The organism is Hymenobacter nivis, from assembly GCF_006439025.1.
In the GTDB taxonomy this organism is placed as follows: Bacteria; Bacteroidota; Bacteroidia; order Cytophagales; family Hymenobacteraceae; genus Hymenobacter; species Hymenobacter nivis_A.
The window spans coordinates 57,672-141,216 of record NZ_RCYZ01000010.1; the positions used below are offsets into that span (position 1 = coordinate 57,672).

Here is an 83,545-nt window from a genome sequence, read left to right on the forward strand (position 1 = left end):
CGTTTTTGATGAAACCAAAGCCTTTGGTGTCATTAAAGAATTTTACCGTTCCGGTGGGCATGGTGGTTGGTTGTGGAGTTTCCCTAAGCGTTTGGGCCACCGTGGCTTGATGTCTTAGGTTGCGTCAAAGATAAGCATACTTTTCAATTGCGCAAGTCCGCCGAAAATTTCTAGGGGCCCCGATCTTTGCCCCGCTCCTTTCCCTTCCGCATGGCCGCCCTCCCGCTTTCCGAAACGCCCGCTTTCCGCTTTGCCCACGAATTTGTGGTGCCCGAAACCGCCATCGATGCCCTCGGCCACGCCAACAACGTGGAGTACGTGCGCTGGGTGCAGGACGTAGCAGGGGCCCACTGGCTGGCCATTTGCCCGCCCGAGCGGCAGCCGGCTTACGTTTGGGTGGTGCGCGAGCACCGCGTTCGCTACCGGCAGCCGGCCTTCGCCGGCGATGTGCTGCGCGCCACCACGTGGGTGGGCGAAACGAGCGGGGCCACCTCGGTGCGCCACACCCGCCTCACCCGTGCGGCCGATGAGGCGCTGCTGTGCGAGGCGGAAACGACGTGGGTGCTGCTTGACCCCCAAAGCGGCCGCCCGGTGCGCATCGACGCGCAGGTGTTGGGCTGGTTGAAAGGTAGCGAAGCCCCTTCTACGTGATGACCCATTGGCTGACAGCCGTTTAACTGATCGGCTTGGTGTTTACTAATAAGTAGTTACACCAGAAGCATTAGCTATTACGGACACTTCAGTAATGGGCCGCTGCTGCCGCTAGCCGGGCATGGGCTGGCTGGCGTGCGCTGGCCAGGGCCAGGGTTAATTATTCCGTGATGCGGCCAGCAGGTGAATGCCGTTTTTTTGCCGCCATGCGCTGCGGTTAGCAGCAGACGCTGGGTACGATCTGGGCCTTGGCGCGCTGGCAGCAGCGTGCTTGCGCCGACCTTTTATTGGCGAAATCGTTTGTTTTGGAGCTTGGTGTACGCTGGCAAACTTTTTTTGCTAAAACCTTTTAGTAACCCTAATTGCCCGATCTGAAACTGGCAAAACCCCTTGCCGGCGCTTTAGGGGCAGCATTTGGGGCGCGGCCGGTGGCGGGTGCGGGTGGCGCGGCGGGCGCCGCCCCGAATGGGCCGGCGGCGGGCGGGCGTGGCGGCCGGCGGCCAGGGGCAGCGGGCGTTGGCATTGGAGGCGCCGGGCTTATATCTTAGTCCGACGATTGCTTGGGGCCCTGCGCCTAGGCGCACTGCTTGGCCGAGGGCAGTATTTATACTCTTAATTGCACTTTTTCATCTTTTCCGTTCCTTACTCCGCTGTTCTTTATGGCTGCTTCTGCTCCCGTTACTCTCAACCGCCCGGCTGCTGACCCGGCGGGTGGCCCAGCGCCGCGCTACACGTCGGCGCTGAGCGCCGTAACGACCTTATTCTTTCTGTGGGGCTTCATCACCTGCCTCAACGATATCCTGATTCCGTACCTAAAGGCCATTTTCCAGCTTTCGTACGCCCAGGCGAACCTGATCAACCTGTGCTTTTTCGGGGCGTATTTTCTGATGAGCATCCCGGCGGGCAAGGTGGTGGCGCGGGTGGGCTACAAGCGCGGCATGCTGCTGGGCTTTGTGGTGGCCGCGGTGGGCGCTTTTCTGTTCTACCCGGCGGCGTCGGCGCGGGCTTACGGCCTGTTCCTGGGGGCCCTGTTCGTGCTGGCCTCGGGCATCACGCTGCTTCAAGTGGCGGCCAACCCCTACGTGGCCATCCTGGGGCCCGCGGCGTCGGCGTCGGCGCGGCTTACGCTTACGCAAGCCTTTAACTCGCTGGGCACCACGCTGGCCCCACTGTTAGGCAGCGCCCTGATTTTAAGCCAACTGCCTGCCCTCAATACGGCCACTTCGGCAGCAGCCATTGACGTGCGTGCGGTGCAGCTGCCTTACCTGGTCATCGGCGGCATTTTGCTACTCATTAGCTTGATGCTGAGCCGCGTAACCCTGCCCACCATCACGTTTGCCGCCGAAGCGGAAACAGCGGGCCCCGAACGTGGGGCTTGGCAGTACCGGCACCTGGCGCTGGGTGTGGTAGGCATTTTTGCCTATGTCGGGGCCGAGGTAGCCATTGGCTCGCACATCGTGAGCTACCTGGCGCTGCCCAGCGTGATGGGCCTGGGGCCCATGGAAGCGGGCACCAAAGTATCGTACTACTGGGGCGCGGCCATGATCGGGCGCTTTGCGGGGGCCTATTTGCTCAATAAGTTTTCGCCAGCTAAGCTACTGGCCGTGAACGGTGTCGGGGCCGTGGTGCTCATCCTCATCTCCATTAACACCACGGGCGCGGTGGCCATGTGGAGCCTACTGGCCGTGGGCCTGATGAACTCCCTGATGTACCCCACCATTTTCGCCCTGGCCCTGCAAGGCCTGGGGCGGCGCACCGAGGAGGGCTCGGGGCTGCTGTGCACCGCCATCGTGGGCGGCGCGCTGGTGCCGCTGCTCTTCGGCTTCATCGCCGACCACAGCAGCCTGCGCTTGGCCCTGCTGCTGCCCATCGTGTGCTACGTGTACATCATGTGGTACGGGCTGCGCGGCAGCCGCCCGGCGGTGCCGGCCTAACGGCTTCATTTACTACAAACACGAAGCTCCCCCGGGGCCCCTACCGCGCTGGCAGGGGCCCCGGGGGAGCTTCTCGTTGGGGCCCCATTGGGGCAGGAAAAAATCAGCTGGTGGGGCGCAGCGACGAGCCGCGCACCAGCAGCTGCGGGGCCAGCTGGAGCTGCACCAGGCGGCCGGGGGCCCCATCGCCGGGGCCTTGCAGGGCGGCCAGCAGGATGCTGATGCTCTCCTCGGCGATGGCCTCCATGGGCTGCGCCACCACGGTGATGGGCGGCGAATAGAGCCGGAACAGGTCGTTGTCGTCGAAGGAAACGACGGCCATTTCGTCCGGGATGCGCCGGCCCAGGCGGCCGAGAGCTTCCAAGCCGTACACGCCCAGGTAGTTGGTGGCGAAGATGACGGCCTGGCAGGCCGGGTGGGCGGCGAAGAAATCCTCCATCTGCTGCAAAATCTGCCCGGGGGTTTGGGGGAAGGCAATTTCCTGCACTAGCTCGGGCAAGCCTTGCTCGCGCAGGGCCTGGGCGTAGCCCTGGTGGCGGGCCGTCATTTGCAGCTGGCTGGCCCGGGCCGTGACGAGGGCCACGGTGGTGAAGCCCTGCCCCAGCAGGTGGCGGGTGGCCTCGTACATGCCGGTGGCCCCGTCCAGCACCACGGCGTTGGTGAGCAGGCCGGGCAGCAGGCGGTCGAAGAGCACGAGGGGCTTGCCGCTGCGCACGAGGGCGCGCACCTCCTCCTCCACCCCGGCGGGCAGGGCCAGGATATAGCCGTCGACGTGCCGCGCCTGGAAGACGGCGAGCAGGTCGCGCGTCTTGGCCGCGTCGTCGTTGGTGCTGCAATAAATGATGTGGTAGCCGCGGGCCAGCGCCTTTTGCTCGATGAGGCCGGCCACGGCGGAGAAAAACGGGTTGGCAATGTCTTCCACCACCAGCCCGATGACGTGCGTTTTGCCCGTGCGCAGGCTTTTGGCGAGCTGGTTGGGCTTGTAGCCCACTTCCTCCACGTACCGGAGCACTTTTTCGGCCAGCCCGTCGCTGATGCGCTTCTCCTTGGCCTTGCCGTTGAGCACGAGCGACACCGTGGCAATGGACACGTCGAGGTGCTTGGCGATGTCGTGGATGAGGAGTTTCTTTTTCAAAGCGTATGCAATGCGTCGGCAATCGGCTGGCCGCTTTGGGCGACTAGCCGACTGCCTTTTGTTCAATTAATCAATCGGCCATGCAGTTTCTATTGCCCAGTCAATTTTGAAATACCCGCCGCCCGGGGCCCCCAGGCAGCTCGTCGCAGCGGCGGCTACTGGTAGGTTTCGCGGGGCCGGGTGGCGGCTGCGGCGCCGAAGGCCGGATTGGGCCGGGGCCCCATGGTGAGCTCGAGCGTGCCGCCGGCCATGATGTCGCGGTGCAGCAGGTAGCTGTTGGCATAGGGCCGGCCGTTGAGGGCCGCCGACTGAATGTAGGGGTTCTGGGGCCCGTTGTTTTTGGCGTTGACGACGAACGTTTTGCCCTGCGCCAGCCGGATGGTGGCGCGGTCCATGAGCGGGCTGCCCAGCACGTAGGCCCCGCTGCTGGGGCTGACGGGATAAAAGCCCAGGGACGAGAGGATGTACCAGGCCGACATCTGGCCGCAGTCTTCGTTGCCGCTGATGCCGTCGGGCTGGTCTTTGTACATCTCGCGCAGCACCTGGCGCACTTTTTCGGCGGTTTTCCACTGCTGGCCGGCGTAGGCGTAGAGGTAGGTGGTGGCGTGGCTGGGCTCGTTGCCGTGGGCGTACATGCCGATCAGGCCCGAGATGTCGGGCGAGGCACTTTCGCCCAGGCTGCCCTGCACCACAAACAGGCTGTCGAGCTTCTGCACGAAGGCCGCGTCGGAGCCGAACAGGCCAATGAGGCCGGGCACGTCGTGGGGCACCAGCCAGGTGTATTGCCAGGCGTTGCCCTCGGTGTAATTGTTCTGGCGGTGAATGGATTGGGTGGGGCTGAACGGCAGCTGGAACTTGCCATCGGTGGTGAGACCGCGCATGAATCCCGTGCGCGGGTCGAAGTACTTCTTATAGTACAGGGCGCGGGCGCTGTAAGTCTTGTAGTCGTCGAGGCGGCCCAGCTTTTTGGCTACCTGCGCAATGCTCCAGTCGTCGATGGCGTACTCCATGGCCTTGGCCACCGATTCGCCTTCTTTATCGGCCGGGATGAAGCCCATCGTTTTGAGGTAGTGCAGGCCCTGGTCGTCGCGCAAGCTGGTGGCCTTGATAGCGGCCAGCACCTGGGAGCCATCGAGGCCGGGGGTGCCCTTGAGGTAGGCTTCGGCCAGGGCCGGCACGGCGCTGTAGCCCACCATGGTGTTGGTCTCGGAGCCCATCAGGTGCCAGATGGGCAGCTTGCCCTGCTGCCGCCCGATGGCCAGCATGCTCTGCATCATGTCATTCACGCGCTCGGGCTCGGCCAGCGTAAACAGCGACTGCTCGGCCCGGTAGGTATCCCAGAGCGAGAAGGTGGTGTAGTTTTGAAACGGGGCCCGGGCGTACACCTTCTTGTCGGTGCCGCGGTAGTCGCCGTTGGCGTCGTTGAACAGGGCCGGCGCAAACAGCGCGTGGTAGAGCGACGTGTAGAAGATGCGCCGGTTCACGGCATCCGTGGTTTCGACGGTTACCTTGCCCAGCTCCTGGTTCCAGCGCGCATCGGCGGCTTTTTCCACCTGGGCAAAGTCCCAGCCCGGCGCTTCAGCCTGGATGTTGGCCAGCGCATTGGCGCCACTCACCGGCGAGATGCCCACCTTGAGCAGCAGCGTGCCCGGGGCCTTGGCAAAGTTGAACACGCCCTTGATGGCCAGCCCCTGCCCCTTCTTGCCCGCCAGCCGCTGCGCCTCGTTATACACAGCAAACTGCGGCACGGGCACCGACGTTTTGATGGCGAAGTACACCCGCCGGTCGGGGGCCCAACCCTTGGAAAAACGGTAGCCCACAAAGGTTTGGGGATCAACCTGCTCAATGTAGGCATCGGTGGTTTTGTTGTCGATGCCTTCCTTGAGGTCGATGATGACGTGCGCCTCCTTGCCCCCGGCCGGGAAGGTGTACTTGTGGAAGCCCACGCGGGCGGTGGCCGTGAGCTCGGCCCGGATGCCGTAGTCATCCAGGGTCACGGCGTAGTAGCCGGGGCGGGTGGTTTCGCGCTGGTGCGAGTAGCGCGAGAGGTAGCCCAGGTGGGGCGCTTTTTGCTGGCCCTTATCGGTTTTCAGGGGCCCCGTGTAGGGCATGATCAGCACGTCGCCGAGGTCGGAGCAACCCGTGCCGCTGAGGTGAGTGTGCGAAAACCCGGTCAGCAAGCTGTCGGAATAATGGTAGCCCGAGCACCAGTCCCAGCCCTTGAAGATGTTCTGGGGCCCCAGCTGCACGGCCCCGAAGGGCACGTTGGCCCCGAGGAAAACGTGGCCGTGCCCGCCGGTCCCGATCAGGGGGTCGACGTAGGAAGTCAGGGTTTGGGCCGGGGCCGGGGCCGCGGCGAGGCCGGCCCCGAGCACAGCCGTCAGCCAGGGAGCGGTGGATTTGGAGAAGAAAGGAAAGCGCTGAGCCATGCAGGTTGAGCTTAAATTTTGATAAGAAGCAGCGAAGTGTGGAGCAATGGGGCCCCCAGGGGCCGCCCGCCCAGTGCAAATGTGCGGTTTTAAGCAGTTGTTTTTGCTAAAATGTTTAAGCCTTTTTTCGAATTATGTAAATTTCATGTATTATTGCTCAAAATACCATTAATCCAGTACAAAGTACCTGCTGGTATTTTAACACGGTGGGCTGTTTATGTTGCTTCTGCTATCCACCAAAACAAAGCAACCGATTGCAAAAGCGTTCTTTACTTTAGCCAACGCCCTACCTAAGCCATTGCTACCCCAATGCTCCTGCTTTCACGCCCCTGAAGCGTGTCCCTAAGCTCACCGCTGACTTTTCTTCATCCGCAATGCATTTTTTGACGCTATCAAGCGCGTTTATTTGCTAAAACGTTTAATTGAATTCTAGTCTGGTGCCTCATCATGCACTTGCTTTGCCCAATCTTTTGATTGCCTGCGGTTTGCCTGCCGCAGGTTGTTTCCTTCACCCCACACCTTCTTTTTTCTATGCGCACTTTTTTATCCATTAAAAACTGGCGTGGCATTCCGCTACTGCTGCTGGGGCCCGTGGTGGCCTTGGCCCCGCTGCCAACCATGGCGCGGGACAACAATCGTTTGCTGGGATTGCACCTGGCTGCGGTGACGGTGCAGGGCACTGTGACCGACGATAAGGGCAGCCCGTTGCCCGGGGCCACCATCGTGGTGAAGGGAAACAGTGGCGTGGGCGTGAGCGCCGACGTGAACGGCAAGTTTTCGCTGACGCTGCCCACGGGCAACGAAACGCTCGTTATTTCCTCGGTGGGATTTGTGGCTCAGGAAATTAACCTGGCGGGCCGCACCACGCTCAACATCCAGCTGGTGACGGACAACAAGGCCCTGGACGAAGTGGTGGTGGTGGGCTATGGCACCCAGCGGCGCTCCGACATCACGGGGGCGGTGGGCAGCGTGAGCAGCAAAGAGATTACCGAGCGCCCCGTGGTGAACGTGGCGCAGGCCCTGCAAGGCCGGGTGGCCGGCGTCGACGTGTCGCTCAACTCGGGCCAGCCGGGCAGCAGCCCCGTCATCCGCATCCGCGGCTACGGCTCCATCAACGCCGGCAACAACCCGCTCTACGTGGTGGACGGCGTGTTCTGGGATGCTGGCATCACGACGCTGAACCCCAACGACATTGCCAATATTGAGGTGCTCAAGGACGCCTCGGCCACGGCCATCTACGGGGCCCAGGGCAGCAACGGGGTAATCCTCGTCACGACCAAGCGCGGCAAGCAGGGCTCCCAGATCAGCTACGATACCTACGTGAGCGTGAGCAAGATTGCCCGCAAGCTGGACGTGCTGAACTCGCAGCAATTCCTGGCCACCGAGGACCTGGCTTACCAGAACCTGCAGAAGTTTGACCCAGAAGGCTGGGCCAAGGGCGCCTACGCCAACCGCGACCCTCGGATCAAGCGCCGGGCCCTGGCCGACCCCAGCAACCCGCGCCGCTTATTCGACGAAAACCTGAACCCGCTCTACAACACGGACTGGCAGAAGGAAACCACCCAAGCGGGGGTGGCCCAGAGCCATAACCTGTCCTTCACGGGCGGCTCCGACCAGCTTACCTACGGGCTGTTTTTGAACTATACCAACGCCCAGGGCACCATCCTCAACACTTACCAGAAGCGCTACAACGCCCGCCTGGTAATTGATAACCAAGTGAAAAAATGGCTGAAGGTGGGCACTACCCTTAACTACAGCAAAATTGACGAGAGCATCGGCAACGACTTCACGGGCGGCAACAACATCCCGCGCATGATGATCGAGATGATTCCCATCATGCCCATCACCTACCCCGACGGTACCTACGCCAAGCGCCAGGACTACCCCGACATGGAGAGCGGCGACAACCCGGTGGCCATCACCCGCGAAGACCAGGAGCTGCGGCACCGTCAGGTGTTCTCGGGCAACGGCTACGCGGACTTCACCATCATGCCGGGCCTGAACTTCCGCAGCGTGGTGGGGGCCACCATCCAAGCGCAGAACAACCCCTCCTACGCCAGCACGCTGATCCAGCTGCGCGGCCAGCAGGGCTACGCCAGCATCAGCGACTACAGCGCCACCACCCTGCAGTGGCAGAACTACGCCACCTACAACAAGCAGTTTGGCACCGACCACTCGCTGAACGTGGTGGTGGGCGCCGACGCCCGGCGCTTCAGCAGCCTCTCGAACGGGGCCAGCACCACGCTGCTGGTAGACAATGCCTACGGCTACTACAACGTGGGCACGGGCTCGACGCCCAACCCGCCCAGCTCCGACTTCCAGGCCGACCAGTTCTTCTCGGTTTTTGGGCGTGTGAACTACGGCTACAAAGACCGCTACCTGCTCACGCTGACCACCCGCCGCGACGGCTCGTCGCGCTTCGGCTCCGACAACAAGTACGCCATCTTCCCCTCGGCCGCCTTGGCCTGGCGCATTTCGCAGGAAGACTTTTTGAAGGACAACACGGTGGTGAGCGACCTGAAGCTGCGCTTCGGCTACGGCCGCACCGGCAACTCGGGCCCCGACTTCGGCAACTACGTGTCGCAGACCTTCCTGGGCACCAACGGCTACGTGTTTGGCGGCAACCGCACCAACGGCATCACCCTGGGCTCGCTGGGCAACCCGGCCTTGAGGTGGGAAACCGCCGACCAGTTTGACCTGGGCCTGAACGTGGGGATCCTGCAAAACCGCATCACGTTTGAGGGCGACCTCTACCAGCGCACCACCAAAGACCTGCTGCTCAACGCACCAGTACCGCGCAGCAGCGGCTACAACAGCATCCCGAGCAACATCGGCAGCGTGCGCAACCGGGGCCTGGAGCTGGCCCTGAACACGGTGAACATCCAGGGCAAGGACTTCACCTGGAACACCACGTTTAACGTGTCGTTCCTGCAAAACCGCGTGCTGGCCCTCGGGGCCGCCGGCGACGACATCTTCCCCGGCCCGAACTTCCTCAACGAAACCAACGTGCTGCGCATTGGCCAGCCGGTGGGCTCGTTCTTCGGCCTGGAGCGCCTGGGCACCTGGGGCACGGCCGAGGCCGACCAGGCCCTCAAGTACAACCGCTTGCCCGGCGACCTGAAGTTTAAGGACCAGAACGGCGACGGCCAGATCAACGACCAGGACCGGGTGCTGCTGGGCAAAAACATCCCGACCGGCTTCGGCTCGTTCATCAACAACTTCCGCTACAAGGGCTTCGATTTGCTGGTCGACTTGCAGTTCACATTCGGCAACGACGTGATGAACCTGACCGAGCACTCGGCCCAGGACCGCACCGGCCAGGCCAACAGCTACACCCGCGCCCTCAACGACGCCTGGACGCCTGATAACCAGAACACCAGCATCGCCCAGGTGCGGCCCTCCTACCTGCGCTACGATTCGCGCATCGACTCCTATAAGGTGGAGGACGGCTCCTTCATCCGGGGCCGCAACGCCTCGCTGGGCTACAACTTCTCCCCTGAGCTGACCAAGAAGCTCTCGCTGAGCCGTCTGCGGGTGTACGTATCGGCCCAGAACTTCTTCCTCATCACCAAGTACTTCGGCTACGATCCCGAAACGTCCACCTTCGGCCAGTCCTTCGCCCAGGGCATCCAGTTCTTCGACTACCCCAAGGCCCGCACCATTACGGCCGGCCTGAACGTGTCGCTGTAATGGCCGGGGCCCCCGGGGCCCCGGCAATGGCCATGAACTTCTAACTTAACTTCCTTATGCTTCCCGTCATTCTACAACGATTCACCCGAACCGCGGCCCTGGGCACGGGCCTGCTGCTGGCTTCCACCGGCTGCAAAACCTTCCTGGACGTAGACAGCCGCTCCAACATCCGGCCCGACGACTACTACTCGACGGCCAACCAGGCCCAGGCGTCCATCGACGGCCTCTACAACAACCTGCGCCTCGTGCAGAACGGCACGGGCTACGGCGAGGCCATCTGGATTACCCTGGAGCTCCTCACCGAGCACGCCACCACGCTGGGCCAGAGCTTCAACAACGGGCAGATCATCAGCCAGAGCATCGACCCGGCCAACCCCTTCTTCTCCAACGTCTGGAACAGTGCCTACAACGGTATTGGGGCGGCCAACCAGGCCATTACCCGCATCCCGGGCATTAGCATGGACGAGACGAAGAAGAAATCCTTGCTGGGCGAGGCCTACTTCATCCGGGCGTACCTCTACAACATGCTGGTGCGGCTCTACGGCGACGTGCCCCTGCTGACGACGCCCGTGACGGGCCCCGGCCCGGACCTGTACCCGGCCCGCAGCCCAGCGGCCGACGTGTACAAGCTCATCATCAGCGACCTGCAAGCTGCGGAGGCGGCGGGCCTGCCCGTGGTGGACCGCACCGGCCGCATCTCGCAGTCGGCGGCCCAGGCGCTGCTGGCCAGTGTGTACCTCACCTCGGCCGGCTACCCGATGCAAATCAAGGAAAATTACCAGAAAGCTGCCGACGAGGCCGCCAAGGTGATTGATGCCGCTAATTACCCGCTGTTCGACAACTACCTCTACCTGCACGACAACGCCCACAAAAACCAGGGCGAGTTGATTTTGCAGGCCCAGTACGCCAACGGCATCGCTACCAACGGCTTCAGCTCGCAGATTGTGCCCTACTTCTCGGGCATTTCGGCCTACGGCGACGAAACCGGCTCGCTGATTCCGACCGAGGAATTCTACAACAGCTACGAGTCCGGCGACCTGCGCACCCAAGAGCAGCAGTTCTATTTCTCGAAGTACCCCTCGTTCAAAAACCCCACCGCGGGCATCGTCAACTTCAACCGCCACGCCCTCTACAAGTACTTCCACCTGGAGAGCGCGCTGAACCGCAACTACTCGTCGGACGAGAACTGGACCATACTGCGCATGCCCGAGGTGATGCTCATCTACGCCGAGGCCATCAACGAAACCGGGGCCGCCACGGCCAAGGCCTACACCCAGCTCAACGCCATCCGGAGCCGGGCCAAGTTGCCCGCGCTGAGCGGCCTGAGCCAGAGCGCGTTCCGCACCGCCGTGTGGAAGGAGCGCTACCACGAGCTGTGCTACGAGAACAAGGCATACTTTGACATCCAGCGCACCCGCCAGACCTACGACGTGGTGAACAACCGCTTCGTGAACGTGGTGGGCTTCAAGGCCGAAGTGGGCCCAGCCTTCCAGGAGAAGTACCTGCTGTGGGGCATTCCCTCGGCCGAAATCAGCCGCAACAGCCAGCTGACCCAGAATCCTGGTTGGTAAGCACCAAACATGCTGCCGGCCATTGGCTGGTTGGCGGCAACGCAGCCTTGCACAAGCGGTCTGATTAATTGAAACAGGGGCCCTAAGCGCGTGGCTGGGGCCCCTGTTTCAATTAATCAGACCGCTTGGCGCGGCTGGGGGAAGCAACTACTAAAACGCATCACCATGCATATTCGGTTTCTGACACTACTCGTTGCGGCAAGCCTGGCCCTGGCGGCCGCCTCCCCGGCCCCCGTGGGGCCCCTGGGGGTCCCAGGCACGCCGCTGCGGCCGCCCTACGCCGCCAAAGACTCGGTGACGAAAGGGGGCTACACGCTCGTTTTCATTTCCAAGGACTCCACGTTTTCGGCCGCCACCAAGCGGCGGATGACCGAAACGTTTTTCACCGTATACCCGCGGGAAGCCAAGCGGTTTAACCCGCGCACGTTGAAGAAACTCACGTTCGTCATTGACCCCGCCTACGACGGGGTGGCCGCTACCGGCAACGGCGTGGCTACTTACAGCCCCAAGTGGCTGCGCGAACACCCCGAAGACCTCGACGTGGTGACGCACGAGGTGATGCACGTGGTGCAGGCCTACCCCGAGGACTCCTGCCCGGGCTGGCTCACCGAGGGCATTGCCGATTACGCCCGCTACACCTACGGCGTGAACAACGTGGCCGGCCACTGGGCCCTGCCCGACTACAAGGCGGGCCAGCAGTACACCAACAGCTACCGCGTGGTGGCCCGGTTCCTTGTCTGGCTCGAGCAGCACGGGCACCCCAACGTGGTAACCGCCCTGGACCGGGCCGCCCGCACCCGCACCTACACGGCCGGCATCTGGAAGCAGCAAACCGGCCACACCCTCGACGAGCTGTGGGCGAGCTACACCGCCGCGCCAGCCGTGCAACTGGCCTACCATTAATCCGCCTTTTCCTTTCCTTCTCCGCTCCTATCCGGGCAGCCGCGCCGGCCAGGTTACTTCGTGCACCTTGCCGGACGTCCTTCGTTTCTTTTCCTTTTACCCCAACCGAATGCTGAAACCACTTGCCGCCGTTGCCGGCCTCTTTTTGCTGGCGGCCGGGGCCCCCGCCGCCTTGGCGCAGGGCCCCACCACTGCCGCCGCCAACCAAGACCTTGCCCAATGGGTGAACCCCATCATCGGCACCGACTCCAAGCCCAGCCTGTCGAACGGCAACACGTACCCGGCCATTTGCCGGCCCTGGGGCATGAACTTCTGGATGCCGCAGACCGGCAAAATGGGCGACGGCTGGGCCTACCAGTACAGCGCCGACAAGCTCCGCGGCTTCAAGCAGACGCACCAGCCCTCGCCGTGGATGAACGACTACGGCCAGTTTGCCATCATGCCCACCACGGGCAAGCGCGTGTTTGAGGAAAACGCGCGCGCCAGCTGGTACTCGCACAAGGCCGAGGTGGCCGAGCCCAACTACTACCGCGTGTACCTGGCCGACTACGACGTGACGACGGAAATTGCGCCCACCGAGCGGGCGGCCCGCTTCCGCTTCACGTTTCCGAAAACCGACAGCGCCTACGTCGTGATTGACGCCCTTGACAAGGGCTCCTATGTGAAGGTGGTGCCCGGGCAGCGCAAGGTCATCGGCTACACCACCCGCAACAGCGGTGGCGTGCCCAAAAACTTCAAGAACTACTTCGTGGTGGAGTTCGACCACGAATTTGCCAGCACGGCCCTGTACCAAGACAAAGTGGCGGCCGCATCGGGCGTGCTCGAAATCACGGCCAACCACGCGGGGGCCGTCGTGGGCTTCAAAACCCGCAAGGGCGAGCGGGTGAACGCCCGCGTGGCGTCCTCGTTCATCAGCCCCGAGCAGGCCGAGCTGAACCTGAAAGAGATTGGCGACCACGACCTGGAAGCCGTGCGCCAGGAAGGCCGCGCGGCCTGGAACCAGGTCCTGGGCCGCGTCGAGGCCGAAGGCGGCACCGCCGACCAGCGCCGCACATTCTACTCGTGCCTGTACCGGGCGCTGCTGTTTCCGCGCAAGCTCTACGAGGTGGACGCAGCCGGTAAAACCGTGCACTACAGCCCCTTTAACGGCCAGACGCTGCCGGGCTACATGTACACCGACACTGGGTTTTGGGACACGTTCCGGGCCCTGTTTCCCTTCCTGAACCTGCTCTACCCCGAGGTGAACGCCGAGATCCAGCAGGGCCTGGCCAACGATTTCCGCGAGAGCGGCTGGCTGCCCGAGTGGGCCAGCCCGGGCCTGCGCAGCGTGATGGTGGGCAACAACTCGGCCTCGGTGGTGGCCGACGCCTACCTCAAGGGCATCCGCGGGCAGGACATGGAAGTGCTTTACCAGGCCCTGGTGCACGGCGCCAACAACGAGGGGCCCCTGGATGCGGTGGGCCGCCGCGGCGTGCAGTACTACAACAAGCTGGGCTACGTGCCCTACGACGTCAAAATCAAGGAAAACGCGGCCCGCACCTTGGAGTACGCCTACGACGACTTCGCCATCTACCAGCTGGCCAAGGCGCTGAAGCGGCCCAAAAAGGAGATTGACTTGTACGCCAAGCGCAGCCAGAACTACCGCAAGCTTTTCGACAAGGAGAGTGGCCTGATGCGCGGCAAAAACCAGGACGGCACCTTCCAGAAGCCCTTCAGCCCCTTTAAGTGGGGCGACGCCTTCACCGAGGGCAACAGCTTGCACTACACCTGGTCGGTGTTCCACGACGTGCAGGGCCTGGTGGACTTGATGGGCGGCAAGCAGAAATTCGTGGCCACCCTGGACACGGTGTTCACGCTGCCGCCAGTGTTCGACGATTCGTACTACGGCGGCACGATCCACGAAATCCGGGAGATGCAGATTGCGGGCATGGGTAACTACGCCCACGGCAACCAGCCCATCCAGCACATGATTTACCTCTACAACTACGCCGGCCAGCCCTGGAAAACCCAGTACTGGGCCCGCGAGGTGATGAACCGCCTGTACCTGCCCACCGCCGACGGCTACTGCGGCGACGAGGACAACGGCCAAACGTCGGCCTGGTACGTGTTTTCGGCCATGGGCTTCTACCCTGTGTGCCCCGCCACCGACCAGTACGTGCTGGGGGCCCCGCTCTTCCCCAAAACCACCCTGCACCTACCCACGGGTAAGGACATTGTGCTGAACGCGCCCAAGAACTCGGACGCCAACCGCTACGTGAACGCGCTGACCGTGAACGGCAAACCCTACGACAAGAACTGGCTCAGCCACGAAGAACTGCTGAAGGGCGCCGTGCTGGACTTTGACATGAGCGCCACGCCCAACAAGCAGCGTGGCACGTCGCCGGACGCCGCGCCGTATTCTTTTTCCAAAGCCAAGTAGCCATTTGTAGCGTGGACTTTAGCTGCGCTGACCTTCGGTTGTAGTCCGCGGCTCTCGCTTCGTCCTACCAGTAATCGCAAGAATTATTGGGCAGCGACCGTGCAGAGCCGCGGACTACAACCGAAGGTCAGCGCAGCTAAAGTCCGCGCTACAATTGCGCTACAATCAACTTCCCTTTATGAACCGCAGAGCCTTCTTACAAGCTTCTACGCTGCTGACCGGCAGCGCTTTTCTCACGCAGTATTCCTTCGCCGCGGGGGCCCCGGCGTTTCCGGTGGTGCGGCCCGCGGCGGCCCAGCGCCGGTTCAAGAGCCGCGCGGTGGAAGCGGCCATTGCCGAATTCAAGAAAAAAGTAAAGGACCCGGAGCTGGGCTGGCTGTTCGAGAACTGCTTCCCGAGCACGCTCGACACCACCGTGACCTACGCCGCGCGCAACGGCCGGCCCGACACGTACGTCATCACCGGCGACATCGACGCCATGTGGCTGCGCGACAGCTCGGCCCAGGTGTGGCCCTACTTGCAGCTGATTGACAAAGACGCCGATCTGCGCCAGCTGGTGGCTGGCGTGATTAACCGCCAGACGCGCTGCGTCATCAAGGACCCCTACGCCAACGCGTTTTACGGCGACGACACGAAGGTGGGCGAGTGGAAAACCGACCAAACCGCCATGCAGGCCGGCGTGCACGAGCGCAAGTGGGAAATCGACTCGCTCTGCTACCCCATCCGCCTGGCCTACCACTACTGGAAAAAAACCAACGACGCCGCGCCCTTCGACGCGCAGTGGCAAAAAGCCGTGCAGGCCACGCTACAAACCTTCCGGGCCCAGCAGCGCAAGGACGCCCTGGGGCCCTATCACTTCCAGCGCAACACCACCAACGCCACCGACACCCAGCCCATGAAGGGCTACGGCTACCCGGTGCGGCCGGTGGGGCTCATCTGCTCGGCGTTTCGGCCCAGCGACGACGCCACGCTCTACTCCTTCCTGGTGCCCAGCAACTTCTTCGCCGTGACCAGCTTGCGCCAGGCCGCCGAGATGATGACCGCCCTGGCCAAGGACGCCAAAACCGCCGGCGAGCTGGGGGCCCTGGCTGACGAGGTGGAGGGCGCCTTGCGCAAATACGCAGTGGTGGACCACCCCCAGCACGGCAAAATTTACGCCTACGAAGTGGACGGCTTCGGCAGCCAGGTGCTGATGGACGACGCCAACGTGCCCAGCCTGGTGGCCCTGCCCTACCTGGGGGCCCTGCCCGCCACCGACCCCGTCTACCAGAACACGCGCAAGTTCCTGCTCTCCACCGCCAACCCGTTCTTCTTCAAGGGCACCGCGGCCGAGGGCATCGGGGGCCCCCACGTGGGGCAGGACATGATCTGGCCCATCGCCATCACCACCCGCGGCCTCACCAGCACCGACGACGCCGAAATCCGGGCCTGCGTGCAAAGCCTCAAGGCCACCCACGCCGGCACGGGCTACATGCACGAGTCGTTCCACAAAGACGACCCCAAGAAATTTACCCGCTCGTGGTTTGCCTGGGCCAATACCATATTTGGCGAATTCCTCTGGAAAGTGTACCAGGAAAAGCCGCAGCTGCTGGCCTAGGGCCCACGCCCACCACTTAATCGGCTTTCACAAACGGGCCGGCGCTGTAAATAGCGCCGGCCCGTTGCGTTTAGGGCCCCAGTGGCGCCGGGCAGGCGTTCTTTGCAACATGAAGCAGCTGTTACTAACCGTCTTTTTCTGCAGCGCGGCGTCGGCGGCAGTGGCCCAGCCCACTGCCGAGCAGGCTAATTATTACGCCCGCCCAACCAAGGTTCGGTTCGGGGCAAAGGTGGGCCTGAACCTGTCGAATACTGACTTTAACCGCGGCTTCCCGGCGCCGGCCGTACCCGTCGAAACCAGTTGGCGGCCCGGGTTTGCAGCTGGTTTCACGTTGCAAGTGCCCGTGGGGCAGCGGGGCCTTTCGGTGCAGCAGGAGTACCTGTTTTCGCAGCTCGGCGGCCGGGTGTCGGCCACGGGCACCACCTACACGCTGCGCTACTTGTCGCTGCCGCTGCTGCTCAAGTACGGCGTTTCGCGGCGCCTGGCAGTGCTGGCGGGGCCCCAGGCCGATTTATTAATTCAAGCCAATCAGCAAGTTGGCGGCACCACCACCGACATTACGCACGACACCGAGGAACGCAGTGTTGGGGCTACGGCGGGCCTCGAATACTTCCTGGGGCCCCGCCTGAGCGTCACGGCCCGCTACGTGCACGGCCTCAACCACGTGGGCCTGGGCCAGCGCTCGGCCGTCACCGAATTCAAGTTTGAAGCCGTGCAGCTGAGCGCCGACGTGAAGTTTTAATAATTACTGTTTCGGAATTTATTCAGACCGTCATAGTGGTTATCACAAAACTTTATGCTGCGCATGCTGCGCATTTAGCAGAGACGAAGCATCTTACCCGCAGCAGTAAATAATTAGCGGAGCAGGCAAGATGCTTCGTCTCTACCCGTTGCACAGCATGACCGTTTGTATTAATTAAAATAATTTCTAAGTGAGCACCCCGGCCGCGTCCCCCTCCTTCCGCATTTATTCTTCCTCAGCCGGCTCGGGCAAAACCTACCAGCTCACCAAAGAGTACCTCACCCTCGCCCTCAGCTCCGAAGACCCCGCGTACTTCAAGCGCGTGCTGGCCATCACCTTCACCCGCGACGCGGCCGGTGAGATGAAGGAGCGCATTGTGGGGGCCCTGCGCCGCTTTGCTTACCCCGAAGCCGGCGCCAAGCCCGACGCGCTGCTGACCGACGTGGCCGCCGCCCTGGGCTTGGGCCCCGACGCGGTGCGGCGCCGGGCGGCGGCCACGTTCCGGCTCGTGCTCTACCACTATGCTGATTTTGCGGTGAGCACCATCGACGCCTTTGTGCAGCGCATCGTCACGGCCTTCACCCGCGAGCTGGATTTGCCGGCCAGCTTTGAAGTAGAACTCGACACCGACAGCGTGCTGCAAAGCGCCGTGGCCGCCCTGCTCGACAAGGTGAACCGCAACGCCGACACCCGGCTGCTCTCGGCCACGCTGGCCGACTACGCCCTGGGCCGCGCCGACGAGGGCAAGAGCTGGAGCCGCCTGCCCGAGGAGCTGGCCACCTTCGGCCGGGCCCTGTTCAACGAAACCGTGCAGGAGGCCGTGACGGAGCTGGGCAAGCTGAATTTAGCCGATTTCCGGCGCATTGACAAGGAATTGCGGGCCCGGCGGCTCGAAATCGAAGCCGCTTTCACCCAGGCCCAGGAGGCCGCCGTGGCCGTGCTCGACGAGGCCGGGGCCCTGGAGGGCGACTTTTACCAGGGCAAGCGCGGCATTTTTGGCTACGTGCAGAAGGGCACCGAGCTGCTGGCCCCCGGCGCGGGCCCCAACAGCTACGTACAGGCTACGCTGGCCGACGACAAGTGGTACAGCGGCAAAATAAAGACCCCCGCCGACCGCGCCCGCGTCGACGCCGTGAAGGAGCCATTGCGGCAATTGGTAACGGCGCTCGACACGCTGCGGGCTAATTATTTGCCGAACTACGTTTTGCTCACGGCCATGCAGCCGTATTTATTTCACGCTTCGCTGCTGAGCGAATTAAATAAATTGGTGGAGCAAATCAGCCGCGAACGAAACGTAGTATTAATTTCCGAATTCAACCGCCGCATTGCCGCCATTGTGCTCACCGAGCCGGTGCCGTTTTTGTACGAGCGGCTGGGCGAGAAATACGAGCATTTATTAATCGACGAGTTCCAGGACACGTCGGTGCTGCAGTGGAACAACCTGCTGCCGCTGGTGGAAAACACGCTTGCCAACGGCTTCGACAGCCTGGCCGTTGGCGACGCCAAGCAATCCATTTACCGCTGGCGGGGCGGCGAGATGGAGCAGATTTTGCGCCTGCACCAGGGCAACACGGGGCCCCTGGCCGACCGCGCCCGCGAGCCCGAAATGCGCGAATTGCTGCGCCTGCGCTACGAAACCGTGGAGCCCGCGCTGAAGGCCGAAGCCTTGCAAATTAATTACCGCTCGGCGCGCGAAATCATTGAGTTTAATAATTCCTTTTTCGCAGCCGTAAGCGCGCGCCACGCTGAGCTGCCGCTCGTGCAGGGCATTTATGACGCGCACTTTGGGCAGCAAGTGCCCGCCGGGGCCCCCAGTAGCCAGCCGGGGCACGTCGAATTATTATTCACCCAAAAAGACGCGCCGGCCCAACAGTACGACGCCGCGGCGGGCGCCCACACCGGCGCGCCGCTGCCCGGCCACGCCCCCGGCGCCACCCTCACCTACGAGGAAAGCACCTGCTACCTGGCCCTGGCCCTAGTGGAGCAGGCCCTGGCCGACGGCTACGCGCTGGCCGACGTGGCGGTGCTGTGCCGCACGCGCCAGGCCAGCAAGATCATGGCCAAGTTCCTGAAAGAGCGCGGCTACGCCATCATTTCGGCCGACTCGCTGGCGCTGGAATTTGCCGAAGTGGTGAACCTGCTGATTAGCATTTTCCGGGTGCTGCACCAGCCGGCCGACACGCTGGCCCGCGCCGAGGCGTTGCTGCTCGTGGACAAAGTGGTGCGGCAGGAAGCGCCCACCCCGGCCCGCGTGCGCCACCTGGCCAGCATCGCCAACGAGAAGCACGTGCGGCCGTTTTTCGACGAGCTGCGGGCCCTGGGCTACGACGTGCAGGAGGACGAAACCGGCAACCTGGGCCTCTACGAGTTGGCCGAGCGGCTCATCGACCTCTTTGGCCTGCTGGGGCGCAACGGCGAGAGCGACTACCTGTTCCGCTTCCTCGACCTGACGCTGGAATTCAGCCTGCGCCACGGCAACAACCTGGGCAACTTCTTGGCCGACTGGGAGAGCCGCAAGGGCCGCGTGAGCATCAACGCACCGGGCGGCCGGGCGGCCATCACCATCACCACCGTGCACAAGGCCAAGGGCTTGGCCTACGGCGTGGTCATCGTGCCCTTTGCCGACTGGAGCCTGGAGCCGCACCGCAATACGCTGTTGTGGGGCCACCTGGCCGATGCCGAAAAACCGATGGCCGGCCTGCCCGAGGTGGCCGTGGTGGGCCTGAACGCCACCCTGCAGCAAACGGCGCTGGGCCCCCAATACGCCGAGGAACGCGAAAAAACCTTCCTCGAAGGGCTGAACACGCTGTACGTGGCCTTCACCCGGCCCCGGCACCGGCTGTACGTGCTCAGCAAGCGGCCCGAAACCAAAAAAGCTGCCAAGGCCGCCCCGGAAACCGAGGAGCTGGGGACCCCGCTGCCCGCGGCCCGCACCGTGGCCGACCTGTTGCACGGCTATGTGCAGGGCCGGGGCCAGTGGCAAGACGAGCAAGTGGCGTTTGTGCTATCCCAAGGCGCCGACGCGCCGGCGCTGGCCGGGGGCCCCGCGCCGGCCGCCCGCACCTACGCCCTCACTAACCTGGGGGCCGCGCCCTGGGAGGAGCGCCTGCAGCTGCGCCGCCACGCCACCACGGTGTTCGACTTTGACGAGCAGCAGCGGCTGAGCGAGTGGAACCGCAAGCTGCACTACGGCCTGCGCCGCCTGGTGGCCGCGGCCGACGTGCCCCGCGTGGCCGGGCAGCTCGTGGCCGAGGGCATCATCAGCGCCAAGGAGCGCGACGAGCTGGCCGCCCGCCTGGGCCGCGTGGTGGCCGACCCGCGCCTGGCGCCCTACTTCGCCGAGCACTTGAGCGTGGAAACGGAGCGCGAAATCTTACTCGGCGGCGTGCAGGTGCGCCCCTACCGGCCCGACCGCGTGGTGCTGGACCGCACGGGCCGCCGCGTAACGCTGCTCGATTTCCGGCTGCCGCCGCCGCAGTACGCCCACCGCCAGGCCCTGCGCAACTACGCCACGCTGTTTGAGCAGCTGGGCTACGAGCAGGTGCGGGGCATTATCTATTACTTCCAAACCGAGGAAATCGTGACGGTTTAGGGCCCCGGGCGAGTGCCTAGCTAGTCCTGCAAGCGCTGGTAGCGCACGTGGCGTGGGTTGAGGGTATCGGCGTAGAAGGCAAATTGCGCGTCTTCGCCCTGCAGTTCGAACCGCACCTCCTGGGCTACTTGCGGGGGCACAAACCGGGGCATCTCGGCGAACTTCAGCGTGGTGGGGGGCCCCGGCGCCATGGGCACGAGGGAGAGTCCGTGCTTTTCGTCGAGCAGGTAGCAGGTGTGGGCGGCCGGCAAGCGGAAATGGGGCACGCTGTAGCCCATACCCTCGTAGTAGCCGTGGTAGCGGAAACTACTGGCGACTTGGCCGTTGCGCACGCGCAGCACAAACGCGTTGGGCGCCTGCAGCTGCTGGGGCGTCGCGCGGCGCTCGTAGTTCACGAGGCCGTCAGGCAAGCGTACGGGGCGGTTCTTGCCCGGGTCGTACACGGCCAGCACGGTGGTATCGGTCAGAAAAAAGGCGCCGGCTAGGTCGGCCCCAGGGCGGGCCAGGCGCAGGGGCGGCTGGCCGGGACGCAAAACCTCGGTGGCCGTGAGCACGGCCCGGCCGTTGCCGGCCAGGGCCGGGTCGGTGTCGGGCCCCCCGCTCAGGGCGCGGCCCTCGCTCAGGCGCACTACCCGGCCGCCCAGGTCGAGCAGCAGCACCACCTGGAAGCCCACGTCGCTCTCCGGGGCCCCAAAATCGACGGTGAACACCATGGCTTGCAGCGCCGGCGCGTAGCCCAAGAACACAGGCTTGTTCACGGCGCTTTCCACCACCACGTCGGGCGCGCCCATCTTGGCAAAATCGGCCTTGCGCAACTCGCGCTGGAACACCGGGGCCCCGGCCGCGTCGCGCAGCGTGAAGGTGAAGCGCCCGTCGTAGCCCCGCACCTTCGTCAGGCGCTGCCGGGCCCGGTCGTCTTCGGAGAAGTACGCCAGCGCCGTCAGCGGGTGGGCCGAATCGGGCCGGGCTTGCACGGCTACGTGGTGCAGCCGGCCATTAACGGTGAATGCCGTGCCGGGCACCGCCGGGGCCGCGGGCGCCACCGGGCCCCACACCCGCTCCGACGCCGCGGCCACCGGCACTGCGGCCGTGGGTATCGCCGCGGGGCGGCGCTCCTCCTTGCTGTATAAGTGTTGCTCGCAGTTGGCCAGCCCCAGGCAACTGAGTAGTGCGTAAAAAATTAGGCGCATAGGCACGAGCGGCAAGAACGCTGCAAAGAAAACAGATGAACCGCCGTTTATGCCTATAAGTTGGCCGCGGGAGCCGCGCTTAGCGCGTCAGCCACCCGTTGGCGGCCAGCCACTCGCGCAGGCGCTCCGACCAGTCGTCGGTGGTGGAGCCGTTGTGCAGGCCGAAGCCGTGGCCGCCCTTGGCAAACAGGTGCATTTCGGCGGGCACGCCGTGGTTCACGCAGGCGGCGTAAAAAGCCAGGCTGTTTTGCACTTTCACCGTTTTATCGTCCTGGGCGTGCACCAGGAACGTGGGGGGCGTCTGGGCCGTCACCTGGCGGTCGGCCGAGTACTGCACCTTCTGGTCGGGGGTGGGGTTTTGACCCAGCAGGTTGGTGCGCGAGCCGCCGTGCGTCAGGCTGTCGCTGAAGCTAATGACCGGGTAAATGAGCATCAAAAACGCGGGGCGCACCGACGCCGGGCCCGGTTTGGGCCCCACGGGCCGGGCAAACTGGGTGCCGGCCGTGGCCGCCAGGTGGCCGCCGGCCGAGAAGCCCATCAGGCCGATGCGCTCGGGGTTGAGGCCGTACTTGGGGGCCACCTCGCGCACCAGACGCAGGGCCTGCTGGGCGTCCATCAGCGGGGCAATGCTTTTATCGGGCTGCATGGCGTCGTTGGGCAAGCGGTATTTTAGGATGAACACCGTGATGCCCATGCCGGTGAAACGCTGGGCAATTTCGGTGCCCTCGTTGGTCATCGACAGGAAGCCGTAGCCACCGCCGGGGCACACCACGATGGACGTGCCGTTGGCCGTGCCCGCCGGCGGCACGTACACCGTCAGCGAAGGCTGCACTACGTTGGTGACGTGCACGTTGCCATTGCCTTCGGTGTTCGATTTTTCTTGCCCGTTGCTCGGAATGGAATTGGGAATGTTGCCGGTGTAGAGCGGCAGCACCGGCTGGGCCAGCACCGGGGCCAGGGGTAAGCTCATGAGGAAAAGGGCGGACAACCAGGATTTGAGTTTCATGCGAAGCGAACAGGCGAAAGAGTGGGCCGGCTACGTAACCGGGCCGGCCGGGGTTGCCGCCGCGGAACCATTTGGGGCCCCGGCGGGCTTAACCAGCCCATGCGCACGACCACTCTGTGGGCCACGGCCGCCCTGCTGGGCGCCGCCGCCCCCGCCCTGGCCCAAAACACGCCGGAAGAAAACAACCCCAACCTGGACGCACCCTTCGTGCGCAACCTGCGCGCCGACCGGCCCGGCCAAACCGTCACGGCCCAGGTGCTGCGCGCCGGCCAGTTCCAGCTCGAAGCCGGGGCCCTGCGCCAGCTGCCCCGCGCCGGGGCCGCCGGCTGGCTCGTAGCGCCCACGCTGCGCATCGGCTTTTTTAACGGCATGGAGCTGCGCGTGAGCCAGCCCTACCAAAGCCTGGCGCCCGGGGCCCCGGCGGCCACCGCTACCGCCGATGCGCCCCTGCTGGCCCCGGCCCGCGGCGGCTGGGCCCCGCTGGTGGTGGGCACCAAGCTGATGCTCTCGCCCAACTACGACACCCGCACCCAGGTGGCGCTGCTGGCCGAAACCGCCATTCCCAGCACCGGGGCCCCCGCCCTCAAGCAGGCCCACTGGGCCCCGGCGGCCCGCCTGCTGGTGAGCGAGCAGCTCGGCCAGCGCTTCGGCCTGGAGGCCAACCTGGGCTTCGGCCAGCAGGGCCTCACCCTGGCCGACGTGGAGGCCGGCCAGTTCCTGGGCACGCTGGCCCTGAACGGCCCGCTGGGCAACCGCGCCGGCTTTTTTGTGGAAGGCTACACCGCCGGCCGCGCCGCCTGGAACACCGGCGCCACGGCCGGCCTCTACTGGCGCCCCACGCCCCTGCTGCGCCTCGACCTAAACACCGGCCGCGTGCTGGGGGGCACCGCCACCGCCGGGGCCGGCCTGGCCCTGCGCCTGGGCCGGTAGCGCGGCGGGCTTTTCCTCTGCAAAGCGCGGTTTTGCGTAAAAGCGGGGTGCTAACCTTCCTCACTCCGCCATGCGCCTTTCTTTTTGGTTGACGACGACCCTCCTCGCCCCCGCCCTGCTGCTGGGGGCCTGCCAAAACCGCCCGGCCCAGCAGGCCGCCGCGCCGCCCACCGCACCGCCCGCCCGCAGCGCCCCCGACGCGGCGCTGCGCAACACCCGCTGGGTGCCGCGCGCCCTGGCCGGCCAGCCCGTGGCCCCGGCCACCGCCGACGGCCGCGAACCGTACCTGCTGCTGCGCGCCGACAGCGCGGCCGAGGGCAACGGGGCTTGCAACCGCTTCCGGGGCCGCTACACGGCACCGGGGCCCGGCCAGCTCACCTTTGGGCCCCTGCTGAGCACCCGCATGGCCTGCCCCGCCCTGCCCACCGAAACCGCCTTTATGAAAGCCCTGGAGCAAACCCGCACCTACCAACTCAGCGGCGACACGCTGCGTCTACTCGGTGCCGACCAAGCGCTCCTTGCACGGCTGGAGGCGGTGTATTTGCACTAAACATTATGCCACTGGGCCAAACGGCGGCTAGGGCCCCGGTGAGCATCAGGAGCTGAAATGGGCATATGTAACTTATTCCCCGGACCACGCCCTTGGCGGGGCGAATAACAGGCCCTATTTCCACCCGCTTCGTTCAAGCCAACCGCGCCGTTGCTGGCAAACCTTCCGCCCCGTGCCGGGTTACGGTGGCTTTGAATCTTACAAGCAACCGGCTGCCATGACGACCACTGCGCTGAACGCCCTCTACCAGGAACTGGCTCCCTGCACCAGCCTCGACCTGAACGCACTGCTGCCCGGGGGCATTCAGCGCGAAGTCGGCCACTTCAATGTGTTTGATATAGCCGACCTCTGGGACGCTACCCGGCTGCGGCCCGCTACGCCCTACGCCTGCCGCTCGTTCTATAAAATCAGCCTCTTGCGCAGCCGCAGCCGCACCGAGTACGCCGGGCAAACCATTAACATTGAGCCGGATGCACTAGTGTTTTCGACGCCCAAAGTGTCATTTGAGTGGTGGCCCGCCGAGGCGCAGCGCGGACAGTTCTGCCTGTTCACAGCGGAGTTTTTGCTGCCCGTGCTCGGGGGTGGCACCCCCGACGAGCTGCCCTTGTTCCAGGCCGGCGGCTACCCGGTGTTTCAGCTGACGCCGGCCGAAACAATGAGAGCAACGGCTATTTTCGCCCAGATGCACGAGGAACTGGCTTCCGATTACGCCCACAAGTATGACCTGCTGCGGGCCTATGTGCTGGAGCTGCTGCACCTAGGCCAAAAGCGGCAGCCCACCACCGCGCTGCACCCGGCCCACTCGGCCGCCGCCCGGCTGGCCTCGCGCTTCGTGGAACTGCTCGAGCAGCAGTTTCCCCTCACCACCGCGCAGCAGCGCGTGCCGCTGCGCACGGCCAAAGATTTTGCCGATCAATTGGCTGTGCACGTCAACCACCTCAACAAAGTGCTCAAGGAAAGCACTGGCCGCACCACCACCGACCTCATCGGCGGGCGGCTGGCGCAAGAGGCCAAAGTGCTCCTGCAACAGTCCGAATGGACGCTTTGGGAAATTGCCGACGGCCTGGGCTTCGTGGATGTGGCGCACTTCTCGCACTTTTTTCGCCGCTACGCCGCCGTGAGCCCCGGCGCTTTTCGGACGCTGGAGACCGCGCCGGTTTGATTTATACAAAAAGCAGATTGGCGGGTACAACACCGCCGGTAACTGGCCAGGGGACCTTTGTCGTGTTCAAACCAACACCACAAACACGCTCCCATGAGTACTTCCAAAATCGCGCTGGTTACCGGCGGCAGCCGGGGCCTAGGCAAAGACATGGCCCTGAAACTGGCTCAGCAAGGCATCAACGTCATCTTAACTTACCGCAGCCAGCAAGCCGAAGCCGCGGCAGTAGTCGCCGAAATCGAGGCCCTGGGCCGCCGCGCCGTGGCCCTGCCACTGAACGCCGCTGACCTCAGCACGTTTGACCCTTTCTTCGCACAGGTCGCTGGGGCCCTAGCCGACACCTTCGGTACCGACCGGTTCGACTTTCTCATCAACAACGCCGGCACCAGCCTCGCCGCCCCCATTGCCGAAACGACGGAGGCGCAGTTTGATGAGATGCTCAACCTCCATTTCAAGGGCGTGTATTTCCTCACGCAAAAGGCGTTGCCGCTACTACGCGACGGTGGCCGGATTATCAACATTTCCTCTGGTACCACGCGGGTTGCTTTCGCCGGAAGTTCGGCCTACGCCAGCGTGAAGGGTGCGGTGGAAGTGTTCACGCGCTACCTGGCCCTGGAGCTGGGCAGCCGCGGCATTGCGGCCAACGTAGTAGCGCCGGGGGCTGTGTTTGGGGGCGGCGCCATGACGGATACGCCCGAAATCCGCGCCTACGTGGCCCAGATTACGGCCCTGGGCCGCGTGGCCGAGCCCGACGACATCGGGGGCATCGTCGCCTTTCTCTGCACCGACGCCGCCCGGTGGCTCAACGGCCAGCGCCTTGAAGCAACGGGCGGGATGATGCTGTAGCGCCGTACACGCGCGCCGCTGGATTCAGCCGTGCGGACCACAAAGGCGCAGCTGCTGGGTCGGCCAGTGGCTGCGCCCTTGCTATGTTCAGGACATGAGCTGGCTAGGCAACCATCAAACCGCGCTTTTACGCCCGCCAACTTTGCTCAACCCAACGCCCGCCCTCACGCATACGGGCCCCGCCGGCCTAAAACCGACGGGGCTCCTGCATAATATAACGCAACGGGGGCCCTACGGCGCCTTTGTCACCACGGGGTCGAGGGCGGCCACGGCGTCGCGCAGCTCAGCTTCGGAGTTGAGGCTGCCCTTGCGGGCCTTGAGGGCGGCCAGAGCGGCGGGGTAGGCGGCCAGGGCTTCTTGCAGGCTGGCGCGCTTGGGGCGCACTTCGGCCAGGCGGCCGCCGGGGGCCAGCAAGTAGTATTTGGCGTGGTCGGCGTAGGTGCTCGTCACGGCAGTGCTGGCGTAGGCCGAGCCGCCGCCGGCCGATTTCTCCACCACCTTGTCCCAGTACTTCAGCAGTTGCAGGTTAGTGCCCGGGCTCAGCACTTCGGCAAAGCCACCGGGGGCCCCGGGGCTGCTGAAGGGCACGAAGTGGCGGGGGGCCCCAAGGCCGCTGGCCAGCGTGAACGACTTCACCTGCGCGGCCGACACGGCCACCGAATCGCCGGCGGGGCGCAGCACGCGCAGCTCCTGGCGCACCACGTCGTACTTCACCCGGGCCGACACGGGCTTGGCGTTGCCGGGCAGCATCAGTTCGGCCGGCGTCCAGGCGGCCAGCAGCAGCGGGCTGCCCTGCACCTCGTAGCCCGAGCGCGCCACGGGCCCGAAGCCGCTGTTGAACACGTTGGTCATGTAGCGGGTCTGGTCGTCGGTTTGGGCCGCGCCCAGCAGCGGCAGGCCCAGCAAGGGCAGCAACAACGTCAATTTCATCGCGCAGAATAAAGAATGGAGGAAAGCGCCTAAAGCTACCACGGCAACGCGAACCGGCGCCCGGCCCGTTCCCGCCGCGCCGGCCGGGGCCCCACGGTTACTTTTCGAGGGCCACGCGGGTGGGCGTTTGGGTGCCCGCCACGATGCCCTGCGCGCTGCGGGCAATGGCCGAAATTACGTCCGTCATGTTCTTCACGTTCAAGCTACTCACCTCGTCGCTCACGCTGTGGTAGAGCTTGTCGGTCGGAATCTGGTCGGTGCTGATGGTGTGGGCCGGCACGCCCAGGCGGGCCAGGGTGGCGTTGTCGGAGCGGTAAAACAGGTTTTGGGCGGGGTACGGGTCGGGCTCAAATTTGAATTCGGTGCCTTTTAGGTTTTCCTGCAACAGCGGGCCAAAGTCCGACTTTTCGTAGCCGGTTATGAACGCCGTTTTGGGCCCAAACTTGGCTTCTTTGCCGATCATCTCGATGTTGAACATGGCCACCACTTGCTGCGGGTCGAGCTGTTTCGAGAAATACTGAGAGCCAAAGCCGCCCTTTTCCTCGGCCGCAAACGCCACGAAAAGCAACGGTCGGGCGTTGTCTTTCTTCTGCTTAAAGTACTCGGCCAGGGCCACAACGGCGGTGGTGCCACTGGCGTCGTCGTCGGCCCCGTTGGCGATGGAGTCGCCGGCCACGGCCTTCAGGATGCCGAGGTGGTCGTAGTGGCCCGAGAACACCACGAACTCTTTAGCCCGCTTTGGGTCGCGGCCGGGCAGCATCCCCGCAACGTTGCGCAGCGCCACGGGCTCCACCGCGGTACTGGCGCTGATGCGGTAGGTGGACGTGGCCGGGGCCGGGGCCAGCACAAACACCGTTGAGTAGGGCCCCGGCCGCTCGGCGCTCATCACGCCCCCGCTAATGTGGCCGGCCAGCTGGTTGAAGGCCTTGGTGTGGGCCGTATCAACCAACACCAGCGTGTTGGCCTTGGGTGTGAGCAGCTCGTACATTTTGCGCCGCTCGGCTACCTCCGGGCCCACCACCACCACTTTGGCGGGCTGCGCGTCCTCGCTCAGCCAAGTCAGGCCAGGCTGCCCCGACACCACCACCACCTGGCCCGGCGCCAGCGGCCGGCCGTTCAGGATGGCGTTTACCGGGCCGGGCTTGGTCTGGTAGGCGGTGAAGGATTGCTCGTAGCCCGCCAGGCCCGGCAGCGGCTGCAAGCCGATGCGGGCAAATTCGCCGGCCAGAAACTGCGCGGCCTTGGCGTCGCCGCCGGGCTGGCCGGTGCCGCGCCCCTGCATGTCGTCGGCAGCCAACGTGTTCAGCACCCGCGCCACGGTGGCTTCCGAAACGCTCGCCTTGGCCGAGCCCTTTGGGCGGGCTTTTGTTTGGGCCCCGGCGGGCAGCACGAAGCCCAACAACGCGCAGGCAATGAGTATTTTGTACATGTTAAGGATGAATTGAAACGCGGTACAAGGAGTTGCGCCGGAGCCCTACGGCACCAGCGGATCGAGGGCGGCGACGGCGGCGCGCAGCTCGGCTTCGGAGTTGAGGCTGCCCTTGCGGGCCTTCAGGGCTTGCTGGGCGGCAGGATACGGGGCCAGGGCTTCTTGCAGGCTGGCGCGCTTGGGGCGCACCTCGGCCAGCTGGCCCTGGGGGCCCCGGAGGTAGTACCGGGGCCGGTCGGCGTAGGCGCTGGTGGTGGTGGGGGCGGCGTAGCTCGAATTGGACGCCGGGGCCTGCGCTACTTCTTTGTTCCACAGCTTCAGCAGCTGCAGGTGCGGGCCGGGGCTCAGCACTTCGGCGAAGCCATCGGGGGCCCCGGCCGCGCCCAGGCGCACGAAGCGGCGGGGCGCCTCGCCGGGGGTCAGGGTGAATTCCTGCAGCTGGCCGATGGGCACCACCACCGAGTCGCCCTGGGCCCGGCGCACTCGCAGCTGCTGGTGCACCACGTCGTACTTCACCGCCGCCAGCTTGGGTGTGGCATTGCCGCGCAGCAGCACCGCGGCCGGCGTCCAGGCGGCCAGCAGCAGCGGGCTGCCCTGCACCCCCTCGTCGCGCGGGCTGAACGCCACGATGTTGTTGCCCTTGTCGAGCACGTCGGTGTAGTTGTTGCCCACCGTGCCGGTGGATTGCCCAAAGCCGAGCGCGGGCCCGGCCAGCAGCGGCAGCAGCAAACGGTAACGCATGGGCAGAGTTAAGTTGGCAATAAAGGGGTTACGTGCGCCAGCACCGGCAGGCGTTAGGGCCCCGGGGCCCTAACGCCTGCCGGCTACGCCACCGTCAGCACCAGGTCGTCGGCGGCTACGCGGGTGCCCGCGGGCAGGTCGATGCTGGCCACGGTGAGGTCGTTGGGGGCCGTGATGGTGGTTTCCATCTTCATGGCCTCGATGACGAACAGCGGCGTGTTGCGCGGCACGGCGGCCCCGGCTTCCACCAGCACTTTGCTGAGCATGCCTTGCAGCGGCGCAGCAATCTGGTGGGGGTTGGCTTTGTCGGCCTTCGGGTTGCTGACCTTGGTGACGGCCACGGCCCGGTCGCGCACCTCCAGGTTGCGGGTTTGGCCGTTGAGGATGAAGAACAGCGTGCGCGTGCCCTCCTCGTTCACGGGGCCCACGGACTGCACGCTCACGAGCACCGACTTGCCGCGGGCAATTTCCACGATGGTTTCCTCGCCCAGCTCCAGGCCGTAAAAGAACACCGGCGTGGGCACCCGGCTCACGTCGCCGTACAGCTCGCGGTGCGCCCAGTATTCCTCGAACACCTTGGGATAGAGCAGGCTGGAGAGCAAGTGAGTAAACTTGCCGCCGGGGTGCGTTTCCTGAAACGCGGCCCACTCCTTATCAAAATCGATGGGCTCCAAGTGGTCGTTGGGCCGGTCGGTGAAGGGCGTTTCGTTGCGCAGCACCAGCTTCTGCAGCTCGGCGGGCCAGCCGCCCTCGGGCTGCCCAATGTCGCCGCGGAACAGCTCGCGCACCGACTCAGGGAAGCTCAGCGTTTCCCCTTTTTCCATCACGTCGGCCGGGCTTAGGTTGTTGCTCACCATGAACAAGGCCATGTCGCCCACGATTTTGCTGCTGGGCGTCACCTTCACAATGTCGCCGAACATTTGATTGACGTCGGCAAAGCGCTGCTTCACCTCCTCGAACTTGTCGGCCAGGCCCAGGGCCGCTGCTTGGGGCCGCAGGTTGGAGTACTGCCCGCCCGGAATCTCGTGCTGAAACACCTCCGACGTGCCCGCTTTCAAGCCCGACTCGAAGGGGTAATAATGCTCGCGCACGGCTTCCCAGTAGTTGCTAAACTCGTTAAGTGAGGCCTGGTCGAACTCGCGGTGGCGCGGCGTGTGGCGCATCATTTCCACCGCCGAGTTGAAGTTGGGTTGCGAGGTAAGGCCCGACAGGGACCCCAGGGCCACGTCAATTACGTTCACGCCGGCCTCCACGGCCTTGAGGTGGGTGGCGGCCTGCAGGCTGCTGGTGTCGTGGGTGTGCAGGTGAATGGGCAGCTTCACGGTGTCGCGCAGGCCGGCAATGAGCTCGCCGGCGGCGTAGGGCTTCAGCAGCCCGGCCATGTCCTTGATGCAGAGGATATGGGCCCCGGCGTCCTCCAGCTGCTTGGCCAGCTTGAGGTAATAATCGAGCGTGTACTTGGTCCGCTTCGGGTCCATGATGTCGCCGGTGTAGCAGATGGCGGCCTCGGCCAAGCGGTCGGTTTTACGCACAAAGTTGATGCACGACTCCATGCCCTTCATCCAGTTCAGCGAGTCGAAAATGCGGAACACGTCCACGCCCGTTTCGGCCGCCACCTGCACAAATTTCTCGGTCAAATTATCCGGGTACGCCTTGTAGCCCACGCCGTTGGCCCCCCGGATTAGCATTTGCAGCAGGATGTTGGGCACGGCCTCGCGCAGGCGGGCCAGGCGGGCCCAGGGGTCCTCGTGCAAAAAGCGCAAAGCCACGTCGAACGTGGCGCCGCCCCACACCTCCAGCGAGAAGGTTTGGGGGTGGCGCTGGGCGTAGGCGCGGGCCACCTTCAGCATGTCGTAGGTGCGCATGCGGGTGGCCAGCAGGCTCTGGTGGGCGTCGCGCAGCGTGGTGTCGGTGTAGTGCACCAGCGGCTCGGCGCGCAGCCATTCGGCAAACTTCTCGGGGCCCAGTTCGTCGAGCTTCTGTTTGGTGCCGGGCGCAGGCACGGCGTCGGCGTCGAAGTGCGGCAGGCGCGGGCGGCGCAGCGCGGGGCGCGGGGCCTCGCGCACGGCGGCCGGCACGTCGGCGTTGCCGTTCACCACCACGTCGCCGATGAAGTGCAGCAGGCGCGTGGCCCGGTCGAGGCGCGTTTCAAACTTGAACAGCCCGGGGTGGTCCTTGATGAAATCGACGGTGGCGCGGCCGGCTTGGAAATCGGCGTCGGCCACGATGTTTTGCAAAAACTGGATGTTGGTGCGCACCCCGCGCACCCGGAATTCTTCCAGCGTGCGCAGCATCTTCAGGGCCGCGCCGGCCAGCGTGGCCGAGTGCGTGGACACCTTCACCAGCAACGAGTCGAAAAACGGCGACACCACGGCCCCCGGGTACACCGAGCCCTCGTCGAGGCGCACGCCAAAGCCGCCCGCCGAGCGGTAGGCCACGATGGTGCCGTAGTCGGGCTTGAAGTCGTTGGCCGGGTCCTCGGTCGTCACGCGGCACTGGATGGCGCAGCCGTTGCGCGGCACCACCACGCCCGCGCCCAGCCCAATTTCGGGCGACTCCAGCGGGTAGCCGGCAGCGATAAAGAGCTGGGTTTTGATGAGGTCGATGCCCGTCACCATCTCCGTCACCGTGTGTTCCACCTGGATGCGGGGGTTCACCTCGATGAAGTAAATGCGGTCCTGCTCGGGGTTCACGAGGAACTCTACCGTGCCCACGTTGTCGTAGCCCACGGCCCGCCCAATGCGCAGCGCGTACTCGTACAGCAGGTGGCGCTGGTGCTCGGGCAAGTCCAGGGCCGGGGCCACCTCCACCACTTTCTGGAAGCGGCGCTGCACCGAGCAGTCGCGCTCGTAGAGGTGCACGAGGTGGCCGTGCTGGTCGCCCACGAGCTGCACTTCGATGTGCTTAGGCCGCTCCACAAACTTCTCCAGGAACACCGTATCGTCGCCAAAGGCGTTCAGGGCCTCGTTGCGGGCCTCAAAAAAGCCTTTTTCCAGCTGCTCATCGTCACGGATGACGCGCATGCCACGGCCGCCGCCGCCGCTGGCCGCCTTCAGCATCACGGGGTAGCCGATGCGCTGGGCCTCGCTTTTCGCGGTTTCGAAGTCGTTCAGCTCCTGCTCGCTGCTCTCGATCTGGGGCACCTGGCACTCCACGGCCACGGCCTTGGCGCGCACTTTATCGCCGAGGGCCTCCATGGCCTCGGGCCGGGGCCCCACGAAGATGATGCCCTCCTCACGGCAGCGGCGGGCCAGCGTGGCGTTTTCGCTCAAGAAGCCGTAGCCGGGGTGAATGGCGTTGGCGCCGTTGGCCTTGGCCACGCGCAGCAACCCCTCGATGTCCAAGTAAGGCTTCAGCGGCTCGTCGTCGCCGCCGATCTGGTAGGCCTCGTCGGCCTTGTAGCGGTGCTGCGAGTAGCGGTCTTCGTGGGTGTACACGGCCACCGTGGGGATGTTCAATTCGGTGGCGGCGCGCAGCACGCGGATGGCAATTTCGCCCCGGTTGGCGACGAGCAGTTTGGTGATTTTCATACGGAACAGCGGTTGACTAGCCGGCGGCTAAGCTACGGCCGGGGCCCCACCCGTGCCAATTCCAATGCATAAATCACGCAGATTTATCCAATTCAACCGGCGCCCGCCCACGCCCCTTCCACGCGCAAACCCCGCGCAGCGCGGCTGGCCAGCGGTTTCAATGCCGGGGCCCCAAGCGGGGTTGCAGGTGCCCAGCCGCTCGTGGCTTGGGCCCCCACACCCAGCATTGCCCTCCTAAGTATTCGCAAGCGCAACGAGTAAAACAGCCTCCCGCCGCTGCCCCCGGGGGGCTGGTATTATGAGCCACGCGGGGCTGAAATACGTGGCCGGCGCGCGCGGCAGGCCGCAGACGCGGACATCCAGATTTCAGGTACTTTTTTATCAATAATTATACTACAAATAATTGATAAACTGGATTTTAACTCAATATCAAGCCAATTATAAACAATGTAATGAATAATAACTAGAAAAAATACTATTATAAAATGCTAGTAAGCGCTTATTAATTTGAGGTGAAGATGAATTTTTGATAAAGGTTCGAATTCTAAATTGCATCCGCAAACGATTGTTATCGGCCACATCAAATAAGATGTGCAACGGATTGCTTCGAACAGTGCCTGCAGGGCCTTCCGAAATGGCCCATCCCAGCTGCTCGCACACAGAACACGGCGACGTCGCTTCTGCTCATCTGCTGCCGGGGCCCCTGCCCAGTGCCCGCACGCGCCCTGCTTGAGCGGGGAACAGCCTTGCTTGCTACGCCCAAACCTCTTCACCCAACCCGTTTCGTATGAAACCTCACTTACTGTTATTTTTCCTCCTTGCCTTTGTGGCCGCGCCCTTTCGGTCGATGGCCCAGGTAACCATTAAAGGCACCGTGGCCGACGGGGCCAAGGGCGACCGCCTCCCCGGCGTGAGCATTGTGGTGAAAGGCACCACCCGCGGCACCACCTCCAACTCGGACGGTACCTACGCGCTGGCGCTGCCCAGCACACCGGCCGTCCTGATTTTCTCCTTCGTGGGCTACCAGACCACCGAGCGGAGCGTAACCGGCCAGGCAACCCTGGACGTGAGCCTCGACGAGCAAAAAGCCCTTGATGAGGTGGTGGTAGTGGGCTACGGCACCATTAAGAAGAGCGACCTGACGGGCTCGGTGGCCGTCGTCAAAACCGACGACATCCTCAAAACCATCCCCACCAGCATCAACCAGGGCCTGCAAGGGCAGGTGGCGGGCGTGCAGGTGAATCGCAGCGACGGGGCCCCAGGCGCGGGCATCAGCCTCACCATCCGGGGAGCCAACTCATTTTCGGGCAGCGAGCCGCTGTACGTCATTGACGGAATTCCCTTCACCTCGCCCGCACCCACCCAGGCGTCGGCGGGCGTCACGTCGCAGCAGTCAACCAACGCGCTGTCCTACATCAACCCGCAGGACATTGCCAGCCTGGAAGTGCTGAAAGATGCCTCGGCCACTGCCATTTACGGCTCGCGCGGAGCCAACGGCGTGGTGCTTATCACCACCAAAAAGGGCCAGGCCGGCAAGGATAAAATCGAGCTGATTGCCAACACCAGCGTGGCCCAGCTTTCGAAGCGCATCAAGGTGCTCGATGCCTACCAGTACGCCCTGTTTCAGAACGAGGCGTACCAGAACAACATCACCTACAACGGGGCGGCCCCGGGCACTGCGCCCTTCCCCGGCGTGGTGGCCTTCGACCCCGCCACGGGCACGCAGACGCGCCAGCCGGCCCCCGAGGATTTTCTGACGGGCGTGCAGGGCACTTCCCTGCCAGACGGCTTTACGGGCACCAACTGGCAGGACCAGATTTTCCGCACCGGCCTGACCAAGGACTATACGCTACGCATTTCGGGCGGCAGCGACAAGGGCAACTACTCGGTGTCGGGCAACGTGCTCGACCAGCAGGGTACCATTAAGAACTCGGGCTACACGCGCTACGGCCTGCAGGCCAACATCAACCGCAAGCTCTACAAATGGCTGGAGTTTGGCACGAGCAACAACGTGACCTTCAGCGACTACAAGCTGGCCAAGTCAAACTCCAACGGCAACGAGTCGAGCATCATCAGCTCGGCGCTGTTCTTCCCGCCCACGTACCCCACCACGGTGGACGCGGCGGCCATTGCCCGCGAAAATACCACCGCGTACTACCCCCAGGCCAACCCGCTGCTGTACTTGCAGCAGGCCAAGGACCAGACGGCCTCGGTGGGCATTTATTCGTCCAACTACCTGCAAATGCAGTTTACGCCCTGGCTGAGCTTCCGCCAGAACCTGGGCGTGAACTACAACACCAACAACCGGGAGGTGTACTTTGGCCGCCGCTTGCAGGAGGGCCGCCAGGTGAACGGCTCGGCTTACGTATCGGACGATACCTGGCGCGGCATCACGCTGGAGTCCATCCTGAGCGCCAACAAGACCTTCGGCCAGGACCACACCATCAACGCGGTGGCGGGCGTGACGCGCGAAACGGGCTACTCGTACTACCGCAACATGTCGGCCACGGGCTTCCCCGACGATATTTTGCAGGACAACAGCATCGGCAACGGGGCCAACCAGCGGCAGTTGAACAGCGGCAAAACCGAAAACTCGCTGCTCTCGGTGCTGGGCCGCATCAACTACAGCTACAAAGGGCGCTACCTGGCCACAGTGTCGTTCCGGCGCGACGGGTCGAGCAAATTTGCCACGGCCAACAAGTACGCCAACTTCTCGTCGTTCTCGCTGGGCTGGAACATTGCGGACGAGGCCTTTATGCGCAACCTGAACGCCTTCAGCAACCTGAAGCTGCGCGCGGGCTACGGCGAAACCGGCAACCAGGGCATCGGCTCGTACCGCACGCTGCAGCTGCTGGGCTTCTCGCCCTACCCGCTCGGCGGCAGCCTGCAGGCCGGCTACGCCGACCAGCCCTACCTGGGGGCCCCCGACCCCAACCTGCGCTGGGAAACCACCGGCCAGTACAACGTGGGCCTGGACGTGGGCATTCTGCAAAACCGCTTCAACCTGACGGTGGACGTGTACCGCAAGCTCACCCGCGACCTGCTCCAGCAGGTGCAAACGCCGCTCAGCAGCGGCTTCCCCTTGCAGCAAACCAACATCGGGGCGGTGGAGAACCGGGGCCTGGAAGTTTCGGGCATCGGCACAGTGCTCACCACTCCCCGCTTCAAATGGGACGTGAACGCCAACATCTCTTTCAACCGCAACAAGCTGCGCGACCTGCCGGGCGACCAGTTTGCCCAGCGCCTGTACTTCGGGGCCGATAACTTCTTCTTGCAGCGCAACGGCCAGCCCATCGGCACGGTGTACGGCTTTGTGGAAGACGGCTACTACGACAACCTGGCCGAGGTGAAGGCCGACCCGCAGTTTGCCAACCTGGGCGAGGCCTTGCAGCGCCAGCAGATCGGCGAAATCAAGTACAAAAACCTCGACGGAGACCCCACCAGCATCAGCGCCAGCGACCGCACCATCATCGGCAACACGAACCCCAAGTACAGCTACGGGGTGACCAACAACTTCTCGTACCGCGGCTTCAACCTGAGCGTGTTTGTGCAGGGCGTGCAGGGCGGCGACATCGTGAACACCAACCTCTACCAGATTCGGATGGGCAAGGTGGCCAACCTGCCGCAGGAGGTGTACGACACGCGCTGGACGCCCGAAAACGCCGCCAACGCCCAGTGGCCCAAGGCCCTGGCCGCCGACACCCGCCAGCAGCGCCTCTCCAACCGCCTCATCGAGGACGGCTCCTACGTGCGCCTCAAGAACATCAACTTCGGCTACGTCTTCAAGCAGCCCACCAGCTTCATCGACGCCATCAACGTGTACGGCAGCGTGAGCAACGTGTTCACCGTCACCAAGTACAGCTGGTTCGACCCGGACGTGAATGCCTTCGGCGGCGACGCTTCGCGCCGGGGCGTGGACATGAACTCCTACCCCAACAGCCGCACCTACACGCTGGGCCTGCGCCTTGGCTTCTAACCGCTTTTATTCCAACTGCTTATCATGAAAAAAAGCATTCTATCGGTCTTCGCAGCGGCCTCGCTGCTCGGGGCCACGGCCTGCAAGGATTTTATTACCGAAAACCCCATCTCGAACGTGGGGCCCTCCCAGGTAACGGACAGCAACGCCTACGTGAACGGGGCCCTGAACACCATTGTGTCGGACAACATGTTCCGCTACGGGCAGTTCCCGAACCTGTGGGACTACGACTCGGACGACTCGACCGGCCCGAGCTGGGCCTTTGGCGACATCGGGGCCGGCAACTTCCAGAACTACTGGGGCATCGACACGGGCTGGAGCGGCCCCTACGTGCTCATCCACCGCTGCAACTTCGGCATCGCGCAGGTAGGGGCCCTGAGCATGGACCCCACGGCCCAGAAGGACGCCATTGCGCAGCTCAAGACGCTGCGCGCCTGGGCGTACTTTATGCTGGTGCGGGCCTACGGGCCGGTGCCGCTGTTTGAGAAGTCGATTGTGGAGGGCACCGCCCCGCAGCAGGCCCGCACGCCGGTGAAGGACATTTATGCCTTCATCATCAACGATCTGAAGGCGGCCGAAACGGACCTGCTGCCGGCCGCCGCCGCCATTGTGGGCCACCCCAACCAGGGCGTGGCCAAGAGCCTGCTGGCCAAGGTGTACGTAACGATGGCCTCCGGTGCGCTGGCCAGCGGCCAGGTCACGGTGCTGGGGGGCCCCACCTACTCGATGGTGGGCGGCAAGAAAATTCTGCTGCCCCCCGTGGCCCTCACCCACACCAAAACGGTGGTGGCGGGCCTCGAAGGCCTGAGCGCGGCCGACTACTTCAAGCTGGCCCGCGACAAGGCGCAAGAGGTAATCAGCAGCAACGCCTACACCCTGTTCAACTCGTACGCCGACGTGTGGAATGTGGCCAACCAGAACCGGGGCGAGCACATCTGGTCCATCCAGACCGTGGTGAACGACCCCAACTACGGCAACGAAATCTCGTTGTTCCGCATCGGCCGCATCACCACCCTCGGCGAGATTGAGGGCGGCTGGATTGCCGAGTCGGACCACTGGTACCGGCTGTTTGAACCCGGTGACCAGCGCATCACCGACGGCGTGCTGCACCGCTGGAAAATGTGGGGCGGCGTGCACTACTACCCCTTCGGCGACAGCCTGGCCGTGGCGGGCACCGACCTGAGCGCCGCCGCCGTGGCCAAGCGCGCCAAGTACGGCTACCTGCCCGGCGACCAGTCGGGCGTGGACGATGCCCACGTGGCCCGCCTGCGCAAGTTCGAGGCCGTGAGCGACCGCACCGTGACGCGCAGCAACTTCAACTTCCCGCTGCTGCGCTACCCCGACGTGCTGCTCATCTACGCCGAGGCGGCCAACGAAACCAACGGGGGCCCCACCGCCGAAGCCCTTGAGGCCGTGAACCAAGTGCGCCGCCGCAACGGCGCGTCCGAGGTAAAGAGCATGGGCCAGCAGGCCTTCCGCTCCTTCGTGCTGGAGGAGCGCCGCCGCGAATTGGCCCTGGAAGGCGACCGCCGCTGGGACCTGATGCGCTGGGGCATCTACCTGCCCGTGCTCAACGCCCTCGACAACGACGAGAACAACGTGCTGAAGCGCCGCACCAACAAGCACCTGCTGATGCCAATTCCGGTGTCGGAGCTGAACGCCAACAAGCTAATTACCAGCAACAACCCCGGCTGGTAGGCCGAGCGCGCGTGCCGCCTCCCGGGGCCCTGCCCCTGGCCCCAAAGGGCGCGGATGGGGCGGCACGCGCCTCCCACCGACGCAAGCTCTCTGCTAAATCTTGAAAATCAATCGTGTATGAAATCTAACCGCAACTTTACCAACGCCCTGCTGGGCGGCCTGCTGCTGGGCACGGTGGCCCTTGCGGGCTGCCAAAAGGACGACGCCGACGTGTGCGGCGGCGCCCCCAGCCTCTCGGGCGTGACCTCGACCACCGACCGCACGGCCGCCAACACGTCGGGCAACCTGGCCGATTGGGTCATCGTCAAAGGCGACAACCTGTGCAACGTGAGCAAGCTCTCGTTCAACGACGTGGACGTGTCGTTGGCCGATGCCTACGTCACCGCCACCGAAATCACGGTGCAAGTGCCCCGCGTGGTGCCCAAAAACGTGACCAACACTGTGACCGTGACCACGGCGGGCGGCACGGCCCAAACCAGCTACACGCTCAGCATTCCGGCCATGGCGGTGACGAGCATGGCCAACGAATACGCCGCGCCCGGCCAGCGCGGAGCCATTGTGGGCAGCAATTTTGACCTCTATGAAGTGACCCCAGCCAAGGGCAAATTGCTCTGGAACGGCACGGCCCTGGCCATTACCAAAACCACCGCCGACTCGGTGTATTTTGTGGTGCCAGCCAACGCCACGCCCGGCGCAACCCTAAAGCTGGTGGACAGCAACGGCAAGGAAACCGCCGTGCCCGGCCGCTACAAGGACGACCGGAACATTGTCTTCGGCTACGACACGGGCGGCAGCGTGTGGGGCGGCAATACCTACATCACCACCGGCCCTACGCCGGCCCCGATCAACGGCGCTTTCCTCCGGGTGAACCAAGCCATTGGGGCCTGGGCCTGGACGGAATTCACGGTGAACAACACCATTGCGCTGCCCGCCGGCGTGGTAACCAACCCCAACAACTACGTGCTACGCTTCGAGGTAAATACCCTTAAGCCTTTCAACGCCAACGTTATCAAGTTCGCCATTGACGGGGATGCCGGCAGCGGCACCAACACCTACCTCTGGGCGCCCGCCACGCCCTTCAACACGCGCGGCCAGTGGAGCACAATGACCGTTCCGCTGAGCGCTTTCATCAAAAAGGCCGAAGACCTGAACAGGCCACTGCACGAGCTTAAGTTCCTCTTTCACGGCGACGGCGCGCTGGACGCTGACATCTCGTTCGACAACTTCCGCATCGTGCCCAAGGGCTAACCTGCGGGGGCCCCGGAGCTACTGGACAGCAGCGGGCGGACGGCAATCAGCCGTCCGCCCGCTGCTTTTTTGCGCCCGGCCGCTGCCACCCGGTTCTAGGCCAGCCGCCACTAGGGCCCCTGGGCCCGGCCACTAAATTGGCGCGACCAAATAGCTAATTCATACTGCTTAATATTCTTTATATCAGCATTATACAACAGCGTATATGTTAATACAAAAGTCTGACACGGCCTTTTTTTGGTTTGCGGCGCCCAGTTAGCCAAGGCACTTTTACGGCTGTGGTCCGCCCCGGGGCCCCTCCTTCCGCTGCCCAGCCAAGCCTTATGATGAAAACCCTACTCATCTGGTGCTTACCGGCCCTGGCCTGGGCCCAAGCGCCCGCCGCCAACCCGCCGGGTCCCTGGAGCGGCGGCCTGGGCGTCGGCAACGGCTTGGAGGCCCACGCCACCCGCCAAACCGGCGGCCACCTGCTGCTGCTGGGCCGCGCCCGCTACGCGTGGTGGGGCCCCAAGTCGGGGCCCGGCAGCAAGTTGTTCGACCAGCTAAATACCCGCTCGCGCCAGACAGAGCTAGCCGTGCTGGCCGGCCGCAGCCTACCCGTAGGCCGCTGCCGGGCCTACGCCGCCGCGGGCCTGGCCTACCTGCTGGGCCGCCAGCTGGGCGACTACCGCTACACGACGCGCAGCAGCGGCTTGCTGTGGGGCGATGCCACTTACTACTACGCCTACCGCCGCTACCAGGCCCTGGGCTTGCCGCTGGAAATCGGCTTCCAGGGGCCCCTGGGCCGCAACCAGCAGCGCCTGGGCCTGGCCCTCCAGGCCAACTTCAACCCCGAGCGTTCAGCGTATTGCGTGCTGCTGACGCTGAACCTCAGCAGTTGGGGGAACCGCATCAAGTAGCCCCATTCTCTCCCATCAGTTATTCCGCTTTTATCGATGCGTCCTTTTACTCGCCACCGCGCCTGGGCGGCCGTTTTCATCCCCTGGCTGCTGTTGGCGGCCGGCTGCACCATCACCGCTTCCGACGTGGAGCCCGCGCTGCCCGACGGGCAAATTGAGGGCAGCAGCACCTTGGCCTCTTATGCCAACGGCCGGCCCGTGGTGGCCAACAATTCTTCCAGCCTTATTTCCATCCTCGTAGCGGCGTTCGGCGACAGCCGCGCCGTGGCGGGCCGGCTGCGCGGCACCCAGCTGGACATGCGGGCCGTGGACGACCAAAGCGCGGTCTACGCCGGCGGCAAGTACCACGCGCTGCACTTGTTAATCAACGCGTTCCAGGGCCCCAGCACGTACCCGATGGACGGCCAACTGACCTACTACCAGGAAATTACGCCCCACGCAAGCGGGCAGTACGTGCCGCAGGGCCCCACGTTCTACCCCGTACCCGCGGCCCCCGCCGAAGTAATCATCACGAGCTGGGACGCGGCCACGCGCCACGTACGGGGCACGTTCGTGCTTACGGTGGCCACGGCGCCGGGGGCCCCCGCGGTGGTCCTCACCGCTGGCCGCTTCGACCTCGTGCTGGATTAGCCAACGCCCGGAAATTAGCAAAACCTGGGCCCCGGAATTGGAGTTAGCTACCTGCACGGCTCAGCTCCATTCCCGCCGGTTCCTTCATGAATTTCAACGAGAAACACATCCTCATCGTCGGCGCTTCGTCCGGCATCGGCTTGGCCACGGCCAAATTGCTCAGCGGCCTGGGGGCCCACTTGCACACGGCTTCGCGCCACCAGTCGCCCGAGCTGGCCGCGTTGAACACCAGCCACTTCGATTACGACGCCACCCAGCCCGTGGGCACGGCTTTCGACCACCTGCCCGATACCCTGCACGGCGTAGTGTACTGCCCCGGCAGCATCAAGCTGCGCCCGTTCGAGCGTATTCCGGCCGAAGACTTCCAGGCCGATTTCGACCTGAACGTGCTCGGGGCCGTGCGCGTGCTGCAAGCCACCATGAAGCGCCTGAAAAAGGCCGAAGGCGGTGCGTCGGTGGTGCTCTTTAGCACCGTGGCGGCCGATACGGGCATGAGCTTCCACGCCAGCATCGCCACCGCCAAGGCCGCCGTGGAGGGCCTCACCCGGGCCCTGGCTGCCGAATACGCCGCCAGCAATGTGCGCGTGAACTGCATCGCCCCCTCGCTCACCAACACGCCGCTGGCCGCCCCCCTGCTCAGCACGCCCGAAAAGGCCGAGGCCGGCGCCAAGCGCCACCCCTTGCAGCGCATCGGCCAGCCCGAAGACTTGGCGTACACCGCCTCCTTCCTGCTCTCCGATCACAGCAGCTTCGTCACCGGCCAAGTGCTGGCCGTGGACGGCGGCATGGGCAAATTGAAGTAATTATTTAGTTGTCAGTTTTTAGTTGTTCGTTATCGCTTTTATAAAGGCATTGACAAGTAAAAACAACGGACAACAAACAACTAGAAACCGACAAATAACCGCATGAAAATCTGCCTGTTCTGGCACCGGCGCGACTTGCGCATCCACGACAACGTGGGCCTGGCGGGGGCCCTGGCCAGCGGCCTGCCGGTGGTGCCACTCTTCATCTACGACCGCGACATTCTCGACCAGCTGCCCGACAAGGCCGATGCCCGCCTGACCTTCATCTTCGACCACGTAGAGAACCTGGCCGCCGAAACCGAGAAGGCCGGCGGTACCTTCTTGGCCCGCTACGGCCAGCCGCTGGCAGTGCTCGAGCAGTTGGTGAAAGACTTTGAGGTGGCCGCCGTGCACACCAACGAGGACTACGAGCCCTACGCCCGCGAACGCGACGAGGCGGTGGCCAAGATGCTGAAAAAGCACGGAGCCGAATTTCACACCTACAAGGACCAAGTGATTTTTGCCAAGGAGGAAATCATGACCAAATCGGGCACCGTGCCCAAAGTGTTCGGGGCTTACCTAAAGACGTACCTGGCCCAGCTGACGGACGAATTGCTGGAGCCCGCTAAGTCGAAGCCCGCCTTCAAAAAGGCGCACTTGCACCACCTCACCGCGGCCAAAGCAGGGCCCCGGCCCACGCTCAAAAGCATGGGCTTTGCGCGCAGCGACGAGCAAACCACGCCCGCTAAGCTGCCCTCCGAAAAAGTGGTGCGCGACTACCACAAGACCCGCAACACGCCCGCCAACGAGCACGGCACCACCCGCGAATCGGTGCACCTGCGCTTCGGCACACTCAGCGTGCGCGAGGTAATGGCCCAGGCCAAAGAGCTGAATCCCAAGTTACTGTCGGAAATCATCTGGCGCGACTTCTTCATGATGCTGCTCTGGCACTTCCCCCACACGGCCACCGAGAGCTACGACCCCAAGCTGCGCCACGTGCCCTACCGCAACAACGAAGACGAGTTCAAGGCTTGGTGCGAGGGCCGCACCGGCTACCCGCTCGTGGATGCCGGGATGCGCGAGCTCAACGCCACCGGCTACCTGCCCAACCGCGTGCGCATGACCACCGCTGGCTTCCTCACCAAGCACCTGCTCATCGACTGGCGCTGGGGCGAGAAGTACTTCGCCGACAAGCTCTTCGACTACGAAATGGCCAACAACGTGGGCAACTGGCAGTGGATGGCCGGCACCGGGGCCATTGCGTCGCCCTGGTTCCGGGTGTACAGCCCCGACAGCCAAATCGAGCAAGTAGACCCCCTGCGCGAATACGTGCGCCGCTGGATTCCGGAGCTCGAAACCAAGGAGTACCCCGCCCCCATCGTGGAGCACAAATTTGGCCGCGACCGCGCCGTGGAAGCCCTCCGCAAAGCCCGCCAGGAAGCCGGGTAGCCCCGGCGTTAATTACCAGAAAACCCGAACCGTTTGGGGCCCCAACGGGTTGTTATACCATGGAAAAAGACCGCATCAAACAAGCCTACCTGGACTTCGTGCTCAACGAAGGCCATCCGCCCGCGTCGGTGTTCAAACTCACCCAGCAGCTGGGCGGGTCAGAGGCGGAATTCTACCAGCACTACCCCAACTTTGAGGCCATCGACCGCGAAATATGGGCCGATTTCGGCAAGCAGGCGCGCACTGCCGCCGCCAGCGAGCCGGTGTGGGAAGGCTACGGCAGCCGCGAAAAACTGCTGGCTTTCTACTACACGTTGCTCGAAATCCTCAAGCAAAACCGCTCCTACGCCCTCATGAGCCTGCGCCGCTCGCTGCACCGCATGCCGGGCCTGTCGCCCCGCGTGCTCGACGATTTCCGCCAGGACTTCGAGCGCTTTGTGGCTGATTTGCTGACTGATGGCCGCGTGAGTGGCGAAATTGCCAACCGCCCACTGGTGCAGGACGGCTACCCGCGCTTCTTCTGGCAGCAGGTACTGTTCGTGCTCGGTTTCTTCGCCAAAGACGACTCGGTGAACTTCGAGCGCACCGACGCCGCCGTGGAAAAAGCCGTCACCCTGAGCTTTGACCTCGTGGGCCGCAACACCCTAGATTCCGCCGTTGATTTCGTTCGATTTTTGGTGCGGCGGTAATTAATTTAATTAGAAATAATTAATTATTTACAATTAGGACGGTCGTGCAGAACGCAGTGAAGAATCCCCACCGCGCAAGTAATTAATAGAATTACTGCTGCGGTAAAGATGCTTTACTGCGTTCTGCGCGACCGTCCTAATTTATTCATTGCCTAGAGAAGCTAGTTTCGATTATTAATTAATAAAATCAATGTCCGATCAGCCGCTCACTTCCCTGCCCACCACCAAAGTGGCCCGGGCCGCCCGCTTCGCCCGCACTGGCTTGAACGTGGGGGCCAATTATGTGAAGCACTACGCCAAGAAAGCCGTCGGCGCCGAATCGTCAATGGAGGACTTGCACACCGCCAACGCGGCCGAGCTGTACGGGGCCCTGAGCGAGATGAAGGGCTCCGTGCTGAAGGTGGCGCAGATGCTGGCGATGGAGAAGAACATGCTGCCCACGGCTTACTCCGACCAGTTTGCCCAGGCCCAGTACCAAACGCCGCCGCTCTCGGGGCCCTTGGTCATCAAGGCGTTTCGAGACGCGTTTGGCAAGTCGCCATTTCAGGTATTCGACGAGTTTGAGCCCGCAGCACGGCAGGCGGCCAGCATCGGCCAAGTGCATTTTGCCCGCAAGGACGGCCGCGACCTGGCCGTAAAAGTGCAGTACCCTGGCGTGGCCGCCAGTATCAAGTCCGACATCAACCTCGTGAAGCCCATTGCCTTGCGCGTAATGGGCCTGAGCGAAACCCAGGTGCGCCCGTACCTCGAAGAAGTGGAGGCGCGGCTTATTGAGGAAACCGACTACGCTTTGGAACTGCGCCGCGGCCAGGACATTGCGGCCCGCTGCGCCCACCTGGCGCACCTGCAGTTCCCGCGCTATTACCCCGAATTGTCCAGCCCGCGCATCCTTAGCATGGACTGGTTGCCCGGCCAGCATCTCAAGGAGTTCCTGGCCCAGGGCCCCAGCCAGGCCGTGCGCAACCAGCTCGGCCAGGCCCTGTGGGACTTCTACCAGTTCCAGCTCAACGACTTGCGCCAAGTGCATGCCGACCCGCACCCCGGCAACTTCCTGCTGCGCGCCGAAGCCGGTGGCACGCTCGGCGTGCTCGACTTTGGCTGCGTGAAGGAGGTGCCCGCCGACGTATACCACCAGTTTACCACCCTGCTGGCCCCCGAAACCTTCGCCGACGAGGCCCGCCTCCGCGCCCTGCTCACCGAAGCCAACGTGCTGCGCGCCAGCGACTCCGCCCCCATGCAGGCCCTGTATCTGCGCACGCTGCGCAGTTCGTTGGAGCTGGTGGGCCGCCCTTTCCGCCAACCGGTGTTCGACTTCGGCGACCCGGCTTACATGGCCGCGCTATATGCCCTAGGCGACGACCTGATGGCCGACCCGGAGCTGCGCCAGCAGCGCGAGCCCCGCGGCTCCGCCCACTTCATCTACCTCAACCGCACCTATGTGGGCCTGTTTGCCCTGCTCACGGAGCTAAAGGCGGAAGTGCGCACGGCGTAATTTTTCAGCTTACGCACAAAATAAACAGGGCCCCTACTGCGCGTGGGGGCCCTGTTTATTTTGTGCGTAATGACTTAATTATCAGGCGGCAGTGCGGTGCGACACGGGTACCAGCAAGCCTGCTAATTCACCGGCGCATTCGGCCAATTCTTCCCACGTGGGCAGCACGAAATACTGGTCCTGAAAACGGGTGCCGAGCACCGGCGTACGCCGCACGGTTTCCACGTCGAAGGCGGGACGGGGGGTGGCCTCGTTTACACAGTGGTGGATTTCGCCAGCTGATGAGAGCAGCCCGGCCCCGTACAGGTGCGGCTTGCCATCGTGCAGTACCAGCCCAAACTCGGCCGTGAAGAAGTACAGGGCCCACAGCTCGCGGCGGGCCACCGCGTCGTCGGGGCACAGGGCCTGGGCGGCGAGCCCCAGCGTGTGCAGGAAATCGGCAAAGTGCGCATCGAGCAGCATCGGCACGTGCCCAAACAGGTCGTGGAACAGGTCGGGCTCAGGACTGAAGTCGAAATCGCGCATCGGCCGGATGCGGGTCATCACCGGGAACTGCCGCTCGGCCAAGTACTTGAAGAAAACTTCGGGGCCCAGCGACTGCCCCACCGGCACCAGCTGCCAGCCGCTGCGCCGGAACACTTCGGCGCTGAGCGCGGGTAGGTCGGGAATGGCCTCGCGGCGCAACCCGAGCTGGGCCACGGCGGCGCTGAAGGCCGGCACGGCGCGCCGGTGCAGCAGGGCCGTCTGGCGATCAAACAATACCTTCCAAACCAGCTGGTCCTGGGGAGAATAGCGGGGGGCACGGGATTGCGTTAACATAGCTGAACACTTGGTGGGTGGGGCGAAAAAAAGCCCGACTTCCTGGCGGAATCGGGCTTTTGGAGGTTCTTAAGGAAGAAGTAGTTTCATACTTCGTAGTTCCATAGTACCGCGCGTAGCCCGCCGTTGCCCCGCTTGGGGCAATTAATCATTAGGCGGACGTATTTCGCGGCTTGGAGCTTCATTACTGGGACGAAGATAGGAACAATCTTAGAATATCCGATTCCTTTAATCAAACTTTAACTAAAAAGGTTTGAGGCCCCGGGGGCCCTATTCCAGCTCGCCACGCAGGGCGTACACCCGGCGCAAGTTGCGGATGAGACGGCCTGATTCGGCGAAATCCAGCGTCTGCTGGCCATCGGAAGCGGCGGTTTCGGGCGTTTCGTGGGCTTCGTAGAGGATGCCGTCGGCGCCGGCCAGCACGGCGGCCAGGGCCATGGCGGGCACGTAGTCGCGCAGGCCAATGCCGTGGCTGGGGTCGACCACCACGGGCAAATGGGTTTTCTCTTTCAGGATGGGCACCGCGTTCAAGTCCAACGTGTTGCGACTAGCCGTCTCGAACGTGCGGATGCCCCGCTCGCAGAGAATCAGCTTCTCGTTGCCACCCGAAAACACGTACTCGGCCGACGATAGCAGTTCCTCGATTGAGCCCGAAATGCCGCGCTTTATGAGCACCGGCTTGTCCACGCCGCCCAGCGCGTCGAGCAGGTTGTAGTTCTGGGTATTGCGGGCCCCCACCTGAAACACGTCCACGTAGTCGTGCATCTCCTCAACCTGCGACACCTGCATTACTTCGGTCACGATTTTGATGCCCCGGGCCCGGGCCAATTGATGGAATAATCGAAGACCATCCATTCCTAAACCGCGAAAGGCGTAGGGCGACGAACGGGGCTTGAACACGCCGCCGCGCATCAGGCGCACGCCGTTTTCGAGCAGGTGGTCCATCACCTTTTCCATTTGGGCCTCGCTCTCGATGCTGCACGGGCCGGCGCACAGCGCCAAGCTGCCCTCGCCGATGGTTACGCCGTCACCCAAGTCAATCACAGTGGGTTTTACGCGCCACTTACGGCTAACCAGCTGGTAATCATCCGATACCTGATGCACGTCGCGCACGCCCGGCAGCTGGCCGATGGTGCGAATGTCGAATTCTTTCTTCCCAATGGCCACCAAGTAGTGCGCGTGCTGGGTGGTAACGTCGGTGGTTTTGTAGCCCTGTTCAGCCAGGTGCGCCGCCAGGGCGGGCACGGAGGCCTGGGGTTCGAGTTGCAGAATCATACGGGTGGGTTGAGAGCTTAATTCTTGATGCTGGCGACGAAAGCGGCCGCCGCGGCCGGGGCGTCTGGGGCCCCTTCGAGGGCTTTGATGAGGGCCGAGCCAATGATGGCGCCGTCGGCGTGGGCGCAGGCGCGCTGGTACGAGGCCTTGTCGGCGATGCCGAAGCCGATGAGGCGCGGCGTTTTCAGGCCCATGCCTTCTACGCGCTGGAAATAAGCATCTTGCGCAGTGGTGTCGGCCGGGCCGGTGCCGCCGGTGGTGCCGGGGCCCGACACCAGGTACAAAAACGCCTCGCTGATGCCGTCGAGGTGGCGAATGCGGGCCTCGCTGGTTTGGGGGGTGATGAGGAACACCGGCCGCAGGTTGTGGCGGCGAAACGTGTCGGCATATTCCTCCTCGTACTCGGCCACTGGCAAGTCAGGCAGAATCACGCCATCGACGCCCGCCGCGGCGGCTTCGCGGCAGAAATTTTCAATGCCAAATTGCAGCACCGGGTTGAGGTAGCCCATGAGCAGTACCGGCGTGTCGGGCAGGGCGGCGCGCAGGGGCCCCAGCTGGCCAAACAACGTTTTGATGTTCATGCCGTTGGCCAGGGCCAGCGTACTGCTATGCTGGATAACGGGCCCATCGGCCAGCGGGTCGGAAAACGGCATGCCGATTTCCAGCATATCGGCCCCGGCGGCCACCAGGGCCTGCGCCAGCGGCAGCGTGTCGGCCAGGGCCGGGTAGCCGGCAGTGAAGTAAATATTAAGCAGGTTTTTCTTCTGCTCGAAGGCGGTTTGGATGCGGTTCATTCGCGCGAGGTTTCGCAGGGTTAAAATAGGTTCCGCGGGCGGGTTGCGGCGGGTTGGAATGGGTTTCCAGCGCAGGGTTTCGCAGAATTAAAACAGGTTTCGCTCAACGAAACGGCGCGGTCGGCTGAGTCAGCGAAACCTGTCTTAACCCTGCGAAACCTCGCGCTAAAAGCCTTGCGCTACGCCAGCTTATCGAAGTTTTTCATGTACGTCTCCAGGTCTTTGTCGCCGCGGCCGGAGAGGTTGACCACCACCACGTCGTTGGGGCCCGCGCCGAGCTGGCCGAGAGCAAACAGGGCGTGGGCCGTTTCGAGGGCCGGAATGATGCCTTCGAGGCGCGAGCACTCGCGCACGCCGGCCAGGGCCTCGTCGTCGGTGACGGCGATGAAGCGGGCGCGGCCGCTGGCCCCCAGCCAGGCGTGCAGGGGCCCAATGCCGGGGTAGTCGAGGCCGGCGCTCAGCGAGTAGGGCTCCGTGATTTGGCCGTCGGCGTCCTGCATCAGCAGCGTGCGGCTGCCGTGGATGATGCCCGGCGTGCCCAGCACCGACGTGGCCGCCGAGTGCCCCGAGTGGATGCCGTGGCCGGCCGCCTCCACCGCCACCAGCTGCACGCTGGGCTCGTCGAGGAAGTGGTAGAACGCCCCGGCGGCGTTGGAGCCCCCGCCCACGCAAGCCACCACGTAATCAGGCAGTTCGGAGCCGGTTTTCTCAAGCAGCTGCTTGCGCATCTCCTCGCTGATGACGGCCTGGAGGCGCGCCACCAGGTCGGGGTACGGGTGGGGCCCCACCACCGAGCCGATGATGTAGTGCGTGTCGACGGGGTTGGCAATCCAGTCGCGGATGGCCTCGTTGGTGGCGTCTTTCAGGGTGCGGCTGCCGCTGACGGCGGGGCGCACTTCGGCCCCGAGCAGGCGCATGCGAGCCACGTTAGGGGCCTGGCGTTCAATGTCTACCGAGCCCATGTACACCACGCAGGGTAGGCCCATCAGGGCGCACACCGTGGCGGTGGCCACGCCGTGCTGGCCAGCCCCAGTTTCGGCAATGATGCGCGTTTTGCCCAGCCGCTTAGCCAGCAAGATCTGGCCCACGGTGTTGTTGATTTTGTGGGCCCCGGTGTGGCACAAATCTTCACGCTTAAGAAACACGCGGGTATTATACTTCTCGGAGAGGCGGTGGGCCTCAAACAGCGGCGTGGGCCGGCCCACGTAGTCGCGTAGCAGCTGCTCGTACTCGGTACGGAAGCTTTCGGAGGCCAGGATTTCCTCGTACTGCGTGCGCAACTCTTCCACGTTTGGGAACAGCATTTCGGGCACGAAGGCGCCGCCGAATTCGCCGTAGTAGCCGCGGGCCGTGGGGATTTGGTAAGAAGTAATGGCAGATGGGGTCATGGCAGATGGAGCGGCAACGCGCTCGTTTAATTGCAGATACAAAAGGCGCTACGCGGCCGCCGACCGGCCCAGTCCGTCGAAAAATGCCGCGACCCGGGCGGGGTCTTTCACACCGGGGGCAGTTTCGAGGCCGCTGTTGAGGTCGATGCCGGCCAGGCCGGGCAGCTGAAGGTTGCGCACCACGGCCGCGTGCTCGGGGCGCAGGCCGCCAGCCAGCAGGTAGGGCACGGGCCAGGGGTACTTTTCCAGCACGCGCCAGTCAAACACCCGGCCGTTGCCGCCCGGCGCGGGGCCCAGGGCGTCGAAGAGGAAGAAGTCGCAGTGCGGTACGTAGGGCCCCAGGGTGTCAAAATCGAAGCCCTCCCCCACTCCAAATGCCTTAATGACCCGCAGGCCGGCCGCCCGGATTTCGGCGCACTGGGCCGGAGTTTCATGGCCGTGCAGCTGCACGTAATTCAGGCCGAAGCGGTACGCGATGGCCAGCACCTGCGCGGTGGGCGCATCTACGAACACGCCCACGCGCTGCACATGCTCGGGCAGGCCGTGCACCAGGTCGGGCGTGAGTACGTCGCCCACGTAGCGCGGCGAGGCCGGCGCAAAGATGAACCCCAGGAAGTCGGGGCCCTGGTCGGCCACGGCGGCCAGGCTGGCGGCTTCGCGCATGCCGCACACTTTCACCAGCAGGCGCGGGAACGCGGCTTCGGGGCAGGGCGGGGCGGCGGGCGGCGGGGCGGGCGTTTGCATGGGATGGTGGTAGCTAGGGTATTAGGCCAGCGCGGGGGCCCCGGCGGCTACTGCGCCAGCGGCCACCAGCTCCTGCACCAAAGCGGCGCAGGCGCGTTCGGGCCGGCTGTGGCGCATGAATGTTTCGCCGAGCAAAAAGCCCTGGTAGCCCGCGCCGCGCAGCTGCATAATGGACTTAGCTTGGCTGATGCCGCTCTCCGACACTTTCACAAACTCGGCCGGAATACTTTCGGCTAGGCCCAATGACGTGTCGAGGTTCAGGGTGAAGTCGTGCAGGTTGCGGTTGTTCACGCCCACTAGGTCCACAGCGTCGGGGTGCAGGCTGCGGGCCAGCTCTTCACCGTCGTGCACTTCGAGCAACACTTCCAGGCCCAGGCTTTTGGCCAGGCGGCCCAGGGTGAGGATTTCGGTGGGCGTGAGCACGGCGGCGATGAGCAGCACCACGTCGGCCCCCACGCTACGGGCTTCGTGAATTTGGTACTCGTCCACCACAAAATCTTTGCGCAGGATGGGGCAGAAATTGAAGCGCCGGGCCGTGGTCAGGTCCTCATTGCCGCCGCCAAAAAACTCGCCGTCCGTGAGCACCGACAGGCCCGCCGCGCCAGCCTGCATATAGCCCAGCGTGGTGCGCTCCACCGGCGCGTAGCGGTTGATCCAGCCCTGCGAAGGCGACTTGCGTTTGAACTCGGCGATGAGGCCGCTGCTGCCCGGCCGCTGCAAGTAGTGCCGCAGCGAAAGCGGCTGGGCCTGGTTGTAGAGGCTGGTTTCGAGAAACTTCAGCGGGCGCAGCTCGCGGCGCTCGGCCACTTCGCCGCGCTTGTGGGCCACGATGCGCTCGAGGATGGTGGGGGTGGATGCACTCATATAGGTATGGCTGACGCGAACCGGGGCTCGCAGCGTATTAAACGGTTATTGACGGGAATCAGTGACGAAGACAAGCCCGGGGCCCTAAAGTTGTTGCTACTGCGCGGCCAGCATCCGCTGGAACGCGCCGCGGGCGGCCCCCGAGTCTAGCGATTCGCGGGCTTGGGCCAGGGCTTCGGGCCAGGCCAGGCCGGGACGGGCGCAGCGCAGGGCCAGGGCGGCGTTGGCCGTCACCACGTCGCGCTGCACGGGCGTGGCCTGGCCGCTGAGGATGTTTTCAAACACGGCGGCGGCGGCGGCCACCGTGGGGCCCCCGGCCAGTTCGGCCAGGGTGGCGGCGTGCAGGCCCAGGCCGGCGGGCGTCAGCAATTGCTCGCCTTCGTAGCCGGTCACCACCTTGGCGGCGTCGGTGAGGGAGAGCTCGTCGTAGCCGTCCAGGGCGTGCACCACGGCGTAGCGAGTGCCGGTGGGCTGCAGCAAGTAGTGGTACACGCGCTGCAACTCGAGGCTGAATACGCCGAGTACCTGCGCGTTGGGCCGGGCCGGGTTCACCAGGGGCCCCAGGATGTTGAAGAACGTGCGCAGCCCCAGCTCGCGGCGCACCGGGCCGGCGTGGCGCATGGCCAGGTGGTAGGTTTGGGCGTGCAGGAAGCAGATGCCGGCCTCGTCGAGCTGCCGCCGCAACCGGCCGGGCCGGTCCTCAAAATCGACGCCGAAGTGCGCCAGCACGTTCGACGAGCCGCTGACCGACGACACGCCGAAGTTGCCGTGCTTGGCCACCTTCACCCCCGCCCCGGCCACCACGAAGCAGGCCAGCGTGGAGATGTTGAACGTGTTTTTGCCGTCGCCGCCGGTGCCCACAATGTCTACCAGCTCGTGGGTGCCCAGCTCCGGGTCGCGGCACAGCTCCAGCAGCGCCTGGCGGAAGCCGCCCAGCTCGGCCACCGTGATGGGCCGCATCCGGTACACGGCCAGGAAGGCCGCCGTCTCGGCCGGGTTGGCCCCGCCCTCGCCCAGCTGGCGCATGGCGGCGTGGGCCTCGGCTTGCGTCAGGGGCTGCTGGTCAAATAGTTTGGTGAGGATCTGTTTCACAACTGCGGATTGTAGCGTGGACTCTGCGAGTCCGCGCGTGGTAGTCATTGCTAGGTATTGTTTGGCACCGTTCAAACGCGCGGACTCGCAGAGTCCACGCTACGGCATTAGCTCAGCCAGTTTTTCAGCATGGCCGGGCCGTGCTCGGTGAGGATGCTTTCGGGGTGGAATTGCACGCCGCGCACGTCGTAGCGGCGGTGGCGCAGGGCCATTACTTCGCCGCCGGCGTCGAGGGCCGTTACCTCCAGTTCGGCGGGCACGGTTTCGGGGCGCACGGCCCACGAGTGGTAGCGGCCGACCTGAAAGCGCGGCGGCAGGCCCCGGAACAGCTTTTCGTCGGGCACGGTCACGTCGGCGGCCGTGGCCACGCCGTGCACCACGGCGGGCAGGTTGTAGAGGGCCGCGCCGAAGCTTTCGGCCAGGCCCTGGTGGCCCAGGCACACACCCAGGATGCGCTTGGTGGGCGCGTATTTCGCAATGATCTGCGGCATCAGCCCCGCCTCGGCCGGCACGCCGGGGCCCGGCGAGAGCAGCACGGCGTCGTAGGCGTCCACGGCTTCCAGGGCCAGCTTGTCGTTGCGGATAACGGTGGTGTCGGCGCCGTGGCCCAGCTCGCGCAGCAGCTGCACGAGGTTGTAGGTGAAGGAGTCGTAGTTGTCGAGAACGAGGATTTTCATGGCTTGCTAATTCACTGGTTGCAAAAGGCTACCGCACGTCGGCGGCGGCTTTCAAGGCCTGGCGCAGGGCCCCCAGCTTGTGGTGCACTTCGTTCAGCTCGGAGTTGATGTCCGACGCGGCCACCACGCCCGCGCCGGCCTGGAAGTAGAGCTGGTTGGCGTGGCTGAGGAAGGAGCGGATCATGATGGCGTGGTTGAAGCTGCCGTCGAAGCCGAGGTGGCCCAGGGCCCCGCCGTAGTAGCCGCGGGCGGTGGGCTCCAGGCCGTCGATGAGCTGCACGGCGCGGTGCTTGGGGGCCCCGGAGAGCGTGCCGGCCGGGAAGGTGTCGGCCACCACTTGCAGCGTGTCGGCGCCCGGCAGCAGCTGGGCCGTGACGTGGCTGACGAGGTGGATGACGTGCGAGTAGAACTGAATTTCGCGCAGCGTGCGCACCTGCACGTCGGTGCCGTGGCGGGCCAAGTCGTTGCGGGCCAGGTCCACGAGCATCACGTGCTCGGCGTTTTCCTTGGGGTCGGCGGCCAGGCGCTGGGCGGCGGCAGTGTCGGCGGCGTCGTCGCCGGTGCGGCGGTAGGTGCCGGCAATGGGATACAGGCTGGCCTCGGAGCCCTGCACGCGCAGCTGCGCTTCGGGCGAGGAGCCGAAGATTTTGTAGTCGCCGTAGTCGAAGTAGAACAGGTACGGCGAGGGGTTGATGGAGCGCAGGGCGCGGTACACGTTGAACTCGTCGCCGGTAAATCCTTGCTGAAAGCGCCGCGAGAGCACAATCTGGAACACGTCGCCGCGGTGGCAGTGGGCCTGCCCCTGGGCCAGCCGCGCCAGGAACTCGGCGTCGGTTTGGTTGGTACTTTCCTCCCCGCTCAGGGCAAAATCGAAGGCCGGCACGCCGGGGTTACGCACCAGATTTTCGAGGCGGTCGAGGCCATCGGCCGAAGCTTCGGCGCCGTCGGTGCTGTGCTCGAAAATGTGCAGCTCCTGGCGGAAGTGGTTGAAGGCAATAACGTAGCGGTACACGCCGTAGCGCATCGGCGGGATGTCGCCGGCCGGCACCTTGGCGGGATTCAGCGCCACGTCCTCGAAGGCCTGCACGGCCTCGTAGCCCAGGTAGCCAAACAGGCCGGTGCTGATGAACGGGAACGCGGGGGCCGCGGCGTCGGGCACAAAGCCGGCGGCGAAGGCGTGCAGCCGGGCCAGGGCTTCGCGGGGCTCGGCCAGCTGCTCGGTGGTGGCTTGGCCGTGGGGCCCGGTTTGGTGCAGCACGCCGCCGCGGCGCAGCTCGAAGGTGGCCAGCGGCTCGCACACGAGGTAGCTGAAGGCGTTTTGCTGGCCGTGGTAGTCGGCGCTTTCCAGCAGCAGGCAGTTGGCGTAGTGGTCGCGCAGGCGCAGGTACAGGCCCACGGGCGTCACAGTGTCGGCGAGCAGGCGGCGGTGGCGGGTGCGGAGCTGGTGGGGTTGGGCAGGCATTGAAAAAGGCGAAGACAAGCTGGGATTGGGCCCCGGCCGGATATGCAAAAAGCCCGGCTGGGCGGCCGGGCTTTCGTGAGAGGTAGTAAAATCAAGCACTGATTTTACCGCGCGCACTGGCTGTCCGGTCCGGAAGTACGGAGCGGCCACCACCAAGCTTGAGCGATAAATTGTGCGGTCATGGTCAAAACAGGGCCCCCAGCAATTGCTGGCGACGGGGCAAAGGTAAGCGCGGTTTTCAGATTACCAAACCCAGCGCGTAGCGCGGCCTTTGGCCACAAGCAAACAATTACCGTTCTGCTTTGCTTAACCAGCCACTCCAAGTAATTCTTACCTCCATCCAACACCGATGAAACAGTTTTTCCTCGCCGCCGGGGCCGCCCTGGCCCTGCTGGCCGCCCCCGCTTCGGCCCAGAAACTCGCCCCGATGGCCCCCATGGCCAGCTGCTGCGCCAAGCCCGTGGCCGCCACCGAAACCTTCGCTATGCTGGCTTCCAGCGAAGAGTTCGTGAACAGCCACGACACGCCGCTGCCCTACACCTACCAGGGCGCGGGCGAAACCATTGCCTTCAAAACTGCGGACGGCACCGATGGCCACGGCTTCGAAATCAAGAGCGCCACGCCCAGCAACAAGTACCTGTTCGTCATCCACGAGTACTGGGGCCTAAACGATTACATCAAGAAGGAAGCTGCGCAGTACGCCCAGGAGCTGCCCGGCGTCAACGTCATCGCCGTGGATTTGTACGACGGCAAGGTGGCCACCACCCAGGCCGAAGCCGGCCAGTACATGGCCGCCGTGAAAACAGAGCGCGCTACCGCCATCCTTAAGGGCGCGGAGGCCTACGCGGGGCCCAAGGCGGCGTTTGCCTCCATCGGCTGGTGCTTCGGCGGCGGCTGGAGCCTGCAGGAAGCCCTGCTCGGCGGCAAGCAAACGGTGGGCTGCGTGATGTACTACGGCATGCCGGAGAAGAACGTGGCGCGCCTTAAGTCACTGAATACCGACGTGTTGGGCATCTTCGCCACGCAAGACAAGTGGATCAACCCCGAGGTAGTAGCGCAGTTCCAGAAGGATATGGCCGCCGCCGGCAAGAAGCTGACCATCAAGAGCTACGACGCCGACCACGCCTTCGCCAACCCCTCGAACCCCAAGTACAAGCAGGACGACGCGGCCGACGCCCACAAGCTCGCCCTGGCGTACCTGAAAACGAAGTTTGCCAACGCCAAAGTGGCCAAGAAAGCGTAAGCAGCTTTCCCACGCTTTCACTACAGAAAAGGCCACCTGGAGTACTCCAGGTGGCCTTTTCTGTTGACGCTAGGGCCCCAGGCTTAGCGGTTATTCATGCGCTGAAAAGTGGCATCCAGTTCGGCGCGCGAGGCCAGGCGCGACTGCTCCGAAGAGCCGTAGCCCACCTCTTGCTCGCCGGCGGCGAGGCGGGCCATTACGGCGTCGGCGAAGGCGTCGAGGGGCTCGCCAAACGTGTGCAGGCCGGGACCCCCGAGGTCGGTGTTCACGGCCGGGGGCACGATTTCGAGCACCTGCACGCCTACGGCCGCCAGCTCGTGCCGCAGCGAAAGCGTGAGCGAGTGCAGCGCCGCTTTGGTGGCGCAGTACACCGGCATCATCGCCATGGGCGCGAAGGCCAGGCCCGAGGTGACGTTGATGACGGCCGCGCCGGGCTGCTGGCGCAGGTGCGGCACGAGCAGCGTGGCCAGGTGAATGGGCGCGTCGAAGTTGATGGCGATTTCTTGGCGGCGGGTTTCCCAGGCCACGGTTTCGTCGAGCAGGGACAGGCGGTTTTGGATACCAGCGTTGTTCACCAGCACGTTGAGGGCGGGAAACTCGGCGGTGGCCCAGGCGGCCAGGGCTTCGCGGTCGGCGGCATCGGCCACGTCGGCCACGCGGGTGTGCAGGCCGGGGTGCTGCCGCTGGGCCTCGGCCAGCTTGTCGGCCCGCCGGCCGCAGACGATGACGGTGCTGCCGGCGTGCAGGAAGCGGGCGGCCAGCGCCAGGCCGATGCCGGAAGCGCCGCCGGTAATCAGGACGGTGTTGTTGGAGAGGTTCATGTTGGTAGACGAGAAAGGAAATCGGGCGCTCCGCCCGGCTGGGGCCCCAACAACTGGCGCAGCGGCCGGGTTTTGGCGCCGGGGCCCTACTTTTCGGGCCCCGAATCCTTCGCCCCTCCCCCGCCCATGAACGCTCTGCTGCTGATTGACGTGCAAAATGATTTCGTGCCCGGCGGCGCACTGGCCGTGCCCGCGGGCGACGCCATCGTCGCGCAGCTCAATGAATTGCAGCCGAAATTTGACCTCGTGGTGGCGTCGCAGGACTGGCACCCGGCTGGGCACCGCAGCTTCGCCACCACCCACCCGGGCCACGCGGCCTTCACCGAAATTGAGTGGCAGGGCCGCCCCCAAATGCTGTGGCCCGACCACTGCGTGCAGGGCACGCCCGGCGCCGCCCTGCACGCCGCCCTGAACACGGACCGCGTGGAGGCCATCTTCCGCAAAGGCACCGATCCGGCCATCGATTCATACAGCGCCTTCTTCGACAACGGCCACCTAAAAACTACCGGCCTGGGGGCCTACCTGCGCGGCCGCGGCATCACGCGGGTGTACGTGGCCGGCCTGGCCGCCGATTACTGCGTGTACTTCACCGCCAAAGACGCGCTGGCCGAGGGCTTCGAAGCCGTGGTGCTGGAAGACGCCACCCGCGCCATTTCGGACGCCGGCTGGCAGGCCGCCAAGCAGGATTTGCTGGCCCTGGGGGCCCTGGTGCAAACCAGCCACGCCGGCTTGCGCGAGCCGTAGCGCACAACACCAACAACGCCAAAAGGCCGCCATGCTTCGCTACGCGCTGCATGACGGCCTTTTCAGCCGTTACTGTTGATGAGAACCTACGGGGTGATGGTGACGATGCTACCGTCGGGGTTGCGCTTGAGCTCGGTCACTTTCACGTTGCGGAGCCAGGTTTTGCCGCTCAGCTGGGTGTCGTGGTAGAAGATGTACCACTTGCCCTTGAACTCGACGATGGAGTGGTGCGTCGTCCAGCCTTCCACGGGCTTCATAATCACGCCTTTGTAGGTGAAGGGGCCGTAGGGCGAGGTGCCCACGGCGTACACCAGCAAGTGCGTGTCGCCGGTCGAGTACGAGAAGTAGTACTTGCCCTGGTACTTGTGCAGCCAGCCGCCCTCGAAGAAGCGGTGGGTGTTGTCCTTGGCCAGCAGGGGCTTGCCGAGCGAATCGAGGATGGTGATTTCCTTCACCGGGCCGGCGAAGTGCTTCATGTCAGGGCTGAGCAGGGCCACCCGGGCCCCCACGGCGGGCTCGTTGCCGTCGGGCTTTTTCTCGGGCGCGGCGGCGTTGTACTTGCCGGTGGCCCAGCGCTGGAGCTGCCCGCCCCACAGGCCCCCGAAGTACATGTAGGCCTTGCCGTCGGCGTCGGCAAACACGGCGGGGTCGATGCTGAAGCTGCCGGCGATGGGCGCGGCCTCGGCCTTAAACGGGCCGGTGGGCGACGGGCTGGTGGCCACGCCGATGCGGAACACGTCCTGCTTGTCCTTCAGCGGGAAGTACAAGTAATAGGTGCCGTTTTTGAATGCCACGTCGGGGGCCCAAAGCTGGCGGCCGGCCCACGGAATGTCCTTGGTGTCGAGGGCCACGCCATTATCGGTCACCTTGCCGCCGATGCTGTCCATTGACAGGATGTGGTAGTCGCGCATGGCGAAGTGGTCGCCCTTGTCATTCTCCGGAATGCCCGCCTCAATGTCGTGCGAGGGGTAGATGTAGATTTTGCCGTTGAAGACGTGCGCCGACGGGTCGGCGGTATAGATGTCGCGCACCAACGGCTGGGCCAGGTATTTTTTGCCGGTCGAGTCGGCCTTGGCGCCGGACGCGGCGGCGTCGGTGGCGGCAGCCTTCTGTTCGGCGGGTTGGCCTTGGCAGGCGGCGAGCAGGGCGGGCACCGCCAGCAGCAAGGCCGGGCGGCGGGAGAAGAAAGTACGGAGCATTTTTACGGAGTAAATCGTTGTTTGCGCAAGGTACACGCCCATTTTTAGCGCTGCCTATCGGTCTCGTTAACGATAGTTTCGCCTGGTTTGCTGTGCCTTGCCGGCGCGGCGGCCCTGCTTCTGATCCCATGAAAATTGAACCCCGCAGCGCCGCGCCCGGCTGGCAAAACACGCTCTACCGCGTTATTTTCGAAACGGACACCCGCGCGGGCCGCGTGTTCGACATAATCCTGTTCTTCGCCATCATCCTCAGCGTGTTGGCGGTGATGCTCGACAGCGTGCAGGCCGTGCACGCGCAGCACGGCCCCGCGCTGCTGGCCGTGGAGTGGGGCTTTACGGTGCTGTTCATTGCCGAGTACCTGGCCCGGCTGCTGGTGGTGCGCCAGCCGCTGGCCTACGCGTTCAGCCTACTGGGCGTCATCGACTTTCTGGCCATTGTGCCCACGCTGGCGGCGCTGGCGCTGGCGGGCAGCCGCTACCTGCTGGTCATCCGCACGCTGCGGCTGCTGCGGGTGTTCCGCATTTTCAAGCTGGGGCAGTTCGTGGGCGAAGGCGAGTTCATCGTGACGGCGCTGCGGGCCAGCCGCTTCAAAATCTTCGTCTTCCTGACGGCCGTATTCACACTGGCCATCGTGGTGGGCACGCTGATGTACGTGGTGGAAGGCGGCGCCAACGGCTTCACCAGCATCCCCAAAAGCGTGTACTGGGCTATTGTGACGGTGACGACGGTGGGCTACGGCGACATTTCGCCCCGCACCGTGCCCGGCCAGACGCTGGCCTCGCTGCTCATGATTTTGGGCTACGCCATCATCGCCGTGCCCACGGGCATCGTATCGGCCCAAATGGCCACGCCCGCCGCGCCGGGGGCTGCGCCGGGGTCCCTGCCCTACAAGCAGGCCGCCTGCCCGCAGTGCCAGGCCACCGGCCACCGGCCCGACGCTGCCTTTTGCTGGCGCTGCGGCCACGGCGTGTAGCGCCGGGGCCCTACGCCGCCGGGGCCCCCGCCGCCCGCGCCACCACCGCAAACAGCGGGTCGCCGGCGCGGGGGCTGCGGTCGAGCAATTCTATGTGTTCCCAGCCGCCAGCGGCCAGCAAAAAGCGCCGCACCAGGGCCAGGTGGCCGCGGTCGTCGAGGGCGTGCCAGGCGGCAATGGCCTTGCTCGGGAAGCAGCGGTTGGAGAACGTGACGACCAGCGGGGCCCCGGGCCGCAGCACGCGGGCCAGCTCGCGCAGCACCGCCACGGGCTGGGTGAGGTAGTCGATGGACACGCAGATGGCGGCGCCATCGAACTCATTATCCGCAAATTCGAGCGCGGGCGTTTGGTTGAGGTCCTGCACCACGCGCTCGGTGAGGCGGGGGTTGGCGCGCAGCTCGGCGGCGTTCATGCCCAGGCCCGCCACGCGGCGGTAGGGCACGTCGGCGGGCAGGTGGCTCACCCAACTGCTCATGAGGTCGAGCAGGGCCCCGCCGGCCGAAAAGTACTCGCGGTAGAGCTGCGTGACGGCAGCAATGGCCCCGGCGTCGATGTGCGTCACGAAGCGCGGGGCCTGGTAAAACTGCGCGTCGGGGGCTTCGTCTTGGCGGCGGAAAGCTTCGGGCGGAATGGCGTGAGCGTCGTCGGGGGTCATAGAAAGGGGCAGTGGCTGCGGGCTAAACGGGCCCGGGGCCCCCGGGGGTTGCGCCGGCCGCCTACTTTTGCGCCGTGCTGCCCGCCCCTACCCTTCGCCCCGCCACCGCCGCCGACGTGCCCGCGCTGGCCGCCCTCGTCAACGACGCCTACCGGGGCGCGGCCTCCCGCAAAGCCTGGACCACCGAGGCCGACCTGCTCGACGGGCCCCGCATCGACGAGGCCGCGCTGCACGACATGCTGGGGGCCCCGGGCGGCGGGTTTCTGCTGGCCGAGGGGCCCGGCGGGCAGCTGGTGGGCGGCGTGTACCTGCAGGCGCAGGGCCCCCGCCTGTACCTGGGCACGCTGGCCGTGGCCCCCGCCGCGCAGGCGCACGGCCTGGGCCGCCGCCTGCTCGAAGCCGCCGAAGCCCAGGCCCGGCAGCAAGGCTGCACGCACTTGAAAATCACCGTCGTAGCGGCCCGCTCCGAGCTGCTGGCCTGGTACGAGCGCCGCGGCTACGTACGCACCGGCGCCACCGAGCCGTTCCCCGACACCACGCGCTTCGGCCGGCCCCGCCAGCCGCTGGTGCTGGTGGCATTGGAAAAAGCAGTGTAGCCCGCTGGGGCCCCGGGGCCCTACACCACGCCCCCGCCGCGGGCGGCCTTCACGGCGTAGTCCACGGCGCGGGCCGTGAGGGCCATGTAGGTAAGCGAGGGGTTTTGAGTGGAGGTCGAGGTCATGCAGGCGCCGTCGGTCACGAACACGTTGGGGCAGGCGTGCAGCTGGTTCCACTCGTTGAGGAGCGACGTTTTGGGGTCGCGGCCCATGCGCACGCCGCCCATCTCATGGATATCAAGGCCCGGGGCCTGGCCCGAATCCTCGGTTTTGATGTTCGTGAAGCCCGCCTGGGTGAACATTTCGCTGAGCTGGTCGAAGTAGTCCTGCTTCATTTTGGCGTCGTTGTCGTCGTAGGCCACCGAAATGTTGAGCAGCGGCATGCCCCACTCGTCCTTGCGGGCCCCATCGAGGCGCACGTGGTTGGTTTCCTTGGGGATGGTTTCGCCCATCATGTGCGAGCCCACGGTCCAGGGCCCAAAATTCGGGTGCAAAATACTATCCTTGAACCCGTTGCCGATGGCGTGCTCGGTGTGGTCGAGGCCGCGGTGGGCCCCCAGGCCGGCGGCGTAGCCGCGCAGGAAGTTGGTTTCCTGCTTGAACACGTTGCGGAAGCGCGGGATGTAGCCGCCGCCGGCCGGGTTGCGCCCGTCGGTGGTCAGGTCCTTGGCGCCGGCGTACTCGCCCGTTATGTGGGCGCTGTAGTTGTGGAAGGCCACGTACTTGCCCAGCACCCCGCTGTCGTTGCCCAGGCCCTGCGGGAAGCGGTGCGAGGTCGAGTTAAGCAGCAACAAGTTGGTGTTCAGGGCCCCAGCGTTCACGAACACGATGCGGGCGTAGTACTCGGTGGTGGCCTTGGTGTGGGTGTCCACCACCCGCACGCCGGTGGCGCGCTGCTTCTGCTCGTCGTACAGAATGGCCTGCACCACCTGGTTGGGCTTGAGCGTGAGCAGGCCCGACTTCTGGGCCCAGGGCAGCGTGCTGGAGTTGCTGCTGAAGTAGCCGCCGAACGGGCAGCCGCGCTGGCACAGCACCCGGTTTTGGCACTGCGCCCGGCCCTGCTCGTAGTGCACAGGGTTGGGCTTGGACAGGTGCGCGCAGCGGGCGCTGATGACGTGGCGGCTGGGGAATTTTTGCTTGACCTGCTGGCGGAAATAATCCTCCACCGCGTTCAGCGGGAAGGCCGGCAGGAACTCGCCGTCGGGCAGCTCGGCCAAGCCGTCGGCGTGCCCGCTGATGCCGGCAAACTTCTCCACGTAGCTGTACCACGGGGCCACGTCCTTGTAGCGAATGGGCCAGTCCACGGCGAAGCCGTCGCGCGCGGGGCCCTCAAAATCGAAGTTGCTCCATCGCTGGGTTTGCCGGGCCCACATCAGTGACTTGCCGCCCACTTGGTAGCCCCGGATCCAGTCGAACGGCTTTTCCTGCACGTAGGGGTGCTCGGTGTCCTTCACAAAGAAGTGCATGGCGTCTTCGCGGAAAGCGTAGCACCGGCTGATGACCGGGTTGGCCTCCTTCACGTCGGCGGGCACGGCCCCGCGGTGCGAAAATTCCCAGGGCATCATGTTGGTGGTGGGGTAGTCTTTGAGGTGCTGCACGTCGCGGCCGCGTTCCAGCACCAGCGTCTTCAAGCCCTTGCCGGTCAGCTCCTTGGCCGCCCAGCCGCCGGCGATACCCGAGCCAATAACGATGGCGTCGTAGGTCTGCGCCTTCACGCTGTCGATGTTAAGATTGGCCATGGCGGGGTTTGGACAGGTTGATGTCTTTGATGGGGAAGTAGCCGTTGTAGCGGCTCGGCACGAGCTCGTACACAATCTGTTGGGTCAAAAAATACTTACTGCCGGTGTAGCCCGACACCGTCAGCCGCTTGGCCGTTTTGTAAAAGCTCACCAGGTCATCGGGGAAGCCTTTGCCCTGCTCGATGCCTTGCAGCAGCGCCAGCCGCTGGGCCGGGCTGCACCCTAAAAACGGCTGCGCGTGGCGCTGCCGGGCCGCCTCGTCGAGCTGGCCCAGACCGGCCTCAAACGCCCGCTGCTCGGCCGGGCCGGCGCAGTCGTCCAGCATCCGCAGCGCGTACAGGTGCACGCCCAGGTCCTTGGCGCCGGGCGTGTCGGTTTTGGGCAAGATGGTTTCGCAGACCTCGGCCAGCGTTTTTTCCTGGCGGGCGTTCACGCCCAGGTGCCGCAGCGGCACGGAGGCCGGCAGCTCGGCCGGGGGGTGCGAGCAGGCGGGCAGCAGCGCCGCGGCGCCGGCCACGAGGGCAAAGTTTTTAAGGGCGGTGCGCCGGTTCATAGCAAAGGCGTTGGCGGTGGGAAGCCCAGCAAATTATGAATTTCCCACCATTTGCCCGTCCGCGCGGGCGGTGCCCGTCCATTTTGTATCAATAAATGAGCGTTTCCTAGCACTCGGGCCGGGGCCCCGAGGCCGGGCCGGCCACCAAAAAAGGGCACCCCGCGGGGTGCCCTTTTTGTAATGTTCGGTAGGGGTACGCGGGGGCCCTCAGCCGCCCTTGGGCATGCCGCCGGTCACTTCCAACAGGCTGCCGGTGGAGTAGCTGCCGTCTTGCGAGGCAAAGTACACGTAGGCGGGCGCCAGTTCTTCGGGCTGGCCGGGGCGGCCGAGCATGGTTTCGTCGCCAAACTTTTTCAGGTCTTCCTTCAGCATGGTGCCGGGGATGAGCGGCGTCCAGATGGGCCCCGGGAGCACGGCGTTCACCCGGATTTTCTTCTCGCCCAGGTACGCGGCCAGGCTCTTGGTGAAGGTGTGGATGGCGCCCTTGGTGGAGGCGTAATCGACTTGGTGCTGGTTGCCCACCAGGCCGGCAATGCTGCCGGTGTTGATGATGGAGTCGCCTTCCGTCAGGAACGGAATGGCAGCCTGGGCCATGAAAATATAGCCCTTGATATTGGTGTCGAACGTGCGGTGGATGTTCTCCTCCGGGATGGTTTCGAAGTGTTCGTAACCCTGCTGGTAGGCGGCGTTGTTCACCAAAATGTTGAAGCCGCCCAACTCGGCGTGGGTGCGGCGCACGGCCTCGCGGCACTCGGCGGCCGAGCGCACGTCGGCTTGGATGGCCAGGAACTTGCGGCCCTGCGCTTCCACGGCCTTGCCCACTACGGCGGCGTCGTCGGCGTTCGTTTGGTACACCACGGCCACGTCGGCGCCTTCCATGGCAAAGGCTAGCGCCACGGCCCGGCCAATGCCCGAGTCGCCGCCCGTGACCAGGACCACCTTGCCGGTGAGTTTGCCAGCGGGCTTATAATTAGATAAATCCCAGTCGGGCTTCTCGTCCATGTCCCCCTCGCTGGTGGGGTACGCCATGGGCTGGGGATTGATTTCGCTGTTGGTGGGCCGTGGTTCGTTTTGCTCGGTGCTCATCGGTTATGTTGCTTGGTAGATGAATAAATTCTACGCGCCGGGGCCCCCAGCGGCCAGCAAAAGCCAAAAAAACATTGTTATTTTTCTGCTTCCGCCTTTGCCCGCGGGGCCCTACATGGCTACCCAAACAACTTGCAGTAAGGGCCCCGAAGTACATTAATGCTCAGCTAGCGCACACGGCTGTCTTTGCCCGCCAGGGCTTGCCGCAGGCCGTACACAGCGCAGATGAACGAGGAGTGCACGAAGGTTTGCGGGAAGTTGCCGAGCATCTGCTCGCCGCTGTCCACGCCGGCTTCCTCGGCAAAGAAGCCCAGGTCGTTCTGGTAGCGCAGCACCGCCTCGATGATGGCGCGGGCCTTGTCCACGTTGCCGGCCACGGCGTAGTAGTGCGCTACCCAGCAAGTGCCTGCTAGGAAGGCGCCTTCCTTGTGCGCGTCGAACTCCTCAAGCCGGCGCCAGTACAGGTTGTCGCGGCCCCAGTGCTGCTCAATTTCGGCCACGGTGGCCAGCATTTCCGGGCTGTCGGGCGCGCAGTAGGTCCACAGCGTGTACTGCACGGCCGTCAGGTCCACGTCCTGCGAACCGGGGTACACGGCGTAGGCGCCCGTGGCGGTGAGGCAGTGCTGCTGCACAAACGTGCGGATGTCCACCGCGGCCGCCCGCCAGCGCGCCGCCGTGGGCTCGTCGGCGTACTCGGCCACGAACTCTAGGCCCCGGGCCGCCAGCACCTTCGACGACGTGTAGGCCTTGGTGGCGTCCTCTTCCCAGATGCCGTTGTCGTCGCGCTGCCAGTTGTCGGCCAGGAAATCGGCCACCTGCGCCACCATCGGCCACTGCTGCCGCTCGCCAAACCGGTCGTAGATGAGTTTGGCAGCCAGCAGCACGTTGGCGTGGGCGTCGAGCTGGAGCTGGCCGGTGGCGCCGTTACCGACTTGCACCGGCCGGCTGCTCTGGTAGCCGGCCAGGTCTAACTCGCGCACCCCTTCCACCACCGTTTTGTCGACGGCGTAGAACGGGGTGAAGTACTGCTGCTGGTTTTCGTGCAGGGCTTCCGCGGCGAATGCCAGGAAGCTTTTCTCGGGCCGCCCCACGTCGTCCAGCTGCACCAACGCGCTGACGATCAGGCCCACGTCGCGCATCCACACGTAGCGGTAGTCGTAGTTGCGCGCGCCGCCCGGCACTTCGGGCAGTGAGGTGGTGGGCGCCGCGATGATGCCGCCGGTGGGCGCGTAAGTGAGCTGCTGCACCGCCCGCACCGAGTCCAGCACCTGCCGCTCGTAGGGGCCCTCGTAGTGCAGCAGGTCGGCCACTGCGCGCCAGGCGTGCAGGGTTTGGGCGCGCACGGCCCCCACGCGCGCCGCCGTGAGGCCCGCCGCCGCGGCTTCCGAATCGGCCAGCACGGCCCAGCCCGTTTCGCCGGCGGGCACCGTGAACTCAAGGGTATCGCCGACCTGGCGCACGGGGTGCGAAGCCCGCAGCCACAGCCCCAGCGCCGGGAAGCTCGCCGCGGTGGCGCCCGCCGGGGCCCCAGCGGGCGCCGCTTGCAGGCCGTAGTCGGGTCGCAGCCGCAGGGCTACAATTACCGGAGCCGGCGCGGCCGAAAACTCGCGGCACAACCCGGTGAAATCGGCCTCCAATGGCATCCAGTCGGTGACGCTGAACGGCTGGCCGTCCACCGTGAATTCGGTGGTGAGCACGCTGCTGCGCTCGGCGTAGGCACGGCGCACAAACTGCTGCCCGGGCCCGCGCACGGACCAGTAGCCGCCTTGCTCGGCATCGAGCAGCAACGAAAAAACGGCGCTGCTGTCGAAGCGCTGCGGGCAGTACCAGCACAGCGTGCCCGCCTGGTCGAGCAGGGCGCACGTGCGGCGGTCGCTGACGACGGCCAGCGAATGAATGGACGGTTGGGCTATCATTACGGACGTTGGGTGGGCCGGGGCCCCACGCCAGCCAGCGCGGGGCCCCTTGCCCCCAGAATACGCAGCGCCTACTGCAACGTCTGGGCTAGCGACAATTTTTGCGCACGCCCGCCGGATACGGCCGGCCGGCGCCGAGGCCCCGAGCCGGAAACGCAAGCGCCTCGAAAAGCCCAACCCCACGGGCTTCGGCGCGCCGGGAAATACTTGGCGTACTGGCCGTGCGCGCCGGCACCAAGCGGCACCTGCGCCTGGCCCCGGGCGGGGGCGCGGCCGTCGGCCCCGTGCCCGTGCCGCAGCCGCTACATTTGCTTCGATCACCGCCCTTGGCGCCGCATCTTCCTTCCCACCCCAACCCCCACGATGCTACCTGCTCTCACCCGAAAACTATTGGCCGGCAGCGGGCTCACGCTCGGCGCGCTTGGCCTGGGCGCTGCCCCGGCCCGGGCCCAGGACGTGCCCGTGGCCGTGAACCACACGGCCCTGTACGTGTATGACCTGCGCAAAAGCACGGCGTTTTACCGCGACGTGATGAACCTACAGGAAATCCCGGAGCCGTTCAAAGACGGCAAGCACGTGTGGTTCCGCACGGGGCCCCACAGCCAGTTGCACATCATCCAGGGCGCGGCGCGGGTCGAGGAGCACGACATCAACACCCACATGGCGTTCCGGGTGAAGGACTTGCCTGCCTTCATGGCGCACCTCGACCAAACCAAGGTGCGCTACGGGGCTTGGAAGGGCGAGCAGCGCATTACCACCGTCCGCCCCGATGGCATCAAGCAAGTGTATTTGCAAGACCCCGACAATTTTTGGCTGGAGGTGAACGACGACAAGTTCTAGCCCGCCGGGGCCCCCAGCCCAGCCTCAGCGGCCGCCGAAGTAGCGAGCGTACTGGGCGGGCATGGCGTCGAGGGGCTTGATCATAATACCCTTGTAAAACACCTCGGCGGCTTCGCTTTGCAGCTGGATTTTGCCGTGCGTGAGCGGCTGGCGCTGGCCGTTGATGGTGGCCGACGAGTTGCGCACGGCCAGCACCACGTGGCCGTTCACGAGGTGCACGCTCTGGCCGTTCACGCTAATTAATTCCAGCTCGTTCCACTGGCCGTTGGGCCGCTCGTAGTTGGCCGCGGCCTGGCAGAAATAGGGGCCCCCGTTGCCCATGGCCACCGGGGCCGCCGCGGGGTCGTAGCGCAGCGTATCGCGGGTGGCGTTGCGGGCCGCCATAATATCCGCCGCCGAGTTGGCAATGCACCAGTAGTCGCCCATGGCGTTGCCTTTTTGGTACTCCGACACTTGAAATTCCTGCCCCAGCATCCAGCTGTGCCAGTAATCCACGCCGCAGGGGCCCTGGCTGTTGTAGAGCACGCCGCTGTCCAGGGGCTCGTTGAGGCGGGGCGGCCACTTCTTGGCGCCCCATTTCACCTTCAGCTTCAGGTCATAGTTCGCAAAATCCTGCCGGGTAAATACGCAGCCGTAAATCTCCCCGCTGATGCGCAGCACGGGCTCGCCGCCTTGCATCGCCACGGAGAAGACGTTGGCCTCGTTCTTATCGTAGCCGATGGGCGGCACCGCGCGGCCTTGGGCATCGGTGGGCACCTGGCCCGCGTTGCCGGGCTGGAAGCGGTAGCTCTGGTACGTCTGCCACTGGCTCAGCTGCTTATCCAGCAGCGGCGTCCAGCCCCGGGGCGCTTTGGGGCCCGCGCCGCCCAGCAGCAACGCGGCCCCGAGCGCCGCAAAAACTAACTTTTTCATGGGGTACCGCGGCCATTAGTGGGGCGAGAGAATGCGTCAAATCTAACCTATTGCGGCTAGGAAACCAACCGCCGGACGACGGGGCCCCGCCGTTCCTTTTATTTCCTTGGTACTGTCGGACTAATTGTTGCGGTTTTTAGGTACTAAAGTTGTATAAGGCCCTATCTTGCCGCACGTTTTATCTTCATCCGCCGGCCGGTATCTCCCCACCCAACCCCTCCCCGCCCATGATTTCCCGCAGAAACTTTCTCTCGTCGGCCGCCCTGCTCTCTGCCGGGCTGCTGGTTGCGCCGTCCGCGTTTGCCTACAACAAGCGCTACATCGGCTTGCAGCTGTACACCATGCGCGAGGCAATGGCCAAGGACCCCGCCGGCACGCTGGCCCAACTGGCCAAAATCGGCTACAACTCGGTGGAAGGCGCGACCTACACGGGCAGCCAGAAGTTCTACGGCATGACGCCCCAGGCCTTTGCCGCCCTGCTCAAGCAAAACGGCTTCATCATGCCCAGCGCGCACTACATGCTGGGTGAGGCGCAGATGAACGGGGCCCCCACGATGGGCACCATCCTGCACGAGTGGGACCGCGCCGTGGACGACGCGGCCGCGGCCGGCGTCAAGTACATGGTGTGCGCCTACCTGCTCGACTCGGAGCGCGGCAACTTGGAGCACTACAAGTACGTGGCCGAGCAGCTCAACAAGGCCGGCGAGCGGTGCAAAAAGGCCGGCATTCAGCTCTGCTACCACAACCACGACTTCGAGTTTGCGGCCCAGGACGGCAAGCTGCCCTACGAGCTGCTGCTGAACACCACCGATAAGAACCTGGTGAAGATGGAAATGGACCTGTACTGGGTTACCAAGGCCGGCCAAGACCCGCTGGCCCTGTTCAAGCAGCACCCCGGCCGCTTCCCCCTCTGGCACGTGAAGGACATGGATCGCACGCCCCAAAAAGCCTTCACCGAAGTGGGCAACGGCAGCATCGATTTCAAAAAGATATTTGCCCACGCCAACGAGGCCGGCCTGCAATACTTCTTCGTGGAGCAAGACCAAACCCCCGGCTCGCCCTTCGACAGCGTCACCAAAAGCATTTCCTACATCAAGAAAAACCTGGTGTAATTGCGGCTTAATTAATACGTCAGGCTGCACGCAGCCTGACGTATTAATTAAGCTCCAGATTTCGCCGTATTAATTAATACAAACAGGGCCCCGGCGATACTATCGCCGGGGCCCTGTTTGTATTAATTAATACGGGTTATTATTGGCCCACGGCCGGCAATTCCCGAATCCAGATGTTGCGAAAGGCAAGCGGCTCACTCTTGTCGCCGTGCGCCTGAAGCTTGATGGGCGACGGGCCGTGGGGCGCGCCGTAACTAGCCTTGCCGATGTAGCGCGTGGGACCCAGCAGGGCCACATTATTCTCCACTAGCACGCCGTTGAAGAGCACCGTAACGCGAGCCGGCGTGGCCACCTTGCCGTCGGGCAAAAAAGTGGGAGCCGTCCAAATCACGTCGTAGGTCTGCCACTCGCCGGGCTTGCGGGTGGGGTTGGCCAGGGGCACAATTTGCTTGTATACACTGGCGGCCATGCCGTTAGTGTAAGTTTTGTTGTTGTACGAGTCCAGTATTTGCAGTTCGTAGCCCTCATCGCCCTTGCCCAGCGAGGCTAGGAACAGGCCGCTGTTGCCCCGCCCTTGGCCCGTGCCCACGATGCTGGCTGGCACGCGCCACTCCAGGTGCAGCTGGTAGTTGCCGAAGCTGCGCTTAGTTTGGATGTTGCCCGCGCCCTTGTTCACGGTCAAAATGCCGTCCTTCACCGTCCAGGGGGCCGCCGTGCCGGGGTTGTCGGTGGTGGTCCACTGGTCCAGGTTCTTGCCGTCAAACAGCACCAGCGCGTCCGAGGGCGCGTCGCTGCTGGTTTTGCCCGGCATCACGGTGGGTGGCACAGGGGTGTATACTTCCGTGTCCTCGGGCTTGGCGGCGGGCGGCGTGGTTTGGGCCCCGGCGGCTCCCGCGCTGCCCACCAATAATGCGGTGGCGACCAAGTACTTTTTCATACAGCTAGGTGTTTTAATTAATTGCAAAAGGTGTGGGCAAGGCGAGCGGCGGCTACGAAAGCAGGTTTTTTTTCATGTACGCCGCGCTCTGGGCAATGCTCTGGTAGGCGTCGATGGCGAAGTATTCCTGCTCCATAAACGGGTGTTGCAAGCCCGCCACTTTCGCGTATTTCATGATCTTTTTAAAGTCGATGGTACCCGACCCAATTTCCGTATTGTGCTCGGGCTGGGCCTTTTCCATGTCCTTGATGTGCCACATGGGGAAGCGCTTGGGGTTAGCCTCGATTAATTTAATCGGGTCGCGGCCGGCGCGCACCACCCAATAAATGTCCATCTCAAAATCCACCAGGCTTGCGTCGGTTTCCTTCAGCATCACGTCGTACATCGCCACGCCGTTCACAAGCTTAAATTCAAAGTTGTGGTTGTGGTAGCCCAGGCGCAGGCCGGCCGCTTTGCACAGCTCGCCGGCCTTGTTTAACTTCTCGGCAACCACCTTGAAATCGTCCGTCGTTTTGCACAGCGATGCATCCAAGGACGGCACCGTAATGTACTGCTGGCCGCAGGCATTGGCCGCTGCCATGTAGGCTTTGAATACCTCTTGGTTGCCGTCGCGCATATAGGCCCCCATGTCGTAGTGGCCGCTCGGCGTGGTGAGGCCGTTGGCGGACAGCACCGACTTAAACTCCGCCGGGGTGAGGCCCCAATAGTGCGTTTCCGGACTGTAGCCGTAAGTTTCCACTTCCTTGTAGCCCGCTTTGGCAACCTTGGCCAGCACGCCTTTCGGGTCTTTGCCAATGTAGTCGCGCAGCGTGTAGAGCTGCAAGCCCGCTTTCAGCCCCGTTGCCGCAGGGGCCGCAAACAGGGCCCCGGGGTTCATCAGGGAGAAGGCCGACAATAAGCCGGCTTGTTTCAGGAAATCTCTGCGTTGCGTCATGGGGCCCTAAGAAGGAGTAAGAGGGATTTAATTAATTAGGCTAGATGTCGCACAGCAACACCGCTTTGCGCAGCGAAGCCAGCTTGTCGGCCTGCTTCGGAATAAATTCCTGGGCCACGTAGCCCTTGAAGCCCGTGGCCTTGATGGCGCGCATAATGGCCGGGTAGTACAGCTCCTGGTTTTCGTCAATTTCGTGGCGGCCGGGCACGCCCGCGGTGTGGTAATGCGCGATGTAGGCGTGGTTATCAGTGAGGGTGCGGATGACGTCGCCCTCGTCGATCTGCATGTGGTAGATGTCGTAAAGCAGCTTGAAGTGCTCCGAGCCCAGCTTTTTGGCCAGCGCCACGCCCCAGGCCGTGTGGTCGCACTGGTAGTCGTGGTGGTCTACCTTACTATTGAGCAGCTCCATCACCAGCACCACGTTGTGCTTTTCGGCCAGGGCCATCAGCGGTTGCAGGCCCTGCACGCAGTTGGCAATGCCGGTGGCATCGTCTAGGCCGCGGCGGCTGCCGCTGAAGCAAATCAGGTTCTTGTACCCGGCCTTCGCCACCAGCGGAATCATGGTTGAATAATTCTTCAGCAGCGTGGCGTGAAACTTCGGGTCGTTGAAGCCGTCGGTCAGGTTAATTTCCGCGCCGTTGCACATGGGCGAATCCAGGCCGTATTTCTTCAGCGTGGGCCAGTCCGCGGGCCCCACCAGGTCGATGCCCTTGATGCCCATGCCTTTGGCAGCCGCGCACAACTGGTCGAGCGACAAATCGTTGAAGCACCAGCGGCAAACCGATTGGTTGATGTTGTTTTTCAAAGCGGCGTCGTTCACAGGTTTTTCGGCCGGCGCAAAGGCCCCCAGCGCACCCACGGCCCCGAGGGAAGCGGTGCCCGCAACAATGTTTTTAATTACCGCACGGCGGTTTGATTGAGCAGCCATGGCAGATTGAAATCAATTAATTAGTGCTTCGGCGCGCCCCGCACGGCGCGGGCCCGTTGCTGGGTATTCAGCAATTGTGCCAAATAATTATTTCACGCTCAGGATGTACTTGGTCATCTCCTGCGCATCGGCCACCGATAGGCCCGGGTGCGGCGTCATTGGAATTTCGCCCCAGTTGCCTTTGCCGCCCGTAATTATTTTATTTGCCAGCATGGTAATGTTCGCTTCGGTAGGCTGGTACTTGGCGGCAATAGCTGCGTAGGCGGGGCCCACCACTTTGTCGTGCTCTTTGTGGCAGCCGGCACAGTCGGAAGTCGCAATTAAGCTGGCCCCCGCCCCAGCCGCACTGGCCGGCACCGCGGTGGGGGCCCCACTGCCGGCGGCAGGCTCGGTAGCAGCGGTTTCGGTGGCTTTGGGCGCCGATTCGCAAGCAATCAGCAGGGCGCAGCTGCTGAGCAGCAAGGCAATTTTTTTCATCGGATGCAAGGGGCTACAGGCCCAACAGGGTTTTGTTGAATGCCGCGTCGGTGGCGGTGTTGGCGAAGTCGTCGAAGGCTTTGTCGGTGACCCGGATGATGTGGTCGCGGATGAACTGGGCCCCTTCGCGGGCCCCGTCCTCCGAGTTTTTAATGGCGCACTCCCACTCCAGCACCGCCCAGCCGGCGAAGTCGTACTGGGCCATCTTGCTGAAAATAGCCTTGAAATCTACCTGCCCGTCGCCCAGCGAGCGGAAGCGGCCGGCCCGGTCGAGCCAGCTCTGGTAGCCGCCGTACACGCCCTGGCGGCCGGTGGGGTTAAACTCGGCGTCCTTGACGTGGAACATCTTGATCCGCTCGTGGTAGATGTCGATGTACTCCAGGTAATCAAGGCATTGCAGGATGAAGTGCGACGGATCGTAGAGCAGGCAGGCGCGGGGGTGGTGGTGCACCTTGTCGAGAAACATCTCGTAGGTGATGCCGTCGTGCAAGTCTTCGCCGGCGTGCACCTCGTAGCACAAGTCCACGCCGTAGCGGTCAAACTCGTCCAGGATGGGCGTCCAGCGGCGGGCCAGCTCGGTGAAGCCTTCTTCCACCAGGCCGGCCGGGCGCTGGGGCCAGGGGTACACCATCGGCCAGAGCAGGGCCCCGCTGAAAGTGGCGTGCGCTTTGAGACCCAGGTTTTGCGAGGCCTGCGCAGCGTATTTCAGCTGCTGCACGGCCCACTGCTGGCGGGCGGCGGGATTGTTGCGGTAAGCCTCGGGCGCAAACCCGTCGAACAGCTTATCGTAGGCCGGGTTCACGGCCACCAGCTGGCCCTGCAAGTGCGTGGACAGCTCGGTGATTTGCAGCCCCGCGGCGTTCACGATTCCCTTGATTTCGTCGGCGTAGGTTTTGCTTTCGGCCGCCTTTTGCAGGTCAATAAAACGGGCGTCGAGCGTGGGCATCTGAATGCCCTTGAAGCCCAGGCCGGCGGCCCAGCCGCAGATGGATTCCAGGCTGTTGAACGGGGCTTCGTCGCTGATGAATTGGGCCAAAAAGACGGCGGGGCCCTGGAGGGTAGTCATATTTTTAAGCGCTTAGCCACGAGCTGTCAGCCAATGGCTCTGGGTTGACGAATAGCAAAGCGCGCCTTTTCCGGCGCCCTTGCGTTAAGGCAGCTTCCGCAAAATCAGACGGTGAACGCGGTCCATTTCTGCTCCGACTGGCCCGAGGCGATGACGTTCTCGATGAACGCCATGCCGCGCACACCGTCGGCAATGCTCGGGTAATCGAGGGCTTCGGGCGAGGCGGTTTCGCCGGCTTCGCGCGCTTGCAGGGTCAGGGCGAAGTTGCGGTACAGGTTGGCGAAGGCCTCCAGGTAGCCTTCGGGATGGCCGGCGGGCACGCGGGCGTTGTGCTGGGCAAACGAGCCGACGTAGCCGGTGCCGGTGCGCCGGATTTCGGCGGGCCGGTCCAGCCACTTCACTTGCAGGGTATTGGCGTCCACCTGCTGCCACTCCACGCCCCCTTTATCGCCGTACACGCGGATGCGGACGTTATTCTCCTCGCCGGCCGCAATCTGCGAGGCGATGAGCACGGCGCTAGCCCCGTTGGAGAGCTTCAGCAACACGGCACCGTCGTCGTCGAGCTGCCGGCCGGGCACCACCGTATTGATGTCGGCGCACAGGTGCGTCACTTGCAGGCCCGTCACGTACTCCAGCAGGTTAAAGGCGTGGGTACCGATGTCGCCCATGGCCCCAGCCACGCCACTGCGGGCGGGGTCGGTGCGCCAAGCGGCCTGCTTGTTGGCCCCGCCCTCCTCAAAGCCGCTGAGCCAGCCCTGCGGATATTCTACGTAGGCCTTGCGGATGGGCCCCAGGGTGCCGGCGGCCAGCAGCTGGCGGGCCTCCTTCACCATCGGGTAGCCGGTGTAGGTGTGGGTGAGGCACAGGAGCCGGCCACTGGCTTCGGCCACGGCGCGCAACTGCTTGGCCTCGGCCAGCGAGAACGTCATCGGCTTATCAAGTACCACGTCGAAGCCGTTTTCGAGAGCCATTTTGGCCGGCGCGAAGTGCAGGTAGTTGGGCGTGACGATGGAAATGACTTGCACCCGCTCAGCGGCGGGCCGCTGCTTTTCCTTGGTAATTAATTCCTCGTAAGAGCCGTACACCCGGTCGGGGGCCAGGCCCAGCAGCACGCCGGTGGCCTGCGATTTGGCCGCGTCGCTGCTAAAAGCGCCGGCCGTGAGCTCATACAAGCCGTCGAGGGAAGCGGCGATGCGGTGCACGGCCCCAATGAAGGCCCCTTGCCCGCCGCCAATCATGCCCAGTCGTAATTTCATGCGGTAGTGTCTGTGGCTACTAGCTGCTGGCTAGTAGCTGTTAGCCTTCGATTGAACAGGTACCAGCAGCCAGCAGCTGTTGGCAAACGGCTCAAGTTTATACTTCCAACCGCGCAGTGGTCTCGGCGTAGGTAATTTCCTCGGCCGTTAAGGCGGCAGCGTTGCGGTCCTTGAACAGCAGCAGGAACACCGCCAGCACACCCGCCGCGATGGCGGCCGGAATCAGCCAGATAGTGCGCCAGTCGTGCAGGGTGGCGCTGATTTGGTGGGCGTCCACGATCTGGCCCGACAGCAGCGAGCCGATCAGCATGCCCACTCCGTAGGTAGCCAGCGTGATGAAGCCCTGGGCGGCGCTTTTCGACTGTTCGCCGGCCAGGTTATCGGTGTAAATCTGGCCCGTTACGAAGAAGAAATCGTAGCAGATGCCGTGCAGCACGATGCCCGCAATCAGCATCCAGTAGTTGCTATCGCCGTTGCCATAGGCGAAGAAGGCGTAGCGCACCACCCAGGCAAACATGCCGATGGCCAGCATTTTCTTCACGCCCAGCCGGGCAAAAAATACCGGAATCAGCAGCATAAACAGTACTTCTGACACCTGGCCCAGGCTCTGCACGCCGGCGGCCGCCTTCATGCCCACCTCGTTGAGGAACGGGTTGGTGAAGCCGTAGTAGAACGAGAGCGGTACGCAGATGGCCACCGAGGCCAGGAAGAACACCAGGTACGAGCGGTTTTTCAGGAGCCGGATGGCGTCCAAGCCCAGCAGGTCGCCCACGGTGGTGGGGCCCTCTTTTTTAATGGGGGGCGTCGAGGGCAGGAAGAAGCTAAATACCCCGAGCAGGGCCGCGGCACCGGCCGCCATTTTGAACGTAAGGCCCAGCGTGGTAAGGCCACTGGCATCCTTATTTTCCCAGTGCAGCCAGCCGATGGTGAGGCCAGCAATGATCCAGCCAAGGGTACCCAGCACCCGAATGGAAGCAAATTCCTTCTCCGGATTTTGCAGCTGCCGGAAGGAGATGGAGTTAACCAGCGCCAGCGTGGGCATGTACAAAATCATGTAAATGAGAATGTAGGGGTAGAAAGCCCCGAAATCGGCCGCGCCCGCCGCCTGCCACAGCAGCAGGGCCCCCGCCAGGTGCAGCACACCCAAGATTTTCTGGGCCGAAAAAAATCGGTCCGCAATCAGCCCGATGATGAACGGGGCCACGATGGCCCCGATGGATTGGGTGAGCACGGCCACCCCTACCTGAATACCGGTGGTGTGCAGGTTGCTCTGCAAGTACGTTCCCAGCGTCACGAACCAGGCTCCCCAGATGAAGAATTCCAGGAACATCATCAGCGACAGCTTAAAGCGGATGGTCGGCGTCATAAACAGGGAAAAGGGGTAGGCAAAAAGTAGTAGGGGCCCCAGCGGGGCGGGGCTGGCTTAGGAAGTGGCCCAGGCTTTGTCGCCCTTTTTGTAGGGCACGTTGCCGTCGTAGCGGCCGGGCACGGGCAGGTAGCGCAGGGCCTTGGTGGCGCCCACTTCGGAGGTGAAGTAGCCGAGCAGCGTGAGCTGCTTCATCATGCGGAAGTAGTGGCTGGGGGCCCCTTTCTCCGTGTGGGCGGCGGCGTACTCCTTCTGTTCCTTGTCGAGGGCCACCAGCAGGGCGGTGCGCTCGGCAGGGTCGCAGGCCAGGAAGCTCTTGCTGTACTGCTTGTTGGCTGCCTCGCTGAGCTTCACGATGCCGTCCATGAAAATTTTCTGGTCGGCGGGGGTGTAGCAGTCGCGCACCATCACGTTCATGAAGCGGCCGATGCGGGCCTCCTTGGCCCCCGGCGAAGCGGCCGTGGTGGGCAGGATGGTGTCGCCCACCTCGTCGAGCAGCCGGATCTGGTCCACGTCGAGGTCGGGCATTTTGGCGGCGGGGGCCCCGGCGCCGGCGCCGCCCTCGGCCACCGGCTTGCCGGGCGAGGAGCAGCTGCTCAAAAACATATCGGCGCCGATAACGGTGCCGCCCATCAACAGGGCTACGCGGGCAATGGCATTTCTGCGGTCCATAAAAACGGAGCTGAAGGGTAGTTTCCTAGATGTTTTGCTTTTTCATTTCACTCACGGCGTGGTCCACGGCGCGGGCCGTGAGGGCCATGTAGGTCAGCGAGGGGTTTTGGCAGGCGGCCGAGGTCATGGCCGCGCCGTCGGTCACGTACACGTTGGGCGCGTCCCACACCTGGTTGTACTGGTTGAGCACCGACGTTTTGGGGTCGCGGCCCATGCGGGCGGTGCCCATTTCGTGGATGCCGCCGCCCAGCACGTAGCCGTTGTCGTAGGTTGTCACGTTTTTGATGCCCGCACTTTCCAGCATCTCCTTGGCGTCGGCCATCATGTCGACGCGCATTTTCTTCTCGTTTTCGCGGGTGTGGGCGTCGATGGCCAGCACCGGCAGGCCCCACTTGTCCTTCTTGGTTTTGTCGAGAAACGCGCGGTTGTCGTGGTAGGGCAGCGTTTCACCGAAGCCCGTCATGCCCATCGTCCACTGGCCGGGCTCGGTGAGGGCGTCCTTGAAATCGCCGCCGATGTTCATCTCCGGGATTTCGCGGCTCCAGCCCTCGCGGCTGGCGCTGCCCTGGTAGCCAAAGCCGCGGATGTAGTCGCGCTTGTCGCCGAACAGGTTGCGGTAGCGGGGCACGTAAATACCGTTGGCCCGCCGCCCGTACACGTACTTGTCTTCGTAGCCTTCGGCGTCGCCGCGGGCCCCCGCCCGGAAGTGGTGGTCCATCAGGTTGTGGCCCAGCTCGCCGCTGCTGCTGCCCAGGCCCTCGGGCCACACGTCGGTGGCCGAATTCATCAGCACCCAGGCCGAGTTCAGCGCCGAAGCGTTCAGGAACACGACTTTAGCGAAGTACTCGTAGGTCTGGTTGGTTTCGGCGTCGAGCACCTCCACGCCCTTGGCGCGCTTGGTGTCCTTGTCGTAGAGGATTTTGGTGACGATGGAGAACGGGCGCAGCGTGAGGTTGCCGGTGGCCACGGCCGCGGGCAGCGTCGACGACTGCGTGCTGAAGTAGGCCCCGAACGGGCAACCCAGCCAGCACTTGTTGCGGTACTGGCAGTTGGTGCGGTTCTTCAGCGGCTTCGTGATGTTGGCCGTACGGCCGATGACCATGCGGCGGTGCTCGTAGTTCTTTTTGATGCGGGCGGCCACGTCCTTCTCCACGATGTTCATATCCATGGGCGGCATGTAGTCGCCGTCGGGCAGTTGCGGCAGCCCGTCGCGGTTGCCGCTGATGCCGGCAAACTTCTCCACGTGCGAGTACCAGGGGGCCAGGTCTTTGTAGCGAATGGGCCAGTCCACAGCGATGCCGTCGTTGGCGTTGGCCGAGAAGTCGTAGTCGCTCAGGCGGTACGACTGGCGGCCCCACATCAGCGAGCGGCCGCCCACGTGGTAGCCCCGGAACCAGTCGAAGGGCTTCACCTCCACGTAGGGGCTCTCCTGCTCGTTCACCCAGTAGTTCAGGTTGGCTTCGTTCAGGGTGTAGTCGCGGCCCAGTACCGGGTATTCGGCAATCATTTTCTGGGTTTTGCCGCCGCGGTGCGGGAAATCCCAGGGGGCCTTGTTGGCGTTGACGTAGTCTTTAACGTGCTCGATGTTTTCGCCTCGCTCGAGCATGATTGTTTTCAAGCCTTTTTCGGTCAATTCCTTGGCCGCCCAACCGCCCGAAATTCCCGATCCGATGACAATGGCATCATACGTGTTCTTTTCCATGAAACTGCTTCTGAATAATGGGTGGGGTTGAGTTTGTAAAGCTTGTGTGCCGCTAATGCGAAAACAACGGGTGAGTAGTTTTTGAATAGGTAATCAAGCACTTAAGGCCATATAAATAGCCTATCGCAAACCATTGTGCTGGCTTGGCAATGGCAATGTAATGAGGATTTCTAACTTTTGCCGGCCACTGTGGCATAAAACCGGGTTTGCGTGGCACATTTTACCCCGCCGGCCTTTCGGCGGTGCTGAATCGTTTTAGCATAAATGTCGCATTTCCTCGGGGCCCGGGGTTCGGGCGGGGGCCCCGGGCGGCCCCGGGCGGCCGCGTGGGCCCCCCGCCCGAACCCCAGGCCCCGGGCGCGCCGTATGCCGGGGCAGCATTCTCGCTTCCGCCCTTTCCCTCCCCCCCCTGCCATGGACACCGTAGCCGCCGGCGTAACCCAGCTGCGCATTCAGCGCTTCGTAAACGTATACTTTGTAGATGCCGGCACGCCCGGCGACTGGGTGCTGGTGGACACCGGCCTGCCCGGCAGCGAAGCCACCATCCGCGCCGCCGCCGCCGAGCGCTACGGGGCCGGCGTGGGGCCCCACGCCATTATCCTCACCCACGGCCACCTCGACCACCTGGGCTCGGCCCTCCCACTGGCCACCGGCTGGAACGTGCCGGTGCTGGTGCACCCCTTGGAGCTGCCCTACGTGACGGCCCAGGCCCTGTACCCGCCCCGCGACCCCACCGTGGGCGGCTCGCTGGCCTTCATGAGCCGGTTTTTCCCGACGCAGCTGCCCGACCTTTCCGACGTGGTGCAGGAGCTACCGCTCGACACCGACGCCGTGCCCTTCCTCATGGGCTGGCGCTGGCTGCACGTGCCGGGCCACGCCCCGGGCCAGATTGCGCTGTTCCGCGACGCCGACCGCACGCTGCTCGGGGCCGATGCCTTCGCCACCACCCACCACGACTCGGTGCCGGCGGTGCTGCTGGGCATCCCCAAAATCAGCCGCGCCGGCACGCCGTTTAACTACGACTGGGCCGCGGCCGAGCGCTCGGTGCAGGTGCTGGCGGCGTTGCGCCCGGCGGCCATCGGCTGCGGCCACGGGCCGGTCATCACGGGGGCCCCGGCGGCCGATGGGCTGGCCCAGCTGGCCGCCCACTACCCCCTGCCGGCCCACGGCCGCTACGTACACGAAGCCGCCCGCACCGACGCCAGCGGTGTGGAGCACTTGCCCCCACCCGCGCCCGACCACCTGCCCCGCCAGGCCGCCGCGCTGGCCGCGGGTATGCTACTGGGCATAGCAGGGTGGCTGCTGCTGCGCCGCCGCGGCTAGGGCCCCGGGCATAGGGCCCCTACTTTGCAGCTCTGAATAATTACTTGCCACCGCGCTTTTTTGCATGACGCCATCGGAAACCACCCCGCGCACTTGCGCCAGCCGGGCTAGCGCTGCCGCAGAAAACCGGCGCTGGCTTGGCGGTGCGTTTTCTGGCGGCCGGCCGTGGGGGCCCTGCGGCTGGGGCGCGGCCCTGCTGCTGGGGGCCCTGCTGCGGCCGGGCCTTGGGCAAGCGCAGCCCACGCGCGTGGCCGCGGCCACGCGCCCCCCGGCCGCCACCTACCGCTACGTGGCCTACACCGTGTTCGACCACACCGACAGCGACGACAACCCGCCCACCCGCGTGGCCGGCGTGGGCGGCACCCTCACCCTGTTCCCAACCGGGGCCTACGACAAGCGCCTGCGCATCACGGGTCCCAACGGACCCCGCGACTTTGTGCAGCACGGCCAGTATGCGGTGCGCGGCGACAGCATCCGCTTTGCCTTCACCGACGCCCAGGGGCCCGACGTGCAGCGCGGCACCTGCCGCTACGACGCCCGGGCGCGCCGCCTCACCGTCGTCATCGCCGGCTACCCGCCCGGCAACCGGGGCGTGTACGAGTTGGTAGCCGACGCCGCCCCGGGGCCCCCGCCCGCCCCCAAGCGCCGGTAGCGGGCCAGTGCCTTAGGCGGCCTGGGGTTGGCAGCCAGCGCCTGGGCGGCGTACCTTGCGCCCCCGTTCGGCCGCACTCCCACCCCCGGCACGAGCTGTTTAAATGATAACTGCTAACTGTTAATTGAACCCATGGGACGCGCATTTGAATTTCGGAAAGGCCGCAAAATGAAGCGCTGGGACCGGATGTCGAAAGACTTCACCCGCATCGGCAAGGAAATCGTGATGGCCGTGAAAGAAGGCGGCCCCAACCCCGACAGCAACGCCCGCCTGCGTACCGCCATCCAAAACGGCAAGGGCGTGAACATGCCCAAGGACCGCGTGGACGCTGCCATCAAGCGTGCCAGCGGCAAGGACGAGAAGGACTACCAAGAGGTGGTGTACGAAGGCTACGGTCCCCACGGCATCGCCATTGTGGTGGAAACCGCCACCGACAACCCCACCCGCACCGTGAGCAACGTGCGCCTCTACTTCAACCGCAACAGCGGGGCCCTGGGCACGGCGGGCAGCTCCGACTACACCTTCACCCGCAAGGGCGTGTTCAAGCTGGCCGCTGAAGGGCTGGACCGCGACGAGCTGGAGCTGGACCTGATCGACGTGGGCGCCGAAGACGTGTACGAAGCCCACGAGGAGGACGAGCACGGCGCCGAGCACGCCTACATGGTGGTCGAAACCGCCTTCACCGACTTCGGCCAGATGCAGAAAGCCCTCGAAGCCAAGGGCCTGAACGTGGTGAGCGCCACCCTCCAGCGCGTGCCTAACACTACCGTGGCCCTCAGCGACGAGCAGGCCGAGGAAGTAGAAAAGCTCATCGAAAAATTCGAGGAAGACGAGGACGTGCAGGCCGTGTACCACACGATGGGCTAAGCGCCGCTAAAAGCATTTCGCCCCGAGCTAATAAGAATTGGCCGGGTTGCACAGGATTTAAAGCTTTGTGCAACCCGGCCAATTCTTATTAGCTCGGGGCGAAATGCTTTTAGCGCTCCGTGGCCGCCAGCGCCTCCGTGGCCTCGTGCTTGCGCACCACGCGCCGGAACACCGGCCGCAGGCCGAAGTAGAGCAGCGCCACCACCGGCACTGCCGCCACCGCCCAAATGAGCAGAGCCCCCAGCTCGGCCCGCCACAGCAGGCGCAGCAGGGCCATTGGCTCGTGGCGCACCTGCGCCTGCAACTGGCTGAGGGTGAAATGGGCCAGCGCATTGCCTTGGCCCAGCAGCTCGCCGCCGTAGCGCAGCAGGGGCAGCAGCAGCAGCAGCTGCACCGGCGTGAGCAGGTGGCAGATGAGCTGCAGGGCGGCCACGTTCAGGCGCAGGCGCAGGGCCACGCCGGTGGCAATGAGGGTGGTGAGGCCAAAGGTGGGGGCCACCCCCAGGGCCGCGCCCAGCCCCACCGTGAGGGCCAGTTGGCCCGGCGCGAGGCCCGCCTTCAGCAGGTTCACCAGCGGGTCGAGCAGCACCCGGCGTAGCCAGCCGGGCCGGGCGGTGGGGCCCTCGGGCGGCGTGGGGGCGGGCGAAGAAGCAGCAACAGTCATATCCAAAGCTAAACCTTAACGAAACCAAGGCGGGCCGGCGGCACGTATCTTCGCCAGGGCCCCGCGTACGCTTACGGGTGGGCCCCTCTTTTCGCCGTCCGGGCCCCATGCCACACTCTTCTTTGCCCGTCCACCGGCCGGGCCCCTGGTACCGCGAGCTGCCGCTGCTGCTGCGCCACGCCGCCCGCGAGCTGGCCGCCAACGACCCCCTGCGCCTGGGAGCCGCCACGGCGTTCTTCACCTCGTTTGCCCTGCCGCCCATCCTCATCATCCTCATCCAGCTGCTGCGGGCACTCTACCCGTCGTCGCTGGTGCGCACCATGCTGCTGGGCAAGCTCAGCGCCGTACTGGGGCAGTCGGCCACGGGCCTCATCGAGCAAATCCTGAGCAACGTGGCCGATCCGCGCCGCACCCGGCTGGTGACGTGGGCGGGCTTTGTCTTTCTGGTGTTCATCGCCACCACGCTCTTCACCATCATCCAGCACTCGCTGAACCAGCTCTGGCAAATCCGGCCCCGGCGCCACAGCGCGCCGCTGGCCGTGGCCCTGCGCGAGCGGCTGCGCTCGGGCGGCGTGCTGCTGGCCACGGGGGCCCTGGCGGTGCTGGCCTTCAGCACCGACGCAGCCCTGGGCCTGTTTGCCGACAGCATCCGCGACTTCGACACCACGGTGGTGTACTACCTGGTGCGGGGCCTGAATTCCCTGGCCGCCTTCACCATCCTGGCCGTGTGGTTTGGCCTCACCTTCCGCACCCTGAGCCTGGCCAAAGTGCCCTGGCGGGCCGTGCGGCGCGGGGCCGTGGTCACGGCGGTGCTCATCAGCCTGGGCGAAACGGTGCTCGGCAAGCTGCTGGTGAGCCAGGACCTGGGCCCTGTGTACGGCCCGGCGGCGGGGCTGGTACTGGTGCTGCTGTTCGTGTTTTATTGCGCCATGATCTTTTATTTTGGCGCGGCCTTCACCAAAGTCTACGCCACGCGCCTGGGCCTATCCATCCGGCCCAAAAAATCGGCCGTGCGCTACCGATTAGTCAACGTTGAGGAAGAGATGCACTAGCTCTTTGCTAGGAAGTGTTAACAGTCGCGCAACCGGAGTACGGTCGCCGCCAAGTGAATGAAGGCCAAAAAGTGCGCGTCGAGCTTGTCGTAGCGCGTGGCCACGCGCCGAAACTGCTTTAAACGGCTGAAAAGCCGCTCGATGGGGTGGCGCTGGGCGTAGCGGACCGCATCGTAGGCCCGCGGGAAGAGGCGCTTGCGCCGGGGCGGAATCACGGCACAGGTGCCACGGGCGGCCAGTGCGGCCACGAGCGGGTCGGAATCGTAACCCCGGTCGGCGATGAGGTACGCCGGGGCCAAGCCCT

General features: G+C 64.4%; 69 protein-coding genes (1 of these 69 running past the window's edge). 32 read left to right on the forward strand and 37 right to left on the reverse strand.

Features of this window, described 5'->3' with window-relative positions; translation table 11 throughout:
- Positions 1-61 carry the 5' portion of a cold-shock protein gene (locus EAH73_RS20075; protein WP_068239330.1) on the reverse strand. Its footprint begins 134 nt before the window's first position, so only the first 61 of its 195 coding nucleotides appear in the window; it begins with the start codon at positions 59-61; its stop codon lies off the left edge, out of view.
- Between the two features lie 149 nt (positions 62-210).
- On the opposite strand from EAH73_RS20075, the gene EAH73_RS20080 reads away from it, so the two are divergent.
- On the forward strand, positions 211-651 hold the full coding sequence (locus EAH73_RS20080) for an acyl-CoA thioesterase (protein ID WP_140469223.1): 441 nt from the start codon (positions 211-213) through the stop codon (positions 649-651).
- Between the two features lie 659 nt (positions 652-1,310).
- Entirely contained in the window at positions 1,311-2,585 is a 1,275-nt protein-coding gene (locus tag EAH73_RS20090) for a sugar MFS transporter (RefSeq protein ID WP_140469225.1), read from the forward strand.
- 103 nt (positions 2,586-2,688) lie between these two features.
- Here the strand turns inward: EAH73_RS20090 and EAH73_RS20095 are convergent, their stop codons facing one another.
- Both EAH73_RS20095 and EAH73_RS20100 read right to left on the reverse strand, forming a co-directional pair.
- Complete coding sequence (locus EAH73_RS20095; RefSeq protein ID WP_161599622.1) at positions 2,689-3,720, reverse strand: LacI family DNA-binding transcriptional regulator; 1,032 nt, start codon at positions 3,718-3,720, stop codon at positions 2,689-2,691.
- Between the two features lie 155 nt (positions 3,721-3,875).
- Positions 3,876-6,149, reverse strand: coding sequence for a GH92 family glycosyl hydrolase (locus EAH73_RS20100; protein WP_140469227.1), 2,274 nt, complete (start codon positions 6,147-6,149; stop codon positions 3,876-3,878).
- A 531-nt stretch (positions 6,150-6,680) separates the two neighbouring features.
- On the opposite strand from EAH73_RS20100, the gene EAH73_RS20105 reads away from it, so the two are divergent.
- From EAH73_RS20105 to EAH73_RS20135, 7 genes are all read left to right on the forward strand, one after another.
- On the forward strand, positions 6,681-9,839 hold the full coding sequence (locus EAH73_RS20105) for a SusC/RagA family TonB-linked outer membrane protein (protein WP_140469228.1): 3,159 nt from the start codon (positions 6,681-6,683) through the stop codon (positions 9,837-9,839).
- A gap of 56 nt (positions 9,840-9,895) precedes the next feature.
- Positions 9,896-11,410, forward strand: a complete 1,515-nt coding sequence (locus EAH73_RS20110) for a RagB/SusD family nutrient uptake outer membrane protein (protein WP_140469229.1) — start codon at positions 9,896-9,898, stop codon at positions 11,408-11,410.
- A 165-nt stretch (positions 11,411-11,575) separates the two neighbouring features.
- On the forward strand, positions 11,576-12,313 hold the full coding sequence (locus EAH73_RS20115) for a basic secretory protein-like protein (protein ID WP_140469230.1): 738 nt from the start codon (positions 11,576-11,578) through the stop codon (positions 12,311-12,313).
- 109 nt (positions 12,314-12,422) lie between these two features.
- Positions 12,423-14,732 carry a GH92 family glycosyl hydrolase gene (locus EAH73_RS20120; RefSeq protein WP_140469231.1) on the forward strand — a complete coding sequence of 770 codons (2,310 nt, stop codon included), beginning with the start codon at positions 12,423-12,425 and terminating at the stop codon, positions 14,730-14,732.
- A gap of 178 nt (positions 14,733-14,910) precedes the next feature.
- Positions 14,911-16,329 (forward strand): glycoside hydrolase family 125 protein, encoded by a 1,419-nt coding sequence (locus EAH73_RS20125; protein WP_140469232.1) that lies wholly within the window; start codon positions 14,911-14,913, stop codon positions 16,327-16,329.
- Positions 16,330-16,438: 109 nt separating this feature from the next.
- Positions 16,439-17,071: a porin family protein gene (locus EAH73_RS20130; protein WP_140469233.1), complete on the forward strand. Its 633-nt coding sequence runs from the start codon at positions 16,439-16,441 to the stop codon at positions 17,069-17,071.
- Between the two features lie 190 nt (positions 17,072-17,261).
- Positions 17,262-20,663 (forward strand): UvrD-helicase domain-containing protein, encoded by a 3,402-nt coding sequence (locus EAH73_RS20135; protein WP_140469234.1) that lies wholly within the window; start codon positions 17,262-17,264, stop codon positions 20,661-20,663.
- Positions 20,664-20,683: 20 nt separating this feature from the next.
- On the opposite strand, the gene EAH73_RS20140 is transcribed toward EAH73_RS20135, so the two are convergent.
- Positions 20,684-21,853 (reverse strand): hypothetical protein, encoded by a 1,170-nt coding sequence (locus EAH73_RS20140; protein ID WP_140469235.1) that lies wholly within the window; start codon positions 21,851-21,853, stop codon positions 20,684-20,686.
- Positions 21,854-21,932: 79 nt separating this feature from the next.
- On the reverse strand, positions 21,933-22,823 hold the full coding sequence (locus EAH73_RS20145; protein ID WP_140469236.1) for an alpha/beta hydrolase: 891 nt from the start codon (positions 22,821-22,823) through the stop codon (positions 21,933-21,935).
- Positions 22,824-22,958: 135 nt separating this feature from the next.
- Here EAH73_RS20145 and EAH73_RS20150 point away from each other — a divergent pair, with 135 nt between their 5' ends.
- The 4 genes from EAH73_RS20150 (at position 22,959) to EAH73_RS20165 (ending at position 26,347) form a co-directional block, all read left to right on the forward strand.
- The gene (locus tag EAH73_RS20150; RefSeq protein ID WP_140469237.1) at positions 22,959-23,789 is read left to right on the forward strand and encodes a transporter; all 831 of its coding nucleotides are present in this window, start codon (positions 22,959-22,961) and stop codon (positions 23,787-23,789) included.
- A 70-nt stretch (positions 23,790-23,859) separates the two neighbouring features.
- Positions 23,860-24,339 carry an META domain-containing protein gene (locus EAH73_RS20155; protein WP_140469238.1) on the forward strand — a complete coding sequence of 160 codons (480 nt, stop codon included), beginning with the start codon at positions 23,860-23,862 and terminating at the stop codon, positions 24,337-24,339.
- Positions 24,340-24,556: 217 nt separating this feature from the next.
- Positions 24,557-25,501: a helix-turn-helix domain-containing protein gene (locus EAH73_RS20160; protein ID WP_140469239.1), complete on the forward strand. Its 945-nt coding sequence runs from the start codon at positions 24,557-24,559 to the stop codon at positions 25,499-25,501.
- Between the two features lie 93 nt (positions 25,502-25,594).
- Positions 25,595-26,347, forward strand: coding sequence for an SDR family NAD(P)-dependent oxidoreductase (locus tag EAH73_RS20165; RefSeq protein WP_140469240.1), 753 nt, complete (start codon positions 25,595-25,597; stop codon positions 26,345-26,347).
- A gap of 231 nt (positions 26,348-26,578) precedes the next feature.
- Here EAH73_RS20165 and EAH73_RS20170 read toward each other — a convergent pair whose 3' ends face one another.
- The 4 genes from EAH73_RS20170 to EAH73_RS20185 all read right to left on the reverse strand — a co-directional run bounded on the left by EAH73_RS20170 (position 26,579) and on the right by EAH73_RS20185 (position 32,977).
- A complete protein-coding gene (locus EAH73_RS20170; RefSeq protein WP_140469241.1) occupies positions 26,579-27,277 on the reverse strand; it encodes a hypothetical protein in 699 nt (232 codons plus the stop codon).
- A gap of 97 nt (positions 27,278-27,374) precedes the next feature.
- On the reverse strand, positions 27,375-28,706 hold the full coding sequence (locus EAH73_RS20175) for a M20/M25/M40 family metallo-hydrolase (protein ID WP_140469242.1): 1,332 nt from the start codon (positions 28,704-28,706) through the stop codon (positions 27,375-27,377).
- A 45-nt stretch (positions 28,707-28,751) separates the two neighbouring features.
- Positions 28,752-29,447: a hypothetical protein gene (locus tag EAH73_RS20180; protein ID WP_140469243.1), complete on the reverse strand. Its 696-nt coding sequence runs from the start codon at positions 29,445-29,447 to the stop codon at positions 28,752-28,754.
- An 83-nt stretch (positions 29,448-29,530) separates the two neighbouring features.
- Positions 29,531-32,977, reverse strand: a complete 3,447-nt coding sequence (locus EAH73_RS20185) for a pyruvate carboxylase (RefSeq protein ID WP_140469244.1) — start codon at positions 32,975-32,977, stop codon at positions 29,531-29,533.
- Positions 32,978-33,764: 787 nt separating this feature from the next.
- Between EAH73_RS20185 and EAH73_RS20190 the strand changes: the two genes are divergently transcribed.
- The 9 genes from EAH73_RS20190 (at position 33,765) to EAH73_RS20230 (ending at position 45,840) form a co-directional block, all read left to right on the forward strand.
- Positions 33,765-36,953 carry a SusC/RagA family TonB-linked outer membrane protein gene (locus EAH73_RS20190; protein ID WP_140469245.1) on the forward strand — a complete coding sequence of 1,063 codons (3,189 nt, stop codon included), beginning with the start codon at positions 33,765-33,767 and terminating at the stop codon, positions 36,951-36,953.
- A gap of 24 nt (positions 36,954-36,977) precedes the next feature.
- The gene (locus EAH73_RS20195) at positions 36,978-38,651 is read left to right on the forward strand and encodes a RagB/SusD family nutrient uptake outer membrane protein (protein ID WP_140469246.1); all 1,674 of its coding nucleotides are present in this window, start codon (positions 36,978-36,980) and stop codon (positions 38,649-38,651) included.
- A 117-nt stretch (positions 38,652-38,768) separates the two neighbouring features.
- Complete coding sequence (locus tag EAH73_RS20200) at positions 38,769-39,899, forward strand: glycan-binding surface protein (RefSeq protein WP_140469247.1); 1,131 nt, start codon at positions 38,769-38,771, stop codon at positions 39,897-39,899.
- A gap of 323 nt (positions 39,900-40,222) precedes the next feature.
- The gene (locus tag EAH73_RS20205; RefSeq protein ID WP_140469248.1) at positions 40,223-40,798 is read left to right on the forward strand and encodes a hypothetical protein; all 576 of its coding nucleotides are present in this window, start codon (positions 40,223-40,225) and stop codon (positions 40,796-40,798) included.
- Between the two features lie 36 nt (positions 40,799-40,834).
- Positions 40,835-41,428, forward strand: coding sequence for a hypothetical protein (locus EAH73_RS20210; RefSeq protein WP_140469249.1), 594 nt, complete (start codon positions 40,835-40,837; stop codon positions 41,426-41,428).
- Between the two features lie 86 nt (positions 41,429-41,514).
- Complete coding sequence (locus tag EAH73_RS20215; RefSeq protein ID WP_140469250.1) at positions 41,515-42,231, forward strand: SDR family NAD(P)-dependent oxidoreductase; 717 nt, start codon at positions 41,515-41,517, stop codon at positions 42,229-42,231.
- A 102-nt stretch (positions 42,232-42,333) separates the two neighbouring features.
- On the forward strand, positions 42,334-43,659 hold the full coding sequence (locus EAH73_RS20220; protein ID WP_140469251.1) for a cryptochrome/photolyase family protein: 1,326 nt from the start codon (positions 42,334-42,336) through the stop codon (positions 43,657-43,659).
- 59 nt (positions 43,660-43,718) lie between these two features.
- Positions 43,719-44,348, forward strand: coding sequence for a TetR/AcrR family transcriptional regulator (locus tag EAH73_RS20225; RefSeq protein WP_140469252.1), 630 nt, complete (start codon positions 43,719-43,721; stop codon positions 44,346-44,348).
- Between the two features lie 190 nt (positions 44,349-44,538).
- The gene (locus tag EAH73_RS20230; RefSeq protein ID WP_140469253.1) at positions 44,539-45,840 is read left to right on the forward strand and encodes an ABC1 kinase family protein; all 1,302 of its coding nucleotides are present in this window, start codon (positions 44,539-44,541) and stop codon (positions 45,838-45,840) included.
- A gap of 81 nt (positions 45,841-45,921) precedes the next feature.
- Here EAH73_RS20230 and EAH73_RS20235 read toward each other — a convergent pair whose 3' ends face one another.
- The 9 genes from EAH73_RS20235 to EAH73_RS20275 all read right to left on the reverse strand — a co-directional run bounded on the left by EAH73_RS20235 (position 45,922) and on the right by EAH73_RS20275 (position 54,955).
- Positions 45,922-46,659 carry a phenylalanine-4-hydroxylase gene (locus tag EAH73_RS20235; protein WP_140469254.1) on the reverse strand — a complete coding sequence of 246 codons (738 nt, stop codon included), beginning with the start codon at positions 46,657-46,659 and terminating at the stop codon, positions 45,922-45,924.
- 270 nt (positions 46,660-46,929) lie between these two features.
- Entirely contained in the window at positions 46,930-47,934 is a 1,005-nt protein-coding gene (gene aroF / locus EAH73_RS20240) for a 3-deoxy-7-phosphoheptulonate synthase (protein ID WP_140469255.1), read from the reverse strand.
- Positions 47,935-47,951: 17 nt separating this feature from the next.
- A complete protein-coding gene (trpA, locus tag EAH73_RS20245; protein ID WP_140469256.1) occupies positions 47,952-48,728 on the reverse strand; it encodes a tryptophan synthase subunit alpha in 777 nt (258 codons plus the stop codon).
- Positions 48,729-48,907: 179 nt separating this feature from the next.
- Positions 48,908-50,116 carry a tryptophan synthase subunit beta gene (trpB, locus tag EAH73_RS20250; RefSeq protein ID WP_140469257.1) on the reverse strand — a complete coding sequence of 403 codons (1,209 nt, stop codon included), beginning with the start codon at positions 50,114-50,116 and terminating at the stop codon, positions 48,908-48,910.
- Between the two features lie 48 nt (positions 50,117-50,164).
- Entirely contained in the window at positions 50,165-50,860 is a 696-nt protein-coding gene (locus EAH73_RS20255) for a phosphoribosylanthranilate isomerase (protein WP_140469258.1), read from the reverse strand.
- Between the two features lie 21 nt (positions 50,861-50,881).
- Positions 50,882-51,724: an indole-3-glycerol phosphate synthase TrpC gene (gene trpC, locus EAH73_RS20260; RefSeq protein WP_140469259.1), complete on the reverse strand. Its 843-nt coding sequence runs from the start codon at positions 51,722-51,724 to the stop codon at positions 50,882-50,884.
- Positions 51,725-51,820: 96 nt separating this feature from the next.
- Positions 51,821-52,816 (reverse strand): anthranilate phosphoribosyltransferase, encoded by a 996-nt coding sequence (trpD, locus tag EAH73_RS20265; RefSeq protein WP_140469260.1) that lies wholly within the window; start codon positions 52,814-52,816, stop codon positions 51,821-51,823.
- 107 nt (positions 52,817-52,923) lie between these two features.
- Positions 52,924-53,493: an anthranilate synthase component II gene (locus EAH73_RS20270; protein WP_140469261.1), complete on the reverse strand. Its 570-nt coding sequence runs from the start codon at positions 53,491-53,493 to the stop codon at positions 52,924-52,926.
- Between the two features lie 28 nt (positions 53,494-53,521).
- The gene (locus EAH73_RS20275) at positions 53,522-54,955 is read right to left on the reverse strand and encodes an anthranilate synthase component I family protein (protein ID WP_140469262.1); all 1,434 of its coding nucleotides are present in this window, start codon (positions 54,953-54,955) and stop codon (positions 53,522-53,524) included.
- A 349-nt stretch (positions 54,956-55,304) separates the two neighbouring features.
- On the opposite strand from EAH73_RS20275, the gene EAH73_RS20280 reads away from it, so the two are divergent.
- Entirely contained in the window at positions 55,305-56,198 is an 894-nt protein-coding gene (locus tag EAH73_RS20280) for a dienelactone hydrolase family protein (protein ID WP_240047352.1), read from the forward strand.
- Between the two features lie 83 nt (positions 56,199-56,281).
- Here the strand turns inward: EAH73_RS20280 and EAH73_RS20285 are convergent, their stop codons facing one another.
- Entirely contained in the window at positions 56,282-57,019 is a 738-nt protein-coding gene (locus EAH73_RS20285) for an SDR family oxidoreductase (RefSeq protein WP_140469263.1), read from the reverse strand.
- A 126-nt stretch (positions 57,020-57,145) separates the two neighbouring features.
- On the opposite strand from EAH73_RS20285, the gene pncA reads away from it, so the two are divergent.
- Positions 57,146-57,763 carry a bifunctional nicotinamidase/pyrazinamidase gene (pncA, locus tag EAH73_RS20290; protein WP_140469264.1) on the forward strand — a complete coding sequence of 206 codons (618 nt, stop codon included), beginning with the start codon at positions 57,146-57,148 and terminating at the stop codon, positions 57,761-57,763.
- Between the two features lie 86 nt (positions 57,764-57,849).
- Here pncA and EAH73_RS20295 read toward each other — a convergent pair whose 3' ends face one another.
- Positions 57,850-58,962 carry a glycoside hydrolase family 43 protein gene (locus EAH73_RS20295; protein ID WP_140469265.1) on the reverse strand — a complete coding sequence of 371 codons (1,113 nt, stop codon included), beginning with the start codon at positions 58,960-58,962 and terminating at the stop codon, positions 57,850-57,852.
- A gap of 128 nt (positions 58,963-59,090) precedes the next feature.
- Between EAH73_RS20295 and EAH73_RS20300 the strand changes: the two genes are divergently transcribed.
- Complete coding sequence (locus tag EAH73_RS20300) at positions 59,091-59,936, forward strand: ion transporter (RefSeq protein WP_140469266.1); 846 nt, start codon at positions 59,091-59,093, stop codon at positions 59,934-59,936.
- Positions 59,937-59,946: 10 nt separating this feature from the next.
- Here EAH73_RS20300 and EAH73_RS20305 read toward each other — a convergent pair whose 3' ends face one another.
- Positions 59,947-60,591, reverse strand: a complete 645-nt coding sequence (locus EAH73_RS20305; protein ID WP_140469267.1) for a class I SAM-dependent methyltransferase — start codon at positions 60,589-60,591, stop codon at positions 59,947-59,949.
- Positions 60,592-60,665: 74 nt separating this feature from the next.
- On the opposite strand from EAH73_RS20305, the gene EAH73_RS20310 reads away from it, so the two are divergent.
- Positions 60,666-61,187 (forward strand): GNAT family N-acetyltransferase, encoded by a 522-nt coding sequence (locus EAH73_RS20310; protein ID WP_317129400.1) that lies wholly within the window; start codon positions 60,666-60,668, stop codon positions 61,185-61,187.
- A 20-nt stretch (positions 61,188-61,207) separates the two neighbouring features.
- Here EAH73_RS20310 and EAH73_RS20315 read toward each other — a convergent pair whose 3' ends face one another.
- The 4 genes from EAH73_RS20315 to EAH73_RS20330 all read right to left on the reverse strand — a co-directional run bounded on the left by EAH73_RS20315 (position 61,208) and on the right by EAH73_RS20330 (position 66,481).
- Complete coding sequence (locus tag EAH73_RS20315; RefSeq protein ID WP_140469268.1) at positions 61,208-62,926, reverse strand: GMC oxidoreductase; 1,719 nt, start codon at positions 62,924-62,926, stop codon at positions 61,208-61,210.
- Positions 62,913-63,479, reverse strand: a complete 567-nt coding sequence (locus tag EAH73_RS20320; protein WP_140469269.1) for a gluconate 2-dehydrogenase subunit 3 family protein — start codon at positions 63,477-63,479, stop codon at positions 62,913-62,915. The genes EAH73_RS20315 and EAH73_RS20320 overlap by 14 nt, the downstream gene beginning before the upstream one ends.
- A 207-nt stretch (positions 63,480-63,686) precedes the next feature.
- On the reverse strand, positions 63,687-64,565 hold the full coding sequence (locus EAH73_RS20325) for an SDR family oxidoreductase (RefSeq protein ID WP_140469270.1): 879 nt from the start codon (positions 64,563-64,565) through the stop codon (positions 63,687-63,689).
- Positions 64,566-64,732: 167 nt separating this feature from the next.
- Positions 64,733-66,481 (reverse strand): glycoside hydrolase family 15 protein, encoded by a 1,749-nt coding sequence (locus EAH73_RS20330; RefSeq protein WP_140469271.1) that lies wholly within the window; start codon positions 66,479-66,481, stop codon positions 64,733-64,735.
- A gap of 363 nt (positions 66,482-66,844) precedes the next feature.
- Between EAH73_RS20330 and EAH73_RS20335 the strand changes: the two genes are divergently transcribed.
- Complete coding sequence (locus EAH73_RS20335; RefSeq protein WP_140469272.1) at positions 66,845-67,321, forward strand: VOC family protein; 477 nt, start codon at positions 66,845-66,847, stop codon at positions 67,319-67,321.
- 24 nt (positions 67,322-67,345) lie between these two features.
- Here EAH73_RS20335 and EAH73_RS20340 read toward each other — a convergent pair whose 3' ends face one another.
- Positions 67,346-68,233, reverse strand: a complete 888-nt coding sequence (locus EAH73_RS20340) for a DUF1080 domain-containing protein (RefSeq protein ID WP_140469273.1) — start codon at positions 68,231-68,233, stop codon at positions 67,346-67,348.
- Between the two features lie 227 nt (positions 68,234-68,460).
- Between EAH73_RS20340 and EAH73_RS20345 the strand changes: the two genes are divergently transcribed.
- Positions 68,461-69,345 (forward strand): sugar phosphate isomerase/epimerase family protein, encoded by an 885-nt coding sequence (locus tag EAH73_RS20345; RefSeq protein WP_140469274.1) that lies wholly within the window; start codon positions 68,461-68,463, stop codon positions 69,343-69,345.
- Positions 69,346-69,484: 139 nt separating this feature from the next.
- Here the strand turns inward: EAH73_RS20345 and EAH73_RS20350 are convergent, their stop codons facing one another.
- The 9 genes from EAH73_RS20350 to EAH73_RS20390 all read right to left on the reverse strand — a co-directional run bounded on the left by EAH73_RS20350 (position 69,485) and on the right by EAH73_RS20390 (position 78,683).
- Entirely contained in the window at positions 69,485-70,282 is a 798-nt protein-coding gene (locus tag EAH73_RS20350; RefSeq protein ID WP_140469275.1) for a DUF1080 domain-containing protein, read from the reverse strand.
- 52 nt (positions 70,283-70,334) lie between these two features.
- Entirely contained in the window at positions 70,335-71,216 is an 882-nt protein-coding gene (locus EAH73_RS20355) for a sugar phosphate isomerase/epimerase family protein (RefSeq protein WP_140469276.1), read from the reverse strand.
- Positions 71,217-71,256: 40 nt separating this feature from the next.
- A complete protein-coding gene (locus EAH73_RS20360; protein ID WP_140469277.1) occupies positions 71,257-72,144 on the reverse strand; it encodes a hydroxypyruvate isomerase family protein in 888 nt (295 codons plus the stop codon).
- An 87-nt stretch (positions 72,145-72,231) separates the two neighbouring features.
- On the reverse strand, positions 72,232-72,621 hold the full coding sequence (locus EAH73_RS20365) for a c-type cytochrome (protein WP_140469278.1): 390 nt from the start codon (positions 72,619-72,621) through the stop codon (positions 72,232-72,234).
- Between the two features lie 13 nt (positions 72,622-72,634).
- Positions 72,635-73,687 (reverse strand): sugar phosphate isomerase/epimerase family protein, encoded by a 1,053-nt coding sequence (locus EAH73_RS20370; protein ID WP_140469279.1) that lies wholly within the window; start codon positions 73,685-73,687, stop codon positions 72,635-72,637.
- Positions 73,688-73,791: 104 nt separating this feature from the next.
- Positions 73,792-74,943: a Gfo/Idh/MocA family protein gene (locus EAH73_RS20375; protein ID WP_205013027.1), complete on the reverse strand. Its 1,152-nt coding sequence runs from the start codon at positions 74,941-74,943 to the stop codon at positions 73,792-73,794.
- A 97-nt stretch (positions 74,944-75,040) separates the two neighbouring features.
- Positions 75,041-76,309: a nucleoside permease gene (locus EAH73_RS20380; RefSeq protein ID WP_140469280.1), complete on the reverse strand. Its 1,269-nt coding sequence runs from the start codon at positions 76,307-76,309 to the stop codon at positions 75,041-75,043.
- 57 nt (positions 76,310-76,366) lie between these two features.
- The gene (locus EAH73_RS20385) at positions 76,367-76,981 is read right to left on the reverse strand and encodes a gluconate 2-dehydrogenase subunit 3 family protein (RefSeq protein ID WP_140469281.1); all 615 of its coding nucleotides are present in this window, start codon (positions 76,979-76,981) and stop codon (positions 76,367-76,369) included.
- A gap of 25 nt (positions 76,982-77,006) precedes the next feature.
- Positions 77,007-78,683, reverse strand: a complete 1,677-nt coding sequence (locus tag EAH73_RS20390; protein ID WP_140469282.1) for a GMC oxidoreductase — start codon at positions 78,681-78,683, stop codon at positions 77,007-77,009.
- A gap of 414 nt (positions 78,684-79,097) precedes the next feature.
- Between EAH73_RS20390 and EAH73_RS20395 the strand changes: the two genes are divergently transcribed.
- The 3 genes from EAH73_RS20395 to EAH73_RS20405 all read left to right on the forward strand — a co-directional run bounded on the left by EAH73_RS20395 (position 79,098) and on the right by EAH73_RS20405 (position 81,525).
- Positions 79,098-80,006 carry an MBL fold metallo-hydrolase gene (locus tag EAH73_RS20395; protein ID WP_161599623.1) on the forward strand — a complete coding sequence of 303 codons (909 nt, stop codon included), beginning with the start codon at positions 79,098-79,100 and terminating at the stop codon, positions 80,004-80,006.
- Between the two features lie 64 nt (positions 80,007-80,070).
- On the forward strand, positions 80,071-80,658 hold the full coding sequence (locus tag EAH73_RS20400; RefSeq protein WP_140469284.1) for a hypothetical protein: 588 nt from the start codon (positions 80,071-80,073) through the stop codon (positions 80,656-80,658).
- Positions 80,659-80,790: 132 nt separating this feature from the next.
- The gene (locus EAH73_RS20405) at positions 80,791-81,525 is read left to right on the forward strand and encodes a YebC/PmpR family DNA-binding transcriptional regulator (RefSeq protein ID WP_140469285.1); all 735 of its coding nucleotides are present in this window, start codon (positions 80,791-80,793) and stop codon (positions 81,523-81,525) included.
- Between the two features lie 109 nt (positions 81,526-81,634).
- Here the strand turns inward: EAH73_RS20405 and EAH73_RS20410 are convergent, their stop codons facing one another.
- Positions 81,635-82,189 carry a DUF2062 domain-containing protein gene (locus EAH73_RS20410; RefSeq protein WP_140469286.1) on the reverse strand — a complete coding sequence of 185 codons (555 nt, stop codon included), beginning with the start codon at positions 82,187-82,189 and terminating at the stop codon, positions 81,635-81,637.
- A 107-nt stretch (positions 82,190-82,296) separates the two neighbouring features.
- On the opposite strand from EAH73_RS20410, the gene EAH73_RS20415 reads away from it, so the two are divergent.
- On the forward strand, positions 82,297-83,241 hold the full coding sequence (locus EAH73_RS20415; RefSeq protein ID WP_140469287.1) for a YihY/virulence factor BrkB family protein: 945 nt from the start codon (positions 82,297-82,299) through the stop codon (positions 83,239-83,241).
- A 17-nt stretch (positions 83,242-83,258) separates the two neighbouring features.
- Here EAH73_RS20415 and EAH73_RS20420 read toward each other — a convergent pair.
- A partial coding sequence (locus EAH73_RS20420; RefSeq protein WP_140465967.1) for a transposase occupies positions 83,259-83,545 on the reverse strand: 287 nt, incomplete at its 5' end.

Excerpts from the sequence above, each read along its gene's own strand:
- EAH73_RS20365 (WP_140469278.1), bottom strand. The coding sequence starts at position 72,621 with ATGAAAAAAATTGCCTTGCTGCTCAGCAGCTGCGCCCTGCTGATTGCT.
- EAH73_RS20195 (WP_140469246.1), top strand. The coding sequence starts at position 36,978 with ATGAAAAAAAGCATTCTATCGGTCTTCGCAGCGGCCTCGCTGCTCGGG.
- EAH73_RS20405 (WP_140469285.1), top strand. The coding sequence starts at position 80,791 with ATGGGACGCGCATTTGAATTTCGGAAAGGCCGCAAAATGAAGCGCTGG.
- EAH73_RS20235 (WP_140469254.1), bottom strand. The coding sequence starts at position 46,659 with ATGTTAACGCAATCCCGTGCCCCCCGCTATTCTCCCCAGGACCAGCTG.
- EAH73_RS20270 (WP_140469261.1), bottom strand. The coding sequence starts at position 53,493 with ATGAAAATCCTCGTTCTCGACAACTACGACTCCTTCACCTACAACCTC.
- EAH73_RS20280 (WP_240047352.1), top strand. The coding sequence starts at position 55,305 with ATGAAACAGTTTTTCCTCGCCGCCGGGGCCGCCCTGGCCCTGCTGGCC.
- EAH73_RS20125 (WP_140469232.1), top strand. The coding sequence starts at position 14,911 with ATGAACCGCAGAGCCTTCTTACAAGCTTCTACGCTGCTGACCGGCAGC.
- EAH73_RS20395 (WP_161599623.1), top strand. The coding sequence starts at position 79,098 with ATGGACACCGTAGCCGCCGGCGTAACCCAGCTGCGCATTCAGCGCTTC.
- EAH73_RS20390 (WP_140469282.1), bottom strand. The coding sequence starts at position 78,683 with ATGGAAAAGAACACGTATGATGCCATTGTCATCGGATCGGGAATTTCG.
- trpB (WP_140469257.1), bottom strand. The coding sequence starts at position 50,116 with ATGACCCCATCTGCCATTACTTCTTACCAAATCCCCACGGCCCGCGGC.
- EAH73_RS20285 (WP_140469263.1), bottom strand. The coding sequence starts at position 57,019 with ATGAACCTCTCCAACAACACCGTCCTGATTACCGGCGGCGCTTCCGGC.
- EAH73_RS20215 (WP_140469250.1), top strand. The coding sequence starts at position 41,515 with ATGAATTTCAACGAGAAACACATCCTCATCGTCGGCGCTTCGTCCGGC.
- EAH73_RS20330 (WP_140469271.1), bottom strand. The coding sequence starts at position 66,481 with ATGATAGCCCAACCGTCCATTCATTCGCTGGCCGTCGTCAGCGACCGC.
- EAH73_RS20370 (WP_140469279.1), bottom strand. The coding sequence starts at position 73,687 with ATGACTACCCTCCAGGGCCCCGCCGTCTTTTTGGCCCAATTCATCAGC.
- EAH73_RS20350 (WP_140469275.1), bottom strand. The coding sequence starts at position 70,282 with ATGAAAAAGTACTTGGTCGCCACCGCATTATTGGTGGGCAGCGCGGGA.
- EAH73_RS20080 (WP_140469223.1), top strand. The coding sequence starts at position 211 with ATGGCCGCCCTCCCGCTTTCCGAAACGCCCGCTTTCCGCTTTGCCCAC.
- EAH73_RS20230 (WP_140469253.1), top strand. The coding sequence starts at position 44,539 with ATGTCCGATCAGCCGCTCACTTCCCTGCCCACCACCAAAGTGGCCCGG.
- EAH73_RS20305 (WP_140469267.1), bottom strand. The coding sequence starts at position 60,591 with ATGACCCCCGACGACGCTCACGCCATTCCGCCCGAAGCTTTCCGCCGC.
- pncA (WP_140469264.1), top strand. The coding sequence starts at position 57,146 with ATGAACGCTCTGCTGCTGATTGACGTGCAAAATGATTTCGTGCCCGGC.
- EAH73_RS20145 (WP_140469236.1), bottom strand. The coding sequence starts at position 22,823 with ATGAGCTTACCCCTGGCCCCGGTGCTGGCCCAGCCGGTGCTGCCGCTC.
- trpA (WP_140469256.1), bottom strand. The coding sequence starts at position 48,728 with ATGAACCGCATCCAAACCGCCTTCGAGCAGAAGAAAAACCTGCTTAAT.
- EAH73_RS20180 (WP_140469243.1), bottom strand. The coding sequence starts at position 29,447 with ATGCGTTACCGTTTGCTGCTGCCGCTGCTGGCCGGGCCCGCGCTCGGC.
- EAH73_RS20325 (WP_140469270.1), bottom strand. The coding sequence starts at position 64,565 with ATGAGCACCGAGCAAAACGAACCACGGCCCACCAACAGCGAAATCAAT.
- EAH73_RS20200 (WP_140469247.1), top strand. The coding sequence starts at position 38,769 with ATGAAATCTAACCGCAACTTTACCAACGCCCTGCTGGGCGGCCTGCTG.
- EAH73_RS20225 (WP_140469252.1), top strand. The coding sequence starts at position 43,719 with ATGGAAAAAGACCGCATCAAACAAGCCTACCTGGACTTCGTGCTCAAC.
- EAH73_RS20410 (WP_140469286.1), bottom strand. The coding sequence starts at position 82,189 with ATGACTGTTGCTGCTTCTTCGCCCGCCCCCACGCCGCCCGAGGGCCCC.
- EAH73_RS20165 (WP_140469240.1), top strand. The coding sequence starts at position 25,595 with ATGAGTACTTCCAAAATCGCGCTGGTTACCGGCGGCAGCCGGGGCCTA.
- EAH73_RS20100 (WP_140469227.1), bottom strand. The coding sequence starts at position 6,149 with ATGGCTCAGCGCTTTCCTTTCTTCTCCAAATCCACCGCTCCCTGGCTG.
- EAH73_RS20300 (WP_140469266.1), top strand. The coding sequence starts at position 59,091 with ATGAAAATTGAACCCCGCAGCGCCGCGCCCGGCTGGCAAAACACGCTC.
- EAH73_RS20275 (WP_140469262.1), bottom strand. The coding sequence starts at position 54,955 with ATGCCTGCCCAACCCCACCAGCTCCGCACCCGCCACCGCCGCCTGCTC.
- EAH73_RS20120 (WP_140469231.1), top strand. The coding sequence starts at position 12,423 with ATGCTGAAACCACTTGCCGCCGTTGCCGGCCTCTTTTTGCTGGCGGCC.
- EAH73_RS20160 (WP_140469239.1), top strand. The coding sequence starts at position 24,557 with ATGACGACCACTGCGCTGAACGCCCTCTACCAGGAACTGGCTCCCTGC.
- EAH73_RS20210 (WP_140469249.1), top strand. The coding sequence starts at position 40,835 with ATGCGTCCTTTTACTCGCCACCGCGCCTGGGCGGCCGTTTTCATCCCC.
- EAH73_RS20090 (WP_140469225.1), top strand. The coding sequence starts at position 1,311 with ATGGCTGCTTCTGCTCCCGTTACTCTCAACCGCCCGGCTGCTGACCCG.
- EAH73_RS20185 (WP_140469244.1), bottom strand. The coding sequence starts at position 32,977 with ATGAAAATCACCAAACTGCTCGTCGCCAACCGGGGCGAAATTGCCATC.
- trpC (WP_140469259.1), bottom strand. The coding sequence starts at position 51,724 with ATGAGTGCATCCACCCCCACCATCCTCGAGCGCATCGTGGCCCACAAG.
- EAH73_RS20205 (WP_140469248.1), top strand. The coding sequence starts at position 40,223 with ATGATGAAAACCCTACTCATCTGGTGCTTACCGGCCCTGGCCTGGGCC.
- EAH73_RS20360 (WP_140469277.1), bottom strand. The coding sequence starts at position 72,144 with ATGGCTGCTCAATCAAACCGCCGTGCGGTAATTAAAAACATTGTTGCG.
- EAH73_RS20400 (WP_140469284.1), top strand. The coding sequence starts at position 80,071 with ATGACGCCATCGGAAACCACCCCGCGCACTTGCGCCAGCCGGGCTAGC.
- EAH73_RS20255 (WP_140469258.1), bottom strand. The coding sequence starts at position 50,860 with ATGCAAACGCCCGCCCCGCCGCCCGCCGCCCCGCCCTGCCCCGAAGCC.
- EAH73_RS20345 (WP_140469274.1), top strand. The coding sequence starts at position 68,461 with ATGATTTCCCGCAGAAACTTTCTCTCGTCGGCCGCCCTGCTCTCTGCC.
- EAH73_RS20110 (WP_140469229.1), top strand. The coding sequence starts at position 9,896 with ATGCTTCCCGTCATTCTACAACGATTCACCCGAACCGCGGCCCTGGGC.
- EAH73_RS20170 (WP_140469241.1), bottom strand. The coding sequence starts at position 27,277 with ATGAAATTGACGTTGTTGCTGCCCTTGCTGGGCCTGCCGCTGCTGGGC.
- EAH73_RS20190 (WP_140469245.1), top strand. The coding sequence starts at position 33,765 with ATGAAACCTCACTTACTGTTATTTTTCCTCCTTGCCTTTGTGGCCGCG.
- EAH73_RS20415 (WP_140469287.1), top strand. The coding sequence starts at position 82,297 with ATGCCACACTCTTCTTTGCCCGTCCACCGGCCGGGCCCCTGGTACCGC.
- EAH73_RS20155 (WP_140469238.1), top strand. The coding sequence starts at position 23,860 with ATGCGCCTTTCTTTTTGGTTGACGACGACCCTCCTCGCCCCCGCCCTG.
- EAH73_RS20340 (WP_140469273.1), bottom strand. The coding sequence starts at position 68,233 with ATGAAAAAGTTAGTTTTTGCGGCGCTCGGGGCCGCGTTGCTGCTGGGC.
- EAH73_RS20380 (WP_140469280.1), bottom strand. The coding sequence starts at position 76,309 with ATGACGCCGACCATCCGCTTTAAGCTGTCGCTGATGATGTTCCTGGAA.
- EAH73_RS20315 (WP_140469268.1), bottom strand. The coding sequence starts at position 62,926 with ATGGCCAATCTTAACATCGACAGCGTGAAGGCGCAGACCTACGACGCC.
- EAH73_RS20140 (WP_140469235.1), bottom strand. The coding sequence starts at position 21,853 with ATGCGCCTAATTTTTTACGCACTACTCAGTTGCCTGGGGCTGGCCAAC.
- EAH73_RS20375 (WP_205013027.1), bottom strand. The coding sequence starts at position 74,943 with ATGAAATTACGACTGGGCATGATTGGCGGCGGGCAAGGGGCCTTCATT.
- EAH73_RS20115 (WP_140469230.1), top strand. The coding sequence starts at position 11,576 with ATGCATATTCGGTTTCTGACACTACTCGTTGCGGCAAGCCTGGCCCTG.
- EAH73_RS20355 (WP_140469276.1), bottom strand. The coding sequence starts at position 71,216 with ATGACGCAACGCAGAGATTTCCTGAAACAAGCCGGCTTATTGTCGGCC.
- EAH73_RS20295 (WP_140469265.1), bottom strand. The coding sequence starts at position 58,962 with ATGCTCCGTACTTTCTTCTCCCGCCGCCCGGCCTTGCTGCTGGCGGTG.
- EAH73_RS20335 (WP_140469272.1), top strand. The coding sequence starts at position 66,845 with ATGCTACCTGCTCTCACCCGAAAACTATTGGCCGGCAGCGGGCTCACG.
- EAH73_RS20220 (WP_140469251.1), top strand. The coding sequence starts at position 42,334 with ATGAAAATCTGCCTGTTCTGGCACCGGCGCGACTTGCGCATCCACGAC.
- EAH73_RS20130 (WP_140469233.1), top strand. The coding sequence starts at position 16,439 with ATGAAGCAGCTGTTACTAACCGTCTTTTTCTGCAGCGCGGCGTCGGCG.
- EAH73_RS20150 (WP_140469237.1), top strand. The coding sequence starts at position 22,959 with ATGCGCACGACCACTCTGTGGGCCACGGCCGCCCTGCTGGGCGCCGCC.
- EAH73_RS20175 (WP_140469242.1), bottom strand. The coding sequence starts at position 28,706 with ATGTACAAAATACTCATTGCCTGCGCGTTGTTGGGCTTCGTGCTGCCC.
- EAH73_RS20320 (WP_140469269.1), bottom strand. The coding sequence starts at position 63,479 with ATGAACCGGCGCACCGCCCTTAAAAACTTTGCCCTCGTGGCCGGCGCC.
- EAH73_RS20385 (WP_140469281.1), bottom strand. The coding sequence starts at position 76,981 with ATGGACCGCAGAAATGCCATTGCCCGCGTAGCCCTGTTGATGGGCGGC.
- EAH73_RS20105 (WP_140469228.1), top strand. The coding sequence starts at position 6,681 with ATGCGCACTTTTTTATCCATTAAAAACTGGCGTGGCATTCCGCTACTG.
- aroF (WP_140469255.1), bottom strand. The coding sequence starts at position 47,934 with ATGATTCTGCAACTCGAACCCCAGGCCTCCGTGCCCGCCCTGGCGGCG.